Below are 113,726 nucleotides of genomic sequence, written 5' to 3'. Positions count from 1 at the left end.
TGCCGCCAACGAACTTGCCGTCCGCATCGACGATTGCACCCCCAAGGCGATCATCGCCGCCTCCTGCGGAATCGAACCAACCCGCGTCGTGCATTACAAGCCGCTGCTCGATGCCGCCATCGACATGGCCAGCCACAAGCCCGCCTTCTGCGTGATCCTCCAACGCGAACAAGAGGTCGCCAAGCTGACCGAGGGGCGCGATCTGGATTGGCACGCCTTCCAATATGGCGCGACCCCCGCCGATTGCATCCCCGTGGAAGGCAACCACCCCGCCTATATCCTCTACACCTCTGGCACCACCGGCGCGCCCAAGGGCGTGGTCCGCCCCACCGCAGGCCATCTGGTCGCGCTGGCCTGGACGATGCGCGCCATCTATGATTGCGGCCCCAGCGATGTGTTCTGGGCCGCCTCCGATGTGGGCTGGGTCGTGGGCCACAGCTACATCTGCTATGCCCCCCTGATCGCGGGCTGCACCACCATCGTCTATGAAGGCAAACCCGTCGGCACCCCCGATGCCGGGGCCTTCTGGCGGGTGATCAGCGAACACAAGGTCCGCGCCTTCTTCACCGCCCCCACCGCGCTGCGTGCGATCAAGCGCGACGATCCCGAAGGCCATCTGGTCAGGCACTACGACCTGACCAACCTTCAGGCCCTCTACCTCGCTGGGGAACGCGCCGATCCCGATACCGTCAACTGGGCGGGTCACCATCTGGGTGTGCCGGTGGTCGATCACTGGTGGCAGACCGAAACCGGCTATGCCATCGCGGCCAATCCCCTTGGCATCGAACAACTGCCCATCAAGGTGGGCTCCCCCTCTGTCGCCATGCCCGGCTTCGATGTGCAGGTGCTCGATGAAGGCGGCCACCCGGTCGCCCCCGGCCAGCTGGGCGCCATCGCGATCCGGCTGCCTTTGCCCCCCGGCACCCTGCCCACGCTCTGGAACGCTGAGGACCGCTTCCGCAAATCCTATCTCTCCCATTTCCCCGGCTATTACGAAACCGGCGACGCAGGCTATATCGACGAAGACGGCTATCTCTACATCATGGCCCGCACCGATGACGTGATCAACGTCGCCGGCCACCGCCTGTCCACCGGCGCGATGGAAGAGGTGCTGGGTTTCCACAAGGACGTCGCCGAATGTGCCGTGATCGGCGTGTCGGATGACCTCAAGGGCCAGTCACCCTTGGGTTTTCTCTGCCTCAACAAGGGCTGCACCCGCCCGGCCGAGGACATCGTGAAGGAATGTATCACCCTCATGCGCGAAAAGATCGGCCCCGTCGCCGATTTCAAACGCGCCGTCGTGGTGGACCGCCTGCCCAAGACGCGATCGGGCAAGATCCTGCGCGGCACCATGGTCAAGATCGCCGACGGTCAGCCCTTCAAGATGCCCGCCACCATCGACGACCCGGCGATCCTGGACGAGATCCGCGCCGCGCTGCAATCCCTGGGCCTCGCCCGGGGCTGACACGGCCGCTTCCCGCCGCCTGCGCCCATGCGACACTGGACAACCCGCCCCGCGCGGGTAGTCTTGCGCCATGACAAGCGCAGCGCCGCCGCCCATCCCATACCGTTTCCCCCCGGCCGGAGCCTGCCTCCGATGACCGCGCCCGATCCGCATGACATCCTCGGCGACAGCACCGCCCTGCGCGATTTGCTGGCCATGGCCGGCCCCGAGACGGCCCCCCGCATCCTGCGCCAGATGCACAGCGACCTCACCGCCTGTGCCGGCCTGCTGGCCCCCGCGCTTGCCACCGGCGACCGCGCCACAATCCGCGCCCAGACCCATGTGCTGATCGCGCTGGCGGGCACCATCGGCGCCATGCGCCTGCACACCTGCGCCATCGACCTGAATGCCGCCGCCCATGCCCAAGACCCCGTTGCCATCGCCGCCCAGAGCGGCCCGTTGATGGCAGACCTGACCGGCCTCGTTGCCCTGCTCGCCAGCCGCCTGCCCAAGGGTGAAGCCGCCGCATGACCGACCTGCCGCCGCTTCTGCTGATCGAGGATACGCCCTCCCTCCAGATGGTCTATCGCTCTGTCCTCACCAATGCCGGCCACAGCGTCCGCAGCGCCAGCACCGCCGACGAAGGCCTCGCCGCCTTTCGCCAAAGCGGGGCAACCGTCGTTCTTCTTGACCTGATGCTGCCCGACCGTGACGGCCTTGAACTGATGCAGGAGATGCTGACCCTGCGCCCCGAAACGCTGGTCATCGTCATCACCGCCAATGGCTCGATCAACAAGGCGGTCGAGGCGATGCGCGCCGGCGCCTACGAATTCCTCGTCAAACCCTTTGACGAAACCCGCTTTCTCGGTGCGGTGGAAAATGCGCTGGCCGGGCGCGGCGCCACCCGCCGCCCCACCGCCCCCGCCACCGGTCAGGGCGCCGACCTGTCGCCACGCCGCCCGGCGGCGCCGCTCGCCGCGCCCCGCCCCGCCCAACCAACCGCCCTGCCACCCACATCAGGCCCAGCCACGCTGTCCGCCGCCTCCCCCCTGCCAGCCAACCCCCTGCCAACCAGCACCTTCGTCGGCTCGTCCGACGCGATGGCCCGCATCCACGCCAAGATCCGCTCTGTCGCGCGATCCATGGCCACCGTCTTCATCACCGGCGAAAGCGGCACCGGCAAGGAACTCTGCGCGCTGGCCGTCCATGACCATTCCCCCCGCGCGGCAGGCCCGTTCATCGCGCTCAACTGCGGTGCCATCCCGCAGGACCTGCTGGAATCCGAAGTGTTCGGCCACATGAAAGGCAGCTTCACGGGCGCCATCTCCGACAAGCCCGGCGCCGCCACTGCCGCCGATGGCGGCACGCTCTTTCTCGATGAAATCTGCGAAATGGCCCCCGCGCTGCAGACCAAGCTCTTGCGCTTCCTGCAGACCTCCACCGTCCAGCCCGTTGGCGCCACCCGCCCGCGCAAGGTGAACGTCCGCATCGTCTGCGCCACCAATCAGGACCCGCTCGTCGCCGTCCGTCAGGGCCGTTTCCGCGAAGACCTTTACTATCGCCTGTTCGTGGTGCCGATCCACATGCCCGCCCTGCGCGAGCGTGGCGATGATGTGATCGAGATTGCAGAAGAGGCGCTTGCCCGCTTCGCCGCCGAGGAAGGCCGCCGCTTCGATGGCCTCTCGCCCGAGGTGGCCGCCCTTTTCCGCCGCCTGCCCTGGCCCGGCAACGTGCGGCAGCTGCTCAATGTCATCCGCAACATCGTTGTCATGCATGACGGCGGCCTTGTCACGCCCGCGATGCTGCCCGCCATCGTCACGGACGACCCGCCCGCCCCCGCGCTCGCCGCACCCTACACTCCGGCCCAGCCCGAGGCCGCGGCCGAGGCGTTGGTCGGCCGCCCGCTGGCCGAGGTGGAGCGGATGATCATCGAGGCCACGCTGAAGCGGTTCGAAGGGTCTGTCCCCAAGGCCGCCCGCGTCCTCGACTTGGCCCCCTCCACGCTTTACCGAAAGATCGACGGCTGGAAGGACCGGTAGGATGGGCAATGCTGCCCATCCTACGCACCATGCAAGGTAGGATGGGCAGCATTGCCCATCCTACGCCGGCCTCACGACAGGACCCGCCGCAAGGCAGGCACCTGCCGCAGCAGCAGAAGATCCAGCACGATCACCGCCGCGATCGCCACGCCCCCAAGCGGGAAGGCCACGCCCAGCACCACAATCAGAGCCGCCGCCCCCCACCAGACGGCCTGCCCCTTGGGCGCAGGCGGCGCGGCAAGGCGGAAGGCCCCCTCGGGCCGCCGCTTCCACCACATCACCAGCCCCGACACGGGCAGGAAGATCATCGACAGGCAGAACACCGTGTTCAGCGCCAGGTTCCACACCCCCATGTCACCCTCATGGAAGGCGATGCCATAGGCCATCGCCTTGGCCCAGGGCGAATAGTCGGCATAGCCCACATCGGCCAGCACGTTGCCTGTGTACTGGTCGATATGGATCGTCCGATCCGCGCTCGGGTCCGGCCCGTCATTCGACATGCTGTCATGGCTGATCGTCCAGACCCCGGTCGCATCCCCGGGCAGGGCCAGCTGGAAGCGCCCGTTGAACCCCAGGCCCCGCGCATAGGCCACCACACTGTCGATCGTCACGGTCCCGTCCACAGCGGCCGCGCCGGCGGCTGATCCGCTTTCCGGCAGGGGCGTCTGCTCCAGCCCCCAAGGCACCTCTTTCGCCGCGCCATGATTCATATCGGCATGGGTCTTGTCCGACAGCGGCACCGCATCCCACTTCTCTGCCGGAAAGGTGGACCAGGCCTGCACCATCTTACCGCCCCAGATGCCCGCCCAGCTCAGGCCGGAAATCAGAAACACCAGCAGGATCGCCGACATCCACATCCCCACCGCACCATGCAGCGCCTTCCACGCCCCGCGCGACGAAAGGGTGAGCTTCGGCAACAGCGCCGCGCGCCATGTGCCGCTGCGCCGCGGCCAGTGCAGCCAGACCCCGGTCACCACCATGATCACACCCAGCGACGCTGCGGCCTCGATCAGCCAATCGCCCAGATCCCCGATCAGCAGCGTGCCGTGAATTTCGGTCGCAAAGTCATACCACCCTGCGCGCCAGGGGAAGGTCTGCACCACCTCGGCCGTGTAGGGGTTCACGAGGACGGTCACATCCCCGGCCTCGCCCGTCACCTGAAACACCGCGACGCGATCCGCCCCGCGCGGCTCGATATAGGTGGCGGCCACACCGCCCGGCACGGCCGCCTCTGCCGCCGCCTCCAGCGCCGATACCGCCAGCGGCGCCGTCCCCGGCACAACCGCCGTCCGTTCGCCGTTGATCTCGGTCATCGCCGATATCCACAACATGATCAGGCCGGTCACCGCCAGCATGATCAGGAAGGGAAACACGTAAAGAGAACTGTAGAAATGCCAGCGCCATACCGTGAAGTACCGCCGCTCCGTCGCCGTCCGGGCGACATCTTCCGTCGTGGAAACCATCTTGGTTCCTCCTTGTCCATGAACCGGCCGCCGCACCGCGCGGCAGCCTGAAAGATCGGGTCAGGAAAGAAGGAAAACGGGCGGCCCCCGCACCGGGGGGCGATGGCTGGACCGCAGGTCTGCATGGTTGCGCCCGACTGCGGGGCCCAGTGTTTCGACAAGCCGCATCGGCGCAGGCAGGACCCGGGCGGTGGCCGCCAGGGCGGCCATCCCCTTTTGCAGCACGCAGGCCGGACATTCGATCTGGCCATGGTCACCATGCCCGGTCTCGCTGCCTTCGTGGCACAGATCTGCAAGCGACCCGCCCGCCGCGACAAAGGCTGCCAAGGCCGCCGCCGCTTCGGGCCGCTCCAGCGGCCGATGCGCCGCACCTGCCCCGGCCAGACCAAGGGCCAAGGTCAGGGCCATCACGGCCCGCAGCAGCCAGGGAAACCGCGCCAATACCATGGCGGCAGCGCTAACGCGCCGCGCCGCACGGATCAAGCGGCAATACGCCGCGCGCCGACGTGCCCCCCCAAATGGCGCGATTAACGGCAGCTTTCGCGACCGCGCGTATGCACGCCCGTCTGCACGCCGCGCTGCATGCCGCCCGGCACGTCCAGAAACGTCCATTCCGCCGTATTAACCCAGCGTCCGCATGAACTTAGACGAACTGTTCGTTGATCAGCCGCTCTTCCAGCCCATGCCCCGGATCGAACAGGATGCGATGCCGTACCGCAGGCTCTGACCGCACTTCCACGCTCGCCACCGCGCGCACCGATCCCCGGCTGTCGGCATCCGCCATCACCGGCCGCTTTGCCGCCTCCAACACCTCGAACCGCACCACCGCCGCCTTGGGTATCAAGGCGCCCCGCCAGCGCCGCGGCCGGAACGCCGCCATGGCCGTCAGCGCCAGCACATCCGCCCCGATGGGCAGGATAGGCCCATGTGCCGAATAGTTGTACGCCGTCGATCCCGCAGGCGTCGCCACCAGCGCCCCGTCGCAGACCAGCTCTTCCATCCGCACCCGGCCATCCACGCTGACGCGCAGCTTCGCCGCCTGCGGCCCGGCGCGCAGCAGGCTCACCTCGTTGATGGCCAGCGCCTCATGCACCGCGCCCTCGACATCCACCGCGCGCATCCGCAAGGGGTTGATCCCCGCCTCCTCTGCCGCGGCCAGACGCTCTGGCAGATCGCCCGGCTGATAGGCGTTCATCAGGAACCCGATGGTCCCGCAATTCATCCCATAGACCGGCAGCGCCATCGCCTGCGTCTCGTGCAGGGTCTGCAACATGAAACCGTCGCCCCCCAGCGCCACGACCACATCCGCCGCCTCCAGCGCCACCTGTCCATAGCGCGCCGTCAGTACGCGCAAGGCCTCTACAGCCGCCGGCGCGGACGAGGCGGTAAAGGCTATCCGTCTAAAATCCATCGGGAATCCCCCCCTCGCGCGCCGCCCGCGCCGCACCATCCTTGCGGGCGGGACGCGGCAAACTCAACCCCGCACGGGGCTCCGGCCCCGGCTTTCCGATCCGACCCATCCGTTCCGATCCGCACATTTATTTCGCAGCGGCCTTGATTGAGGTCGTTTTCCTGCCTTCCCGCACGGTCCCCATTGCGCTATCTGCAACCCAAGCCCGCACAGTTCCGCCATGAGGAGAGCCCATGAACGCCCCCCACCGCGACACCGGATTCTTTACCGAACCGCTTGCCATCCGCGATGCCGAACTGTTCGGCGCGATCACCAAGGAGCTTGGCCGCCAGCGGCACGAGATCGAACTGATCGCCTCTGAAAACATCGTATCCCGCGCCGTGATGGAGGCGCAGGGGTCGGTCATGACCAACAAATATGCCGAAGGCTATCCCGGCAAACGCTATTACGGCGGTTGCCAATATGTGGATATCGCGGAAAACCTCGCCATCGAACGCGCCTGCAAGCTGTTCAAGTGCGGCTTTGCCAATGTTCAGCCGAACTCGGGTTCGCAGGCCAACCAGGGCGTATTCCAGGCCCTGCTGCAGCCCGGCGACACGATCCTGGGCATGTCGCTCGATGCGGGTGGCCACCTGACGCATGGCGCGGCGCCCAACCAGTCGGGCAAGTGGTTCAAGGCCATCCAGTACGGCGTGCGCAAGCAGGACCTTGAACTGAACTATGATCAGGTCGCGGAACTGGCGGCCGAGCACAAGCCCAAGCTGATCATCGCCGGTGGCTCGGCCATCCCGCGCGTGATCGACTTCAAGAAGATGCGCGAGATTGCCGACAGCGTCGGCGCCTATCTCCTTGTGGACATGGCGCATTTCGCGGGCCTCGTGGCGGCGGGCCTCTACCCCTCGCCCTTCCCGCATGCCCATGTCGCCACCACCACCACGCACAAAACCCTGCGCGGGCCGCGCGGCGGCATGATCCTGACGGACGATGAAGCGCTGGCGAAAAAGTTCAACTCGGCCATCTTCCCGGGCATTCAGGGCGGCCCGCTGATGCATGTGATCGCCGCCAAGGCCGTGGCCTTTGGCGAGGCGCTGCAACCCGGCTTCATCACCTATCAGAAGCAGGTCATCGCCAATGCCAAGGCGCTGGCGGATGAGTTGATGAAGGGCGGGCTCGACATCGTCACCGGCGGGACGGACACGCATCTGATGCTGGTGGACCTGCGCCCCAAGAGCGTGAAGGGCAACGCCACCGAAAAGGCACTGGGCCGCGCCCACATCACCTGCAACAAGAACGGCATCCCGTTTGACACCGAAAAGCCCACCATCACCTCCGGCGTTCGACTGGGCACCCCCGCAGGCACGACGCGCGGCTTTGGTGAAGGCGAATTCCGCCAGATCGGCCGCTGGATCACCGAGGTCGTCGATGGCCTTGCCGCCAATGGCGAAGACGGCAACGCCGCGGTCGAGGCCAAGGTGAAGGCCGAGGTCGAGGCGCTCTGCCAGCAGTTCCCGATCTATCCGGGGCTGTAAGAGAAAATATAGGCAGAGGGCGGGCGAACTGTTCGCCCTCTGACACCACAACTATTTCCATTCCATACTTTCGTTCTTTGAAAACTGTATTGCCGCTGATAACCAAAATTTAACTTTTTATGCGCAATCCGCTCGCGACAAAAGCGACCAGCATTAATTTGTTTTGACAACGGCTTATCTGCTGACATGCTGACGCCATGTCCAGAATGGCAGTTTTCTTCCTCATGTTATCACCGCTGCCGGTTCTTGCGGAAAGCTTCTCAATCACTGAAATACCCTACAAGGAAGTTGAGGAATTCACGACCGATGTGATTGATTTTGAGGGCGCGCCCATGACTGGGTCTGTCCTGAAACTCGGAAACGGCGTGGCGTTTGGACAACATTTTGAAGGCCAATCCATTTCGCGCAGGCAGGATGAATTGCTTGACTGGCGCTATATCCTCGAAACAGCGGAACCTGATACTCCGCTTTCAGCTTCCTCCTCCATGGGTACGCCATCGCTTACAACCGAATGGGACGGTCATTGGGGATCGACGGCGCTGCATGGGATCGGACCGTCCATAGGAACAAGATCGGGCCGGGTCCTCGGGCGCGGTACGATCGCAATCCGCTTTGATCCCCCGGTTTGCTTTGTCGCCTTTCGCACCGCGATTGATGGCATGTCACGTTACAAGAACGTCGCTGACTCGGTTCTCAGGGGAAAATCCGAAGGATCCCTCAACATACGTTTCTACACGGACGACGCACGCCAGATTGCTTCATTCATGCGAAATCGCAATCCAGAAGGTCCAATTGAAATAGGGTACATGCAGGCAGGTCAGGCAGAAGCGCAAATCGCGGGAATTCTTCTGCAAGGATATGATCTGCATGGCTTTGCCATTGACGATATCCGCTTCGATCCTGTCTGTCCCCTCAAACTCTTCTAGGGCATCGCAGACAATCAGCGTGCCGGTCTGGATTTCTTCCTCAGCGGCGCGGCGGCTCTGCCACGAATGTCCAATTGCGTGGGGGTCAGATGCCCACTCAGATCACCCCGGCGAAGGCCAGCCCGACATAGATCAGCAGTCCCGACAACACCAAGGTCAGCCCGCTTTGCAGCGCGCTGCGCACGGGCGGCAGGCCGGGCGTGATCGCCTGCAAGTGGCGCAGGCAGGTGCGATAGTCGTCGTCAAAGCTGTATTCGTCGATCTCGGTCATGTCGCCGACCCGCGCCTTGCGCTCGGCCATGACGATGCGCCACCCGGCCTGACGCACCTCTGCAGGCAGCATCCGCCCGGCCCGGCCCAGCCGCGCCTCAAGCGACGTCCCATTGACGCCAAGCTGTTCCTCAAGCAACTGCGAGATACGGTTGGCCTTCTGCAGGATGATGATGGCGATGGCAGACATTTCACACCCCTTAACGGATTGTGGCAGGATAGCGGCAAGAAAGGGGCGGAAAAAGCGCTCGTCCGGAAACGGACGGGGTTGAAACGGGAAACAATGCTGAACCTGATCCACCACCCCGCAAGCCAGACCCCGACCCAGGCCCCCCTCGTCATCGCCCATGGCCTGTTCGGTTCGGGCCGCAACTGGGGCGTGATCGCGCGTCGTCTGGCCGATATCCGCGATGTCCATGCCGTGGACATGCGCAACCATGGCGACAGCCCCCGCGCCGCCAGCCACGGCTATCCCGATCTAGCCGCCGATCTGGCCGAGGTGATTGCCCATATCGGCGCGCCCGTCGATCTTTTGGGCCATTCCATGGGCGGCAAGGCCGCCATGCAGCTGGCCCTCACGCAGGGCGACCTGATCCGCCGCCTCGTCGTGGCCGACATCGCCCCTGTCGCCTATACCCACGACCAGAACCGCAACGTCGATGCGATGCGGGCGCTCGACCTCACCCGCATCGCCACCCGGGCCGAGGCTGACGCCGCCCTCGCCACCCGCATCGACGATCCGGCCCTGCGCGCCTTCTTCCTGCAATCGCTGGATTTCCGCGCCTCCGACGGCCCGCGCTGGCGGCTCAACCTCGATGTGCTAGAGGCCGAGATGCCAAAGATCGTGGGCTGGCCCGGCACCCAAGGCCAGTTCGACCGCCCCGCCCTGTTCCTGACCGGGGCCAACAGCCACTATGTCCGCCCCGAACACCGCGACACGATCCGCGCCCATTTCCCCGCCGCGCGCTTTGCCCGCATCCCCGATGCCGGGCATTGGCTGCACGCCGAAAAACCGCGCGAGTTCGAGGAAACGGTGCGCATCTTCCTCGACACGCCCGCCCGCGCCTGACAGTGGGACCGGCCCAGCCGGCAGGGCGTCAGAAGAAGATATCGTCCAGCAGATCCTCTTCCTTCGCCGGGGCTGCCGGTGCGGCGGGCGCGTCTTCCCCCCCCGTGGCGGCCGTCACAGGTGCCGTCATGGGTGCCGTCATGGGCCGCGCAGCCAGCCCCGCGCCCGTGATCCGGTCGAAGATGTCGCGCTCGGCCTGCATGGTGCAGCGCCCGCGCAAACGGGCCAGCACCGCCGTCGCCGCATCCTCGGGCGCAAAGGGCAACGCAGGATCGGGCAGCATCAGCCGCCGCAGACCCAGCGACGTGCCCAGACGCGCCACATCGCCCAAGGCCTCGCGGAACTCGCCCAGACGCGCCGCCGCCTGCCCCAGCCGCGCGGGCAATTCCCGCCCCGCCGCATCGAAACCCTGCGCCGTCTCTGCAACCACCGCGCCGATGGCCCCCATCGCCCGGTTCAGCGCCTCGGCATCGCCGATGAAGCCCGACAGCGCCTGTTCCAGCCGGTCCACGCCCGCCTGCCCCGCCTCATGCGTGTGGCTGCGCGTCTCGGCCAGATTGACCTGCAGGCGCTGCACGATGGCATCGCTTTCATCCGTCAGCATCCGCAACCATTGCGCCAATTCGCGCAGCGACCGGCCCTCTTCGCCCAGCTTGGCGCAGATCAGCACCGCATTCAGCCCCGACAGCCGCACCTGCTGCGCGATCTGGCGGATCGTCGCCTCGTGCCGCAGGATCAGATCCAGCCGCCCGCCCAGCGTATCGGCCCGCTCGCGCATCCCCACCAGATGCCGCCGCACCCGCGCCAGACTGGCCTCCAGCCCCTCGGCATCGCCCGCCGTCCGACCGGCCCCGTCACCACCCGCCTGCGCGAAGTAGAACTGCCGCGCCGCCTGCATGGCCTGCGCGGCCCGCGTGCGCACCTCGTCCAGCGCGGCGACGGATATGCCGATCTCGGCATCGGCCTCGTCGCGCGCGGCCAAGGCCAGCGCGCGCGCCAGATCCACCAGCACCGCCTCCAGCGCCGCATCCACCGGCGGGATCGCGGCCCCCAGCACCTCTTCCACCCGCTCCAGCCGCTGGCGCGTCGAATCACCCGTCTGCAGTGCGGTCACCAGACGGGACACTTCGGAAAAGATCGCCTTCATCCGCGCCGCCAGTTCCGCGCTCATCCGCGTCATCTCGGCCCGGCCGTCCTGCACGCGCTGCGCGATGGCGGCAAAGCGGCTCAAAGCGGGCAGCACCCGTTGCAGCAATTCCTGCCGCAGGTCCTGCAGCGCGGCCTCCATCGCGCCCATGTCCTGCCCGATGCCGCCCATGGCATCCTTCACCTCTTGCAGGATCGTTTCCGCCTCGGACGACATGCCTGCCAGCCGTTCGATGAACGAATTCACCTGCGGGCGCGGCGGCACCAGACCGTTGCCCTGGATGCGGGCGTTGATCGACACGTTCGAAATCGTGCGCACCACGCGGTCCAACTCGCCCACTTCCACCCGCACCCGCCGCACAGCGGCGCGCAGGGCATCGCTGTGCCGGGCGAAGCCGTCGAAATCGGCGCGGATCACCTCCATGTTGCCGAAGGTCTGGGCGATCAGCCGCGCCAGTTCCGCCCCGGCCTCGTCGCCCAGCGCATGATCCAGGCGGGCGAACTGCCCCTCGGTCGCGCGTAACGTGTCGATCCCGGCGGCCAGACTGTCCCCCGCCGTGACAAAGCTTTCCTCCGTGATCCGCAGCACGCGGGCCAGCGGTCCCTTTGCGGCCATGCCCATGCTCATCCTGCCTGCACCCCCGTCCTGTGGCGGCGGGCAAAGCCCATGATCGCCGCCGCCATCTTCTCCAGCGCCAGCGACTGCATCGCGCTGCCCATACGCACCGCCTCGCGCGGCATCCCGTAGACCACCGATGTCGCCTCGTCCTGCGCCACGGTCAGCGCCCCCGCCGCCTTCATCTCGCCCAGACAGCGCGCCCCGTCATCGCCCATCCCCGTCAGCACGATGCCCAGCGCATTGGCCCCCGCCGCCGTGGCCGCCGACCGGAACAGCACATCGACCGAAGGCCGGTGCCGACTGATGGCCGGTCCCGGCGCCACCACCACGCGATAACCCGACGGCAGCCGCCGCAGCATCATGTGCTGGTCGCCCGGCGCGATCAGCACCTCGCCCTGCGTCACGGTCGCGCCATCCACGGCCTCGCGCACGCGGACCTGACACAGGCTGTCCAGCCGCTTGGCAAAGGCCGCGGTAAAGCCCGCAGGCATGTGCTGCACGATGCAGATGGCGGGTGCATCTGGCGGCAGCGCGGTCAGGATCGTGCGCAGCGCCTCGGTCCCGCCGGTCGAGGATCCGATGCAGACGATGGGTTCGGTCAGGGGTGCCACCCGCGCCAGATTGGGCGGCGGCAGCATCTCATCTGGCGAAAGTTTCGGCCCCGGCGGCTTCAGCGCCGACCCCGCCGCCAACGCCGCGCGCGCCCCGCGCGACTGGCTGGCTGCGCGCAGCGCGTCGCAGATGCGCAGCGCCGCCTCAGCCCGCGCGGCGGCATCGCTCGCCTGCGGCTTCAGGATCACCTCTACCGCGCCTGCCTCAAGGGCGGCAAGGCTCTGCTCGGACCCGCGCGCTGTAAGCCCGGAACAGACCACCACCGGGATCGGGCGTTGCGACATGATCTTCTTCAGGAAGGTCAGCCCATCCATCCCCGGCATTTCCAGATCCAGCAGGATCACGTCGGGCAGATCCACCCGCATCATCCGCGCCGCGGCAAAGGCATCGGGCGCCGCCCCGCACACGCGCAGAGCCGGGTCGCTTTCGACGACCGACCGCAGCATCGCCCGGGCCGAGGTGGAATCATCGACGATCAGAACCCGCACCGGGTCCGCCGTTCCCGTCATCACGCATCCCCTTTCTGAAAGATCGTCGGGCGGATCTGCCGCAGCAGTGCATGGCGCACGACCATGCTCTCGGCATGTCCCACCATCAGATAGCCGCCGGGTGCCAGATGCCCGACCAGACGGTCGACAACCTTTTCCTTGTCGCCCGCATCAAAGTAGATCAGCACGTTGCGCAACAGGATCACGTCCACATCCCGATCCACCGGATAGGACGCATCCATCAGGTTCAGATGGCGGAACCGCACCCGCGCCCGCAATTCGGGCACCACGCGCGACTTGCCCGCCATGCTGGGCGCCGAGGAGTGCAGGAAATACCGCGCCACCAGATCGCGCGGCACCGTGGACAGCTGTTCGTTGGCATAGACCGCCGCCACCGCCCGCTCCAGCATCCGCTGGCTGATATCCGTGCCGAGGATCGCGAAATCGAAATCCCCGCGCCGCCGCCGCGCCTCTTCCAGCACCATCGCCGCCGTATAAGCCTCTGCCCCTTCGGACGAGGCCGCCGACCACAGCTTGAACCGCCGCCGCGCCGCACCGCCCGCCCCCCGATGACCCAGACGCTCGGGCAGGATCGTCCGCACCAGCTGATCGAAATGATCGGCCTCGCGGAAGAAGCTGGTGGTATTGGTGGTGATCAGGTCGATCACCTGCCGCAACTCGTCATCCGGCAGCGCGCCACCCAGCAGCTTTTCCAGATAGGCCTCGGTGCTGGGCAGTCCCGCCGCCAGCACCCGCCGCCGCAGCCGCTGGTCGATCATCATCACCTTGCTGGGGGGCAGGCTGATGCCTGTCAGCGACCGGATCAGATCCCGGAACCGGTCGCTATGCGTGGGATGGTCAGCCATCTGCATCTGGAAACCTCAGGCCCCGAACCCGTCAGGCCACGTCGGCCAAGGCCTGCGCACCCAGGGCCTGCGCGCCCAGATCAACCCGGTCGAACAGCCGGTCGAGGTCGATCAGGCTGACCACCTCGCCCCGGCAGCGCCCGATCCCGGCCACCGCGCTGCCGGTCCAGCCCAACAGTTCGGCCTCCGTCAGCGGCTTCACCTCGGCGTCGTCCAGCCGCGTCACCTCGATCACGCGGTCGGTCTTGATCCCGATCACCGCGCGCTCGGCCCCCTTGGCCAGCCAGACCACAAGGATACGGCTCTGCGTCGTATCCGCCGTCTCGGGCCGCCCCAGCAGGCGGCGCAGGTCCACCACCGGGATATTCTCGCCCCTCAGGTCGATGATCCCCAGCAGATAGGCGGGCGCGTTGGGCATCGCCGCCACCGGGCGCAGGTCAAGGATTTCCTGCACCCGGCTGACCGGCACCGCATAAAGCGCCTGATCCGCGTTGAAGGTGACGACATCGGCACTGTCGGTCATGCTTGCCTCCTCAGGCCGCGCTGCGCTTGAAATGTTGGTCGAGATCGTCATTCGCATCGCCCAGATCGAAATCGAACCCGCCATCGCTGCTGCGCGACCCCGCGCTGCGCACCCGGACGGCTGGCTTGACCACGGGCGCCTCTGCCCGCACCTCGGCCGTGGCGCCCAAGTCGCCTGCAACCTTGAAGAAGGCGATCGCCTCGGCCAGCGCATCCGCCTGGCTGGCCAGTTCCGTGGCGCTGGCCGACAGCTGTTCGGACGCGGCGGTGTTTTCCTGCGTGACCTTGTCCAGTTGCTGGATCGACAGGCTGATCTGGGCCGACCCCGTCGCCAGTTCGCGCGACGCGACCGAGATTTCGGTCACCAGCGCCGAGGTCTTCTCGATATCCGGCACCAGCCCCTGCAACATCTCGCCCGCGCTGGCCGCCGTGCGCACCGTCGCAGCCGACAGCGACGAAATCTCTGCCGCCGCCTGCTGGCTGCGTTCGGCCAGCTTGCGCACCTCGGCCGCCACCACGGCAAAGCCGCGCCCATGCTCACCCGCCCGCGCGGCCTCGACCGCCGCGTTCAGCGCCAGAAGGTCGGTCTGACGCGCGATCTCCTGCACGATCATGATCCGCTCGGCGATGGTCTGCATCGCGTCCACCGCATCGGCCACCGCCTTGCCACTGGCGCGCGCATCTTCGGCCGATTTCGACGCCATCTTTTCGGTCAGCGTCGCGTTCTCGGCGCTCTGCTTGATGTTCGCCGTCATCTGCTCCACCGCGGCCGAGCTCTCCTCGGTCGCCGAGGCCTGCTCCGTCGCGCCCTGGCTCAGCTCTTCCGAGGTGGAGGCCATCTGCGTCGACCCTGCCGCCACGTTGCGCACCGCGCCCGAGACATTCTCGACCACCTCGCGCAGCTTTTCGACCATGGCGCGCTGCGCCTTCAGCAGATCGGCGATCTCGTCATTGCCGCGCACCTCGGGCGACTGGCGCAGATCCCCGTCCGCAATCGCCGCCGCCATCGCGACCGATGCCTTCAGCCCGCGCGACAGCGCCATCAGCGTCCAGCCCGCCAGCACCAGCGCAAACAGCGCCGACAGGGCAAACAGCCCAACCATCGTGTTCCGGGCGGCATAGTAATCCGCGGCCGTGGTGTTCTCGTTCTCGACCACCACGTTCTTCACGATCGTCTCGATCTGATCCAGCACCAACAGGATTTCCTCGCCGGTAGCAGCCAGTTCCTGATGATACAGCGTATTGGCAGTATCGCCGTCACCTGCGAATTCGGCGGCCTTGATGCGCTCCATCAGCGCCTCGCCGTCGTCATGCAGCGTGGCGAAACGGGCCAGCAGGTCCAGAATGGCCGGATCGGTCGTCTGCGCTGCCAGCTGATCCTCCAGCGCGTGGATCTGCTCGGCCCTCTCCAGCAGCAGCGCCTCCAGCCGGGGGATATGGGTCTCGGGCGCGTTGGGCAGCCCGATCAGGATTTCCGACAGCGTCAACCGCTCTTCCTTGGACCGCGTCGCCAGATCCTGCAGCGTCATCAGTTGCGGGATGTCACGCTCCACCGTCTCCTGATAGCGTTCGTAGGAGTTCCCGAGATACGTCACCGCCAGCCCCGTCGATACACCCCAAAGCGCGAAGACAAGGCCGAAGGTGGCCACAAGTTTGGTCTTGATCGTCAGTCTCATGATTAGCTCCCTCAGAGCGGAACGGCCTGCGGCCGGTTGGCTAGGTTGGAAAAGATCTGTCCAAGATCGGGCAGCAGGACAAAGCCCTCTGTCCCCCGGTACAGACCGCTCAGGAATTCCGGCGGCCATGCGATCGCGGCGGCGGGCACCGGCTCGATCGTCTGCGTGTCAATCGTCGTCACCTCATGCACCGCATCCGCGGCCACGGCGACGGTGGCCGCCTCGCCCGCCACTTCGACATCCAGCACCAGAAAGCGGCGGCGGTCGTCCTGTCCCACGTCCGGGATGGCCAGCGCCTGCCCCAGATCGGCCAGCGGCACCACCGACCCGCGCACATTCACCACGCCGGGCACCTGCGACCCCGCCCCCGGCACCCGCGTCACCGGCAGGGGATCGAGGATCTCGCGCAGGAACCGCGTGGGGATGGCCAGCGTCTGCCGCCCCAGCGTCAGCGTCACCACCGTCAGCGTCTGCTCTGATTTCAGCTTGCTCATGCTCATGCCGCCATCTCCCGCATCTGCGCGCCCGCCTCGCCCGAGGCCCGGCCCATCCCCACCAGATGCGCCACATCGAGGATCAGCGCGACCGACCCATCGCCCAGGATCGTGGCCCCCGATACCGCGCGCACATCGGCGTGCAGCTTCGACATCTGCTTGATCACGGTCTGGTTGGTGCCGACGATCCGGTCCACCACGATGCCCACCCGCACCTCGCCCGACTGCACGATCACCACGTTCTGGGCCGCCCCGGGCTCGCCCGCGCAATCGAACAGCCGCCGCAGCCGCAGGAAGGGGACAAACCGGCCGCGGATATCCAGAAACTCTGCCGCGCCTTCGGCCACCGCCTTTTCGGGCGGCAGTTCCACGATCTCCTGCACGCTGGCCATGGGCAGCGTGTAGCGCTCGCCCGCCACCTCGATCAGCAGGCCCTCGATGATGGCCAGCGTCAGCGGCAGCCGCAGCGTCACGGTCGTGCCGCGCCCGGGCTTTGAATCGATCTCGATGCTGCCGCGCAGGCTGTCGATGGTGCGCCGCACCACATCCATCCCCACGCCACGCCCCGACAGTTCCGTGACCTGCTCCGATGTCGAAAAGCCCGGCTCGAAGATCAGCGCGAAGGTTTGCGCATCGCTCAGCACCGCATCCGCCGCGATCAGCCCCTTGGCCACCGCCTTGGCGCGCACCTTGGCGGCATCAATCCCGCGCCCGTCATCGCTCAGCCGGATCAGAACCTCGGCCCCTGCATGGACCGCCGACAACTCGATCAGACCCTCGCGCGGCTTCTCTGTCGCCGCCCGCTCTTCCGGGGTCTCCATCCCGTGGTCGATCGAGTTGCGCAGGATATGGACCAAGGGATCGGCCAGCTTTTCGATCACGGTCTTGTCGAGTTCCGTCTCCTCGCCGATGACCGAGAAATTCACCGGCTTGCCCAGCTTGTCAGACAGATCCATCACCAGCCGCCGGAAACGCCCGACGAGCGACCGCATCGGAACCATGCGCATCGTCATCGTCGCATCGCGCAGGCCGCCCGCCAGACGGGTGATCTGCTCTGCCGTGGCCATCAGCGCGGGATCGCGGCTCTGGCGCGCAAGCTCGGTCAGCCGGGCCTCCACGATCACCAATTCGCCCACCGAATCCATCAGCGCATCCAGCCGTTCCGCCGGAACGCGCAGCGTGGTGCCGTTCTGATCCGCCCGCGCCGCCGGCGCCGCCGCGCCCGCCGGGGCGGCCGGGGCAGCCGCACCTGTCGCGGGGCCTGTCGCCGCCGCCACAGCCGACACCGCCACCGGGGCCGCCGCCTGCACCGCAGGCTCCAGCCGCCATTCGGCATCGACGAAAAGGAACACCTCCTCAAGCTGCGCCGTGGTCACGCCCGCAGGCATCTCCATCGCCCAGCCAACCGCGCAGGCCTCCACATCCAGCCGGTCCAGCGGCGGCAGATCGGACAGGTCCGCCACCACCTGCGTGGCACCCAGCCCGCGCAACTCGTCCAGCACGATCTCGGGGCGCGCGCCCATCGCCAAGGCCGCCCCCGTCAGCCGGAACCACAGCCGCGACGGGCCTTCGCCCACCGCCACGGGGGCCTCATCCGCCCCTGCACCCTGGCCTTCCGCCACGGCCTCGCCCCCCATGATCGCGCGCAGGCCCTGCAGGATCGCGGCACGCTGCCCCTCGGGATCGGGCAGACCCTCGACCAGACCCGGGATCTCGTCCTTGGCCGCAAGGGCCAGACGCAGGATATCTGGCCCCGCCGCCAGATCGCCGGATCGGATCCGGTCGAACACCGTCTCGAACTCATGGATAAAGGCGGCAAGCTCGGTGAACCCGAACATCGCCCCGCTGCCCTTTACCGTATGCAGATCGCGAAAGACCTGATTGATCAGCCCCATATCCCCGGGCCGCGCCTTCAGGTCCAGCAGACCGCGTTCCAGACTTTCCAAAAGATCGCGCACTTCCTCGCGGAAGATGGCACCCATATCATCCATCATCAGCCCACTACCTTCTTGATCACGGCCAAGAGCTTGTCCTGCGTGAAGGGCTTCACCATCCAGCCCAGCGCCCCGGCCTCGCGCGCCTGCTGTTTCAGCCCCTCTTCGGATTCGGTCGAAAGCACCACCACCGGCACCCCCTTGCCCTGCGGATGCTGGCGCAGCGCGCGGATGAAGCTCAGCCCATCCATGTTGGGCATGTTCTGATCGGTGATGATCGCGTCGAAGGGCTGCGCCAGCGCCTTGGTCAACCCGTCCTGCCCATCCACCGCCTCGGTCACGGCATAGCCCGCCTCCTGTAGGGTCATCGCGATCATGCGCCGGATGGAAGGCGAGTCATCTACGGTCAAAACGCTTTTGGACATGGTTCTCTCTGTTCCGTCTCGATCTTGTGGGGCGATGTCGCCCCCTTGGGCCGCACCCCACGGGGCGCGGGTTCACAGGCAGGCGCGGTCAGCCCGCCAGCGCGCCATCCAGCGCGAGCCGCCCCAGGAGCCGCGCAAGGGGGCCGTCCTGCGGCACCGCGATCTCCAGCCGCCGCCCCGCCGCCGCCGCCGTCCGCCGGGCCGACAGCAGAACCTGAACCACCGCCATGTCGGCCGATGTCAGGTCCGCCGTCCCGATCCGCAGATCGCCCGCCTCCAGCGCGCCGAGCAGCGCCGTGCGCAGCCCTTCGGCATCGCCGGCGCGCAGATCGCCCTGCAAGTCATGTTGTGCAATTGTCATGCCGATCCCCTGCTCCTGCCCCGGCTCCGACTCGCGCGGCGCTCTTGGCGCGCGCGCGGCCTGTCCGGGCTCTCGAAGGGTGAAACGGCCACCGCGCGGGGGACTGTTAGCCCCCCATCCAAAAGTCAGGCCCCCTTGGCCGAAAGGGTGCGTGGCCCGCACGGGCGCAGGAAAGCCGGTGGACGGCCCGCATCAACCCGGAAGGTCTTCCCCCAGATGCGCCCCGAGATGCGCCCCCAGCCGCAGGGCCAGCGCCGCCACCGTCAGGGACGGGTTCACCGCGGCCGAGGTCGGCAGGACAGAGGCATCCGCGATATAAAGATTGTCCAGATCATGCGCCTTCAGGTTCACATCCACCACCGACCGCGCCGGATCCTCGCCCATCCGCGCCGTGCCGCATTGATGGCTGGGCTTAGATTTCGGAAAACCCTTGGCCAGAACGATGGGCCAGCCCGCCCGCCGCATCGCACCCTTCAGCCGCCGCACCAGCAACTCGTGCGCGGCCACATTCGTCCGGCGCCAGTCCAGCACGATCTGCCCGTCCCGCCACATCACCCGGCTGTCGGGATCGGGCAGATCCTCGGACATGGCCATGATGTGGATCGAATGTTCCGCCAGCCAATGCGCCAGCGGCAGGGGCAGCCCGCTTTCCCCCGCAAGGATCGGCCCCGTCACCCGGCCCAGCATCTGCACATTTCCCAAGGGCGTGCCGCCCGGCCCGCCCGTCAGATACCAGTCGTTGAACTGGATGGTCTTCTCATAAACCGTGCGGTTGCGCCGGAACGGGTTGACCGCGATCATCGCCGTCAGGTTGTGGTTCATGAAGTTGCGGCCCACCTGCCCCGACCCGTTCGCCAGCCCCGCCGGATGCGCCGCATTGGCCGAGGCCAGCAGAAGCCCCGCCGTCATCACCGCCCCCGCGCAGAGGCAGACCCGGCCCGCCCGCAGCGTGGCGGGGCGGCCCTGCGGCCCCTCCACCTCCACCCCCGTGACGCGCCGCCCCTCGGCCAGCAGCCGCACCACCCGCGTCCCCGTCATCAGCGTGACATTGGGATGGCGCAGCGCCTCGGCCAGCGCGCAGCTTTCGGCATCCGACTTGGCCCCCGTGCTGTCGGGAAAGGCGTCCCATGTGGTGGGCGCGCGCCGCAGCCATGCCTCCAGATCCACCCCCAAGGGCAGCGATGACGGATGCAGCCCCTGCGCCGCGAAGGCCCGCCGCAGGGCGGCGATGTCGGGCTCGTCCGGCACGGGCGGAAAGGGATAGGGGCGTGATCGCGGCGGCTCGGTCGGATCGCCTGCCGCATCGCCCCGCACACGGTAAAGATGCTCTGCCGCCGCATAGAAGGGCTCCAGCACCTCATAGGAAATGGGCCAGCCCGGCGTCACCCCGCCCATGTGCCGCAGCGGGCGGAAATCCTCGGCCCGGTAGCGCAACAGGACCGCGCCGTAGAATTTGGTGTTTCCCCCGACAAAGGCATAGTTGCCGGGATTGAAGGGCCGCCCTTCGGCATCCAGCCACGTCTCCTTGGGCCGGAAATGCCCGCGCCGGAAGATCGCGGTGGCGTCCCGCGCCTCGGGACTGTCGGGCAGGCGCTCCCCCCGCTCCACGATCAGCACGCGGCGCCCGGTGGGTGCCAGCGCGGCGGCCAGCGTCGCCCCGCCCATGCCCGACCCGATGATCAGATCGTCCCAATCGCCCATATCCGCCTCATGACCCTGCTGCCCGCCCGGCCCTGCAACGGAAATCGGAACGCCCGCCTAAGGTCAACACCCGGGCTGCCGTCACATCGCCTTGCGCCACAAAAGCCAGATGAAGAACACGCCCCCCACCACCCCGGTGACGATCCCGATGGGCATGTCCTCGGGCGACATGATGGTGCGCGCCACTATATCGGCGCAAAGCAGGAACACCGCCCCCAGCATCGCGCTGGCGGGCAGCACGCGCCGGTGATCGCCCCCCACGATCATCCGCGCGATATGCGGCACCATCAGCCCGACAAAGCCGATGATCCCGGAAAACGCCACCATCACCCCGGTGATCAGCGCCGCCGCCACGAACACGCCCCGCCGGAACCGCGCGACATTCAGCCCCAGCGTCGCCGCCGTCTCATCCCCCACCGTCATCGCGTTCAGATCGCCCGCCCGCACAAGCAGCCACCCCGCCACCGGCAAGAGCACCATCAGCGGCCAGATCAGGTGCGACCATTGCGCAAGGCCCAATCCCCCCAGCATCCAGAACACCACCACATGGGTCGCGCGCGGATCGCCCAGAAAGATCAGCAGGTTGGCCAGCGCCATCACGACAAAGGACACCGCCACCCCGGCCAGCACCATGCGATCCGACGTGGTCGCCCGTGCGGCCTGCGTCACCCCCAGCACCAGCGCCGTCGCGGCCAGTGCCCCGGCAAAGGCCAGCACAGGCACGGTCAGCAGACCCAGAAAAAGCCCCGTATGCAGCAGCGCCAGAATCGCGCCAAAGGCCGCCCCGGACGAAATCCCCAGAAGCTGCGGATCGGCCAGCGGGTTCCGCGTGACGGCCTGCAGCGCCGCCCCCGTGACCGCCAGCCCCGCCCCCACCAGCGTGGCCAGCACCGCCCGCGGCAGGCGCAGATCCCACACGATCGCGGCATGTCCAGGCGGCCAGTCCGCCGCCACCATCCCCGGCAGCGCGGCTTGGGCCAGCACCCCCCAGACCGTGCCCATGGGGATGTGGACCGCGCCCAGACTCACCGCCAGCGTGAAGGACAGAACCAGAACCGCCACCCCCACCAGCAGCACAAGCGCCAGCCGCCGCTGCATCGCAGGGCGCCCAGGGCGCGCGGGGGCGGGGGCCTCGGGCGGGGTGCCGGTCCTATCGGTCATGACGTCATTCGGCCCGCAGCGCCTCGGCCACCTTGCGGACGGCCCCGATGTTGCGCGGCCCCGGCGTCGCCTCGACATAGTCCAGCACGACGAAACGGTCGTTCTGCACCGCCGGGATATTGGCAAAGGCCGGATTGCCCTTCAGGAAGGCGATCTTCTGATCGGCGGTCACATCGCCATAGTTGACGATCATGATCACCTCGGGATTGCGCTCGATCACCGGCTCCCAGCCGATCTCGGCCCAGCTTTTCTCCATGTCGTCCATGATGTTCACACCGCCCGCCGCCTCGATGATCGCGGTGGGCATCGCATAGCGCCCGGCGGTGAAGACCGCATCCTCGCCGGAATCGTAGACGAACACGCGCGGCGGCGCGGCCAGCGGCGACAGCCCGGCAATGGTGTCGGCCAATTCCGCGCGATACCCCGCCACCAACGCCTCTGCCCGGTCCTCCACCCCGAAGATGCGGCCCAGGTTCAGCAGGTCACTATACATGTCCTCCATGCTGATCTTGGCCTTGGGCATGATGTGGATGCAGCTTTCGGTCAGTTCATAGACCCGGATGCCGAAAGGCTCCAGCGTCTCGGGCGTGACCTCGCCCCCCACCTTCATGCCGTAATTCCAGCCGGCGAAGAAGAAATCCGTCCCCGCCCCGATCAGCACCTCGCGCGATGGGTATAGCGCCGAAAGCTCCGGCAGTTCGGCCACGCCCGCGCGCAGACCTTCGTCCAGCGTCTTCCAGCCCGACACGCCGGTGTAACCCACCATGCTGCCCGACAGATCCAGCGCCAGCATCATCTCCACCAGATTGACGTCATTGGCGACAGCCGCCTTGGGCGCGGCGTCAAAGGTCACCGCGCGATTGCAGCTTTGCACGGTGACGGGATAGGCCAGTGCGGGCAGCGGGGCCAGCATCAGCAGGGCGGCAAGGGCGCGTTTCACGAAGACGTCTCCTGTGGGTTCAGATGAAAGGTCAGATGGTCCCGCCCCGAAGGCGCCAGCCGTTCGGGCCGGACTGTCACACCGAAGACGGGGCCCAGCGTCGCCGGGTCCAGCACCGCCGCAGTGGCCCCCTGCGCGCGGACCGCGCCATCCTGCAACAGCAGGATGCTGTCGCAGACGGCAGAGGCGAGGTTCAGGTCATGCAGGCTCAGAACGATGGTCAGCCGCAGATCGCGCAACAGCGCCAGCAGTTCCAGCTGGTGGCGGATGTCCAGATGGTTGGTCGGCTCGTCCAGCACCAGAAGCTCCGGCTCCTGCGCCAGCGCGCGGGCGACCATCGCCCGCTGCCGCTCGCCGCCAGACATTGTGCCGAAAGGGCGATCGGCCAGCGCAGCAAGGTCCAGCCGCGCCAGCGCGCGGGACACCACCGCCGCATCCTGCGCCCCATCCCGCCCAAAGCCCCGGCGATGCGGCGCGCGGCCCAGATCCACGATCTCGCGCACCGTCAGCGCGAAATCGCTGGGCTGTTCCTGCAGCACGGCGGCAATCTTGCAGGCGGCCTCACGCGGGCCCATCGCCCACAGATCGCGCCCATCCAGATGTACGCTGCCCCAGCGCGGCTGCAGAAAGCGGTAGATCAGCCGCAGCAGCGTGGACTTGCCCGCGCCGTTCGGCCCCACCACGCCAAGGATCTGCCCGCGCGCCAGCGCGACCGTCACATCGCGCAGCACGGGCGGCCCCCGGCGCGGCCCCCATCCCGCGGCGCGCAATTCCAGATGCGGCGTCATTGCAGCCCCGCCCCCAGCGCCTGCATCCGCGCCAGCGGCCAAGGCCCGCCCGGCAGGGATGCCCCCGTCTCGCCCGGCCAGATCACGCCCTCGTCCGGCGGCACCTCCGCGCCACCGAACAACAGGCAGGCCTCCGGAGTTGCCCGCCACGACAGCACGCAGGGCGCGGCGCAGCCCGCCACCGGCATCCGGCCCGACAGGGCGAAATCCGGCCCGACCGCCGGCCCCGCCACCTCGACCGACCGCGCCACCGCCTGCAGCAGCCGCAGCCCGATGCTACAGGCCGCCCCCGTATGGCGGCAGGTCGCGCAATGGGTAAAGCTCTGGGCATAACGCATGGAACGGTCGCCTCCACCGCAGGGGCGGGGCAACCGGCAAGGCACAGCATTGGCGCGGCAAGGGCCGATCCGTCATCCTGTCACTCCCTCCGGGACACCCCGCCCGGGTTGGTTGATGTCACGATGGCAGGTCTCCTGACTCGCGGGTCACGGCCCCCCTGCGCCTTCCCGGGGCGGATGCCCCAGTGGCCGTTGCAGGACGGCTCGCCGCTTACAGTTGCGGGGGCAGTCACGGACTTGGCCGCAGGGGCCGCACCATGTTCCCTTTTCAGCCGGGGCCTTGCGCTCCCGGACACCATCGCCTGCCACAAGCCCCAAAGCCACGCCCCCTGTCAACCCCCAACGCATCGCCCGCTAGGGCGCGGCCGGCGAAAGGCAAGACCGCCGATCCACGATGGCGATTGACAGCCTCGGCGCGTTGTGGGCTAGTCGTTGTGTCATCGGTCCCCTGCCCGTCAGCATGGCAGGCAAGGGGTGCAAGAGGGAATACGGTGCGGCCCCATCCCGGGCCTATGCCGTGGCTGCCCCCGCAACTGTAAGCGGCGAGCGATGCCGGAAATGCCACTGGGCCAACCGCCCGGGAAGGCCGGCAAAGCGAAGACCCGCGAGCCAGGAGACCTGCCGGTGACGGATGTCGGGGGTCCCCCCCGCATCCCATTCAAACCGGACGCCGGGGTGTGCGTCTGGCTCGCTGCGGTCCCTCGGGCCGTGGCGTGCCTCATCCCGAACGTCCTTTCGCAAGGCCGCACACTGCGGCACAGAAAGGATAAAACCGATGTCTCTCCGTTCTCAGCTGCTGGCGGCCGCCTGTGCCGCCGTCTGCGCCGCCGCTCCGCTGCCCGCCGCCGCGCATTTCCAGCTTGTCTTCGTCGAAGACCCGCTTGTCGAAGCCGCGGGTGACCTGCCGCTCCGCCTTGTCTTCTGGCACCCGTTCGAGAATGGGCAGGTCATGGCCATGGGCCAGCCGCAGGCCTTCTACGCCATCAGCCGCGGCAAAAGGATCGACCTGATGGATCGCCTCGCGCCCATCACCTTCACCGGCGCGGAAAATGCCGCTGCCGCCTATGAGGCGAGCCTGCCCATCACCCGCCCGGGGGATTACGTCCTCGTTGTGGAACCCGCGCCCTATCTGGAAGAGGCCGAGGATGTCTTCATCCAGCAACTCACCAAGGTCTATGTGAACCACGCGCAGCTGCCGACCGACTGGATGGAACCCCAAGGCCTTGCCACCGAAATCCTGCCGCTGAACAAGCCCTACAACATCCTTGCCGGGTCCACCTTCACCGGGCAGGTCCTGTCAGACGGCGCCCCCGTCGCGGGGGTGGAGATCGAGATCGAATACATGGCCGCTGAACCCGACCTTGCCACCAACACGGCCAAGCCGCCCACGGCAGGCCCCATGCGGGGCGGATCGGTCGTCGCGATCAGCGATGCCAACGGCTATTTCACCTTCGGCATCCCCAAGGCCGGATGGTGGGGCTTCGCCGCGCTCGGCTCCGGCCCGGTAAAAGAGCATCAGGGCAAGGAACTTAGCCAGGATGCGGTGATCTGGGTCCGCGCCTGGGACGTGCAGTGACATGCACATCGTCGATGGCGCCCTGTCCAATCCCGTCGTGATCGCCGGGGCGGTGGCCGCAGCCGGGGGCATCGCCCTCGGCCTGCGGTCGCTGACGATGGAAAAGATCCCCGTCGCCGGTGTCCTGTCGGCCACCTTCTTCGTCGCATCGCTGATCCATGTGCCGATCGGCCCCTCTTCGGTGCACCTGATCCTGAACGGGCTGGCCGGGCTCATCCTCGGCTGGGCGGCCTTTCCCGCCCTGTTCGTGGGGTTGGTGCTGCAGGCGGTGTTCTTCGGCTTTGGCGGCGTCACGGTGCTGGGCATCAACACCTTCAACATCGCCATGCCCGCCGTGCTGGCCGGGCTGATCTGCGGCCCGCTCCTGCGGCGGGGCGGCGCGCGCGCCGCGCTCTGGGGCGGGATCGGCGGCGCGCTGGCCATCGCGCTGACCACGCTTTTCGTCGCGGTCTCGCTCGCGCTCAGCGGCACGCAATTCGGCGTCGCCGCGCAGCTTGTCTTTGTCGCGCATCTGCCCGTGATGCTGGTCGAAGGTCTGCTGACCGCCGCCGCCGTCTCCCTCGCCCTCAAAGTCAGGCCTGACCTGTTTACCGCATTGGAGCCCACACCATGATCCGCGCGCGCGCCCTTGCGCTGGCCCTGCTTCTCATGCCCGCCCTCGCCCTGCCCGCCGCCGCGCATAAGGTGATCGCCGCCGTCTATCTCGGCGCCAACACGATCGAGGGCGAGATCGGCTTCTCCGATGGCGACATGGCGGCGGGCGTTCCGGTCACGGTGACCGATCCTGCCGGGCGCGTCCTTGGTGAAACCGTCACCGATGCGGAAGGCCTGTTCTCCTTCACCCCCATCGATCCCGTCACCCATGTCTTCCGCGCCGATCTGGGCGCGGGCCATGTCGCGCAAGTCACCCTGCCGGCCGAGGAAGTGGCGCGCCTTCTGGGCAAGGCCGCGGTGACGGTGCCCGCCGCCGCCGCCCCGCAAGGCGACGCCGCTGCCCCTGCTGCCGACACGGCGGCCATCGCGGCCCTGCTGCGCGACGAATTGCGCCCGCTGCGGCAGGACATCGCCGCCTACAAGGAAAAGAACGATCTGCAGACGATCCTCGGCGGGATCGGCTACATCTTCGGCCTGTTCGGCATCGGCTTCTACATCGCCGCGCGCCGCCGCATGGCAAAGGGCTGATCCTTGGGCCACCTACTGCTCGAACCCGATCACCACGGCGCGGACACCGGCACGCCCGCGCCGATCCGCCGCCTCGATCCGCGTGCGCGCCTCCTTGCGGCGCTGGCCTTTGCCATCACCACCGTGGCGCTGCAGACGCTGCCCGCACTGGCCCTTGCGCTCGCCTTCGCGCTGGCGCTCCTGGCGCTGTCCGGCCTGCCTGCCCGCATCACCCTGCGCCGCATGGCGATGATGGATGGCTTCATCCTGTTCATGCTGCTCCTTCTGCCTGTCACCACACCGGGCACGCCGCTGGCGACCCTGCCCTTCGGGGTGGTCGCCACAGTCGAAGGCCTGAGGCTGGCGGTAGAGATCGGCCTCACCGCCAATGCCGTGATCCTTGCGCTCATGGTGCTGGTGGGCACGATGGACCCGGTCACCCTTGGCCACGCCCTGGCCCGGCTCAAGACGCCCCTGCTGCTGGTGCACCTTCTGCTCTTCACCGTCCGCTATGTCGACGTGCTGCGCGCCGAATACCTGCGCGCGCGGCAGGCCATGCGCGCCCGCGCCTTCCGCCCGGGATCGAACCGCCACACCTGGCGCAGCCTCGGCCATCTGGTGGGGATGCTGCTGGTGCGCGCGCTGGAACGGTCCGAGCGCATCCTTCAGGCGATGAAATGCCGTGGCTTCACCGGGCAGTTCCCGCTTATGGATCGGCTGGCCTTCACGCCGCGCGACCGGGTCTTTGCCGTCGCCTGCGCGGCAGGCCTTGGCGCGCTCGGGATTGTCGAGGTGACGGTGGCCCATCTTGCTTGAACTGACCGACATCCATTTCGGCTATCCCGGCCATGCCCCCGTCCTGCGCGGGGCATCGCTGCGCGTAGGCGCGGGCGAACGCATCGCGCTGGTGGGCGCGAACGGTTCGGGCAAATCCACCCTGTTGCGCATCGCGCTTGGCCTGATCCGGCCTGCAAGCGGCACGGTGCAGGCCTTCGGCCAGCCCCGCCGCAGCGAACGCGACTTTCACGAGGTGCGCCGCCGCGTCGGCCTCGTCTTTCAGGACCCCGATGATCAGCTCTTTTGCCCGACCGTGGCCGAAGACATCGCCTTCGGCCCGCTCAACCTCGGCAAATCGCGGGCCGAGGCGTTGCAGATGGTCGATGACGTGCTGGACTGTCTCGCCCTGTCGCACCTGCGCGACCGCGTCACCCATCACCTGTCAGGCGGCGAAAAACGGCTGGTCACGCTGGCCACCGTGCTGGTGATGCGGCCCGAGGTGCTGCTTCTCGATGAACCGACCAACGCGCTCGATCCGGCCAACGCGGCCCGCCTGCGCGATATCCTCTGCGCCTTGCCGCAGGCCATCGTGCTGGTCAGCCACGATCCCGAATTCCGCGCCGCCCTCGCCCCCCGGACGCTGCACCTGCGCGACGGGCAGGTGCAGCCCGACTGACCGTCGGGAAACACCCCCCGCCTGCCTGCCTGCCGACCTCAGCCCTCGCGCCGCAAGATATAGATATCCATGATCCAGCCATGCCGCGCCCGCGCCGCCGCCCGCGTGGCGAGGATGCGCGGCGCAGCCTCGGCCACGGGGCCGTGGTCGATCAACTCGCCCTCCATCCCCAGATAGGCCCCCCACCAGATGGTCAGCCCCTCAGGCGGCAGGCTCTGGAAACTGCACGACCCGTCCAGCATCACCACGCAAGTATCGCAGCCCGGCGGAAAGCCGTGATCGCGCAACTGCCGCCCCGTCGTCACCATGAAAGGCGCGCCGATCCGGTTCAGGGGTATCGCATGGGCCGCCGCCAGCGCCTGAATGGCCGTGATCCCCGGGATCACGCGCACCGTCGGCACAGGGTCCAGCCGCGTGGCGATCCGCAGCGTGGAATCGTACAGCGACGGATCCCCCCAGACGAGCAGCGCCACCACCTCCGCCCCGGGCCGATCCGCCGCCACCGCCCAGGCCTGCGCGATGGCATCGTGCCAGTCATCCACGCCAGCGCGGTAATCGGGATTGGCGGCATCGCGCACCGGCAGAACGAAATCCACGACTTGCGTCGCCGGATTGGTCAGCACCGACGACAGGATCTGATGCCGCAACTCGGCCAGATCCGCCTTGTCCGGCCCCTTGCGCGGCACAAGGATCAGATCGGCCCCATTGATCGCCCGCACCGCCTGCGCTGTCAGGTGATCGGGGTTGCCCGTGCCGATCCCGATCAGGATCAGCTCACGCATCGTCATTCCCCTCGGCCAAGGGACCATAAAGGATCAGCGCAGGCGCCCCGCCGCCTGCCTGCGCCCCCTTTAGCCGCGCCGCCAGCGCCCCCACCGTGCCGCGCCACAGCCGCTGCTCCGGTGTCGCCACGCCTTCGGCCAGAAGCGCGGGCGTCTCGGGCGGCAGGCCCGCCGCCACCAGATGCCCGGCCAGCGTGTGAAAGGTCCGCCGCCCCATGAACACCACGGTCGTCGCCTCCGGGTCCGCCAGCGCGGCAAGGTTCAGCCCCTCGGGCAGCCCCCCGGCCATGTCGGCCCCGGTCACGAATTGCACCCGCCGCGCCGACAGCCGCCGCGTCAACGGGATGCCCGCCGCCGCCGCCGCCGCACAGGGGGATGGCACGCCGGGGATGATCTCGAAGGGGATACCCGCGGCACGGAGCGCGGTGATCTCTTCCTCCAGCCGCCCGAACAGCCCCGAATCCCCGGATTTCAGCCGCACCACCCGCGCCCCGGTCTGGGCATATTCCACCAGCAGGCGGCTCACATGGTCCTGCTTGGGCGATTCCCGCCCCGCCCGCTTGCCCACGCCCACCAGATCGGCCTCGGCCCGCGCATGGGCAAGGATCGGCCCCGACGACAGATCATCGAACAGGATCGCATCCGCCCGCGCCAGCCGGTCCACCGCCTTGACCGTCAGCAATTCCGGATCGCCCGGCCCGGACGACACGAAGGATACGAAACCGGTAGCAGCGCCACTCATGCGGGGTCCTCAGCGATCAGGTGAAAGAAGGTGCCGGTGACAGACCCCCGGCGCGACCCAGTCTCTGCCACCGCGTCGCCCTCGGCATCGGTCACCTCGGCCAAGGGGGGATCGGGCTGGTCGAGGATGGTGGAATAGTGGAACTCATGCCCCCGCGCCCGCGCGCCAACGGCAAGCCCCGGCATCGGCGCCACCAGCCGCGCCAGCCGATAGCCCAGATGCAGGCGGCGCTTTTCATAGCTGGTGACAAGGCCCAGCAGCCCCGCCATCGGATGCGACACGCCGCCCGCGTCGATCAGCGCCTGCCCCAGCACCATGTAGCCGCCACATTCGCCATGCACGGGCCGCGTCGCCGCATGGGCGCGCAGGCCCGCCATGAAGCGCGCCGCCGCCGCGATGCGCCCGGCATGCAGTTCGGGATACCCCCCCGGCAGCCACACCAGATCGGCCCCCGCATCGGGCGCCTCATCGGCAAGGGGCGAGAACGGGATCACCTCTGCCCCCGCCGCGCGCCAGCCCGCCAGAAGATGCGGGTAGGTGAAGGAAAACGCTGCATCCTGCGCCAGCGCGATGCGCTGCGCAGGCGGGCGCGGCAGGCCTCCCTCCGGAACATCGGCCCCCGGCAGACCGCCACCCACGGCCAGCGCCTTCAGCGCCCCCAGATCGACATGCGCCCGCAGAAACGCCGCATAGGCCCCGATCGCCGCCTCCAGATCGGGATGCTCGGCCGCCTGCACAAGGCCCAGATGCCGCTCGGGCAGCTTCAGATCGCCCCGCCGGGGCAAGGCGCCCAGCACCCGCAGCCCCGCCGCCTCCATCCCCAGCCGGATCAGCCGTTCATGCCGCGCGCTCGCCACCCGGTTCAGGATCACGCCTGCAAAAGGCAGCGCCGGGTCCATCCGCGCAAAGCCCAGCGCCGTCGCCGCCGCCGATTGCGCCTGCCCCCCCACATCCAGCACCAGAACCACCGGCCATCCCATGCGCCGCGCAAGTTCCGCGCTGCTGCCATGGCCCGCCGCCCCGGCAAAGGCCACCCCGTCGAACAGGCCCATCGACCCCTCGGCCAGCACCAGATCGGCCCCCGCCGCCTCGCCCGCCAGCCGCGCGATCAGCCCCGGCCCCATCGCCCAGCTGTCCAGATTGAACGACGCCCGCCCCGAGGCCGCGCGGTGAAAGGCCGGGTCTATGTAATCCGGCCCGCTCTTGAACGGTTGCACCGCCAGCCCGTCCTCGCACAGCGCGCGCAAGAGGCCCAGCATGACCGTGGTCTTGCCGGTGCCCGATGCGGGGGCCGAAATCAGAAGGCCGGGCGGCAGCGTCATTCGGGAAACCGGGGCGCCGTGCCGACAGGCCGGTAGCGGCGGTCATAGTCGCCCGCATAAAGACGGCTTTCCTCGAAGGCCTCCGCCCCGATCGACGGGCCGACAAGGATCAGCGCAGTCCGCTCCATCTCGGCCCCGATGGCGGCGGGCAGGGTGCCCAGCGTCGCGCGCACCACCCGCTCGTCGGGCCAGCTTGCGCGCCAGACCACCGCCACCGGGCAATCCGCGCCATAATGCGGGATCAGGTCCGCCAGCACCTTGTCCAGCACATGGACCGACAGATGGATCGCCAACACCGCCCCCGTGCGGGCAAAATTCGTCAGGCTTTCCGCCTCGGGCATCGCGCTCGCCCGGCCCGAGGTGCGCGTCAGCACCACCGATTGCACCAGCCCCGGCAGCGTCAGTTCCGCCCCCAGCGTCGCGGCAGCGGCGGCAAAGGACGGCACGCCCGGCGTCACGTCATAGGGGATGCCCAGCGCCCGCAGACGCCGCAACTGTTCCCCCATCGCCGACCAGACCGACAGATCCCCCGAATGAAGCCGTGCCACGTCATGGCCTGCGGCATGGGCGGCGGCGATCTCGTCCATGATCTGGTCAAGGCTCAGGGGCGCGGTGTTCACGATCCGCGCGCCCGGCGGGCAATGCGCCAGCACCCCCTCGGGCACCAGCGACCCGGCATAGAGGCAGACGGGGCTCGCCGCGATCAGATCGCGCCCGCGCAGGGTGATCAGGTCCGGCGCGCCGGGGCCTGCGCCGATGAAATGTACGGTCATTGCGTTGCGTCCTCCTCGGGTCCTGGCCCTTCTGCCACGGCCCATGTCACCGCGCCATGGCTTTGGCGCGGGGTGATGATGCGGCCCCGGCTGGCGACCAGCGCCACCGCCTCGGCCATCGAACCGCAGCCGAACCGCGCCAGAATCCGCGCCGATTGCGTGGGTGTCGCGATCCCGGCCACCGCGCCCTCGGGGATGGCGCGGCAGGGCAAGGCCACATCCCGCAGCGCCGGATGCCCCGCCCGCAGGGCGGGGATGGCCAGCAGATCCGCCCGCCCCGCCGCCGCCAGCGCGGCGGCCACCTCGGCCCCCGTCGCCGCCGATGTCAGGCCCATCCCGATCACGCGCATGCGGGCCTGCTCCATTGCACCACGGGCCGCAGCGGCTGCCAGCCCTGCATCCGGCCCAAGGGCGCCGCCTGCGCGATGTCGATCCGCATCAGCGCCCCGCCATGGTCGGCCTGCAACTCCAACAAAAGCGCCTCTGTCTCCAGCGTCACGGCATTGACCACCAGCCGCGCCTGCCCGGGCAGCGCCGCAAACAGCGCCCGGTCAAACCCACCGCCCACGAAGATCGCATCCGGGCGCGGCAGGCGCGGCAGCACCTCGGGCGTCTCGCCCTCATGCAGCGCAATGCGGTGGCCAAGGCCGAACCCGTCGATATTGGCGCGGATGTTCGCCGCCCGGTCGGCCCGCCGCTCCACCGCCTCGGCCCGCCCGCCCGCCAGCGCCCATTCGATGGAAATCGACCCCGACCCCGCCCCCAGATCCCACAGCACCTCGCCCATGCGCGGGGCCAGCGCGGCCAGCGTCAGCGCGCGGATCGGCGCCTTGGTGATCTGCCCATCCGTGGCGAAACGGCCATCGGCCAGCCCCGCGCTCCGGGGCAGGCCCATCCCGCCCGCCGCCCGGATCGCCACCGCGACCGGTGCCGTCACATCGCCCGCGGTCCACGCCGCCGCGCGGCCCTCGCGCACCCGTTCGCGCGCGCCGCCCAGCGCCTCCATCACCCAGATTCGGCTCTCGCCCCAGCCCTGCGTCACCAGCCAGCCCGCCACCTCGGCCACCGCCGCCCCATCGCGCAGCGTGCAGATCGCCTGCCACCCGTCATGGATCAGCGGCACCATGCGGTTCAGCGGCGCAGCATGCAGGCCAAGGCAGGCCGTCTCCTCCAGCCGCCAGCCCAGCCGCGCGGCGGCCAGCGAAAACACCCCCGCCTGCGGCAGACAGCGCCATTCCCCCGGCGCCAGCACGGCGGCCAGACTGCCCCCCGCCCCGAACCAGAACGGATCGCCCGAGGCCAGCACCACCACCCGCCGCCCCCGCAGCGCCAGCACCGGCCCAAGGTCAAAGGGCACCGGCCACGCCTGCCCGCGCGCCCCCGCCCCCACCAGCGCCAGATGCCGCGGCCCGCCAAAGATCACCTCTGCCGCCGCCAGCGCATCGCGGCTTGCCTCCGGCAGCCCCGACAGGCCATCTTCCCCCAGACCGATGATGACAAGCCAAGGATCAGACATGCCGCGCATCCTTCTCTTGGGCGGAACGCAGGACGCGGCCGAAATGGCCGCCGCCCTTGCCACCGCTGGGCTGGAGGCCGTCTATTCGCTGGCAGGCCGCACCGCCGCGCCCACCCGCCCGGACCTGCCCACGCGGATCGGCGGCTTTGGCGGCGTGGCGGGGCTGGCCCAATGGCTGGCAGCTAACCGCATCACCCATGTGATCGACGCCACCCACCCCTTCGCCGCACAGATGAGCCGCAACGCCATCGCCGCCTGCGCCGCGGCAGGCCTGCCGCTTGTGGCGCTGCAGCGCCCCGAATGGCAGCCCGAACCGGGCGACCGCTGGACGCGCCTGCCCGACATCGCCGCCGCCGTCGCCCATCTGCCCGATGCGCCCGCGCGCGTCTTCCTCGCCATCGGACGGCAGACCCTTGCCCCCTTCGCCGCGCGGCCCGAACACCACTACCTCCTGCGCCTCGTCGATCCGCCCGAAGCGCCCCTGCCCCTGCCGCAGGCCGAGGTGGTGGTGGATCGCGGCCCCTTCACCGTGGCGGGCGACACCGCGCTCCTGCGCCGCTTCCGCGCCGATCTGATCGTCGCCAAGAATGCCGGGGGCCGGGGCGCCAGCGCCAAGATCGCCGCGGCGCGCGCGCTCGGCCTGCCGATCCTGATGATCGACCGCCCCGCCCTGCCGGACAGGGCCACCGTCACCACCCCGGCCGAGGCGATCCACTGGCTTCATGCCACCGACCGGGGCGTGTAGACCCAGGTCCCCACCCGCCGCGTCTGGCTGTTGCCGACGATCACCACCGTCCGCATGTCGGCCATCTCGGGCGTGGCCTCGCCCAGCGTGACCGTGGCAATCCGCTGCTCGGGCGTCGAGACCGCGCGTGCAAAGGTGATCAGCCGGTCCCGCCCGCAGACCTCGGTCAGGATCGCCAGCGCGCGGGCAAAGCCTTCGGGCCGCGACTTCGACCGCGGGTTGTAGAAGGCCATCGCCAGATCGGCCTCGGCCGCCAGCCGCAGCCGCCGCTCGATCAGGGCCTGCGGTTTCAGGTTGTCGCTCAAATTGATGCAGCAGAAATCATGCCCCAGGGGGGCGCCCGCCGCCGCCGCCGCCGCAAGCATCGCCGTGATGCCCGGCAGGATGCGGATGTCCAGCCCCGCCGCCAGATCGGGCCGCGTCTCCAGCGCCTCGAACAGGGCCGAGGCCATGGCAAACACCCCCGGGTCGCCCGAAGACACGATCACCACCCGCCCCCCCGCCGCCGCAAGATCCAGCGCGTGATGGGCGCGGTCCAGTTCCTCGCGGTTGTCCGACGGATGCAGCGTCAACCCCGCCCGCGGCGCCACGCGGGCAACGTAAGGGATATAGCCCAGCACATCGCTGGCCCCCGCCAGCGCCGCCGTCACCTCGGGCGTCACCATCCCCGCGTCCCCGGGGCCAAGCCCGGCAACCACCAGCCAGCCGGTCATTCCGGCACCTCCGGGCGCCGCCCATGCCCATGCACCAGCACGATGGCGAAATAGGGACAATCCCCATCCGCCACATCAGCCAGCCGCGCCACCCGCTGCCCCGGCATGGTGCCACGTTCCACCAGCCACGCCTCATCCAGCCGCCCGGCGGCCGCAAGCGCGCGGCGCACGCGCGGCAGGTTCCGCCCCGTCTTCATGATCACCAGCGCATCCGATGCCCGCGCATGGCGCAGCAGATCCTCTTCGGGCAGCGTGGCCATCAGCACCGTCAGCACATCATCGCCCCATGTGATCGGCTGGCCCGTCCCGTTCCAGCATCCCACCATGCCGGGGATACCGGGGATCACCTCCACCTCCGCCCGCCCCTGCAACCGGGTGTAGAGGTGCATGAACGATCCGTAGAAGAAGGGATCGCCCTCGCACAGCACCACCACATCCTCGCGCTGCGCAAGATCGGCCAGCCGTGCGGCCCAGTCATCATAGAACGCCGCCAGCAGATCGTTGTATTCCGGGCTGTCGAAGGGCAGTTCGGTGGTCACCGGATATTCCATCGCCAGTTCCACCGCATCCGCCCGCAACATGCCCTGCACGATGCTGCGCGCCTGCCCCGCCCGCCCCGCCTTGCGGAAAAAGGCCACATGCCGCGCCGCCCGGATCACCCGGTCCGACCGGACGCTGATCAGATCGGGGTCACCGGGGCCGAGGCCCGCACAGACGATCTTGCCCACGCTCATTCCTTCCGATTGGCCAGCGCGTTGACGGCGGCGACCGTGATCGCCGATCCGCCCAACCGCCCGCGCACGATCAGCGCCGGGCAGGGCGGCGCCGCCATCAGCGCCTCTTTCGATTCCGCCGCCCCGATGAACCCCACCGGGCAGCCCACGATCGCTGCCGGGCGCGGGCAGGCGGGATCCTCCAGCATGTTGAGCAGATGGAACAGGGCCGTCGGCGCATTGCCGATGGCCACCACAGCACCCGCCAGATGGGGCCGCCACAATTCCACCGCCGCCGCGCTGCGCGTATTGCCCATCGCCGCCGCCATCGCAGGCACCTGCGGATCGTGCAGCGTGCAGATCACCGCATTGTCGGCAGGCAGGCGCGGCCGGGTGATCCCTTCGCTCACCATGCGCGCGTCGCACAGGACCGGCGCCCCCGCCTCCAGCGCCGCCCGCGCGGCGCCCACCATGCCGGGGGTGAAGGCCACATGCGCCTCCAGCCCCACCATCCCCGCGGCATGGATCATGCGCACGGTGACGATCTCTTCATCGGGCGTGAAGCGCGCCAGATCGGCCTCGGCCCGGATCGTGGCAAAGGACTGGCGATAGATTTCCGCGCCGTCGGTGATGTAGCTATGGGGCATTCAGGGCGTTCCGGTCAGGTCAGGTCTGGTCTGGGTCAAATGGGCGGCGATGTCGTCGGTAATCTGGGCGGCGGTCAGATCGCGGCCCGCGCCCGCCGCGATATCCCCGCGGATCAGGCGAATGCCCGTGGTGGTGGCCGTCAGCACAAGGGGCGCAGGCCGCGGCAAGGCGCATCCCTTGGCACAGCCCGACACATGCAGGATCGCGCCCTCGGGCACAAGCGGCGCCAGCCGCCGCGCCAGATCGCGCGTGGGCGCCAGCGCCTGCGGGCATCCCGGCGCGCCGGTGCAGGCGATCACCCGCAGGATCGGCGCTGTGGGATCGGTCACCAGCCCCGGCAGATCGGGCAGCGCCGCCGCGCCTTCGACCAAGACCATCCGCCACGGCGTCAGCCGCAGGTCATGGCCCAACCCCGCCAACGCGGCCAGCGTCGCGGCCTCCAACTGGCCAAAGGCCAGCGCCACCAACGCACCCTCGGCCCGCAATCCGGGGCCGGGCGCGGGCATGGCCGGGGCCGGGGCCACCGGCCCCCGCAAATCCTCCGGCGGCAGCACGCCGCGCGCGATCAGCGCGGCCATCCGCCCCCGCCCCTGCGCCACGCCACCCGCCGCCACGAACCACCGCGCCATCTCCAGCGCCCGCGCCGCCGCCTCGGCCTCCGTCACCGCGCACCCCGTGGGCAGGCCATCGGCGCGCAGGATCAGGCCACCCCCCGCCCCGCGCTCGATCCGGATGTCGCCCGACGCGCCCGCCAGCCAGCGCTCCGGTCCCACATCCAGCACGAAGCCGAACTTCCCCGGCAGATCGGGCGCCTCTGCCAGCGCCTCCTCCAGCGCCGTGGCCAGCGCATCGGCCCGCACGAAAGGCGCCACCGTGATGTTGCGGCGGCTTTCCCCCGCCAGATCGCGGTCGATCAGGCCAAGCTGCGTCAGATCGGCGATCAGCGCGGGATGGCTGGCCTCGGTCACGCCGCGCAGCTGCACATTGCCCCGCGCCGACAGGTCGATCAGCCCGTTGCCATGCGCCCGCGCCGCCGCCGCGATCCCCGCCGCCTGCGCGGGCGACAGACGCCCCGCATGGGGCCGCACCCGCACCACCAGCCCATCGCCCGAGGCCATGGGCCGCAGCGCGCCCGGGCACCAGCCTTGAATGATCGGGCCTTGGACAATGGGCGCCCCTGTCACAGCCGCTCCTCCACCGCAAGCGCATTGCGCTGGCTGCGCCACAGCCCCGCCGCGCGCAGGGCGGCAAAACGGTCGCGCAGCGCGGCCAGCGCGGCAGGGTTCTCGCGCTCCATGAACGCCACCACCTCATCGCGGCCAAGGGTCGCGTCATGGTATAGGTCGAACAGATGCGGCGGCACCGCCCGCGCGAGCTGGGCAAAGGATCCCAGATTGTCCAGCGTCGCCGCGATCTCAGCCGCGCCGCGAAAGCCGTGCCGCATCATCCCCGCCGCCCAGTCGGGATTGGCCGCCCGGGCGCGCACCACGCGCGCGATCTCTTCGGTCAGGGTGCGGGCGCGCGGCGCGTCAGGCCGCGTCGCATCCAGATGGTACAGCGCGGGCGCCTCTTCCCCCAGCCGGTGGCGCGCGGCGGCAAACCCCGCCTCATGCGCGGCATAATCCGGCGCCATCAGCAGATCGGTCTCGGGCAGGTCCTGCACATGGGCAAAGGCATCCGCCCCCCTGAGCCGCGCCTCCAGCGCCTCGCGCGCGGGCAGGCTGCGCCCCTGCGCATCAATCGCCCAGGACGAGGCCGACAGCCACGCCTCGCCCGCCGCCATCCGCCCCGCCTCGGTCAGATCGTCCAGCGCAGGCCCCATGCCCAACCCGTACATCCCAGGCTTCGGGCCAAAGACGCGTGGGCTGCGCGCGGCATAAGGGTTGTCCTCCGCCGCCTCGTCCCGGGCGGCCAGCGCCTCGGCCCCCAGTTCGAACATCTGCGCCAGACCGGGAAAGACGTCGCGGAACAGCCCCGACACCCGCAGCGTCACGTCGATGCGCGGCCGCCCCAGCAGGGCCAGCGGCACCACCTCCACCCCCGTCACCCGCCCCGACGCCTCATCCCACAGGGGCGCCAGCCCTGCCAGATGCAGCGCCATGGCGAATTCCTCGCCCGCCGTCCGCATCGACGCCGATCCCCACAGATCGACCAACAGCCCGCGCGGCCAGTCACCATGATCCTGCAGATGGCGGCGCAGCAATTCCTCGGCCAGCTTCACCCCCTGCGCATGGGCGCCTCGTGTCGGCACCGCGCGGGGATCGACCGAAAACAGGTTCCGCCCCGTGGGCAGCACATCCGCCCGCCCGCGATGCGGCGATCCCGCCGGTCCGGGCGGCACGAACCGCCCGTCCAGCGCCGCCAGAAGCCCCGCCATCTCGCCCGCGCCATCGCCATAGACGTGCAGCCCGTCGCCGTAGCGGCTTTCCTTTACGTCACACACGAAACGGTCGATCCGGGTGATCGCCTCGGCGGGGCTCGCATCGGGCGGCAGGCCCAGATCAGCCTCCACCCCCAGCGCGGCGGCCATGGCCCGGATTTCCCCGATCAGGCGGCGGCGGCGCGACGGATCCAGCCCATCGGCGGTGGAATATTCGTCCAGCAGCCGCTCCAACCCCTCCAGCGCGGCAGGCAAGCGGCTCGGCGCCAAGGGCGGCGGCAGATGGCCCAGCGTCACCGCCCCGATCCGCCGCTTGGCCTGTGCCGCCTCGCCCGGATCATTCACGATGAAGGGATAGACAAAGGGCAGATCCCCCGCCAGCGCCTCGGGCCAGCAGGCCTCGGACAGCGCCACCGATTTGCCCGGCAGCCATTCCAGCGTGCCATGCGCCCCCATATGCACCGCCCCATGCAGGCCGAGCGAGCGGAGCCACAGGTAGAACGCCACATAACCATGCCGGGGCACGCGCGACAGGTCGTGATAGCTGTCCTCGCGCCCCCGCACCTCGCCCCGCTCGGGCTGCAGGGCCACGACCACCGCCCCGCGCCGGGTGGCCGCGAAATGAAACACCCCGTCGCGACAGGCCGGGTCCTCCTCTGGCGCGCCCCAGGCCGCCATCAGGCTGTCGCGCAGCGTCTCGGGCAATCCGGCCAGCGCCGCGCGATATTCGGCCAGCGGCCAACCCATCGTCTCGGCCAGCAGGGCCGGGGCAAGCGGCGCGCCCGGCCCGGTGGCATAGCCCGCCTCCGCCAGCGCCCCCAGCACCCGATCGGCCGAGGCCGGGGCATCCAGCCCCACCGCATGGGCAATCTGATCGGGCCGCCCCGGATAGGTGGACAGAATCAGCGCCAATTGCCGCGCCGCAGGCGCGATCCGCGCCAGGCGGTGCCACCCCACCGCCCGGTCCAAGAGCGCCGCGATCCGCCCCACATCGGCGCGATGGGCAAAGCGCGAAAACTCCAGATCCGGGTCGCGCTTGCCCGGCGACTTGAAACTCGCCACCCCCGCGAAGATGCGCCCATCCACCTCGGGCAGCACCACATGCATCGCCAGATCGGCAGGCGACAGGCCCCGCTCCGACCCCGCCCAATCGCGCCGCCGCGCGGTGGACAGCGCCACCTGAAACACCGGGCAACCCGGCGCGTCCAGCGGCGTGGTGCCATCCTCCCCCTTGGCCGAAAAGGCCGTCAGGTTGAAGATCATCACCGGCGACAGCTGCGCCAGCGCGCCGCGCACGAACTCTGCCGCGCCGGGCGCCTTCAGCGATGGCACGAACAGCCCCTGCGCCGCATAGCCCCGCGCCCGCAGCGCGGCGATCACCGCATCCACCGCCGCCGTATCGGCGGATGTCAGGTAGCTGCGATAGAACACCACCGCCACCGCATCCTCGGCAGGCCCCGGCACTGCCACCACACCCTGCTCGGGATCGTACCAGCCGCATTGCGGCACGCTCTTCGCGCCCAGCACCGGCCCCGCGAACAGGCCCGCCGCCAGCGACAGCTGCGCCAGCGCCGCCTGCGCCGCCACCGCGCCGCCCGCATCGCACAGGGCCTGCAACCGCCGCAGCGTGGAGACAGGCAGGGTCGAGGCCGCATCCAGCGCCGGATCGTCGCGCCCGTCCGCAGGCAGCACCGCCAGCGCGATGCCCTGCCGCCGCGCCATGTCCTGCAGGCTGGCGATGCCATGGGGCCAATAGCCCACCCCGCCGATCAGCCGCACCAGAATGGCGCGCGCGTGCGCCGCCGTCGCCTCGATCCAGGTATCCACGGAAACCGGGTGGCGCAGCGCCACCAGATTGGCCAGCCGCAGCGTGGGCAGGGGGCTGCCGCCCGCCCGCGCGCGATGCCATCCCGCCGCGAAAGCGCCAAGGTCACTGTCCGAGAAACTCAGCACCAACAGATCCGCGGGCGTCTGCCCCAGATCCATCGGAACCTCGGTCTCCTCCAGCCCGTGACTTTCGCGAAAGACGACATGCATGGGTCGCGCCCTTACAACCCCGCTTCGGCAAAGACGGCGCGGACCGCCGCCGGGTCCACGTGATCATGCTCGGCAATCACCACCAGACGCGACTGCCGCACCCGCGCGCCCCACGGCTCATCATACTGATGCCGCACCCGCTCGCCCACCGCCTGCACCAAAAGGCGCATGGGCTTGCCCGCCACGGCGACATGGCCCTTCACGCGCAGGATGTTCTGCTCGCGCGCCAGACGGCGGATCGCTTCGGCCAGCACCTCGGGATCGGCGATCTCGGGCAGGTCCACCACGGTGCTGTCGAAATCGTCATGCTCGTGATCATCATGCCCGTCATGGTGGCTGGGCCGCGCGGCCAGATCATCCTCGGCCGCCGCCCCCAGACCAAGGATCACCTTGGGGTCGATCACCCCTTCCGCCATCGACAGGATCGGCAGCTTGCGCGGCACCTCGGCCTCCACCACCGCGCGGGCGGCGGCGATGCCCGCCTCGCCCGCCAGATCGGCCTTGGTCAAAAGCACGATATCGGCGCAGGCGATCTGATCCTCGAACACCTCCGACAAGGGCGTCTCGTGGTCGATGCTGTCATCGGCCTCGCGCTGCGCCTGCACCGCCGCCTCGTCCGGCGCGAACCGGCCCGCCGCCACCGCCTCGGCATCGGCCAGCGCGATCACCCCGTCCACCGTGATGCGCGACCGGATCGCCGGCCAGTCAAAGGCCTTCAGCAAAGGCTTGGGCAGCGCCAGACCGGACGTCTCGATCAGGATGTGATCGGGCCGCTTCGGCATCGCCAGCAACGCCTCCACCGTCGGGATGAAGTCATCGGCCACCGTGCAGCAGATGCAGCCATTGGCCAGTTCCACGATGTTCTCCACCGGGCAATTCTCATCGGCGCAGGATTTCAGGATATCCCCGTCCACGCCCACGGTGCCGAACTCGTTCACCAGAACCGCAAGCCGCTTGCCTTGCGGGTTCTGCATCAGATGCCGGATCAGCGTCGTCTTGCCCGACCCGAGAAAGCCGGTGATGATGGTGACGGGGATCTTCGCAAGGTCGCTCATGGGGTCTCTCCAATCGGGGGAATTCGGGCAAGCGATTGCTTGCGAAAGATCGCCGGACGCTCGCGCCACGGCACCACGCCGTCGGGGGCCCGCGCATAGGCGGCGGCACCGGCCAGAATGTCATCGACATCGCCCTCGGTCAGCCGCCCATAGACATAGCTCCACCGCCCCGGCGCGCTCAGCGCCACGCTGCAGCCCTGCGAACAGGCCGACAGGCACTCCACCCGCCGGATCGTCACCGCCTCGGGCGGCTCTGCCTGCAACAGCGCGCGCGCCAGCCGTTCTCCGGCCACCGGCGCGCCGTCTTCCACGGTCTCGCCAGCCCGGCAGGTAGAGCAGACGAGAAGCGTCACAGCCATCGCGTATTCCCTCGTTCGCGACCGGGGGGCGCGGCCGAACGACCGGCGTGACAACACGCAGCCATGTCCGGTCGCGGATCACCCCGTCCGCCCGTTTGCAGTCCTGCGCTGGCAGGTCTCCCGGCTTGCGAAGCAGGGCGCAGGGGCGCCCCATTCCATCCCCCTTCCCAGCCGCGGGGGCCAGTGGTTACGGGATGAATACTCCGGTCACGGTCGCGGGGGCGGCTGCGCTTCGGCCCGTCACAAAGGCCTATCGCATTCCCTCTTCGCCTGTCCTAAGACAGGAACCAGCACGTCTGACCAGTGACCCCAACCCCCAAGCCTTGTCAAGGACCGCTGCCGACATGACCAGCGATGCAAACGACGCCGACACCCGCCACAGCGCGAAAATGGCCAAGATCAAGGCCGCGCGCGACCGGATGATGGAAACCAAGACCGGCGAAAAGGGCCTTGTGATCGTCCATACCGGGCCGGGCAAGGGCAAGTCTTCCTCAGGCTTCGGCATGATCCTGCGCTGCATCGCCCATGGCATGCCCTGCGCCGTGGTGCAGTTCATCAAGGGCGCATGGGATACCGGCGAACGCCGCCTTCTCTCCACCCATTTCGGCGATCTCTGCCAGTTCCACGCCATGGGCGAAGGCTTCACCTGGGAAACCCAGGACCGCACCCGCGACATCGCCGCCGCGCAGGCGGGCTGGGCCAGGGCGCGTGACCTGATCCGCGATCCGGCCATCCGCTTCGTCCTGCTGGACGAGATCAACATCGCCCTGCGCTACGATTACCTAGACATCGCCGAGGTGCTGGCCTTCCTGCGCGATGAAAAACCGCCCATGACCCATGTCTGCCTGACCGGCCGCAACGCCAAGCCCGAACTGATCGAAGCCGCCGATCTGGTCACCGAGATGGCGGTGGTGAAACACCCGTTCCGCGCCGGGATCAAGGCGCAGGCCGGGGTGGAGTTCTGATCCCATGCCCGCGCTGATGATCCAGGGCACCGGCTCCAATGTCGGCAAGTCGATGCTGGTCGCAGGCCTGTGCCGCGCGGCCCGCCTGCGCGGCCTGACCGTGCTGCCGTTCAAGCCGCAGAACATGTCGAACAACGCCGCCGTGACCGAAGACGGCGGCGAGATCGGCCGCGCGCAGGCGCTGCAGGCGCTGGCCTGCGGGGTGGCGCCCCATACCGACATGAACCCCGTCCTCCTGAAACCCGAATCCGAGGTGGGCGCCCAGGTCGTAGTGCAGGGCAAACGCCTGACCACCACCCGTGCCGCCGAATACGCCACGCTCAAGCCGCAGCTGATGGGCGCGGTCCTCGACAGCTTCCATCGCCTCAAGGCGCGCGCCGACCTGGTGATCGTCGAAGGCGCGGGCAGCCCGGCCGAGGTCAACCTGCGCCAGGGCGACATCGCCAACATGGGCTTTGCCCGCGCCGCCGATGTGCCGGTCGTGCTGGCGGGCGACATCGACCGCGGCGGCGTCATCGCCCAGATCATCGGCACGCAGGCCATCCTCGATCCCGCCGATGCCGCCATGGTGCAGGGCTTCCTCATCAACAAGTTCCGCGGCGATCCCCGGCTGTTCGACGATGGCTATGCCTTCATCGCCGCCCGCACCGGCTGGCGCGGCTTTGGCGTGCTGCCCTGGTTCCCCGACGCCGCCCGCCTGCCGGCCGAAGACGCGCTCGACCTCGCCCGCACCAGCGGCGGCGGCCCCATCCGCATCGCCTGCCTCGCCCTGTCGCGCATCGCCAATTTCGACGATCTCGACCCGTTGAAACAGGAAGCGGGCGTCACCGTCGATATGGTCCTGCCCGGCCAGCCGATCCCCGGCGATGCCACCCTCGTGATCATCCCCGGCTCCAAATCGACACGCGGCGATCTGGCCTTCCTGCGCGCGCAGGGCTGGGACATCGACCTCGCCGCCCATCGCCGCCGGGGCGGGCGCATCATGGGCATCTGCGGCGGCTACCAGATGCTCGGCCGCAGCGTGGCCGATCCCATGGGGATCGAAGGCCCCGCCGGCGAAACCCCCGGCCTCGGGTTTCTCGACGTGGACACGGTGATGACCGCCGACAAGCGCCTCACCCGCAGCAGCGCCACCCACTGCGCCAGCGGCCTGCAGGTTTCGGGCTACGAGATCCACATCGGCCGCACGGATGGCCCCGATTGCGCCCGCCCCTTCGCCTTGCTCGAAGGCCGCGCCGAAGGCGCCACCTCCGCCGATGGCCGGGTGACGGGCAGCTATCTGCACGGCCTCTTCACCGATGACGCCTTCCGCCAGGCCTTCCTCGCCGATCTCGGCGCCGCGCCCTCCGCCCTCACCTATGCCGCCGGCGTCGAGACGACGCTCGACACCCTCGCCGCCCATCTCGAAAGCCATCTGGATGTGGCGGCCCTCCTCGCGCTGGCCCGCTAGGACCCGCGCCAGATCACGCGGCCTTCGCCCAAGCGGGCGGCCTACGCAGGATGTTTTGGGATTTTGGTGGAGCAGAGGGGGATCGAACCCCTGACCTCGTCATTGCGAACGACGCGCTCTCCCAACTGAGCTACTGCCCCCACGCCGCGGGCTTTTGGCGCAAAGCTTCCGCCTTGTCAAGCAACCGCACGGCCCCCCGCAAGGCCACCCCGCTACCCCGACTTCGCCCCCGGATGCGCCCCCAGATGCGCCCGCAGGAACGCCACGATATCGGCCGCGGGACGCGCGCCGGTCAGCCGCGCCACCTCTCGCCCGCGATGATACAGGATCAGCGCCGGGATCCCCCGGATACCCGCCCGCTGCGACACGACGGGATGCGCCTCGGTATCCAGCTTGCCAAACCGCACGCGCGGTGCCATCGCCTGAGCCGCCTTGGCGAACTCGGGCGCCATCGCCCGGCACGGCCCGCACCATGCCGCCCAGTAGTCCACGATCAGCGGCAGATCATCCCCCCGCACCGCCCGGTCATGTGCGGCCGCATCCAGCGCCATCACCCGCCCATCCAGTAACGCCGCCCCGCAGACCCCGCATTTCGGCCCCGCCGCCAGCCGCGCCTCCGGCACCCGGTTCATCTGCCCACAGGCCGCGCAGCACAGCTTTACCCCTTCGGCCATATCTACCCCCCATCACATGCATCTAATTGCATATGTCTGCATCAGAGGGTGGGAAAACAACCCCGCCTTCATCTTGGCCCCAAATTCCCGCGGGGGGCCGACCGGCACGGGCGGCGGGGGCGGCAGCCCCCTCCCCGGCCCTGCGTCACAGGAAATCGTTCTCCACATCGGTGACGTCGATCCCCAGCGCCTCAAGCCCCGCCTCAAGGTTCTCGGCCAGATGCGGCATGCCCATCAGATACTGGTCCGTGGGCACTGTCGCCTCCGTATAGGCCGTCTCCACCGCCGTGGCGTAATCCTCCGGCTCGAACGCCCCCCGCCCGACCCAGGCGATGGCGGTCAGATGCGCCTTCTCATCGTCATTCAGGGCGTCGATGAAGGCGTGCAACTCCTTCTCCGCCACCCCCTCCTCGCGGGACTGGTAAATCACATGCACCACCTTCTCGGGACTGATCTCCAGCATGGCGCGACTCCCTTCCTCGGCGCATCATGGTTGCGCCAGCGGCGCCTCGGCGCAAGCCCTCAGGTCACCAGCGCGAAAACCGCCGCATAGACCACCGCCCCGGCCAGCGTCGCCCCCACGACAGACCGCGCCGCGCACCAGACCGCCACCACGGCCGCACTCCCGGCAAGGGGCGCGGCCAGATCGCCCCCGGCGGCAAAGGGCAGCGCCGCCGCCACGAACAGCGTGGCAATGGCCGCAGGCCCCACAGCCGCCAGAAACCGCGCCATCAGCCCCCCATCCTGCGCCCCGTCCCGCCCCGTTCCCAGCCCGAACCGGATCGGCAGATAGCGAAAGCCCCAATTCGCCGCGCCCACGATCAGCGCCAGCACCAGCACCCCGCCGCTCATGCCCGCACCCGCCGCAGCACACCCGCCACCGCCCCCGCTGCCATCCCGGCGAGGATGCCCACAGTCGATGACACCGCCAGCGTCCCCGCCACGCAGGCCACGCCCGCCACCACGATCACGGGCACCTGTGGGCGCGACAGGATCGACAGCAGCAGCGCCAGAAACAACGCAGGCAACAGGAAGGACAGCCCCGCCTCCAGCACCGGCCAATCCGCCAGCGCGCCACCCCCCGCCAAGGCCCCCGCCACCGTACCCGCCACCCAGGCGGCATAGGCAGGCAGGCCCAACCCGAACATGTAGCTTTCCGAAAAACGCCGCCCCCGCGCCAGATCGCCCAGCGCCGCGCCGAACACCTCATCCGTCAGACCCCAGGCCCAGGCCCAGGCATGGCGCCGTGCCGCGCCCTGCCCTGCCGCCTTCATCAGCGCGGGGCCGTAAAGCAGATGCCGCAGGTTCATCGCGATCAGCGTGAGCGCCGCCACCGGCAGCGCCGCCCCCGATGTCAGCAAGGCCAGCGCCAGGAACTGCGACGCCCCCGCATAGATGATCACCGACAGTGCCGCCGCCTCCCACGCGGTCAGCCCCGCCCCCGTCGCCGCCACGCCAAAGGCAAAGGCGATGGGAAAGTATCCCAGCGCGATCGGCACCGCCGCCAGCATCCCCGCCCGCAGGCCACCCGCCGCGCGCCCCTCGCCCGTCTCCACCATCCACCGCCCCTGTCCATTCGCCCGGGCATCCGGCCTACCCGCGCGCCGTCAGCGCGTCAACGCCCGCCCGGACCCTGCCCGTAAAGCCAACTTGACAGCCGCCCACCGCCCATGCGCTTCTCGCACAGAACGTCTCGCCTATGTCCCGGTACCAGTACGGCGGAGTTATGCCATGCCCTTCCTCTCCCCCAGCTTTCGTATCAATACCAGCACCTACGATGAGCAGACACAACCCGCCGTCGCCGTGCTGCGCGACGGCCGCGTCGCTGTCGCCTGGACCGATAACAGCAACATCCAAGATGTCACCCAGGGCCGCGACGTCCGCGCCCGCGTGATTGATGCCGCAGGTCCCGGCACGTCACTCGACTTCAAGGTGAACACCGAAGCCCCCGTCGCCACCTTCTTCAACAACCGCTCGCAATTCACGCCCGACATCGTTGCCTTGCCCAATGGCGGCTTCACCATCGCCTACACCGATACCCAGGTCACCTCCGATACCGCCTTCCGCAGCACCACGGCGCTGCGCAGCTTTGATGCCGAAGGCACCGCCACGGGCCCCCAACGGCTGGTCTTTCCTTCTGCCGATCCGGCTGGAAACAACACCGTCTTTCCCGGCAACGTCTCGCTCGTTGCCCTGAGGGATGGCGGGCTCGCCTTCAGTGGCACCACGACGGTCGATTGGGTCCTCCCCTTCGATCCTGGCCGCAAGCTTATGATCAACACCCTTTCGCCGGACGGCACGCTGGGCACGCTCTTCTCCGGCGCGGGTGATGTGACGGGCGACCAGATCAAGCCGGAACTCACCCGCCTGTCCAACGGCAACATCGCCGTGGCCTATCTCAGCAACGAAGGCCGCCCCTCTTTCGACTACGACCTGCGCATCCAGATCCGCACCCCTGCGGGTACAGCAGTGGGCACCGAAATCGTGGTCCCCAGCCGCAACCCCTTCGGCAACACAGACATGGCCTACAGCATCACAGCGCTGAACAACGGTCGCTTCGTCGTCACCTGGCACCAACCCATCACCAATGACGAAAGGCTCGCCGGACAAACCCCCGATATCCTCGCCCGCATCTACAACGCCAACGGCACACCCATCGGCGGCGAAATCGCCGTTCATCCCGCCGATGGCGTCGGGCAACTGAATCCCATCGTCGCGGCGCAGCCCAATGGCAGCTTCCTGATCGTCTGGGAGGAAAATGCCGGCTCCTCAGGCGGCAACTACCTGCGCGCCCGCCTCTTCAACGCCGATGGCACAGCGGCTGGCAGCATCTTCTCGCTCGGCGATGGCAGGGGTGAGATGCGGAATGTCGATATCACCATCACCAATGATGGCCGCTACCTGATCGTCTGGCAGGATCAGAACAACCTTCCCGGAGACCCCGACGGTTTCGCCATCCGCGGCCAATACATCGACCCCCGCATCGCAGCGGTGAACTGGGCAGGTCGCGTCATCGCCGAACAATATGTCGGCACCGATTTCGGCGACAGCTTCAACGGCGGCAAGGGCAACGACACGATCTGGGGCGGCTTGGGCGAGGATACCTTCCTTCTCGATGCCGGGCGTGACACGCTCCATGGTGGCGGTGGCAACGACACCTTCCACGTCACCTCCACCGACCGGGTGGTCGAGGCTGCGGGCGAAGGCACCGCCGACCGCGTGATCGCCTATACCAGCTTCACCCTCGCCGCAGGGCAGGAGGTCGAGATCCTGCAAGCCGCCGAAATCCGCACCACCACCCCGATGGAATTGCGCGGCAACAGCGGCAGCAACCAGATCATCGGCAACGCCTCTGCCAACCGCCTGTTCGGCGCGATCGGCAATGATACGATCAGCGGCGGCGACGGCAGCGACACGATCATCGGCGGCCTCGGGCGCGACCGTCTGACCGGGGGCGCGGCGGCGGATACCTTCGTCCTGATGCCAGGCGCCAGAAACGCTGACACGATCACCGATTTCACCCCCGGCAGCGACATCCTGCAGCTGTCCGCCGCCGATTTCGGCGCAGAGCTGATCACGGGCGCATTGGACCCGTCGCAATTCGTGTCAAACAGGGGCGGCCGCGCAACCACCGCCGACCACCGCCTTATCTACGAAAACGACAACGGTCGCCTCTATTTCGATGCCGATGGCAGCGGCGACGGGGCTAGGGTCCTGATCGCCACCTTGCTGGGTGCACCCGCGCTGACGGCGGATGACCTCCTGCTGATCTAGCGTTTCGGGGCATTTTCGCGGAGGGATCGCGCGTTATCCACCCGATCCCTGCGCCGATCTGTATGCACGCCCGTCTGCACACCCGTCTGCTCGGGCAGCAGCACGGCCACCGCCCATTCCCTTGCTATTCCGCCGCCTGCGCATAGGCCTCCACCGGCGGGCAGGTGCAGATCAGGTTGCGGTCGCCGAACACATTGTCCACCCGCCCCACGGGAGGCCAGTACTTGTCCACCCGGAAGGCGCCGGGCGGGAAACAACCCTGCTCGCGCGGATATTTGCGCGTCCAGTCTGCCACCAGATCCTCCACCGTATGCGGCGCATGGCGCAGCGGGCTGTCCTCGGCAGAAATCTCGCCCCGCTCCACCGCCGCGATCTCGGCCCGGATCGCCAGCAGCGCGGTGATGAAACGGTCGATCTCGGCCTTCGTCTCGCTTTCCGTGGGCTCCACCATCAGCGTCCCCGCCACCGGCCAGCTCATCGTCGGCGCGTGGAAACCGTTATCCACCAGCCGCTTGGCGATATCGTCCACCGTCACCCCTGCTTCCGCGAAGGGCCGGGTGTCAAGGATACATTCATGCGCCACCCGCCCCTTGTTCCCCATGAACAGGATCGGATAGGCCCCCTTCAGCCGCGCCGCGATGTAATTGGCGTTCAGGATCGCCACCCGCGTCGCCTGAGTCAGCCCCTCGCCCCCCATCATCAGGCAATAGGCCCAGGAAATCAGCAGGATCGACGCGCTGCCGAATGGCGCCGCACTCACCGCGCCATCGCCATGCGTCTCGGGATGTCCCGGCAGATAGGGCGCCAGATGCGCCTTCACGCCGATGGGCCCCATCCCCGGCCCACCACCGCCATGCGGAATGGCGAATGTCTTGTGCAAGTTCAGGTGGCTCACATCACTCCCGATCTCGCCGGGCTTCACCAGCCCCACCAGCGCGTTCATGTTGGCCCCGTCCAGATAGACTTGCCCGCCATGCTCATGCGTGATGGCGCAGATCTCCCGCACCGTCTCTTCGAACACGCCATGGGTAGAGGGATAGGTGATCATGCAGGCGGCAAGATTGGCACCGGCCTCCGCCGCCTTCTGGCGGAAATCGTCGATATCCACATCGCCGTTCGGCGCCGATTTCACCACCACCACCTGCATCCCCGCCATCTGCGCGCTGGCCGGGTTCGTGCCATGCGCCGACACCGGGATCAGACAGATGTTGCGATGCCCCTCACCCCGCGCGCGGTGATAGGCCTGAATCGTCAACAGCCCCGCATACTCCCCCTGCGCCCCAGAGTTGGGCTGCATGGAAAACGCGTCATACCCCGTCACCTCGCACAGCTTTTCGGTCAGATCGGAAATCGCCTCGCGGTAGCCCGCCGCCTGATCCGCCGGGGCAAAGGGGTGGAGCGATCCGAACTCCGGCCAGGTGATGGGCATCATCTCCGCCGCCGCGTTCAGCTTCATTGTGCAAGATCCCAGCGGGATCATCGCCCGGTCCAGCGCCAGATCGCGGTCCGACAGGCGGCGCATGTAGCGCATCATCTCGGATTCCGCGCGGTTCATGTGGAACACCGGATGGGTCAGATAATCGGTCGTCCGCAGCATGGCCTCGGGGAAGCCAAGGCTTGCCCGATGCGGCGGCACGCCCTCGATGCCAAAGGCGCGCAGGACCCGGATCAGCACCTTCTCATCCGTCGTCTCGTCCAGGCTGATCCCCACGCGGTCATTGCCGATCTTGCGGAAATTCAATCCTTCATGCCGCGCGGCGGCAAGGATACCTGCCTGCCCGACACCCACCTCCACCGTGATCGTGTCGAAAAAGGCCTTGGGGCTCACCTTCGCCCCGGCAGCCTTCAGCGCGCGCGCCAGACGGTTGGTCAGGAAATGCACCCGCTCGGCAATCGCGCGCAGGCCACGCGGCCCGTGGAATACCGCGTAGAAGGACGCCATCACCGCCAGCAAGGCCTGCGCCGTGCACACATTGCTCGTGGCCTTTTCGCGCCGGATATGCTGCTCGCGCGTCTGCAGCGACAGGCGGTACGCCTTGTTCCCCCGCGCATCAATGGAAACCCCGACGATCCGCCCCGGCATCGCGCGCTTGTAGTCATCCTTGCACGACATGAAGGCCGCATGCGGCCCGCCATAGCCCATCGGCACCCCGAAACGCTGGCTCGACCCGATGGCGATATCCGCCCCCATCGCACCTGGCTCCTTCAGCATGGTCAGCGCCAGAAGATCGGTCGCGACAATCGCCACCGCCTTCGCCTGATGCAGCGCGGCGATCTGGTCGGTAAAGTCGATCACATGCCCGTAGGTGCCGGGATACTGGAAGATCGCGCCAAAAACCTGCGCAGCCTCCATCTTCGCCGGATCGCCCACGATCACCTCGATCCCCAAGGGCTCCGCCCGCGTGCGGATCACGGCGATGGTCTGCGGATGGCAGCCATGATCGACAAAGAACCCCCGCGCCTTGGTCTTGGCCACACGCTCGGCCATAGTCATGGCCTCTGCCGCCGCCGTTGCCTCATCCAGAAGCGACGCATTGGCCACCGGCAGGCCGGTCAGATCCGCCACCATCGTCTGATAGTTCAGCAGCGCCTCAAGCCGCCCCTGCGCGATCTCGGGCTGATAGGGCGTATAGGCGGTATACCATGCCGGGTTCTCCAGAATGTTGCGCTGGATCGCAGGCGGGGTCACCGTGCCGTAATAGCCCTGCCCGATCAGGCTGGTCATCACCCGGTTCTTCGCGCCCACCTCGCGCATCCGCGCCAAAAGCTCATGCTCCGACAGGGGCGCCCAACCCAGAGGCTTGGCCTGCCGGATCGACTTCGGCACCGTCTCGTCGATCAGCGCATCCAGCGTCTTGACGCCCACCACCTTCAGCATCTCGGCCATCTCGGCGGGCGAGGGGCCAATATGGCGGCGGTTGGCAAAGTCATAGGGGTTGTAATCGACAGGGGTAAAGGTCATGGCGCGCACCTCGGGCTTGGGGGATAGGCAGGCGCAGGACGCGCCCACCAAATTCCTTCGAAGGAATTTGCAAAAGTTTTCGAAAACTTTTGCGTCACATCGGCCTTTGCGGGATCACCCGATCAGGTCGTTGTATTCGTCCTCGTCCATGAACTGGTCCAGCACATCCAGATCATCGACCTTCATTTTGAAGAACCACGCCGCCCCGGTCGGATCCTCGTTCACAAGGCCCGGGTTATCGACCAGCTTGGTATTCACGGCGACGATCTCGCCATCCAGCGGGGCAAGGATGTCGGACGCGGCCTTGACGCTCTCGATCACCACCACCTCATCGCCCGAGGCGACCATGGTCTCTGTCGCGGGCAGTTCCACAAACACCACATCGCCCAACTGGGTGGCGGCATGTTCGGTGATACCCACGACCACCAGATCACCCTCGATCCGCAGCCATTCATGTTCTTCGGTGTATTTCATCGCATCCTCAACGCTTGTAACGGGTGGGGTGGAACGGCATCGGCACGACAGTGACAGGCAGGCGCTTGCCGCGCACCTCGCCCATCAGCGCCGTCCCGGTATCGGCATAAGACGCAGGCACATAGCCCATGGCAACAGGCGCCTCGACGCTGGGCCCGAACCCGCCCGAGGTGACGGCGCCCAGAGGCGTGCCATCCTCCGCAAACAGCCCCGTCCCCTCGCGCATCGGCGCGCGCCCCTCGGGGCGCAGGCCCACGCGGCACCGCTCGGGCCCTTGGGCCAATTCGCGCAGGATGCGCCCGGCGCCGGGGAACCCGCCCTCCCGAGCGCCCCCTGCCCGCCGCACCTTCTGGATAGCCCAGCTCAACCCGGCTTCCACCGGGCTCGTGCCTTCGTCGATGTCATGGCCGTAAAGGCACAGCCCCGCCTCCAGCCGCAGCGAATCCCGCGCGCCCAGACCGATGGGCATCACCCCCGGCTGTGCGAGCAGCGCCCGGACGAACGGCTCCGCCACCGCCTCTGGCACAGACAGCTCAAACCCGTCCTCGCCGGTGTATCCCGACCGCGACACCCAGACCGCAGCCCCGTCCCAGCCCATCACCGCCACATCCATGAACCGCAGCGCCGCCACCCCGGGCAGCAGCGCGGCCAAGGCCGCCTCCGCCCCCGGCCCCTGCAGCGCGATCAGCGCACGATCCTGAATGAACTCCACCTCCGCCACATCCTCCAGATGGGCGCGCATATGGGCGACATCGGCCTCCTTGCAGGCGGCATTGACCACCACGAACAGATGATCGCCCCGATGGGCGAACATCAGGTCATCCAGAATCCCGCCCGTCTCGTTGGTGAACAGCCCATAGCGCTGCCGCCCCGGCGCCAGCCCCAGCACATCCACGGGCATCATCGCCTCGAACCCGGCACAGAGCGCCGCCATGTCGCGCCGCGGGCGCAGGATCACCTGCCCCATATGGGACACATCAAACAGCCCGGCGGCAGCGCGCGTCTGCAGATGCTCCTTCATCACGCCTGCGGGATACTGCACCGGCATCTCATATCCGGCAAAGGGGACCATCTTCCCCCCCAGTTCCACATGCAGGTCGTGCAGACCCAGTCGCTTCAGGTCGGACACGCGTCCCTCCCCACTTCAGCGCCGGTCTTGCAAACACGGCACCGCCCGGACAGGCCAATCCCTGCCCCACGATGCCCCCTCTGTCCCTGTCCTTGCGGACGCCTGAGATCGTTATCCCTTCGGCGGGCGCCTCCGCGCCACTCTCCAGAGTTCTTCGCCAGCAACGGTCCCTGTTGCCTGAGAGTTTACCGGGGCGGTTGCTCCTTCGGCACCGGCTCCCACGGGCTTTCCCCCGCGCGCCGGATTCTCCCGATGCTGATAGCGCTGTGGTAACCCGACCCGCCCCCGTCAGGCAAGCAGAATGACGGATACGACGGTATACAGTCGCCCAGCGACACCGCCCTCAGGCCGGACAGCCTCTCACGCCGCCCGCCCCGCCATCCGCCCCGCGGCCACCCGGTCCACCACCCGCAGCGCCAGCCAGACCGCCAGCAGCCCGAACAGGATACCCCCCACCGCCTGCCCCACCAGCACGCCCTGCGCGCCCCATCCCTGCCCCAGATACCACGCAAAGGGCACCGTCCCCAGCGTGTGCCGCCCCCAGTTCACCATGGTGGATTGCAACGCCGCGCCAAGGTTGTTGCAGGCCGCATTGGCCACGAAGATCAGACCGTTGAAAAAGAACAGCAAACTCAACGGCCCGCAGAACAGGTAGATCAGATCGCGCGTCAGCCCCTCCGCATGGAAGGCATCCGCAATCGCCCCGCGCGCCAGAAACAGGATGCCCGACATCGCCACGATCACGATCCCGGCGAACAGGATGGAATCCCAGAAGGCCCGCCGCACCCGGTCCATCTGTCCCGCGCCAAGGTTCTGCCCGATGATCGGCCCCACCGCCCCCGACAGCGCGAAGATGATGCCAAAGGCCACCGGCGTCAGACGCCCCGCAATGGCCATCCCTGCCACCGCCGCCTCGCCATAGCCCGCCACCATCCGCGTCACCACCGCCTGCCCGACAGGCGTCGCAAGCTGCGTCAGGATCGCCGGTCCCGAAATGGCAAAGATCGGCACGGCCGCCAGCCAGAGGCTCCGCCCCGAAGGCCGCCCAAAGCCGCCGTAATGCCGCCAGATCGGCCACAGCGCCATACCTGCGATCGCCGCCCGCGACCCCCACCCCGCCAGCGCCGCCCCCGTCAGGCCCATATCCGCCCACAGGATCAGCACCGGATCCAGCGCCGCCAGCACCACCGCGCCCCAGACCGTCACCATCATCCCGCGCCGGGCATCCCCATGCGCACGCAGCACCCCCGCCCCGATCATGCCGATCATCAGCAAGGGCTGCGACGGGATCAGCACCCGCAGATAATGCAAGGCCTCCTCCGCCGTCCCGCCCGTGGCGCCCAGAACCGCCACGATCTGCGGCAACACCGCCCAGACCACCGCCGCAAAGGCCGCACCAAAGCCTGCGCCCAGAACCAGCCCCTCCGTCGCCCGCTGCCGCGCCAGCGCGATGTCCCGCGCCCCCACCGCCCGCGACACCAGCGCCGACACCCCCACCGAAAGCCCGATCCCGAAGGCCGTGGTGAAGAACAGCACCGCCCCGGCATAACCGATGGCCGCCGTCTTCGCCGCATCCTGCAACCAGGAAATGTACAGAAGATTGATCAGATCGACGACAAAGATCGCCATCAACCCGACCGACGACGTCAGCGACATCACCGCCACATGCCGGAACAGGTTGCCCGACACGAACTTGCCCTGCACCCCCGCACGGCCGGCCTCGATGACCTGACCTGCGCCTGTTTCATCCACAGAAGTCATGCCGTTTCACCTTGGCCCAAATACCCAATCAACGCCCGCCAAAGGCACGCCGCCTGCCGCAAGCGCCCTGAATTTTCGCAGGAAATTCGCCCTCTCAGCCCGCCCGCACCACCTTGAGCAGCGGCATCACATCCGCCATCTCGGGTCCGTTCGCGCGCCCCGTCAGCGCCTTGCGCAACGGCATGTAAAGCTGCTTGCCCTTCCGCCCGGTCGCGGCCTTCACGGCCTCGGTCCACTCGCCCCAGGTGGAATTGGTCCAGGGCCGCGGCGGCAGCATCGCCATGGCCTGCCGGATGAAATCCTCATCCCCCGCTTCCACCATCGGCTCTGCCCCGTCGCGGAACAACGCCCACCATTCGCCCAGATCGTCCAGTACGGTGATGTTGCCCTTGGCCACGGTCCAGAAGGCCTCCGCCTCAGCCTCCGGCACGCCCAGCGCGCGGATGCGCTCGGCCACGGCGGCAAAGGGCAGCCCCTGCACATGCGCCCGCGTCAGCGGGAACAGGTCCTCGGCATCGAACTTCGTCGGCGCCGCGCCAAAGGAACCCACATCGAACCCGTCGATCAGATCCTGCATGGACGAGGCCAGTTCCACCGGCTTCGAAGACCCCAGCCGCGCCATCAGCGACATCAGCGCCAGCGGTGCCACGCCCCGCGCCCGCAGGTCGCGCAAGCTCAGCACGCCCAGCCGTTTGGACAATTCCTCGCCCTGCGGCCCGGTCAGCAGGCTGTGATGGGCAAATTCCGGCGGCGTACCGCCCAAGGCCTTCATGATCTGGATCTGCGTGGCGGTATTCGTCACATGATCCGCGCCCCGCACGATATGCGTGACCCCCATATCCACATCATCCACCGACGAGGCGAAGGTATAAAGCACCTGCCCATCCGCCTTGATCAGCACCGGGTCCGACACGCTTGCCGCGTCGATCGAGATATCCCCGATGATCCCGTCGCGCCATTCGATCCGCTCCTGATCCAGCCGGAACCGCCAATAGCCCTGCCGCCCCTCGGCGCGGTAGGCGGCCTTCTGGTCCTCGGTCAGGTGCAAAGACGCCCGGTCATAGACCGGCGGCCGCCCCATGTTCAGCAGCTTCTTCCGCTTCAGGTCCAACTCGGTGGGCGTCTCGAAACATTCATAGAACCGCCCCGCCGCCTTCAGCTGCTCGGCCGCTTCCGCATAGCGCGCCAGCCGCTTGGATTGCTGCTCCACCCGGTCATAGCGGATGCCCAGCCAATCGAGGTCTTCCTTCAGCCCGTCGATATATTCCTGCTTCGACCGTTCCTGATCCGTGTCATCCAGCCGCAGAATGAAGGTCCCCCCCGCCTTGCGGGTGATCAGGTAATTCATCAGCGCGGTGCGCAGGTTGCCCACATGGATGTATCCGGTGGGCGATGGCGCGAAACGGGTGGTGACGGTGGACATGGGAAAAGGGCTCCGTTGGACCCCCGTTCCTCTTTCACAGGCGGGCGCTTTTGTCCATATCTGGGGGGAAAGCGAGGGCGCCCCATGACCATGGCCGACACATCCGCCGACACCGCCGATCCCGCCGATCCCCAGTCCCCCGGCTGGGACGCCTTTCCCGCCCCGGACCTTGCGCTCTTCGAACAACTCGCCCGCGATGCCGTGATCGCCCTGCCCCAGCCATGGCGCGACGCGGCGACACAGGTCGCGCTGCGCGTCGCGGATTTTCCGCCCGATGACGTGCTCGAGGCCATGGGGATGGAAGACCCCTACGAATTGACCGGCCTCTACGAGGGCACGCCGCTGACCGAAAAGTCGGTGATGGACCAACCCACCCAGCCCGATACCGTCTGGCTCTTCCGCCGCCCCATCCTCGAAGAATGGATCGACCGCGGCGATGTGGGCCTCGGCGATCTCATCTCGCATGTCGTGGTGCATGAACTGGCCCACCATTTCGGCTGGTCCGACGACGACATCGCTGCCATCGACCCGTGGTGGGAATAGGACAGCTTCCCATCCGCCCCGCCCACTCCACCGTCGCAAGCCCCGGCCCGCTGCCCCGCAACGGGCCGCAGCATCCGCACATGACCTGTGCGCCGCTGCAAAGCACCTGACACAAGCGTGACTCGCCCCGGCACCGCCCACCCCTATCTTCACCAACGGGACAAATCTCATTCTGATACCGGAGGAAGCCATGACGACCCTGACGCGCCGCAATGCGCTGTTTGCCGCCGCCGCCCTGCCCGCCGCCCTGCCCTTTGCCGCACCTGCGATCCTGTCGGCCCGCCCGGCGCTGGCCGCCGCACCGCAACAGGGCGTGGCCACCGCGAACTTCCACCGCGTGAAGCTGGGCGGCTTCGAGGTGACGACGATCCTCGCCGGCACCCGTCCGGGCGACAAGCCGCAGGAAACCTTCGGCATGAATGTCAGCGCCGAGGAATTCGCCGCCGTCTCCGCCGCAAATTTCATCCCCGCCGACCGCAGCTTCACCTTCTTCACCCCCGTGGTGGTGAACACCGGCGCGGAACTGGTGCTGTTCGACACCGGCCTTGACGCCGCCGCCACCACCGCCGCGCTGGCGGCCGCCGGGATCACGCCCGACCAGATCGACATCGTGGTTCTCACCCACATGCATGGCGACCATATCAGCGGCCTGTCCAATGACGCGGGCGAGGTGACCTACGCCAATGCCCGCTATGTGACGGGCGCCGTCGAACACAACACGTGGTCCACCGCGGGCGACGAAGGCTTTGACGCCAAGGTCGTGCCGCTGAACGAAAAGTTCACCTTCCTCGATGATGGCGGCGCGGTCGTCTCAGGGATCACCGCGATGGCGGCACCGGGCCATACGCCGGGCCATTTCACCTATATGCTCGAATCCGACGGCGCCCGCATGGCGCTGCTGGCGGATACGACCAACCACTATGTCTGGTCGCTCGCCCACCCTGATTGGGAAGTGCGCTTCGATCAGGACAAGGCACAGGCCGCCGCCACCCGCCGCACCGTCCTTGGCATGCTGGCCGCCGACAAGATCCCCTTCTCGGCCTATCACATGCCCTTCCCCGGCATCGGCTATGTCGAGACGAATGGCGACGGCTTCCGCTACGTCCCGGCAAGCTATCAACTCTTCCTCTGATGCAGCCGCGGGGGAGGGGCACCCGCCCCTCCCCCGCACCCCCTCCCTTTCCCACATGATCGAACCCTTGGCATGACAAGGCCCCGGCCTTGCCCGCGCCTATGGCGCGCGAGTGCCGTTTACGATCCCCACGGACATCCCCCGTCCCTTGACCGACGCGCCGCCGCTTTTGCCCGTCGGCAAGACATCCTGTTGTCGCGGGGCACGCGGCGAGGGCTAAGAAACGCACGATCCTCATGCCGACCGGGCCGTGGCACCCCGCCCTACCCCCGGGGTTCCACCCCGGACCCCGGGGGTATTTGAGCCAAGATGAAGGGGCGGGTTGCACCTTTTTTGGGATGATGCCGCTTCATCTTGGCCCAAATACCCTGGGGGTGAGCCGCCAAGGGCGGCGAGGGGGCAAGGCCCCCTGCTGTCGCGCGTCACAGGCGATACGCGCGGTTACGCGCCGCTGCTGCCATCCCGCCAGCGCATCACCATCGGATAGCGGCGATCGAGCCAGAAGGCCTTCTGCGTCAGCCGCACCCCCGGGGCGGCCTGAAACCGTTTCCATTCCGAGGTGTAGAGGAGATGCTCCACCCGCTTCACCGTGGCAAGGTCGTGCCCCTGCGCCACGATCTCGGCCACGGCAAGCTCTTTTTCCACCAGCCCTTCAAGGATGGCGTCGAGGATGTGATAGGGGGGCAGGCTGTCATCGTCACGCTGGTTGGCCCGCAACTCGGCGCTCGGCGGCTTGTCGATGATGCGGGGCGGTATCACCTCGCCCCGCGGGCCGCGCATCCAGGGGCGGTGGTTTTCATTCCGCCAGCGGCAGGTGTCGAACACCCGTGTCTTCCACAGGTCCTTGATCGGGTTATAGCCGCCGTTCATGTCGCCATAGATCGTGCAATAGCCCACCGCCACCTCGGACTTGTTCCCCGTGGTCAAGAGCATGGCCCCGAACTTGTTCGACAGCGCCATGAGCAGGAGCCCGCGCAGACGCGACTGGATGTTTTCCTCCGTCACTCCCGCCTCTGTCCCCGCAAAAAGCGGCGCCAGCGCCGCCCCCACTGCCGCCTGCGGCCCGCTGATCGGGATCGTGTCCAGCCGCGCCCCCAGCCGCCGCGCACAGTCCGCCGCGTCTTCCAGCGAGTGGGACGAGGTAAACTCCGACGGCAGCATCACGCAATGCACGTTTTCCGGCCCCAGCGCATCGGCGGCAAGGGTGGCGACCAGCGCCGAGTCGATCCCCCCCGACAGGCCTAGCACCACGCGCGAGAACCCCGATTTCGCCAGATAGTCGTGCAGGCCCATGGTCATGGCGCGGTAATCCGCCTCGGCCACCGGGGGGATGGGCGCGATCTGGCCCTTTTCGGCCCGCCACCCCTCGGCCCCGCGCAGGAAATCCACATGCGTCACGCAATCGTCGAATTGCGGGAACTGCACCGCCAGATGGCCGCCCGGGTTCAGTACCATGGAACAGCCGTCGAACACCTGATCGTCCTGCCCGCCCGTCATGTTGAGGTAGACCAGCGGCAGCCCCGTCTCGATCACCCGTGCCACCATCAGGTTCAGCCGCAGGTCAGGCTTGCCCCGGTGATAGGGGGAACCGTTCGGCACCAGCAGGATCTCGGCTCCCGTCTCGGCCAGCGTCTCGGCCACATCGGCGTGCCAGCTGTCCTCGCAAATGGGGGTGCCGATCCGCACCCCGTTCACCACATAGGGGCCATGCACATCGGCAGGCGCGAACAGCCGCTTTTCATCAAACACCCCGTCATTGGGCAGATGATGCTTCAGCACCGTCGCCGTCACCTGCCCGCCCTGCAGGATGTAATAGGCGTTGTAGAGCCGCCCCTCCCGCCGCGCGGGCCCCCCGATGCCCAGCGCCGGGCCATCCGCGCAGTCGCGCGCCAAGGCCTCGATCGCGGCAATCGCCTCGGTCACGAAGGCGGGCTTCAGGATCAGATCCTGCGTCTGATAGCCGGTGATGAACATCTCGGTCAGCGCCGCCATATCGGCCCGCGCGGCCTTTGCCTCTGCCCAGACGTCGCGCGCCCGTGCAGCATTGGCCGCAATCGCCCCGACCGTGGGGTTCAACTGCGCCAGCGTCAGACGGAAGGTATCGCTCATGCGCAAAAATCCCCTGTTCCTGCCAGTGGTTCTAGCAGAACGGCGGCCAAGGGAAAGGTGCCCGGCTTGCGGCGATCCGGACCGGCGGCTAGGCTGGCGCGCAACGGCGGGAATACGGGCAGACAGGCGGCGCGCATGCAGAACAGTCAGGCAATTCGGGCAGTCCTCCTTGCCCTCACCCTCGCCGCCGCGCCGCCCGCCCACGCACAGGATGAAGGCGAGGTCATCACCAAGCAATACGATGACGGATCGGTCTATGAGGGCACCTTCCGCAACGGCCTGCAGCACGGCACCGGCACCTATCGGCTGACCAACGGCTTTGAGTATTCGGGGCAATGGCAGGATGGCCAGATCACCGGCACGGGCCGCGCCACCTATCCCAACGGTTCGGTCTATGAGGGGGCCTTCGTCGCGGGCAAGCCCGAGGGGCGCGGCAAGATCACCTATCCCGATGGCGGCAGCTATGAGGGCGACTGGGTCGCGGGCGCCATCACCGGCACGGGCGTCGCCCGCTATGCCAATGGGTCGGTCTATACCGGCACCTTCAAGGATGGCAAACATGACGGGCGCGGGGTGATCGAAGGGCCGGGCGGCTATCGCTTCGAAGGTCTCTGGGTCGCGGGCGAGAAGGAAGGCGAAGGCCGGATCACCTATCCCGACGGCGCGGTCTATGAGGGCGCCCTGCGCGCGGGCCAGCGCAGCGGGCGCGGCACCCTCACCCTGCCCGACGGCATGACCTATGTGGGCGACTGGCGGGATGGCCAGATCAACGGTCAGGGTCGCCTCACCCAGCCCGGCGGCGATGTCTATGAGGGCGGCTTCCGCGACGGGCTGAAAGAGGGGACCGGCACCCTCACCTATGCCAATGGCGATGTCTATCAGGGTGCCTTCCGCGCCGACCGCCGCAACGGTCAGGGAACCTTCCGCAGCCGCGACGGCTTCCGCCTCGAAGGCGTCTGGACCGACGGCCGCCTGACCGGGCCGGGCAAGCTCACCTATCCCGATGGCGCGGTCTATGAGGGCGCGCTGGTGGATGACCGCCCGCAAGGCCGGGGCAAGATCACCTATGCCGACGGATCCACCTATGAGGGGGACTGGGCCGCAGGCGTGATCGCGGGCACGGGCGTGGCGACCTATGCAGACGGTTCGGTCTACGAGGGAAGCTTCGTCAACGCCAAGCCCGAAGGGACCGGTCGCATGACCCGCCCGGATGGCTATGTCTATGAAGGCGCATGGAAGGCCGGCCTGCGCGACGGCAAGGGCAAGGCGACCTTTGCCGATGGCGCGGTCTACGAGGGCGATTTCCGCGCCGGTCTGCGCCATGGCACGGGACGGCTGACCCTACCGGACGGGTTCGTCTATGAAGGCGCCTGGGCCGATGGGGACATCCACGGTCAGGGCCGCGCCACCTATCCGGGCGGCGACACCTATGAAGGCGCGTTCGAGCGGGGCAAGCGTCAGGGGGCGGGCAAGCTTACCTACGCCAACGGGCAGATCGCCGAAGGCAACTGGCTGAACGGCATCCTCGTCGCCCCGCCTGAGGCGCAAGTGGGGGCAGCCCAATCCGGCGTGCAGACGGACCCCGCAGCCTCCGACGCGCCCGCGGCTGAGGCGGATAGTCAGACCCCCACAGACCCCGCCCCCCAGACCACCGGGCAAGGCACCGCCGCACAGGACTGACGCAAAGCCCGGTCCTTGCGGCAAAAACCCCGAAGGCCTGCACCCCGCGCAACAGCCGCCGCAGTGCACCCCCGATTTTTCGTAGGAAAATCGCGAACCCGGGCCACGATTTTCCTCCGAAAAATCGGGGGGCGAGGGTTACACCGCTTCGCCTGCGTCCAACCGCGACAGGAAGGCCTCCGCCCCCGCCAGAACCCGCGACCGATGTCCCTCGTCCATCCTGTCCCAGGTCCGATACATCTGCGCCATCCTGGGGTTGGCGGCGAAGCGCTCGCGGTGGCGCAGCAGGAAATCCCAGTAGAGCAGGTTGAACGGGCAGGCCCGATCCCCGACCTTTTCCTTCACCCGGTAGTGGCAGCCACCGCAGTAATCGGACATGCGGTCGATATAGGCGCCCGAACTGACATAGGGCTTTGACCCCACCACGCCGCCATCGGCGAACTGGCTCATGCCGATCGTGTTCGGCGCCTCGACCCATTCGAAGGCGTCCACATAAACCGACAGATACCATTCATGCACATGGGCCGGGTCCACCCCCGCGAGCAGGGCAAAATTCCCCGTCACCATGAGCCGCTGGATGTGATGGGCATAGGCCATGTCCCGCGTCTGACCCACGGCATGGCCCATGCAGGCCATCCGCGTCTTGCCCCCCCAATAGACCGCAGGCAAGGCGCGGGCATGCCCCAGCGCATTGCGCCCCATGTAATCGGGGCCCTCCAGCGCCCAGATGCCGCGCACGAATTCCCGCCAGCCGATGATCTGCCGGATGAACCCCTCCGCCGCATTGATCGGCACGCGCCCCGCCTGCCATTCCGCCTCGATGCGCTGGCAGATCTCCATCGGCGACAGAAGGCCCAGGTTCAGATAGGGCGAGATCAGCGCATGGCTCAGCGTCGGATCGCCCGCCAGCATCGCATCCTGTTCATCCCCGAATGTGGGCAAGGCGTGGCGCGCGAAATGCTCCAGCGCCACCAGCGCATCGCCCCGCGTCACGCCCCAGCCAAAGGGCCTGAGCGCCCCGAAATGCGCCGCAAACCGCGCCTCGACCAGCGCCAGCACCTCTTCCGTCACCGCATCCGGCGCGAAACGCGGCGGGCGCGGGCGAAACAGATCGGGCTTCGCGGGCTTGCGGTTGTCATGGTCGAAATTCCACTGCCCGCCCGCAGGCTTGTCCCTCTCCATCATCAGCCCGGTCTTGCGCCGCATCTCGCGATAGAAAAACTCCATCCTGAGCTGCTTGCGCCCCTCGGCCCAGGCCGCGAATTCGGCCTCCGAACAGAGGAAACGGTCATCCGGCAGCAGCGTCACCGGCAGAGGACATTCCCCCAGCGCGGCCCTGAGCCGCCAATCCCCCGGCGCGGTGGCGATCACCTCGCGCGCGCCCACCTCGGCCGCGCGGCGGATCAATTCCCCAACGATGCTCTGGCTGTTCTCTGCATCGTCCAGCCGGGAATAGGCCACCCGCCAGCCACCCGCGCGCAGATCATCCGCGAAATGCCGCATCGCCGACAGGATGAGCGCGATCTTCTGCGGATGATGGGGCACATAGGTCCCCTCCGCCATCACTTCGGCCATCACCACCACATCGCCCGGACGCGCGGCGCGCAGCGCGGCCAGATCGGGCGTCAACTGATCGCCCAGCACAAGGATCAGACGCGGCCCGCTCATGCGCCCCTCCCCCGCACCGCGCGCCCCGCCAACAGGGTGCGATTGGGTATTTGGGCCAAGATGAAGCCCATGCCGCAGGACAGGATCACCACGGGATCACCTCCCCCTTCCAGTCGAAGAACTGCCCCGATTGGTCCGGGCCGATCCCGTCCAGCACCCGCAGCAGGTTTTCCGCCGCCTCTGCCGGCGCGACCGTCGGATGGCCCCCCGCATAGGCCGCTGTCAGCGACGTGGCCACCGTGCCCGGATGCAGCGCCACCAGCGCGGCCTGCGGATGCGTCCGCGCCAGTTCCACCGCGCAGGTCCGCACGATCTGGTTCACCGCCGCCTTCGCCGCCCGGTATCCGTGCCAGCCGCCCAGCCGGTTGTCCCCGATGGATCCCACCCGGGCCGACAGCACCGCCACCCGCGCCGGTCGGTCGCGCGGGATCAGCCGCCAGACATGCTTGATCACCAAGGCAGGCCCGATCGCGTTCAGCGCGAATTGCGCGGCCATCGCCGCCCCGTCCAGCGCCCTGACGCTTTTCTCCGGCCGTGCGCCGCCGATCTCCAGCCCGCCCGTCGCCACGAGGATCAGATCGAACGCCCCCTCCTGCGCGCCCAGCACCCGCACGACCGCCGCCTCATCGGTAATGTCCAGCCCATCGACAGAGCGCGACAGCCCCACCACCGCCCATCCCCGCGCCGTCAGTGCCGCCGCGACCGCCCCGCCGATCCCGCCCGACGCCCCGATCACCAATGCCCGCATCCGGCCCCCGCCTATCGCCCCATCTCCAGCGCCGCGACTTAACCCGCCGAAAACCCGCTTCAAGGCGCGTTTTTTGCCTTGCGCTGCGGCAGTTCCTGCGTATCGTCGCGCCCCATGACACGGGACCTGCATATCGCTTTGCTGACGGGCGCGCCTTGCGCCCTGTCTCCCCGTGGCCTGCTTCTCCTTACGCGCCTCTGAGCGTGCCCTTGGGCGCGACCGCTCGGAGGTGGACAGCGCCCAAAGGAAAAGCAGCAGACCGCACAAGGACAAGACACCCATGACCGACAAAAGCACGCAACCCCGCGTCCTGATCTTCGACACCACGCTCCGCGACGGCGAACAGTCGCCCGGCGCCACCATGACGCATGAGGAGAAGTTGGAAATCGCCGCGCTCCTCGACGAGATGGGGGTGGACATCATCGAGGCAGGCTTCCCCATCGCCTCGGAAGGTGACTTCGCCGCCGTGTCCGAAATCGCGCGGCGCGCGAAGAACTCCACGATCTGCGGCCTCGCGCGGGCCAATTTCAAGGACATCGACCGCTGCTGGGAGGCTGTGAAACACGCCCGTTCCCCGCGCATCCATACCTTTATCGGCACCTCGCCGCTGCACCGCGCCATCCCCAATCTGGACATGGACCAGATGGCCGAACGCATCCACGACACGGTAAGCCACGCCCGCAACCTGTGTGACAACGTGCAGTGGTCGCCCATGGATGCCACGCGCACCGAACATGACTATCTCTGCCGCGTGGTGGAAATCGCGATCAAGGCGGGCGCCACCACCATCAACATCCCCGATACCGTGGGCTACACCTACCCGTTCGAAAGCGCAAAGATCATCAGGATGTTGCTCGACCGCGTCCCCGGCGCCGACACCATCACCTTCGCCACCCATTGCCACAATGACCTCGGCATGGCGACAGCCAACGCGCTGGCGGCAGTCGAGGCGGGTGCGCGGCAGATAGAGTGCACCATCAACGGCCTTGGCGAACGCGCGGGAAACACCGCGCTGGAAGAGGTGGTCATGGCGATGAAGGTCCGCAACGACATCCTGCCCTATCGCACCGGCATCGACACGACCAAGATCATGCACCTCTCGCGCCGCGTCTCCACCGTCTCGGGCTTCCCGGTGCAGTTCAACAAGGCCATCGTCGGCAAGAACGCCTTCCTGCACGAAAGCGGCATCCATCAGGACGGCGTGCTGAAGAATGTCGAGACGTTCGAAATCATGCGCCCCGAGGATATCGGTCTCACGCAAAAGAACATCGCGATGGGCAAACATTCCGGCCGCGCCGCGCTCAGGGCAAAACTCAAGGAACTGGGCTACGATCTGGCCGACAACCAGTTGAACGATGTCTTCGTCCGCTTCAAGGCGCTCGCCGACCGCAAGAAAGAGGTCTATGACGACGACATCCTCGCGCTGGTGGCCGATGAACAGACCAACGACGCCCATGACACGCTGGTGCTGAAGAAGCTGCGCGTGATCTGCGGCACCGATGGCCCGCAAGAGGCCGACATGGTCCTGTCCATCGACGGGGTCGATCACCACATCGACGCCACGGGCGATGGCCCGGTCGATGCGGCCTTCAACTGCGTCAAGATGCTCTTCCCCCACAAGGCGCGGCTTCAGGTCTATCAGGTCGCCGCCGTGACCGAAGGCACCGATGCGCAGGCCACGGTTTCGGTGCGGCTGGAAGAAGACGGGCGCCTCGTCACCGGCTCCTCTGCCGATACCGATACCATCGTGGCCAGCGTGAAGGCCTATGTGAACGCGCTGAACCGCCTGATCGTCCGCCGCCAGAAGACCGCGCCGGGCGAGGATGTGAAGACCGTGACCTATCACGGCGAATGATCCGGGCGGGGGCGGCGCAGGCCGCCCCCTACCGCTTCACCTGCCGCCAGAGCGCGATCATCTCCTCCACCGGCACGCCGTCGATCATCACCCCGGTCAGGCGGCAGTTCGTCAGCACTGCACCGGACAGGTTCAGGTTCTCCAGCACTGCGCCGGAAAGATTGACGTCATGCATGTGCCAGCCTGACAGATTGCTGTCATGGAACCGCGCCCCGGACAGGTTGACCTGATGGAACGTCGTGCCGGAAAGATTGGCGTCGTCGAAGCGTGATCCCGACAGGTTGGCATCCTGCACGTGCAGCGTTTCGGTCACCCGATGCAGTTTCACGGTTCTCCCTCCTTTGTCGCCCAGGGGGCCGAATGGCACACCGTCCCACACCGGGCACCCTTTCAATGTTGCACGGCGAAGCCCTCAGACAACGCCGAACCGCGCCCGCACCGCCGCCGCATGGGCGGCCAGCGCAGGCACCCCCGCCCATTGCGCCAGCACGTCCGCCCAGCGCAGCGGCGCAAAGACCACATCCGCCCCCTTCGCGCGGCCCGCGAAAGCCGCCACCTCTGCCGCATGGGCGGCAATCGCACCCGCATCGACGGGCTTGCCATTGGCCCAAGCCGCGGGCGCGGCATGCAGATAGACCAGCACCGCCCCCAGCCCCCACTTGCGCGCCTGATTGCGCAGCCCGTAGGCGTGCTTCACCAGTTGCACCCCATCCAGATGCCGGAACCGCAGCCGCCCTTCCCCCAATTCCGCCCGCAGCGCATCATAAGGGGCCATCCCCGGCCCCCAGTCGCGGCTGTCATAGGCCTCCGAGAAGGCCACCGCCTTCCCCGGGCGGAACGGCTCATAGCGCTTGGCCTCCACCCCCACCAATGTGGTGGCCGTGCTCACCGCCACATCGAGCCAGGGATGCCGCCCGCCCGACCAGGGAAACCGCATCTCGGCCTCGATCTCCACCGCCAGCGGCTGGCCCATCGGCACCCCCGGCAGCGGCGGCAGCAGCGCAGGCCGCCCCAGAAACCAGCCAAAGGCATTGACCGCCAGCGCTGACGAAGATTCCGGGCTGTCGAACTTGCCCGACGCCACCTCGTTTCCGGGGCTGCGCGCCAGGGCGGCAAGCACGGCATCAGCCGGCACATCGGGCAGGAAATCCGGCAAGACTGACCTCATCCGCAACAGGCATCATCGCCCGGCGCATCGACAGCAGAGCCCGCGGCACATGACAAGGCCAAATCCGGCCCTCAAGCCGCCGCCCGCCCTTTCCCGGTCGCCGCACCGTCACAACGGGGGATTGTGCGGCGCGGCACAACAATCGCCCAAAGGTCGGTAAGGCACAGACTTCTGGGCGTAAACCCTATCCTTTTGTCTCTAATTCTCCCTAATTTTGACGCGCTCTGTTGCGACTCCAGAAACAGTAAAGACTGGAGATCTTCGATGCCGCTGACGTTCAACGCGATCTTTCTGGGCAATACCACCACCCGGATCGACCCGACCGAAGGCAATACAAGGGCCGAGAACGCCAATCTCCTCGTGGGGCGCACCTTCGGCTCCACCGCCGACTCGCTGGCGGGGCGCTGGGTCAGCTTCACCTCGGTCAACCGGGGCGGCACCGCGACGGCGCTCGACCAGAACAACAACACCGTCAACGATCAGGCGCGGATCGACAACGGCTCCGGCCCCGTCACCTATACCTTCGATGCCACGGCGATCTATCGGGGCGTCCTCACCTATATGGACGGCACCCCCTCGGCCACGATCGACCTTGTCCTCGCGCAGATGACGAATGGCGATCTTTACCTCGTGCCCGCGCCGAACAACAGCACACCCACCAACGCCGCCCTCACCGCCGATGCCGTGCGCGCGGTCACGCTGACCGGGCTGGTGGGCGATACCTATACCGGCATGGCGACCGACCGGCCGGTGCTCAGCTTCATCCCCTGCTTCACGCGCGGCACGCGGATCGCCACCCCGCAGGGCGACACGCCTGTCGAACGCATCCGCCCGGGCGATCTGGTCTGCACGCTCGACCATGGCCCGCAACCCGTGCGCTGGGTGGGGATGCGCCGCCTCGACGCCGGTGCCTTGCGTGCCAATCCCCGGCTCTGCCCCATCCGCATCCCTGCCGGGGCCTTGGGCGACGGCCTGCCCCGGCGTGATCTCCTGCTCTCGCCCCAGCACCGCGTCCTCGTGCGCTCGCCCATCGCCGCCCGGATGGCAGGCACGTCCGAGGTGCTGGTCGCCGCCTGCCACCTGATTGGCCTGCGCGACATCGCGCCTGTGGGCGATGCCGCGCAGGTGGACTACTGGCATCTGCTTCTGGACCGGCACGAGGTGCTTCTGGCCGAAGGCGCCGCCTCGGAATCGCTCTATCTGGGGGCGCAGGCGCGCCGTGCCATCGGCGATGACTGCTGCACGGAAATCGCGGAACTCATGCCGCATCTTTTCGATCCCGACGGCCCCGCCGCCAGCCCGGAACCCGCGCGATTCCTGATGGCCGGACGGCAGGCCCGCCGCATGGCGCAGCGTCATGACCTCAACCAACAGCAGCTTTACCAGCCCCCGATCGCCGCCTGAGGCTGCAAAAGCACAAGGCCCCCGCCGACCGGCCCGCAGCGGAGGCGCAAAAATATCCGATATCTGCAAGTTCCGGCCCGTCACGCGGAATTGCGCCGCGACCGGCCCTGCGGGGTTTCGCTGACATGGGACTGTCTTTATATGGTCACGCTTGCCTCGGCCTGCGCTGAGTCGCGAGTGCATCTCATATTGCGTGGCACAGGATCACCCCAGCATGTCGGTACTTTCGGGCATCTTCTCGTCGGACATGGCGATCGACCTCGGCACGGCGAATACGCTCGTCTACATTCGCGGCAAGGGGATCGTGCTGAACGAACCGTCCGTCGTCGCCTATCACAGCAAGGACGGCAAGAAGCAGGTGCTTGCAGTGGGCGAAGATGCCAAGCTGATGCTGGGCCGCACCCCGGGCAGCATCGACGCAATCCGCCCCATGCGCGACGGCGTCATCGCCGATTTCGAAGCGGCGGAGGAAATGATCAAGCATTTCATCCGCAAGGTGCACAAGCGCACCACCTTCTCGAAGCCCAAGATCATCGTCTGCGTCCCCCATGGCGCGACCCCCGTTGAAAAGCGCGCGATCCGCCAGTCGGTCCTGTCGGCGGGCGCCCGCCGCGCGGGCCTCATCGCCGAACCCATCGCGGCGGCCATCGGCGCGGGCATGCCCATCACCGATCCCACCGGCAACATGGTGGTGGATATCGGTGGCGGCACCACCGAAGTGGCGGTCCTCTCCCTTGGCGACATCGTCTATGCCCGCTCCGTCCGCGTGGGCGGCGACCGCATGGATGAGGCGATCATCAGCTACCTCCGCCGTCACCAGAACCTCTTGATCGGCGAATCCACCGCCGAACGCATCAAAACCTCCATCGGCACCGCGCGGATGCCCGATGACGGGCGCGGCGCGTCGATGCAGATCCGCGGCCGCGACCTTCTGAACGGCGTGCCCAAGGAAACCGAAATCAACCAGGCCCAGGTGGCCGAGGCGCTGGCCGAACCCGTCCAGCAGATCTGCGATGCGGTCATGCAGGCGCTGGAAGCCACGCCCCCCGACCTCGCCGCCGATATCGTGGATCGCGGTGTCATGCTCACGGGCGGCGGCGCGCTTCTGGGCGATCTGGATCTGTCCTTGCGCGAACAGACCGGGCTTTCCATCTCGGTGGCGAACGAGTCACTGAATTGTGTCGCCCTCGGCACCGGCAAGGCGCTGGAATATGAGAAACAACTGCGGCATGTGATCGACTACGACAGCTGATCCCGTCACGGGTCAGCCCACCGTAAGGACGGGCCATCGGAAAAGGGAACGCCGTGGCAAAGTCGCGCAACATCGGACCAGAGGATTACGCACGCCCCCTGCGCCGTCTGTTCGTGGGCCTCTTCGTGCTGCTCCTGCTGGGCCTGTTCCTGCTCTGGCGGATCGATTCCCCCCGCGTCGAACGCTTCCGCGCCGCGCTGGTGGATCGCGTGGTCCCCTCCTTCGACTGGGCGCTTCTGCCTGTGACGAAGGCCGCCGCCATGATCGACGAATTCCAAAGCTACGCCAGCCTTTACGAACAGAACCAGGAACTGCGCCGCGAGTTGCAGCAGATGAAGGCCTGGCGCGAGGCGGCGCTGCAACTGGAACAGAAGAACGCGCGCCTCCTTGACCTCAATCAGGTCCGGCTCGACCCGAAGCTTACCCATGTCACCGGTGTCGTGCTGGCGGATTCCGGCTCGCCCTTCCGGCAGTCGGTCCTTCTGAACGTGGGCGCCCGCGACGGCATCCGCGACGGCTGGGCCACCATGGATGGCATCGGTTTGGTGGGCCGTGTCTCGGGCGTGGGCGAACGCACATCGCGCGTGATCCTGCTCACCGATTCGAACTCGCGCGTCCCGGTCACGGTGCAGCCCTCGGGGCAAAAGGCCCTTCTCTCCGGCGACAACACCGCCCTCCCGCCGCTGGAGTTTCTGGAGGACTCCGATCTCGTCCGCCCCGGCGACCGGGTGGTGACCTCGGGCGATGGCGCGATGCTGCCTGCCGGTCTTCTGGTCGGTCAGGTGGTCTTGGGCACCGACCGCCGCCTGCGCGTGGTGCTGTCGGCCGATTACGAACGGCTCGAATTCCTGCGCGTCCTGCGCAGCCACGAACTGACCCCGATCACCGATCCCGGTGCCCTGATCGCACCACCCCCCACCCCCCCCGAACCCGATGCCGAAACCGGCGAGGGCAGCGCCACCCTGACCGATCCCTCCGCCTCGGGCGGCACGGGCGATGTGACCGAAGGCTCGCCCGAAGCGACGGCCTCCGATGGTTGAAGGCCTGCGCTCCTCTGTCTGGGTCTATCGCGGGGCCTTCCTCGCCCTCGCGCTGGTCCTTCTGTTCCTCCGCCTCCTACCGCTCGGTTCGGTCGCGGGCGATTGGCCGGGGCCGGACCTGCTCCTCTGCCTGATCTTCGCCTGGGTCATGCGGCGGCCCGATTATCTGCCCGTCCTCCTGATTGGGGCCGTCGTGCTGTTGGAAGACCTCATCCTGATGCGCCCGCCGGGGCTGTGGACGGCGCTGGTCATCCTCGCCACCGAATTCATCCGCGCCCGCGTCGCGCTCACGCGCGAATTGCAATTCCTCACCGAATGGCTCTTGGTGGCTGGCCTGATGGTCGCCCTGCTCATCGCCTACCGCCTTGCCTTCACGATCGTGTTCCTGCCCCAACCCGCCTTCGGCTTCGCGCTCTTGCAGACTCTCTGGTCGATCCTGTGCTATCCCCTTGTGGTGGTGGCCTCGCGCCTTGCGTTCGATCTGCGCAAACCGGCCACCGGCGAAGTGGATGCCTACGGACGAAGGCTGTAATCATGCGACGCACCGCCCGCGAAACCGAAGAAAGCGCCCGCCGCGTCAACCGCCGCTCGCTCCTGATGGGCGGCGCGATGGTGGCGATGTTCGCCGTCCTCGGCGCGCGGATGCGCTATCTCTCGGTCGAACAGGCCGATGAATTCCGCCTGCTGGCCGAAGAAAACCGCATCAACATGCGCCTCATCCCGCCCGAACGCGGCCTGATCTTCGATCGCAACGGCAAGCTGATCGCGGGCAACGAACAGAACTACCGCGTCACCATCACCCGCGAAGACGCAGGCGATGTTGAGGCCGTGCTCGCCCGCCTCACCCGCCTGATCCCCGTCACCGCCGAAGAGATGGAGCGTATCCTGCGCGACATCGACCGCAACTCGCCCTTCGTGCCGATCGTCGTGGCCGACCGCCTGCCGTGGGAGGATTTCTCCAAGGTCGCGATGAACGCCCCCACCCTGCCCGGCGTCACGCCCGAAGTGGGCCTGTCCCGCCACTACCCGCTGGTCGAGGATTTCAGCCATGTCGTGGGCTATGTCGGCCCCGTCAGCGAAAAGGATCTCGAAGAACGCCCCAATCCCGATCCGGTGCTGCGCATCCCCGAATTCCAGATCGGCAAGATCGGCGTCGAACGTTGGATGGAAGAAACTCTTCGCGGCAGCGCCGGCAACAAGCGGATCGAGGTCAACCATGTGGGCCGCGTCATGCGCGAGCTCGAACGCACCGACGGCACGCCGGGGCAGGATATCCAGCTCACCCTCGATGCCGATGTGCAGAACTTCGTGCAGGCCCGTCTGGGCGAGGAAAGCGCCTCCTGCGTGGTGATGGATGTGAATACCGGCGAACTCATCGCCTGCGCCTCCTCGCCCGGTTTCGACCCCAACCTCTTCGTCCGCGGCATCAGCCAGCGCGACTATTCCGCCCTGATGGAGGATGACCACCGCCCGCTCGCCAACAAGACGGTGCAGGGCGCCTATCCGCCCGGATCGACCTTCAAGATGGTCACGGCGCTGGCCGCACTCGAGGCCGGGCTGATCACGCCCGACACCACGCATTACTGCCCCGGCCATATCGAATTCGGCGACCGCCGCTTCCACTGCTGGAAGCGCGGCGGTCACGGCACGGTGAACCTCGCCTCCTCGCTCGCCGAAAGCTGCGACGTCTATTACTACGAGATCGCCCAGCAGGTCGGCATCGACAAGATCGCCGAAATGGGCAAGCGCCTCGGCCTCGGCATCCGCCACGACCTGCCCATGTCCGCCATCACCGAAGGCATCATGCCCAACCGCGCCTGGAAACAGGAACGCTGGGGGCAGGACTGGCGCATCGGCGACACGATCAACGCCTCCATCGGGCAGGGCTATGTGCTGGCCTCGCCCCTGCAACTCGCCGTGATGACCGCCCGCATCGCCACCGGCCGCGCCATCTCGCCCCGCATCCTGCGCGCCATCGGCGGCCAGCCGGTCGACATGCCGCAGGCAGAACCCCTCGGCCTCGATCCCGCAGGCCTGCGCGCCATCCGCGACGGCATGTTCGAAGTGATGAACACCCAAGCGGGCACCGCCTTTTCCTCGCGCATCGCCGACGAGACGATGGTCTTTGCCGGCAAGACCGGCACCAGCCAGGTCCGCAACATCACCGCCGCCGAACGCGCGCGCGGGGTCGTGTCGAACGACGATCTGCCATGGAACCGGCGCGACCACGCGCTCTATGTGGGCTACGCCCCCTTTGACAATCCGCGCTATGCCGTCTCGGTCGTGGTCGAACATGGCGGCGGCGGCTCTGCCGTGGCCGCGCCCGTCGCCCGCGACGCGATCCTGCGCGTCCTGCACGGCGACATCCCGCCGCTCACCGCCTATCCCGCCAACCAGCGCGGCCGGATCGAAACCGATCTGAACGCCCTGCGCGACCGGCTGCGCAACACCGGCCCCACCGGCAATTCCCGCGCCTGACGAGCGGGCCAGCAGAGAGGCACCACAAAAGCATGAGCTTTCTGGAATATCAGCTCAAGACCGTCCCCACCGGGCTGCGCAAGGTGCTCTACCTCAACTGGCCGCTCGTCGTGCTGGTCTGCGCCGTCTCGGCGGTGGGCTTCCTGATCCTCTATTCCATCGCCGGGGGCAATCTCTCGGTCTGGGCCGAACCGCAGATGAAACGCTTCGCGGCGGGCCTTCTGATCATGTTCGCCATCGCGCTGGTGCCGATCTGGTTCTGGCGCAACATGGCGGGGCTGGCCTATGGCGTGTCGATCCTGCTCCTCCTCGCGGTAGAGTTTTTCGGTGTGGTGGGCATGGGCGCCCAGCGCTGGCTCGACATCGGCCCCTTGCGGCTGCAACCGTCGGAACTCGCCAAGGTCACGATGGTGATGATGCTGGCCGCCTATTACGACTGGCTCGATCTGAAAAAGACCTCGCACCCGCTCTGGGTGCTGATCCCGGTCCTGATGATCGTCCTGCCCACCTTCCTCGTGGTGATCCAGCCCAACCTCGGCACCTCGCTCATGCTGCTGATGGGCGGCGCGGCGGTGATGTTCGCGGCAGGCGTCTCCATCTGGTACTTCGTCGCCGTGGGCGCGCTGGTCGTGGGGGCGGTCTTCGCCGTCTTCACCACCCGTGGCACGCCATGGCAATTCCTGCATGACTACCAGTATCGCCGCATCGACACCTTCCTCGACCCCTCGGCCGATCCGCTCGGCGCGGGCTACAACATCATGCAGGCCAAGATCGCGCTGGGATCGGGCGGCTGGGGCGGCAAGGGCTTCATGCAGGGCACGCAGTCGCGCCTGAACTTCCTGCCCGAAAAGCACACCGATTTCATCTTCACCACGCTGGGCGAAGAGTTTGGCTTCGTCGGCGCCTTCTCCCTCCTGCTCCTCTACGGCCTGATCCTGTTCTTCTGCTTCACTTCCGCCCTGCAGAACAAGGACCGCTTCAGCCAGCTGCTCATCATCGGGCTGGCCGCGAACTTCTTCTTCTATCTCGCGGTCAACCTGTCCATGGTCATGGGCATGGCCCCCGTCGTGGGCGTCCCCCTGCCCTTCCTCTCCTACGGCGGATCGGTCATGCTGGTGCTGCTGGTGGCCTTCGGCTTGATCCAGAGCGCGCATGTCCACAGGCCAAGGTAGCTTTGCACCGCGATGGACAGACGCCACATCAAACACGGGCCGAGGTGACGCATGACCCTCACCATTCTCTTCGCCGCGTCCGAGGCGAACTGGCACAGCTACGCCGCCCCCCTGCAATCCGCGATGTCCGAGGCCGGGCTTGATGCCACCCTCACCCGCGACGCCGCCCCGCAGGACGTAGATTACATCATCTACGCCCCGACCAGCCCCCTGCAGGACTTCTCCCCCTACAGCCGCTGCAAGGCGGTGCTGTCGCTCTGGGCGGGGGTGGAACGCATCGTCACCAACCCCACCCTGACCCAACCGCTCTGCCGCATGGTGGATCCCGCCCTCTCCGAAGGCATGATGGAATGGGTGGTGGGCCACAGCCTGCGCCACCATCTGGGCATGGACCGCCACATCGTGAACCCGGGCCGCGTCTGGGATCCGGCCTGCCCGCCATTGGCCCGCGAACGCCCCGTCGCCATGCTGGGCATGGGCGCGCTCGGCACGGCCTGCGCCCGCGCCCTGGCCGCGCTCAACTTCCCCGTGACAGGCTGGAGCCGCAGCCCCAAATCCATCGACGGCATCCCCTGCCTGCATGGCGATGCAGGCCTCGCCCAGGCCCTCTCCACCGCCCAGATCGTCGTCACCCTCCTGCCGAAAACGGCCGAGACGGAAAACATCCTCAACGCCCGCACCCTCGCCCTTCTGCCCCTCGGCGCGGTGATCCTGAACCCCGGCCGCGGCGCCCTGATCGACGACGGGGCGCTGCTCGCCGCCCTCGATGCAGGCCGGATCGGCCATGCCACGCTGGACGTGTTCCGCACCGAACCCCTGCCCCTCGATCATCCCTACTGGTCCCACCCCCGCGTGACCGTCACCCCCCATATCGCCGCCGATACCCGCGCGCCCTCGGCCAGCCGCGTGATCGCCGAAAACATCCGGCGGGCCGAGGCGGGCGAACCCCTCCTGCACAGGGTGGACCGCCAGCGCGGCTACTGACCGCATCACGGGCGCCCGCCCCTTCACCTTGGCCCAAATACCCAAATCCACCGCCACCACCCCCACCCCGGTCGCCTGAAGGCGCCCTCCCCTCCCCCGGACCCGGGGGAGGGGCTTGGGGAGGGGGTGGGGGAGGGGGTGGGGGAGGCGGGAAGCAGGCTGCCCAAAGGCAAACCCGCCCCAGATCGTCGCGATTGGAACAGACGCCCCGCCACCCCGCATGTCTTCCTGCGCCCGACGGACAGGAGGGATGGATGCGCTACGGTCTTGGCATGGTGCTTGTGGTGACGGCGGGGATCGTCTGGTCCACCCAAGGCCTGATCTTCCGCCAGATCGACACGGCCGGCACATGGGCCGTGCTGTTCTGGCGCTCGCTCGGGATGGTGCCCGTGCTTCTGGCCTTCCTCATCTGGCGCGCGGGCGGATCGCCCCTGCCCGCCATCCGCGCCGTGGGCTTTGCAGGAATACTGGGCGGCATGGGCCTTGTCGGGGCCTTCGCCGGGGCGATCTATTCGATCCAGTCCACCACCATCGCCAATGCCGTCTTCCTCTTCGCCGCCTCCCCCTTCCTGACCGCCCTCATCGGCTGGGCCGCGCTGGGCGAACGCGTCCGGCGCGAGACATGGGCCGCCATGGGCGTGGCGATGATCGGCATCTTCGTCATGGTGCGCGACGATCTGTCGGCCGGTGCCATGGCCGGCAACATTGCCGCGCTCTGCTCGGCACTGGGCTTTGCCGTCTTCACCGTGACCCTGCGCTGGGGCCGGGTCGCCGACAGCCTGCCCTCGGTCCTCTTGGGCGGTGTCTTCTCCCTCCTCGCCGGGGCGGTCATCGCGGGCCAGATGGGCCAGACACTGGCCGTGCCTGCCCCCGATGCGCTCTGGGCCATGGCGATGGGGGCCATCACCCTGTCGGGCGGCATGGTGCTCTACGAACTTGGCAGCCGCGTCGTGCCCGCCGCCGAATCCGCGCTCCTGTCGAATATCGAGGTGATGCTCGCCCCGCTCTGGGTCTGGCTCTTCCTCAACGAAACCGCCAGCCCCGCCACCTTCCTCGGCGGCGCGATCCTGCTCGCGGCGGTCACGATGAACGCCCTCTCGGGCGCGCGCCGCGCCACCGCCTGACGCGTAGGATGGGCGGCCAGAGGGGCGCCCCCGCCCCTCTGGCCGCCCATCCTACCCCCCTACCGATGCCGCCGGAAGAAGCGCGACCGGGCATAGAGCGCCTCCAGCCGCTTCAGCCGCCCCTCCGTCACCTCCCATGTCCGGTCCTGTACCGATGCGAGCAGCGTCTCCACCAGCACCAGAAGCGACACGGTCGAATCCCACGCGCTCGGCGCCTCGATATGGCAGGCCAGCACATGCCGCGCATGGGCCGCGGCGGGCGACATCCAGCGATCGGTGACCAGCACCACCTCCGCCCCCTGTTCCACCGCCATCTCGGTCAGTTGCAGCACCGAATTCTCGTAGCGGCGGATGTCGAACACCACCAGCACATCCCCCGCCGCCATGTCCAGCAGCGCCGGCGGCCAGGTGTTCGACATCCCCGACAACAGCGTCACGTTGGGGCGCACATTCTTCATCAACGTGACGAAATACTCTGCCATCGCATGGGTGATCCGCCCCCCCATCGCGAACACCCGCCGCCCCGGATCGGCCAGAAGCGCCGCCGCCGCATCGAACTCCGCATGGTCGATCTGCCCCAGTGTCGCCTGCAGGTTCGCCACCACCGCATCGGCAAAGCGGTTCAGGATATGCGTATCCGGCACCCCGCCCGCCCAGCGGTCATGCTTGGCCAGGGGCGAGACCAGCATCGCCTCCACCTCGCTGCGCAGCGCATGCTGGTAATCCGGATATCCCTTGAACCCCAGCTTCTGGCACAGCCGCACCACCGTCGGGTTCGACACGCCCGAGGCCCGCGCAAGCTCCGTGATCGACCCCAGCGCCGCCACCGGATAATGCGTCAGGATATGGCTGGCCAACTGCCGTTCCGCCCGCGTCAGATCCCCCATCGCGGCGCGCATCCGGTCTTCGATCGTGGCGGTGGCATCCATGTCAGACCCCTGCACGCGCCCCCTGCACAGGCAGAAGGCACTTTCCGAAGGCTTGTCCGAATTCCCTTCGCAAGTCGAACAGAAAACTTTGTAACAGAAAAAATCCAGCGGAAAAATTCTTGACAGAAACCGCCAGCGCGGATGACCCTTCCACAACAACACAAGAGGATGACTCGCGCAATGCACGCGGGCGGCAACAGGGATGCGGCGGTCTTTCCGCCCGTGGTGGAGAATGGCTCCGCCCGGGGCCGGGCGGTCATCGTCTGCGAACACGCGTCAAACCACATTCCCGCCCCATGGGGCGATCTCGGCCTCACGGCGGACCAGCGCCGCGCCCATATCGCCTGGGATCCCGGCGCGCTGGGCCTGGCGCGCGGGCTGGCAGAGCGGCTGGACGCCGTCCTTGTCCATGCGCCCGTCTCGCGCCTCGTCTATGATTGCAACCGCGCGCCAGACATGGCCGGGGCCATGCCCGCCCGGTCGGAGATCCACGACATTCCCGGCAATGCCGCCCTCACGCCCGAAGATCGCGCCCGGCGCACCGCCGCTGTCTACATCCCTTTCCATGACGGGCTGCACGCCGTGCTGATGGACCGCATCGCCCGCGGCCTGCACCCCGCGCTCATCACCATCCACAGCTTCACGCCCGTCTATTTCGGCAAGCCGCGCGCGGTGGAATTCGGCGTCATCCATGACGCTGACGACACCCTCCCCCGTGCCATCCTCGCCGCCGCCCGCGCGCACACCCCCCTGCGCGCCCAGCTGAACGAACCCTATTCCGCCCGGGATGACGTGACCCACACGCTGCGACTGCAGGCCACGCCCTATGGCCTGCCCAACGCCATGCTCGAGGTCCGCAACGACCTCATCGCCACACCCGAGGCCGAGGCCGCCATGGCCGCCACCCTCGCCCCCGTCCTCGCCGCCGCCATGGCAACCCTCACCCCAGAACCCGTGTGACCCGCACCATGCCCCGCTTCGTAATCGGCTTCGTCAGACTGGTGGACCGCCTCAACTACGGGATCGGGCGGTTCGCCATGTACCTGCTCTTCGTCCTGATGGCGATCCTGATGTGGTCCTCCATCTCCAAGGCCTTTTTCAACCCGTCGCTCTGGACGCTGGAAATGGCGCAATTCGTGATGGTCGCTTATTACATCCTCGGCGGCCCCTACACGATGCAGAACGAAGGCCATGTGCGGATGGACCTGTTCTATGCCAAGCAAACCCCCGTCCGCCGCGCTTGGTGGGACGGCTTCACCGTCTTTGCGCTGATCTTCTACCTCGGCGTCCTGATCTGGGGCGCCGCCGAAAGCCTTGGCTATTCGCTGGGCATCCGCTGGAGCGATCCGGAAACCTCGCTCATGGGCCTGTCCTGGCCCCAGATCGGCCGGCTGGAACGCAGCCCCACCGCCTGGCGGCCCTATCTCTGGCCCATCAAACTCGTGATGCTCATAGGTTTCATCCTCATGCTCCTGCAGGCGCTCTCGGCCCTGGCAAAAGACATCGCCACCATCCGCGGGGAGACGATCTGATGCCCTATGAGATGATCGCCGCGCTTATGTTCTCCACCATGCTCCTCATGATGATGACGGGGCAGCGGGTCTTTGGCATCATCGGCTTTGTCGCCGTGGTGGCCGCCATCGCGCTCTGGGGCACGGGCGGGCATAACATGGGCTTCTCGGCGGCGATGAAGCTGATGAAATGGTATCCGCTCCTGTCGCTGCCCATGTTCGTCTTCATGGGCTATATCATGAGCGAAAGCCGCCTCGCCGATGACCTCTACCGTATGTTCCATGTCTGGTTCGGCCCCATCCCCGGGGGCCTCGCCATCGGCACCATTCTTCTGATGGTCCTGATCTCCGCGATGAACGGGCTGTCGGTCGCGGGCATGGCCATCGGATCGACCATCGCGCTGCCCGAACTCCTCCGCCGCGGCTATCAGAAGGAAATGGTGACCGGCGTCATTCAGGCCGGGTCCTCCCTCGGCATCCTGATCCCGCCCTCCGTCGTGCTGGTCCTCTACGCCATGATCGCCCGCGCCCCGGTGTCCGAGCTTTGGCTGGCGGGCGTGATCCCCGGCCTGATGATGGCGGCGATGTTCATCCTCTATGTCTGGATCCGCTGCACGATCCAGCCCAATATCGGCCCCGCCATGGGGCCCGAGGAACGCGCCACCATCACCCGCGCCGACAAGCTGCACGCCCTGCGCGCAGGCGCCCTCCCCTTCATCATCTTCTTCGCGATGATGTTCCCCTTCATCTATGGCTGGACCTCGCTCGTCGAAAGCTCGGTCATCGGCGTGGCCGCGACGATCGTGGCGGCGGTCCTGAAAGGCCGCTTCAACGGCCAGGTGTTCGAGGTCGCCACCCGCAACACGCTTTTCATCTCCTGCATGTTCATGTGGGTGATCCTCGCCGCGCTGGCCTTCGGCGCGGTCTTCGACGGGCTTGGCGCAGTGAAGGCCATCGAAAGCCTGTTCGTCGAGAAACTCGGCTTCGGGCCGTGGACGATCCTGATCCTGATGCAGGTCAGCTTCCTGCTGATGGGCATGTTCCTCGACGACACGGCGATGCTGGTGATCGTGGCCCCGCTCTACGTGCCGCTGGTGGCCACGCTCGACCTAGGCATCCCGCCCGAAGATGTGCTGATCTGGTATGGCGTGCTCTACACCATCACCTGCCAGATCGCCTATCTGACGCCCCCCTTCGGCTATAACCTCTTCCTGATGCGCGCCTTCGCGCCCCCGGAAATCACGATGGGCGACATCTACCGCTCCGTCGTGCCCTTCGTGCTGGTGATGGTGCTGGCCCTGGCCACGATCATGGTCTTCCCCGAGATCGCGCTTTGGCTACCCAACAAGATCTATCCAAACTGACATGACAAGACGGGGCCAACCCCGTTCGGAACCCCGTTCGCAACAAGGAGGCTGACACATGACGACTTCGAGACGTTCCTTCCTGACCAAGGGCGCGCTGGCCGGTGCCGCCACTCTCGCCGCCCCCGCCGTGGTCAAGGCGCAGGCCCCGATCAAATGGCGCATGCAGACCTATGCCGGGGCGGCCCTTGGCGAACAGGTGGTCAAGCCCGCCGTCGATGCCTTCAACCGCATCGCGCAAGGCCAGATGGAGATTGAACTGTTCTTTGCCGATCAGCTCGTCCCCACGGCCGAACTGTTTCAGGCGATGCAGTCGGGCACCATCGACTGCGTGCAATCCGACGACGATTCCATGGCCTCACCCACCGAGGTGACCGTATTCGGCGGCTACTTCCCGCTGGGCCTGCGCTATTCGCTCGACGTGCCTGCGCTGTTCAACAAATACGGGCTGAAACAGATCTGGGAAGACGAATACGCCGCCGTGGGCGTCAAGCACATCTCGGCCGGCGCATGGGACCCCTGCCACTTCGCCACCAAGGACCCGATCAACACCCTGGCCGATCTGCAGGGCAAGCGCGTCTTCACCTTCCCGACCGCGGGCCGGTTCCTGACACAATTCGGCGTCGTCCCCGTCACCCTGCCCTGGGAAGATATCGAGGTTGCCATGCAGACGGGCGAGCTTGACGGCATCGCATGGTCCGGCATCACCGAAGTCTATACCGTGGGCTGGTCCAACGTGACCAACTACTTCCTGACGAACAACATCTCGGGCGCGTGGATTGGGCATTTCTTCGCCAACATGGACCGCTGGAACGAACTGCCGCCGCATCTGCAGGAACTGCTGGCCGTCTGCTTCGAACAGTCCCACTATTATCGCCAGCACTGGTATTGGGCGGGCGAGGCCGATCTGCGCATCAACGGCGGCAAGCTGCAACTGACCACCATCCCGGACGAGGAATGGAAAACGGTCGAGGCCGCCGCGCAGGTCTTCTGGGACGAGATCGCCGCCGAATCCGAAGTGAAGGCCAAGGTCGTCTCGATCATCAAGCAGTATAACGACGTCATGGTGAAGGCCGGGCGTCCCTACCGCTTCTGACCAAACGGCGGGGGGCGGCCATCCGCCCCCCGCACCCCCCACCATCGCCCCATGGCAGCCGTTGCAAGGGGCATTTGGCGAAGATATGATCAAATTCTGTCAGACGGGCATCCGGCCCAGCCCTGACCCAGTGAGGATGTCCATGCCCACGGACCTGCCCACCCCATCCCGCCGCGGCGATTGCTGGCCGCGCAAGCCCGAATTCGGCGGCGCGCGCTGTGCCCGCCCGCCTGCGGGGCGCGGCTGACACGCCTCAGCCCCCCGTATCCCCGGCCCCGCCACGGGGCCACGACGACCCTTTCCAAGGATGAGGCCAACGATGCCCGGAACCATGACCCTAGACGCCCTCAAGGAAGCCGTATCGCGGGGCGAGATCGACACCGTCCTCGTGGCCAGCATCGACATGCAGGGCCGCCTGATGGGCAAACGCTTCCACGCCGCCTTCTTCGTGAATGGCGGCTACAAGGAAACCCATTGCTGCAACTACCTGCTGGCGGTGGACATGGAGATGACCACCGTCCCCGGCTACAAGACCGCCGGCTGGGAACAGGGCTATGGCGACTATGTCATGAAGCCCGACCTCGCCACCCTGCGCCCGCTGCCCTGGCTGCCCGGCACCGCGCTCTGCCTTGCCGACCTCCTCGACCACCACACGCATGAGGAAGTGTCGGTCTCCCCCCGCGCCATCCTGAAGCGTCAGGTCGCCCGCGCCCGCGCCATGGGCTTCGACCCCATGATGGCGACCGAGCTTGAATTCTACATCTTTGAGAACGCCTACGAAAACCTCCGCGACCAGGGCTTTGCCAACCTCAAACCGATCAGCGCCTATAACGAGGATTACCACATCTTCCAGACCACCAAGGAAGAGGCGCTGATGCGCGACGTCCGCAACCACCTCTACGGCGCGGGCATCCCCATCGAGAACACGAAGGGCGAGGCCGACAGCGGCCAGCACGAGGTGAACTACCGTTATTCCGATGCGCTGGACACCGCCGACAACCATGTGATCGTCAAACAGGGCGTGAAGGAAATCGCGCACGCGAAGGGCAAGTCCGTCACCTTCATGGCCAAGTATGACCACCGCAAGGCGGGCTCCTCCTCCCATGTCCACCAGTCGCTCTGGACGCTGGACGGCAAACCCGCCTTCTACGACGCGACGGACGAACACGGCATGTCCGCCACGATGAAGCACTTCCTCGCGGGCCAGCTTGCCCATGCGCAGGAAATCACCGCCTTCCTCGCCCCTTACGTCAACAGCTACAAACGCTTCTGCGTGGGCCTCTTCGCGCCCACCAAAGCGGTGTGGAGCGCGGACAACCGCACCGCAGGCTTCCGCGTCTGCGGCGTGCATACCAAGGCCGTCCGGGTGGAATGCCGCATCCCCGGCTCCGACGTGAACCCCTATCTGTGCTGCGCGGCGCTGCTGGCGGCGGGCCTTGCGGGGATCGAGAACAAGCTGGAACTGGAACCCGAAATGAAGGGCGACATGTATGCCGCCCGGGACGCCCGCGAAATCCCGAAAACCCTGCGCGCCGCTGCCGACCAACTCATCGGGTCCAAGATGCTGCGCGCGGCCTTCGGCGATGATGTGGTGGAACACTATAACCACGCCGCGCAGTGGGAGATCTCAGAGACCGACCGCGTGGTGACCGATTTCGAACTCCAGCGCCTTCTGGAACGCGCTTAACTAAGGGCGGGGGTCTCCCCGCCTTCCCCGAACGAAGGGCGGGCCAGCCCCGCCGCAACAGGTGACGCATATGAAACCCATCCAACTCATCTCGCCGGTCGATGGATCGGTCTATCTCGAACGCATGCCGCTGTCCCGCGATGCGGCCTTCGCCGCCGCCGCCCGCGCCAAGGCTGCGCAAAAGGCCTGGGCCGCCCGCCCGCTCGAAGACCGCATCGCGCTGGTCAAGGCAGGCGTGAAGAAACTGAACGACATGTCCGCTGTCGTGGTCGAGGAACTCGCCTGGCAGATGGGCCGCCCCACCCGCTTTGGCGGCGAATTCGGCGGCGTCAACGCCCGCACCGACTACATGTCCGACATCGCGGCCCAAACCCTCGCCCCCCTGATGGTCGAAGACAGCGACAAGTTCCGCCGCTACCTCGCCCGCGAACCCGTCGGCGTCGTCTTCATCGTGGCGCCCTGGAACTACCCCTACCTCACCACGATCAACACGCTCGTCCCCGCCCTCATCGCCGGGAATACGGTGGTCCTGAAACACGCCTCCCAGACCATGAAGGTGGGCGAACGCCTGGCCGAGGCCTTCCATGCTGCAGGCATCCCCGAAGACGTGTTCCAGAACGTCGTCCTCGACCATGCCACGACCGAGGCGCTGATCGCCGCCCGCTCCTTCGGCTTTGTCAACTTCACCGGCTCGGTTGCGGGCGGGGTGGCCATGGAAAAGGCGGCCGCCGGCACCTTCACGCCGCTCGGCCTCGAACTCGGCGGCAAGGATCCCGGTTATGTCCGCCACGATGCCAATCTCGACGTGGCGGTGGACGTGCTGATGGACGGCGCGATGTATAATGCGGGCCAATGCTGCTGCGGCATCGAACGGGTCTATGTCCACGAATCCCTCTTCGACGCCTTCGTCGAAAAATCCGTGGCATGGGTCGGCCAACTCAAGCTCGGCAACCCGTTTGATGCCGCCACCACGCTCGGCCCCATGGCCAACAAGCGCTTCGCCGCCGTCGTCCGCTCCCAGATCGCCGAGGCCGTCGCCGCAGGCGCCAAACCGCTTCTCGACCCGAAACACTTCGGCGCCGATGACGGCGGCGCCTATCTCGCGCCCCAGATCCTTGTGAATGTCGATCACTCCATGCGCGTGATGACCGAGGAATCCTTCGGCCCCGTCGTCGGCATCATGAAGGTGAAGGACGACGAGGAAGCCATCCGCCTGATGAACGACTCGCCCTATGGCCTGACGGCCAGCGTCTGGACGCAGGACTATGACACCGCCCAGACCATCGGCCAAAGGATTGAGACCGGCACCGTCTTCATGAACCGCGCCGATTACCTCGACCCCGCGCTCTGCTGGACAGGGTGCAAGGACACAGGGCGCGGCGGCAGCCTCTCCTATCTCGGGTTCCATTCGGTGACCCGTCCGAAATCCTATCACCTCAAGAAGGTCTGAACGCCATGACCCACAATGTTCCCAACCGGAACTGGTCCTACCCCACCGCCATCAAATTCGGCGTGGGCCGCGTCAACGAACTGGCCGAACATTGCGCCGCGGCAGGGATCAAGAAACCCCTCTTCGTCACCGACAAGGCCCTCGCAAGCCTCCCCATCACGGCCGATGCCGTGGCCGTGCTGTCCAAGGCCGGGCTGGGGTCTGCCGTCTTCTCCGACGTCGACCCCAACCCGAACGAAGGCAACATGGAAGCCGGGATCAAGGTCTACAAGGCGGGCGGCCATGACGGCGTGATCTGTTTCGGCGGCGGCTCGGCGCTCGACCTCGGCAAGATGATCGCGCTCATGGCGCATCAGCGGGCGGATCTCTCGGTCTGGGATCTGGAAGACATCGACGACTGGTTCACCCGTGCGGACAGCGCAAAGATCGCCCCCATCGTGGCGGTGCCCACGACCGCAGGCACCGGGTCCGAAGTGGGCCGCGCGGGCGTTCTCACCAACTCCGCCACCCACAAGAAGAAGATCATCTTCCACCCCAAACTCATGCCCGTGGTCACGATCTGTGACCCGGCGCTGACCGTGGGGATGCCCAAATTCATCACCGCAGGCACCGGCATGGATGCGCTCGCGCACTGCCTTGAGGCGTTCTGCTCGCCCTTCTACCACCCGATGTCGCAGGGCATCGCGCTGGAAGGGATGCGGCTCGTTTTTGAGAACCTGCCCACCGCCTATAGCGATCCCACCAACCTCGAGGCGCGGGCGCATATGATGTCCGCCGCCGCGATGGGGGCCGTGGCCTTCCAGAAAGGGCTGGGGGCGATCCACTCGCTCTCGCACCCCGTGGGCGCGGTCTACAACACCCATCACGGCACGACGAACGCGGTCGTCATGCCCATGGTGCTGGATTTCAACCGCCCAGCGATCGAGGCGCGCATCGAAAAGGCCGCCGCCTATATCGGCATCGCGGGGGGCTTCGACGGCTTCCGCAAGGCGGTGATGGACCTGCGCGCGACGCTTGCCATCCCGGCCAACCTGACCGCAATGGGGGTGGACCCCGCGCGTCTGGACGAGCTGACCGAGATGGCGCTGGAAGACCCGTCCTGCGGCGGCAACCCGGTGGAGATGACGCGCGAGAACACCCGCGCGCTCTATCAGGCCTGCCTGTGATCCGTAGGATGGGCAGAATTGCCCATCCTACCCCCCACCCGACCCCGTAGGATGGGCAATCCTGCCCATCCTACCCCCACCCCGCCATGTGCACCGGCGCAGAATGAACCACCCCAATCCCCTCCAGTCTGCCTGAATTTGTATGCACACTTTGCTGCACTGCCGTGCTGCACCACCTTGCTGCACCGCCTTGCTGCACCGCCTTGCTTCACTGAGGCGCGGCACATGCCCTGACACCCGCAACGCCAAGGACCCGCCGCCATGACCCCGCTGCGCCACATCGACATTGCCATCATCGGCGGTGGGGTCATCGGTCTGGCCATCGCCGAAAGGCTGGCGGCCGAGGGGCGCGATGTCACCCTGATCGACCCCAACCCGCCCGGGGAAACGATCAGCCCGAACGCCGCAAGCTACGGAAATGCCGGGACAATCGCCGATTACGCCATCCTCCCCGTCGGCACGCCCAATGTGCTGAAAAACCTCCCCTCCCTCCTCTTCGACCGCAACTCGCCCCTCGCCATCCGCCGTGCCGCGCTGCCCGCGCTCCTGCCCTGGCTGATCCGCTTCGCACTCCAGTCCCTCCCCGGCCCCGCCGAACGCAACGCCCGCACCATCGCCGCCCTCATGTCCACCGCCACCGCCGACTGGCTCGCCCTCGGCGCCCGTCTGGGCGGCGAGGACATCCTGAAAAAACGCGGCTGCCTCTATGTTTACGAAACCGCCGCCGCCTTTCGCGCCGCCGAACGCGACATGGCCTTCCGCCGGTCGCTCGGCGTCACGGTGGACCTGATCGACGCCGCCACCCTGCGCCAGATGGAACCTGCCCTGCCCGAGGTCGAGGGCGGCGCGGCCTTCTTCCCGAAGGCCGTCTTCCTCAACGATCCCGGTCGTATGGTGGGCCTTCTGCGGGGCGAGGTCGCCGCCCGCGCCGAAACCGTCACCGCCACCGTGGACAGGCTGGAAAGACAGGCCGACGGCATCCTCCTCACCGGCCCCGGCCTGCGGCTCAAGGCCGCCCGCGTCGTCATCGCCGCAGGCGCCCATTCCCGCCGCCTTGCCGCCATGGCGGGCGACCCTGTGCCGCTCGATACCGAACGCGGCTACCATGTCGAATGGGACATGCCCGCGCCCCCCGTCACCCGCCCCACCTGCCCCACCTCGCGCGGCTTCTACCTCTGCCCGATGCAGGGCCGCCTGCGCGTTGCAGGCACCGTGGAACTGGGCGGGCTGACCGCGCCCCCATCCCCCCACCGCATCGCGAAACTCGTTGAAGGCGCAAGACAAATCTTCCCCGATCTGCCCGCGCCCAACCGCGATTGGATGGGCTTCCGCCCCTCAATGCCCGACAGCGTGCCGGTCATCGGCCCCTCCCGCGCGGGGGCCGAGGTCATCCACGCCTTCGGCCACGGCCATCTCGGCGTCTCGCTGGCCCCTGTCACCGCCCGCATCGTGGCCGACCTGATCGCCGGGCGGGCGCCGCATATGCCCCTTGCCGCGCTTTCTCCTGCGCGGTTCTGACGTCCGCCCCGTTCATCCCCGGTTAAATCCGTCACGACAGGCTTGATTTTCGCCCCCGCCCCGCGCGAGGTGGCGCGGTACGAGTGAACGGAGTGTCAGTATGTCCAGCCGCGCCCCCCAAAGCGCCCCCAAACGCGCCCTTATCACGGGCTCTGCCGGGTTCATCGGCTTTCACCTCTGCCGCCGCCTTCTGGCCGATGGCTGGCAGGTGACCGGGCTTGACGCCATGACCGCCTATTACGACGTCACGCTGAAACAGCGCCGCCACGCCATGCTGTGCCAGTCGCCCGCCTTTCAGGCCGTCGAGGGGCGGCTGGAAACCCCCGGCCTTGTTGCCGAACTGGCGCAGGGGGCGGGCATCATCATCCATCTCGCGGCGCAGGCCGGGGTGCGCCACTCCATCGACGCCCCCCGCAGCTATGTCGAGGCGAACCTCATCGGCACCCATGAGGTGCTGGAGGCCGCCCGCACCACGCCCCCCGCCCACCTTCTGATCGCCTCCACCTCATCGGTCTATGGCGCCAACGAGGTGATGCCCTATGCCGAGGTGCACAAGGCCGACACACCCATGTCCTTTTACGCCGCCACCAAAAAGGCGGCCGAGGTGATGGCCCATTCCTACGCCCATCTCTACGCCATCCCCACCACGCTGTTCCGTTTCTTCACCGTCTATGGCCCTTGGGGCCGCCCCGACATGGCGCTGTTCAAATTCACCCGCGCCATCCTCGCGGGCGACCCGATCGAGATCTACAACCACGGCGACATGCGCCGCGATTTCACCTATGTCGATGATTTGGTTGAAGGAATCATCCGCCTGATCGCCTGCCCGCCCACCGCGTCCGCAGGTCAGGCCGACAGCCTCTCCCCTGTCGCTCCTTACCGAACCGTTAACATCGGCAATGGCGCGCCGGTGGGCCTGATGGATTTCGTCCACGCGATCGAAGCGGCCACCGGCCGCACCGCCGACAAGCGCTTCCTGCCCATGCAGCCGGGCGACGTCCCCGCCACCTGGGCCGATGCCACGCTGATCGAGGCGCTCACCGGCCCCCTGCCCCGCACCGACATCCGCGATGGCGTGCGCCGCTTCGTGGACTGGTACCGCGACTATTACGCCCTGTGACGACCTACAGCATCCCCGGCACAACCTGATCCGGCGGGCGATGCCCGTCGGCAAAGGTCTTGATATTGATGATGACCTTCTCGCCCATCTCCACCCGCCCCTCGCGGGTGGCCGATCCCATATGCGGCAGCAGCACCACGTTGGGCAATTCGCGCAGGCGCGGATTGATATCCGCCCCGCGCTCATAGACATCGAGGCCCGCCCCCGCGATCTCGCCCGCCCGCAGCATCCGCGTCAGCGCGTTCTCGTCCACCACCTCCCCGCGCGAGGTGTTCACGATCACCGCCGAAGGCTTCAACAGCTTCAGCCGCCGGGCATTCATCAGGTGATAGGTCGATGGCGTATGCGGGCAGTTGATGGAAATCACATCCATCCGGCTGACCATCTGATCAAGGCTTTCCCACCATGTGGCCTCGAACTCCGCCTCCACCTCAGGGCGCAGGCGGCGGCGGTTGTGGTAATGGATCTGCATCCCGAAGGCCCGCGCCCGCCGCGCCACCGCCTGCCCGATGCCCCCCATCCCCAGAATTCCCAGCCGCTTGCCCCCGATCCGCCCCCCCAGCAGCGCCATGGGCGACCAGCCCTGCCATTCACCCGACTGCATCAGCGCCAGCCCTTCCGGGATGCGCCGCGTGACCGCCAGCATCAGCGCCATGGTCATGTCGGCGGTGTCTTCCGTCACCACGCCCGGCGTGTTCGACACAAGGATGCCCCGCTGCCGCGCGGTGGCCACGTCGATATGGTCCACCCCCGCGCCGTAATTGGCGATCAGCTTCACCTTGTCGCCTGCCTGCCCCAACAGGCCCGCGTCGATGACATCGGTGATCGTGGGCACCAGCACATCCGCCCGCCGCATCGCCGCCACCAGTTCCTCGCGCGTCATCGGCGTGTCGGGATCGCGCAGGTCCACATCGAACAATTCCTTCATCCGGGTCTCTACCGGCTCTGGCAACCGTCGCGTCACGACCACAGTCAAGCGTCCTGATGGCATGGGGTGCCTCCCTGCACTTCCAAATCGCGTTCCTCGGTGGCAAAGTGGCGGGAAGCGGGGGCAGGCACAAGCCCCCGAAGGACAAGGTCCGCACCACGATGCGGACGGCACAGGCAAGCAGGGCCGTACGAGACCGGAACACCGGCAGGCGGCCAGAATACGGGCGGTGAATGATGGTTCTGGTACGGGTGGCGCTTGCGGGCGCAATTGTCGGCGCGGTTCTGGGCTGGGCGACCCTGTCGCCCGCGCAAGAGGTGACGCGCCCGATGCCGCGCCCCGAACGGCTGATGACTGCCGCCGCGGCACCTGCCGCGCCGTCCCAGTCCGCACAGCCCGAACGCGCGCCTGCGCTGGCCGCCCCGGCCCCGGCACCCGCCCCGGCGGCACAGCCCGAACCCCAGAACGCCGCAGCCGCAGCCCCGCGCGACCCCAGCCGCGGCAGCGTGACGAACCTGCCGCTGCCCCGCTTCGTCAGCCTCAAGGGCAATGAAGGCAATGCCCGCCGCGGGCCGGGCCTCACGCATCGGATCGACTGGGTCTTCACCCGGTCCGGCATGCCACTGCGCATCACCGCCGAATACGAACACTGGCGCCGGGTCGAAGATGCCGAAGGCGTGGGCGGCTGGGTGCATTACGCGCTGCTCTCCGGCGTGCGATCCGTCCTCATCGCCGCTGACATGGCCGATTTCCACGCCCGCCCGCAGGACGGGGCCGAGGTGCTGTTCCGCGCCGAACGCAATGTCGTGGGCTGGGTGCAGGAATGTCAGCCCGACTGGTGCCGCCTGTCGGTCGATGGCGAACGCGGCTGGGTCCGCAAGACCGATCTCTGGGGCGTGAGCCCCTCAGAGATCATCGAATAACCAGTTGCGAGTCGCTCTCGCTTGATCCGGCCGCGCCGCCTGCGGTAGCGCACGCGCAGTCACCGCCCGAGGCCGCGCCATGCCCCTGTCCCCTACCGTCCGCATGAACATTTCGGCCGGGCTAGCCTCTGTCCTCGTGGCCGGCACGCTGGTGGGGCTCAAGCTCTGGGCGCTGGGGCAGACGGGCGCCCTCTCCGTCGCCGCCTCGCTGGCCGACAGCGCGATGGATCTGATGGTCAGCCTCGGCGCCATGGCCGCCATCCTCTACGCCGCCAAACCCGCCGATGAAGACCACGCCTTCGGCCATTCCTCTGCCGAAGACCTCGCCGCGCTGGGGCAGGCCATCTTCATCATCATCGCCGCCGGGGCCATCGCCTGGGGGGCCGTCGCACGCCTGACATCGCCCGAACCCGCCGCGCTCAGCGACGAAGGGTTGGGCATGGCGGTCATGGCCATCTCGATCCTGCTCACGCTGGGGCTGATCCTCTGGCAGGGCCGCGTGGCGAAACGCACGGGTAGCCGCGTCGTCGCCGCCGACCGCCTACATTACCTGGGCGACCTTCTGCCCAATATCGGCGCCATCGCCTCGCTATGGGCCTCCTCCCGCTTCGGTCTCACATCGGTGGATTCCATCGTGGCACTCGGGGCGGCGGCGATGCTCGTCCTCGGGGCGGCCAAGATCGGCAAGGGAGCATGGGACGCCCTGATGGACCGCCGCGCCGATCCGGCCATTGTCGAGGGCATCGCCCGCATCGCGGGGGATTGGCCCGGCGTGCGCGGCTTCCACGATCTCAAGACCCGCACCGCCGGCAGCCGGATCTTCGTGAACATCCATATCGAACTGGACGGCGACCAGTCGCTCCGCGATGCCCATGCCATCGGGGCCGCCCTGCGCCGCGCGATCCTTGCCGCCTACCCGGCGGCGGATGTGATCGTGCACAAGGACGTGGCCCGCGACGAGCCCTGATCGCAAAGGCATCCGCCCCGGACAAAGCGGGAATCGCAATTCCTGCCCCGCTGTGGCACTGTCGCAGGCACGACCTTGCCCCGGGGACCAAACTCCCTTATTGTTCGAACGTATAACTTCCATTCCTATCATGCCCGCACCCGCCCACCGCCGCAGCTATCGCCGAGAAGGGGAAGAGAAACGCCGCGATGATCTCATCGCTGCGGCCATGTCGCTTGTCGCCGAAGGCGGGCCCGAGGCGGCCACCGTCCGCGCCATCGCCGCCCGGGCGGGCGTGACACCGGGCCTGATCCGCCACTACTTCCAATCCAAGGAAGAACTGACCCACGCCGCCTATCGCCATGTCATGGAGTCCATGACGCAAGAGGCCGTCCGCGCCGTGGAAACGCTGCCCGCCGATGATCCCTTGAGCCGCCTTGCCGCCTTCATCGCCGCCAATTTCCGCCCTCCCGTGATGACACCCCTGCTCGTCGGCGTCTGGGCAGGATACATGCATCTCGGCCGCAACGATCCCGTGATGCACGCGATCCATGAAGCCACCTATCTTGGCTACCGCGACCGGCTTCAGGCCCTGATCGCGGCCCTTCCCCGCCCGTCCGACCCCGCCCGCGACCGGCGCGAGGCCATCGCCTGCAACGCCCTGATCGACGGGCTGTGGATCGAAGGCGGCTCACTGCCCGACAGTTTCGATCCGGGCGAGGTGACGCGCATCGCGCTCGATGGCATCGGCGCGATGCTGGGCGTCACCTTCCCCGCCACCGCCTATCCCGCCACCGCCTATCCATCCTTGCCCGACAGAAAGACCAACCCATGAGATACGCCCCCGTCACCGACCGCCTCGCCGATCTCGGCGGCGCCAAATGGGAAGTCCATGCCATGGCCCGCCGTATGCAGGCCGCGGGCGAGGCGGTGATCGAACTGACCATCGGCGAACCCGACGTTGCCACCCCGCCCGCGCTCTTGGAAACCGCAGCCGCCGCGATGCGCGCGGGGCGCACCGGATATTCCAACGGGCGCGGCGAACCCGCGCTGGTGGCCGCCTTGGCCGCCCGCTACACCGCGCGGCGCGGCCGCACCATCGGCACCGATCAGGTGATGTGCCTGCCCGGCACCCAGACCACGCTCTACGCTATCCTGCAAACGCTGGTGACGAACGGCGACGAGGTGCTGGTCGGCGATCCGATGTATGCCACCTATGAAGGCCTGATCCGCGCCACCGGCGCCACCGTCATCCCCGTGCCGCTGTGCCCCGAGGCAGGTTTCCGCATCCGGCCCGAAGACATCGCCGCCCGCATCACCCCCCGGTCGCGCGTTCTTTTCCTCAACAGCCCGCACAACCCCACGGGCGCCGTCCTGTCCCGCGATGACCTTGCCGCCCTCTGCGCCCTCGCCGCCGCCCATGACCTCTGGGTGCTCTGCGATGAGGTGTATGAGGATCTCTGCTTCCCCGGCGTCGCCTTTGCCTCGCCGCTCGATCTGCCCGAATATGCTGACCGGGTGATCGTCGCCTCCTCCATCTCCAAATCCCACGCCGCCCCGGGCTTCCGCTCTGGCTGGTGCGTGGGCCCGGCCGAATTCTGCACCCGGCTTCTGCCCCTGTCGGAAACCATGCTCTTCGGCAGCCAGCCCTTCATCGCCGACATGACCGCCGCCGCCGTCTCGGCCCCCTCGCCCATCGCGGCCGAGATGATGGCCCGCTTCCAGCGCCGCGCCACCCTGATCCATGGCGAACTGCATGGGATCGAGGGGCTTGCGGTCCACATGCCGCAGGCAGGCATGTTCGCGCTGCTCGACATCCGCGCCACGGGCCTGTCGGGCGATGCCTTCGCCCGCGCCCTGCTTGCGCAATCCAAGGTCGCCGTCATGCCGGGCGAAAGCTTCGGCACCGCGCTGGCAGGCTGGGTGCGCCTGTCGCTCACCCAACCCGATGACCGCGTGCAAGAGGCCTGCACCCGCATCCGCGCCTTCGCCGCCACCCAGAGGAAAGCGGCATGAGAACGGTTGGCCAAGCCCTCGTCGAAGGGCTCAGGGCGCGCGGCGTCGAGGTGGTCTTCGGCATCCCCGGCGTCCACACCATCGAACTTTACCGCGGCCTCGCAGGGGGCGGCATCCGCCATGTCACCCCCCGCCACGAACAGGGCGCGGCCTTCATGGCCGATGGGTATGCCCGCGCCAGCGGCAAGCCCGGCGTGGCTTTCGTCATCACCGGGCCAGGCCTTCTGAATGCCCTCACCGCCATGGGGCAGGCCAAGGCCGATTCCGTGCCGATCCTTGTCATCTCCGGCGTGAACCGCCGCGCCTCCCTGGGGCGCGGCCTCGGCCTGCTGCACGAACTGCCCGATCAGGCGGCCATGGTGCGCCCCCTCTGCCCCACCGAACGGCTGGAAGATCCGGCCCAACTCGAACCCCTGCTCGACCGCGCCTTCGCGCATCTGCTGACCGGTCGCCCCGGCCCCGTGCATATCGAGGTGCCGACCGATGTGATGCCCCTTGCCTGCCCTGCGGCGCCCCGCGCGCCCCTGCCCGCACGCCCCGCCCCAGATGCGACCCAGATCGCCGAGGCCGCCCGCCTGCTGAACGAAGCCCGGCGCCCGGTGATCCTCGCGGGGGGCGGCGCGCGCGGCTGCGACGCAGGCCTGCGCCAACTGGCGGAACGGCTCGACGCGCCCGTGATCCTCACCGTCAACGCGCGCGGGATGCTGCACGGCCACCCGCTTGGGCTTCCCGCCTCCCCCTCGCTCGACGCGCCGCGCGAGCTGATCCGCCAGTCCGACCGCATCCTCGCCCTCGGCACCGAACTTGGCCCCACGGATTACGATATGTATGTGCGCGGCGGCTTCCCCGACCTGTCCGAAATGATCCGCGTCGATGTCTGCGCCGAACAGTTGGCCCGCCACCCCGCCGCGCTGACGCTGCAAGCCGAAACCGCCGCCACGATCGCGGCCCTCCTGCCCCATCTGGCACAAAAGCAATCCGACGGCCCCGCCCGCGCCGCCACGGCCCGCGAAAAGGCCCGGGCCGAGCTTGCCGCCCTCCACCCCTCCATGCCCGCCCAACTGGCCATGGTCGAGGCGATCCGCGCCGCCCTGCCCGGCGCGCAGATCGTGGGCGACAGCACGCAGCCGGTCTATGCCGCCAACCTCTATTACGATCACGACCGCCCCGGCGGCTGGTTCAACGCCGCCACCGGCTTTGGCGCCTTGGGCTTCGGCCCGGGTGCCGCCATCGGTGCGGCAATCGCCCATCCCGGGACCCCCACCATTTGCCTGATCGGCGACGGCGGGTTGCAATTCGACCCCGCCGAACTGCGCGTTGCAGTGGATGAAGGCCTGCCCGTCACCTTCGTCGTCTGGAACAATTCCAGCTACCGCGAGATTGCCGAGGCCATGCGCGACGCCCAGACCGAAATCATCGGCTGCACGCCCTCGCCCCTGAACCTCGCCCCCTTTGCCGCCGCCTGTGACCTGCCCTTCCAGAGCGTGGCCGAAGATCCCGCCGCTCTGCGCGCCGCCCTCGCCACGCCGCAGACCGGCCCCCGCCTGATCGAGATCCGCGTCACCTCCTGACCGCCCAGCGCACCCCCGCCCCTTCATCTTGGCCCAAATACCCAAATCCCCCCGGCAGCCCCCATCCCGGGCGCCGGGCCTGGGGCGCATGCGGCATTTGCATTTGATCAAATTCCGCGCCATAAGCGCCCCACAGGACAAGAGGATCGCGCCATGGCCAAGGCTCAGACGCTCATCGCAGGTATCCCGAAGGATCGGCTGGAACAGATCGCCGCGCGCGAGGCGCGCCGCTTCGCGCAAAGCCGCCCCAAGGCTGCCGCCGCGCTGGCCCGCGGCGCGGGCGCCTTCCTTGGCGGCGTGCCGATGCACTGGATGTCCGACTGGCCGATGCCCCACCTGCCCCTCGTGGCCAAGGCGACCGGCGCACGCCTGACCGATATCGACGGCTATGGCATTGATGACTTCTGCCTTGGCGATACCGGGTCGATGTTCGGCCATTCGCCCGAACCCGTCGCCCGCGCCATCCGCAAACAGGCCAAGCGCGGCCTGACCTACATGCTGCCCACCGAAGACGCGATGGAGGCAGGCCGTCTTCTGACGGAAACCTTCGGCCCCTTCCGCTGGCAGATCGCCACCACCGCCACCGATGCCAACCGCTTTTCGCTGCGCGTGGCCCGGGCGGTGACGGGGCGGCCTAAGGTGCTTGTGTTCAACGGCTGCTATCACGGCACGCTCGATGACACGATGGTGGAACTGTCCCGGGGCAAGACCGTCAACCGCGCGGGTCTGGTGGGCCAGGTGCAGGACCTCACCCGCGGCGCGGTGGTCTGCGAATTCAACGACCTCGCCGCCGTGGAAAAGGCCCTCGCCAAGGGCGATGTCGCCGCCATCCTGACCGAACCGGTGATGACGAATTGCTGCATGGTCCTGCCCGATCCGGGCTTCCTCGACGGCCTGCGCCGCCTTGCCACGCAACATGGCGCCCTCCTCATCATCGACGAGACGCACACCATCTCCACCGGGCGGGGCGGCTATACCCGCACCCATGGCCTGTCCCCTGACATGTTCGTCGTGGGCAAATGCGTTGCGGGCGGAATGCCCACCGCCGTCTGGGGCATGACACAGGATGTGGCCGACCGTTTCGCCGCCTATAACGCAACCCGCGCCCCCGGTCATTCCGGCATGGGCACCACGCTTTCGGCCAACCCGATGCAATTCGCCTGCCTGCGCGCCACGCTGGAGGGCGTGATGACGCCGGAAAACTACGCCCATATGGAGGCCGGCGCCGAACGCCTCGCCACCGGCCTTGCCGCCGCGATCGAAAAACACAAGGCGCCGTGGCACGTCGTCCGCGTCGGCGCGCGGGTGGAATTCATCTGCGCCCCCGGCCCCCTGAAGAACGGCTCCGCCGCGCACAAGGCCCACCAGCCGCAGGTCGAGGCCGCGCTGCATACAGCGCTTCTAAACCGCGGCTGCCTGATCGCGCCCTTCCACAACATGATGCTCGTCAGCCCGGCCACCAAGCCGCGCCAGATCGACCGCCTGATCGCCGCCTTCGACGAAATCCTGACCGATCTCTTCACCCCTGCTTCCGACCGAGTTTCCGCATGACCGACCGCATCAGCCCCTCCGGCTCCACCCCGGCCGAGGCCGAAGCCTTCCTCGCCGCCCATCCCGAGATCGAGGCCTTCGACATCGTGCTGCACGATTCGAACGGCATCGGGCGGGGCAAGATCATCCGTCGGCATGAGCTTCTTTCCTTTTTCAACAATGGCCGCCACCTGCCCATTTCCATCCTCGGCCTCGACATCTGTGGCGAGGATGTCCATGAGACCGGCCTGATCTGGGATCAGGGCGATGGCGACCTGCGCGCCTGGCCCATTCCCGGCACGCTCGTGCCGCTGCACGCCACCCAGCCCCCGCGCGGCGAGGTGCTGATGTCGCTCTACGATCTCGACGGCAATCCGATGACCTCGGACCCGCGCCACGCCCTGCAGCGGCAGGTCGATGCTATGGCAGCCGAGGGCCTGCATCCCGCCGGTGCCTTCGAGCTGGAATTCTTCCTGCTCGCCAATGACCGCGGCCCCGATGGCAAGGTGCAGCCCGCCCGCGACGTGCTCGATGGCCGCGGCTCGCACAAGACCGAGGTTTATTCCGTCGATCACCTGCATGGCATGCTGCCCCTGTTCAGCGATATCTACGCCGCTGCCGACAAGGCCGGGATCAAGGCCGAGACGATGATCTCGGAATATGCGCCGGGCCAGTATGAACTGACGCTGCACTACCGCACCGATGTCATGCAGGCCGCCGATGATCTGATGCGGCTGAAGCGGATCGTCCGCCTGCAGGCCCGCCAGCACGGCGTCACCGCCTGTTTCATGGCCAAACCGGTTGAGAAATACGCAGGCTCCGGCATGCATTTCCACGTCTCGCTTCTCGATGCGGCGGGCAGGAATGTCTTCGTGGAGGAGCGCGAGGGCCAATGGAACCCTACGCTCCTGCACGCGCTGGGGGGCCTGCGCGCGACGATGGGGGAATCCATGCTGATCTTCGCCCCCCACGCCAACAGCTGGCGCCGCTTCGCTGCGCAAAGCTATGCCCCGGTCAGCCCGACCTGGGGCGTGAACAACCGCTCTGTCGCGCTGCGCATCCCGGCGGGCGACATCAAGGCCCGCCGGATCGAACACCGCCCCGCCGGGGTGGATGCCAACCCCTACCTGGTGGCCGCCACCGTTCTGGCCGGCATCCGCCACGGGTTGCGCAACAGGATCGACCCCGGCCCGGAAACCACGGGCAACGGCTATGCCGATGCGCAGGATGCGCCCCCCATACCGGTGGACTGGCGGCAGGCGATCGAGGCCGCCACCGCCTCGGCCTTCCTGAAAGAGGCGCTCGGCGCGGACATGCACCGCACCTTCACCGCGATCAAGGCGGCCGAATATGCCCGCGTCTCGCGCACGGTGAGCGAGGTCGATTTCGACCTCTACCTGCACACCGTCTGACCGCGGCGGGGCGCACGAATTTCCTTCGAAAATTCACGCCCCGCCCCCATCCGGGGCTGACTCTTCGCAGGAAAATCGTAGCCCTGCAGGTCGCTGCCTCAGGTCAGACCCGCATCCCGCGCGATCATGGCCGCGTGGGTGCGGTTCTTCGCCCCCAGCTTGCGGCTCAGCGTCTTGACGTGCAGCTTCACCGTCACTTCCTGCAGGTCCAGATCGCGCGCGATCTCCTTGTTCGATTTGCCCTGGCAGATCCCGCGCAACACATCCGTCTCGCGCCGGGTCAGCGACTGCAAGGTCAGCGCCATCTCTGGCTCTTCCATCAGCAGCGAGATCGGCGCGAACACATCGCCAGAGGCCATCAACTGCACCGCCGCGATCATGGCGCGTGAGGCAAGCGTCTTAGGAACAAAGCCCGCGGCCCCCGCCTCCAGCGCGGCCTTTGCCAGATCGCGCTGCGCCGTGCCGGTGATGATGGCCACCGGCACCCCCTGCCCTGCCGCCAGCGCGCGGCTCAGGCCCTCAAGCCCGTTCATCCCAGGCATCGTGTAGTCCAGAAGCACCAGATCATAGCGCGGCCCGTCCGACAGCGCCTGCAATGCTTCGGGCAGGGTCGCCACGCAGCGCACCTCGTCAAAACCTTCGGCCAAAAGGAAGGCGGCGAGCGTCTCCCGCACCAGATCATGATCATCGGCCAGCAAAAGCCGCATGTGGCGCGTCCCCCTCTGTGGGGCAACGCGCCCCTGATACCAAAACGACACTCTCGATGCCGAGTTTACCGCGTTAAACCTGCTGGATTGCAAGCCTCTTGTGCCATAGTTTTTTGCAGTGTCGCCGCCGCACGCACAGGACCACGGCGCGCAGGGATCAGGAGATTGGGGTGCCACAGCATGTCTGGGCAGGTCGGCTGCGGCTCGGGGTGGCCTTGGCGCTTGCGCTGGCCTGCCTCGTCATCATTGGGCTGCTGGCGCATGAGGTGCGCGCAAAGCTGGCCGCGCTGCAGCGCGCCTCATCGGACAATGCGCAATGGGTGATGATGCAAACAGAGGTCGAGGTGCTGCGCCTGCAGGCCGCGGTGCATCTGGCCCGCGAAAACCCCACCTCGCCCGCGCTAGATGAGGTGCGTCGCTGGTTCAACATCGTCTACAGCCGCATCTCCATGCTGGAACAAAGCGCCATCTACGCCCCGCTGATGACGCAACCCGCCTATCAGGCCGATCACGCCCGCCTGCGCGGCTTCGTTGACAGCCGGGTCGCCACGATCGACGGCCCCGACACCCGCCTTGCGACAGAATTGGCTGCGATGGAACGCGACTTGCCGGAAATCCGCGGCATCGCCCGGCAGATGACCCTGAACGCACTGGCCGACTTTTCGGCACAATCGGACCAGAACCGCGCGTCGATCTCGGTCATCCTGCTGCGACTTGCCTTCGTCTCGTTCGTCCTGCTCCTGATCGTGGCGGGGGTGGCAGCCGTCCTTGCCCTGCAGATCCGCCGGTCCGAGGCGCAGAAACGCGCCCTCGCCGACACTGGCGCCTGGCTGTCCACAATCGTCGACACCTCTGCCGATGGCATCGTGGCAACCGATCTTGACGGTGTCATCCGGGCCTTCAACCCCGCTGCCGAGGCGATCTTCGGCCTCTCCGCCAGCGCGGTTCAGGGCAAGAACGCGCTCGACGCGCTGCTTGTCGAAGACGCGTCCGGCGGCCCCCAGCGCGATGCGCTGCGGGCCGCCCTGCGCAATCCCGATCCTGCCGCCGCACCTCTCCGCATCGAGGTGGACGCCCGCCACGGCACGCGGGGCAGCTTCCCGGCCGAGGTGTCCATCGCGCGGTCCCGGATCGCCGAGGCGGGGCTGATCGTCGCCTTCGTGCGCGATATCTCGGACCGTCGCGCAGCCGATGCCGCCCTGACCCGCGCCCGCGACAGCGCCCGCGCCGGCGAAAGGGCCAAGGCGGAATTTCTGGCCGTGATGAGCCATGAGATGCGCACGCCCTTGACCGGCCTGATGGGATCCATGGAACTCTTGCGCAGGTCCATCGACAACCCCGACCAGCAAGAGCTTTTGTCGGTGATGGAGACATCGGGCCAGATCCTTCTCGATCATGTCAATTCCGTTCTCGATGTCTCGCGTGCCGAGGCGGGGTCCATCGCGGTGGATCGCTCGACCTTCGATCTTGACCGTCTGCTGGATGACGTGGTCGCCAATCAGGCGGGTCTTGCCGCGGCGGCAGGCAATCATCTGACACATGCAAGCCTTACCGGCCGTTTCGGCCTGGTCACGGGCGACCGGGGCCGCCTGCAGCAGATCCTTCTGAACCTGATCGGAAACGCCGTGAAATTCACGCATGGCGGCGAAATCCGGATCGAGGCGGAACGGCTGGGCGGCACCCGCGACCTTGTGGAAATCCGGGTCACCGACACGGGGATCGGCATTCCCGAGACCGATCAGGATCGCATCTTCGACGATTTCGTCACCCTTGATGCAAGCTACGGTCGCAGCGCCGGGGGCACGGGTCTTGGTCTGGGGATCGCACGCCGCCTGGCCCGGGCGATGGACGGCACAATCGGCGTGGAAAGCGTCGAAGGCGAGGGCAGCCTGTTCTGGCTGCGCCTGCCCCTGCCTGCCGCGGGCGCGGAAAAGCTGCTCCCCGGTCCCGTCCAGCGGCCCCCCACTGCCACAGCGCCTGCCCCCGTGCCAACCCAAGCGCCACCCGCCGCACCGTTTGCCGGATCAAGGGCCGAACCCGGCATGGGTCCACCGCAATCCGTGCTTCTGGTCGAAGACAACGCCATCAACCGGTTCCTGCTTCGACGGTTCCTCGAAAGTGGCGGCCACCGCGTGACAGAGGCCTGCGATGGCGTGGACGGTGTCGAGCGCGCGACTGAGATGCGATTCGATGTCATCCTCATGGATATCTCCATGCCCCGCTTGGACGGTGTGGCCGCGACCGAAACGATCCGCAGCGGGAACGGCCCGTCAGCGCAGAGCCGCATCCTGGCCCTGACCGCCCATGCCTTGCCGCAGGAACTGGCCCGCTTCCGCGCCGCCGGAATGGAGGCGACCCTCACCAAGCCGATCACGCGCACGGCCCTGCTTGCCGCCGTGGCAGGCACCCTGCCCGACACCGCCCCCCCTGCTGCGCCGCTCAATGGCGACACAGCCATAATGGATGATGAAAGCCTTGCCGATCTGGGCACGCAGCTTGGCCCGGCCACCGCACACCGCCTGATCGCCCGCTTGATCGACGAGGCCGATGCCATCGTGGCCCAGCTGTCCCGACTGGATCCGGCAGCCGATGCCGGGCAGATCGCCAAGCTGTGCCACACGCTTGCGGGCAGTTCCGGCACCTTCGGGACCCGGGGCTTGCGTGTTGCGCTTCAGTCCGTGCAAACGGCGCTCAAGCTGCAACTGGACGGGCAAGGAGCTGACGCCGAAACACCGGAACGCCGCGCCGCGCTGCGGGCGGTTCTCGCTGCCATTCCCCCGGCCTGGGCGGCCTGCCGTGCCCGGCTTGTCGCCGAACAGGGGCGGCTTGCGACCGCAATCCCTGACACCCCGCCCCAGGTCGTCAGCGCCCGCTGATCGCGGCCCGCAAAACGCGCCGGATCAGCCCCGGCACACGCGCATCAAGGCCGACGGGCGCCAGAACATCCCCGGTAAAGCCCGCCTCGGCCAGGGCATTCGGCAGATCGTCCACCACATGCCCGCCACGCGCGGCGAAGAAAGGCAGCACCAGCGACCCGGGCGGGAATGCGCCCGCCGCCTCGACGATGCGGGGGGATTGGTCGATGAAGGCCGCCTCCACCCGCGCAAATCCGCCCTCATCCCGCAGCCGCGCCGCCATGGCATAGGCCACATCGGACGGGGCGCTGCTGCGGAAACTTCCATGCGCCGCCAACAGCACGGGCAGATCTTGCGGCGCCACCCCGCGCCGCGCCGCCGCCTCGCGCGCGATCAGAAGGGTCAGGTCCTGCACCCCCGGATCCATCCCGAAGGGGGCCAGCACGCGCCACCCTGCGCCGCCCGCCTCTGCCAGCCGCTCGGGCAGGTGCGTCCTGGTGAACCAGCCGCCCGCCATGAACAGCGGATAGACCAGCCCATGCCCGCCCGCCGCCGCCACCGACCGCTCCAGCGCGCCGGGTTCGGCCAGCGTTGCCGCGCCGATGTGCCAATCCGGCATCAAGGCCTGCACCTTGGCCGCCAGAAAGGCGATCTCGGCCGCCGCAGGCAGGGGATCGGAGGGTTGGCCATGGGCCACGATCAGGGCCGCCGGGCGGCGGATGTCTGGATTTTCGCTCATGCCCGCGACATAGCCACGCCGCACCATCCGTCAACCACCCGCGCGCCACAGCACCGCGAAGGAACGCCCCTCATCCGCCCGGCGCGGCCAAGCCCGGCAACGCCTCGGCCGTCAGTTCGGCCCGGCAGTGATCCACGAAAGCCGCCACCGTCCGCCGCAACGGCCCGCCGCGCGGAAGGATCAGCCCCATCCGCATCGGCGCGCGCGCCGTAACCAGCGGGACAAAGACCAGCCGCCGCCCATCCGGCGCCCGGTCCGACCCCAGGCGTATGTTGGCGATGGAATAGCCGAAACCATTGGCAACCATCGCTCGCATCACGCCCATATCCCTCGTGCGTTCGGCAATCCGCGGCAGCACCCCCTCGGTCTCGAAGAAGGACAGGAAATAGGCCGCGCTATAGGGCAGATCGAGCAACACCATAGGATAGGGCGCAAGCTGTGCCGCCGTTATCTGCGAAAGCCCCGCCAGCGGGTGATCTTCGGGCAGAAGCGCATGCGGCGGCAAGGCGAGGAGCGGGCAGAACTCCAGATCGGGCGGCAGTTCCAGATCATAGGACAGCGCCGCATCCAGCCGCGCGTGGCGCAGCGCCTCGATCAGTTCGGCGTGGTCATGCTCGGATTGCCGGAAAGCCACCTCGGGATGGGCCCCCGCAAAACCGCGCCGCAGGCGCGGCAGCACCACCTGCGCAAAGGTCAGAAGGCAGCCCACCGCCAGCGGTCCACGCACCTGCCCAGTCAGTTCCGCGGCCAGATCGACCAGCGCCCCGCCCGAAGCCAGCACCGCCCGCGCCGCATCCGTGACCTGCCTCCCGCCCTCGGTCAGGGACAGGCCCTGCGCGTGCCGCCGGATGAAAAGGGGCAGCCCGAATTCCTGCTCGAGCTGCGAGATCGCGGCAGAGATGGACGGCGACGAGACATGGCACCGCTCCGCCGCCAGCGCCACCGATCCGCATTCCGCCACGGCGACCAGATATTCCAGTTGGCGAAGGGTGAAACGCAACGGCATGACCACAGGCTAACCCTGCCGCGGCCATGGCGGCAACCCTTCCCTGCCCCCGATCCATGCACCCCACCCCCGGCCCCTCCCCGCCCGCGGGGAGGGGGGGGCGGCCCTCAGCTTTCCCCCGCCACCCCATAGGCCGGCGCCGCGCGCGGATCGCGCGCCCGCTGGACATAGGCCGCCATCTGCGGCGCATAGACGGACCAGGCCCGCGCCAAGGCCTCTACCGGTCGCGCCTCGTCGGACCAGTCGCAGCGCAAATCCGCCACGGGCCAGCTTTCGCCATCCACGATCAGAAGCCCCGCGGAATGGACCGGCCCCGCCTCGCCGCCCGCGGCGAGCCCGGCTTGCAAGCCGGCCAGAAGCCGGTCGCCAAACCCGCCCGTTGCGGCCTGATAGCCTGCCACCATCGCCGCGGGAACGGCCTCATCGGCCAGAAGGTTACCCCCGGCGATCACCCCCGGCCCCTCGGCCAGGCCCCATCGGCCAAGGATCTGGCCCCCGCAGAAACCGGCCACCTGCCCGCGCGCATCCACGCACATCAACTGCCGATACTCCACGAAGGCAGCCTCGGCCATTACCGCCGCAAGGGCGGCCCGGGCATCCTGCCCCGCCGCCATTCGCGCCAGCAGTGCAGGCCCCAGGGTCGGATCGGTGATGTTCTGCGTCGCCGCCACCCCCACGCCCGCACGGGCATGGGCGCAGCGCGCGGCCACGGCGGGCGAAGAGGATGAGATCACCATCCCGAAGGCCCCCGTCTCGGGGCAGCGGGCAAGAAGCGAGAAGGTCATGTGTCACCTCGGGTTGGCCCGCGTCGCCGGGTATTTGGGCCAAGGTGAAACGGCATGTCCATCCCGGCCTGAACGCCACGTGCGGCGCGGATGCGGGTCGGATCAATCGGGGATCACGGCGGTGGCGTCGATCTCCACCAGCCATTCGGGACGCGCCAGCGCCACCACGACAAGACCGGTGCAAACAGGATGCACGCCCCGGATATACTCGCCCATCGTGCGGTAGACGGCCTCGCGGTGGCGGACATCGGTCAGATAGACCACGAGCTTGGTGACATGCTCCATCCGCCCCCCGCATTCCTCGACCAACTGGCGGATGTTCTGCATGACCTTGTGGGTCTGCTCGACCGGGTCATGGCTTTCGATATTCTTTGCCGTGTCGAGATCCTGCGGGCACTGCCCCCGCAGAAAGATCACCGTCCCCCGCGCCACGACGGCCTGGGCCAGATCATTGTCCAGCTTCTGTTCGGGATAGGTGTCCTTGGTGTTGAACTTGCGGTGGCGGGTATGGGCCATGATGCGTCTTTCTGAAGGGGTGTCCTGCGGCGGCGACCGGGGGTTTTGCACCCCCGGACCCCCGCAGGATATTTGGACAACGGGGAAGATGGCAGCGAAGTGAAAGGGGTCAGGCCGCGGGCATCATGCGGGCCAGGTAGCGGGCAAAGTCGAAATTGGGCCGTTCCAGATGGCTGAGCGGTCCGGGTGCCGAAAGGCGGGACAGAAGGCCGCGATAGACCCGCTCGGTACAGCCCTTGTCTTCCACCTGCACGTCATCGAGCAGCGCCTTCACCGCGGCCAGATGCGCGGGCGCCTGCGGGTCTGCCATCCACTCGGCGCTCATCCCGCCGCCGAACAGCACCTTGACATGGCCGGGACCATCCGGCGTCAGCGAGAGATACCAGAAATATCCCGGCGTCAGCGTGATCAGCAGCGCCGGATAGATCGCCAGCAACCATGTGATCCGCCGCGCCTCGCCCACCAGCCGCGTGTCCGACGGATGGGCCAGCGCCAGCGGAACCGCATCGTTCTTCACGATCCAGTGGTAATTGAACGCATCACGCCCCTCGGGACAATCCATCAGCGCGAGGTCACAGCTTCCCCCGATGGTCCCGGCATGACAGGCGGGCAGATGGTAGCTTTCCATGAAATTCTCGGCCAGCACCTTCCAGTTCGTCGCCCAGCGGAACTCTTCGCGGAAGGTTTCCTGATAGCAGGCCATGTCCAGATGCCCGACCAGCGCCTCCACCTCTTGCAGGCTTTCATGCACGTCGGGCGCGTCGGGGTTCAGCGTGACCATGATCCAGCCCAGCCAGTCCACCACCCGGATCTGCGGCAGACGCACCTGATCCTTGCAGAACGTCTCGTTCAGCGTCATTGTGGGCGCCCCGCGTAGGGACCCGTCCAGATTGTAGGTCCAGGCATGATAGGGGCAGACGATGCTGCGCACCCGCCCCCGCCCTTCGAGAAGCGTGCTCATCCGATGGCGGCAGACATTGCTCATCCCCCGCAGCACCCCGTCGCGGTCGCGCAGGATGATCACGGGTTCCCCGGCAATCTCCATCGTCAGATAGACGCCGGGATCGCGTAGCGCATCCACCCGCCCGGCACACAGCCAATCCACCGCGAAGATGTGGCGCTGCTCTGCCTCGGCGAATTCGGGCGAGACATAGACGGATTTCGGCATCGCCTGCGCCCGCTCGAACGGGACCGACACATTGGCACGCAATTCTTCGATCGCGCGGAGGCTGGGGTCGAGTGCGGTCATCCGGGCATCCTCGGGCAGGAAAGCGCCCCCGACAAGGCGGGGCGCGTGAAAGGCGGGGCGCGTAAGCGGCACTGTCGGACAGGCGCCCGCGCAGGGAAAGCAGGATGTTCCGCCGCGACGCTTAGGCACAGCCTAATCAAGCCCCTCGCCGCCCTGCGCCACGATCATCTCGGCCAGCCGCGCCGCCACCGGCGTCAGGATCGCGCCCGCCCGCGTCAGCAGACCGAAGGGCGCGACCACGATCCCCAGATCGACCGGCAGGATCACATAGGGCGATCCCGGCCCGGCAAAGCGGTCGCAGACGGCCCGCGCCAAGGGCGCGATGGCGTTGGATTGCTGGACCAGCGCCAGCGTCAAGAGAAAGGACGCCGTCGCCAGCCGCTGCGACGGCTTGGGCAGGCCCAGCGCGGCCAGCCGTTCGGTCACCGCCCGCGTGAGCAGCGCCTCGGGCCCCGGCAGAACCCAGTCATACCCCATCAGATCAAGCGGCTCGATCCGCCCCATCTGCGCCAGCCGGTGCCCCCGCCGCGCCATCAGGGCGACGGGTTCCGTCCCGATGGGCGCGCTCTGCTGCAACTGCCCCGTCATCTCTTCGGGCATCCGGCCCAGCGCGAAATCCAGCCGGCCCGCGATCAACTGCTGCCCCAACAGATCGGACGGCGCGACCACAACCTCGGTCGTCACCCCCGGCATGGCAAGCCGGGCGGTGCGCAGCGCGGGCAGCACCCGGTCCAGCGCCGGGCCGGTGACCGATCCGATCCGCACATGGCCCGATCCGCCGCTCGCGATTTCGGCCACTTCGCGGCCCGCATCGCGCAACTCGGTCACCACCCGCGCGGCCCGCCGCGCCAGCGCCACCCCCATCGGCGTCAGCGTGATCCCCCGCCCCGTGCGCTGATGCAGCGGCTGGCCGGTGATCCGCTCCACCTCGGCCAGAAGGCGCGATGCGGCCGGTTGCGCCACCCCCATCAGATCGGCCGCCAGCCCCAGCTGCCCCGTCTCGGCCAGCGCCGCCATCAGGCGCAGATGCGCGAGCTTCACCCCGCGCCGCAGCAGATCATCCGTGTCTGACATAACAATCCAGCCATATATCAATTACAAAACAATCTTTGACGGATATGCAAAGCCGTTGCAATCCTCGCCCACGGCGTTGGGGGCAGACAGGCCCGCCAACAAGGCCGAAACGTGCCGTGGCGAATCACGGCGAGGGAGGACACCATGCAACTTTCCAGAAGGGCGCTTCTCGCGCTCGCCACCGCCGCATCGCTGATCGGCGCCCCCAGCTTTGCGCAAGACAAAGGCACCGTCGGCATCGCCATGCCCACGCAATCCTCGGCGCGCTGGATTTCGGACGGCAACTCGATGGTGGAGCAGTTCACCGCCGCAGGCTACGCCACCGATCTGCAATATGCCGAAGACGACATCCCGACCCAGCTCGCGCAGGTCGAGAACATGATCACCAAGGGCGTCAACGTGCTGGTCATCGCGGCGATCGACGGCACCACCCTGTCGAACGCGCTGGAAAACGCCGCCGCGGCCGGCATCAAGGTCATCGCCTATGACCGCTTGATCCGTGACAGCGGCGCGGTGGACTATTACGCCACCTTCGACAACTTCAAGGTGGGCGTCCAGCAGGCGGAATCGCTGGTCAAGGGCCTGAACGAACGCTTCCCCGACCAGAAGCCGTGGAATGTGGAACTGTTCGGCGGCAGCCCCGACGACAACAACGCCTTCTTCTTCTACAACGGCGCGATGAGCGTGCTGCAGCCGCTGATCGACGCGGGCGATATCGTCATCCCGTCGGGCCAGATGGGCATGGATGTGGTGGGCACCCTGCGCTGGGATGGCGCGGTGGCGCAGGCCCGGATGGACAACCTGCTGTCCGCCAACTACGGCGACAAACAGCTGCATGGCGCGCTCTCGCCCTATGACGGGCTGTCGATCGGCATCCTCTCCTCGCTCAAGGGCGTTGGCTATGGCTCGGGCGATCTGGCCATGCCCATCGTCACCGGTCAGGATGCGGAAGTGCCGTCGGTCAAGTCGATGATCGCGGGCGAACAGTATTCGACCATCTTCAAGGACACCCGCGCGCTGGCGGGCGTGACCGTCAAGATGGTGGATGCGATCCTGTCGGGCGCCGAGCCCGAGATCAACGACACCAGCACCTATGACAACGGCGTGAAGGTCGTCCCCTCCTACCTGCTGGAGCCGGTCTCGGTCGATGTCACGAACTATGAGGAAGTCCTCGTCGGTTCGGGCTACTACACCGCCGATCAGCTGAAGTAATCGCACCAGCATCGGCCCGCCCTGCCTTCGCGGCCGGGCGGGCCTTTTTCAACCGGGGGACCGCCATGGCAACGCTTCTGGAGATGCGGGGGATCAGCAAGGTCTTCCCCGGGGTCCGCGCGCTGGACCATGTGAACCTCACCGTCGAGGCGGGCGAAATCCACGCCATCTGCGGCGAAAACGGCGCTGGCAAATCCACCCTGATGAAGGTGCTGTCGGGCGTCTATGCGCACGGCTCCTATGAGGGCGACATTTTCTATGACGGTGCGCTGCTTGCCAATCGCGGCATCCGCGACAGCGAAGCCAAGGGCATCATCATCATCCATCAGGAACTGGCGCTCGTGCCGCTCCTGTCGATCGCCGAGAACCTCTTTCTCGGCAATGAGGTGGCCGCCAAGGGCATCATTAACTGGCCCAAGGCGTTCCAGAAAACCGAAACCCTTCTGAAGAAGGTGGGCCTCAACGAACCGCCCACCACGCAGGTGGGCAAACTGGGCGTCGGCAAGCAGCAACTGATCGAGATCGCCAAGGCGCTGGCCAAGGATGTGCGCCTCCTGATCCTCGACGAACCCACCGCCGCGCTGCAGGAGAACGACAGCCAGAAACTTCTCGACCTGATGCTGGAGTTGAAGGCGCAGGGCGTGACCCAGATCATCATCAGCCACAAGCTGAACGAAATCGGCCGCGTGGCCGACCGCATCACCATCATCCGCGACGGCGCCACCGTCTCCACCCTCGCCAAATCCGAAATCAGCGAGGAACGCATCATCCGCGACATGGTCGGCCGCGACATGGCCAACCGCTACCCCGACCGCGATTCCCGCCCCGGCGAGGTTCTGATGGAAGTGTCGGGCTGGAACGTCTGGCACCCCGAACAGCAGGGCCGCCAGATGATCCGCGACGCGGGCTTCACCGTCCGCAAGGGCGAAATCGTCGGCATCGCGGGCCTGATGGGCGCGGGCCGGACCGAACTTGCCATGTCCATCTTCGGCCATGCCTATGGCCGCGACATCTCCGGCACCGTGAAGATGGGCGGCAAGGTGGTGGATACCTCCTCCGTGACAAAGGCCATCGCCGCCGGCCTCGCCTATGTGACCGAGGATCGCAAACATCTGGGCCTCGTCCTTGATGAACCCATCGTCAAGAACATCACGCTGGCGAACCTTGCAGGCGTCGCCACGCGCGGCGTGCTGTCGCGTGGCCGCGAACAGCAGGTGGCCGAGGAATACCGCCGCGCCATGTCGATCCGCACGCCGTCCGTGTTCCAAAAGGTGGTCAACCTGTCGGGCGGCAACCAGCAGAAGGTCGTCCTGTCGAAATGGCTTTTCGCCGATCCGCAGGTCCTGATCCTCGACGAACCCACGCGCGGCATCGACGTCGGCGCGAAATTCGAAATTTACACGATCATGAACGAACTCGCCGCCCAAGGGCGCGGCGTGGTGATGATCAGCAGCGAAATGCCCGAACTCCTGGGCATGTGCGACCGGATCTATGTGATGAACGAGGGGCGCATCGTGGGCGAACTGTCGCGGGCCGAGGCCAGCCAGGAACGCATCATGTCCCTCATCCTGAAGAATGACGGCAAGGCGGAGGTGGCGTGATGGCGGAACAGACGGCAGGCGCAGGCGGCAAGGGCATCGGCGCGCATCTCGGCGGGCACCTGCGGGAAAACGGGATGATCCTGGCGCTGGTCGCCATCGTGATCTTCTTCACCGTGATGGTGCGCGTGACCCAAGGGGTGGATTTCCTCTCGGCCCAGAACATCACCAACCTGTTCCTGCAGAACTCCTATGTCATCATCATGGCGCTGGGGATGCTGCTCGTGATCGTCGCGGGCCATATCGACCTGTCGGTCGGCTCGGTCGTGGGCTTCACCGGGGCGGTGGCGGCGGTGCTCACCGTCAACATGGGCTGGCCCGTCTGGGCCGTGGTGCCGACCTGCCTCTTCGTGGGTCTGTGCATCGGGGCGGCGCAGGGCTACTGGGTCGCCTATTGGCGCATCCCTTCCTTCATCGTCACGCTGGCGGGCATGCTGGTGTTCCGCGGCCTGACGCTCTGGCTCTTGAACGGCCAGAACGTCGGCCCCTTCCCCCGTTCGTTCCAGTCGCTCTCCACGGGCTTCATCCCCGATGCCTTCGGGGTGGACCGCCCGAACATGACCGCGCTCGCCCTTGTGGCGCTGGCCGCCGTGGCAATCCTCTGGCTGGGCCTGCGCGCCCGCGCGCGCGATCAGCAATTCGGCATCACGCCGGAACCGATGATCGTCTTCACCATCCGCAACTTCGTCATCACCGCCGCGCTCCTGTTCGTGGGCTACAAGCTTGCCTCCTTCCGGGGCCTGCCCAATGTGGTGGTGGTGCTCTCGGTCCTGACCGTGCTCTATGCCTTCTTCACCGAAAGCACGACCACGGGCCGCCGCATCTATGCCCTCGGCGGGAACGAGAAAGCCGCCCGCCTGTCAGGCATCAACACCGACCGTCTGGTGTTCCTCACCTTCTGCAACATGGGCGTCCTTGCCGCGCTGGCGGGCATGATCGTCGCGGCGCGCCTGAACTCCTCCACCCCCAAGGCGGGCGTGGGGTTCGAACTCGATGTGATCGCCGCCGTCTTCATCGGCGGGGCCTCGATGACCGGCGGCTCGGGCAAGATTATCGGCGTCGTCGTCGGCGCCCTCATCATGGGGGTGATGAACAACGGCATGTCCATCATGGGCATCGGGATCGACTACCAGCAGGTCATCAAGGGCCTCGTCCTCCTCGCCGCCGTCATCTTCGACGTCTACAACAAGAACAAGTGAGGCCCCCCATGCTCCTGTCGCAGATCACCCGCCCCGACGGCACCCTCGCCGTCGTGGTCCGCGCGGGGTCCGAAGCCGCCATCCTGCGCGGCACCGCCTCCACCTATGACCTCGCGCTCGAGGCGGCGACCACCCGCCGCCCCGTCGCCGCGATCATCGCCGAACGCGGGCTGGGCGAGGCGGTGGATCTGCCCTCGCTTCTGGCCGAAGGCCGCGTGACCCTGCCCATCACCCATCCCGACCCGGCGCATATGCTGCTCACCGGCACCGGCCTCACCCATCTGGGCAGCGCGTCCGCCCGCGACGCGATGCATGCCAAGCTGGAGGGCGCGGAAACCCTGACCGACAGCATGAAGATGTTCCGCATGGGGCTGGAGGGCGGCCGCCCCGCCCCCGGCACCCCCGGCGTGCAGCCCGAATGGTTCTATAAAGGCAACGGCACCACCGCCGTCGCCCCGGGCCAGCCCCTGACCATGCCCCCCTTCGCCGAAGACGGGGGCGAAGAACCCGAACTTGCCGGCATCTACATCATCGCCCCCGACGGCACCCCCTGCCGCCTCGGCTGGGCCTTGGCGAACGAATTTTCCGACCACGTCACCGAACGGGTCAACTACCTCTGGCTGGCCCATTCCAAATTGCGCGAGGCCTCCTTTGGCCCTGAAATCCTCGTGGGCGACCTGCCCGCCGACATCCAGGGCACCTCGCGCATCCGCCGCGACGGCGCAGTGATCTGGGAAAAGCCCTTCCTGTCGGGCGAGGCGAACATGTCCCACACGATGGCGAACCTCGAACACCACCATTTCAAATACGGCCTCTTCCGCCACCCCGGCGATGTGCATGTGCATATGTTCGGCACGGCCACCCTCTCCTTCGCCGACGGCATCACCACCCGCCCCGGCGATGTCTTTGAGATCGAGGCCACCCCCTTCGGCCTGCCCCTGAAAAACCCGCTCGCCCGCGCCGCAGCGCCGCAGGCCCCCACTTTTGCCGTTCACACCCTCTGAGGATCAAATGACCTTCAAACCCGCCAAATGGCCCCGCAAACTGCGCTCGCAGGAATGGTTCGGCGGTTCCAGCCGCGACAACATCTATCACCGCGGCTGGATGAAGAATCAGGGCTTCCCGCATGACCTGTTTGATGGCCGGCCGGTCATCGGCATCCTCAACACATGGTCGGAACTGAACCCCTGCAACGCGCATCTCAACGCGCTGGCGGAAAAGGTGAAGAACGGCATCTACGAGGCAGGCGGTTTCCCGGTCGAGGTGCCGGTCTTCTCCGTCTCGGAATCTGCCTTCCGCCCCACCGCGATGATGTTCCGCAACATCGCCGCCATGTCGATCGAAGAACAGATGCGCGGTCAGCCGATGGATGGCTGCGTCCTTCTGGTGGGCTGCGACAAGACCACCCCCTCCCTCCTGATGGCCGCCGCCTCCACCGACCTGCCCTCGATCGTCGTCACCGGCGGGCCGATGCTGAACGGCTACTTCCGGGGCGAACGCGTGGGTTCCGGAACCCACCTCTGGAAATTCTCCGAGGCCGTGAAGGCAGGCGAAATGTCCCCGGCTGAGTTTGCCGAGGCCGAGGCATCCATGTCCCGCTCCGCAGGCTCCTGCAACACGATGGGCACCGCCAGCACGATGGCCTCCATGGCCGAGGCGCTGGGCATGGCCCTCTCGGGCAATGCCGCCATCCCGGCGGTGGACAGCCGCCGCCGCGTCATGGCGCAGATGTCGGGCCGCCGCATCGTGCAGATGGTGAAGGATGATCTGAAACCCTCCGACATCATGACGCGCGCGGCGTTCGAAAACGCCATCCGCACCAATGCAGCCATCGGCGGGTCCACCAATGCCGTCATCCACCTTCTCGCCATCGCAGGCCGCGTCGGCATCGATCTGACGCTCGATGACTGGGACCGCCTCGGTCGTGACGTCCCCACCATCGTGAACCTGATGCCGTCGGGCAAATACCTGATGGAGGAATTCTTCTACGCAGGCGGCCTGCCCGTCGTCCTGAAACGTCTGGGCGAAGCGGGGCTTCTGAACAAGGACGCGCTGACCGTTTCCGGCGAAACCGCCTGGGATCAGGTCAAGGATGTGGTCAACCACAACGAAGACGTGATCCTGCCGGTGGAACGCGCGCTGACCCAATCGGGCGGCGTAGTTGTGGTCAAGGGCAACCTCGCCCCCAATGGCGCGGTGCTCAAGCCGTCCGCAGCCACCCCCGCCCTGATGACACATCGCGGCCGGGCCGTCGTGTTCGAGGATATCGACGACTACAAGGCCAAGATCAACGACCCGGATCTCGACATTGATGAGACCTGCATCATGGTGATGAAGAACTGCGGTCCCAAGGGCTATCCCGGCATGGCCGAGGTGGGCAATATGGGCCTGCCGCCCAAGGTGTTGAAGAAGGGCATCACCGACATGGTCCGCATCTCGGATGCCCGCATGTC

The 113,726-nt window shown here is 67.7% G+C and carries 103 protein-coding genes, 1 tRNA gene and 4 riboswitches (2 of these 108 cut by a window edge); of the genes, 49 read left to right on the top strand and 55 right to left on the bottom strand.

Going from position 1 to position 113,726, the window contains the following annotated elements:
- The 3 genes from GU920_RS10275 to GU920_RS10265 all read left to right on the top strand — a co-directional run.
- Window positions 1–1,465, top strand: partial view of a propionyl-CoA synthetase gene (locus GU920_RS10275; protein WP_161766929.1) — the 3' portion only. Its footprint begins 428 nt before the window's first position; 1,465 of the gene's 1,893 nt are visible here — the last part of the coding sequence; its start codon lies off the left edge, out of view; the stop codon is at window positions 1,463–1,465.
- Window positions 1,466–1,597: 132 nt separating this feature from the next.
- Entirely contained in the window at window positions 1,598–1,975 is a 378-nt protein-coding gene (locus GU920_RS10270; protein ID WP_161766928.1) for a hypothetical protein, read from the top strand.
- On the top strand, window positions 1,972–3,483 hold the full coding sequence (locus GU920_RS10265) for a sigma-54-dependent transcriptional regulator (protein ID WP_161766927.1): 1,512 nt from the start codon (window positions 1,972–1,974) through the stop codon (window positions 3,481–3,483). Before GU920_RS10270 ends, GU920_RS10265 begins: the two co-directional genes overlap by 4 nt.
- 71 nt (window positions 3,484–3,554) lie before the next feature.
- Here GU920_RS10265 and GU920_RS10260 read toward each other — a convergent pair whose 3' ends face one another.
- The 3 genes from GU920_RS10260 to GU920_RS10250 form a co-directional block, all read right to left on the bottom strand.
- A complete protein-coding gene (locus tag GU920_RS10260; RefSeq protein ID WP_161766926.1) occupies window positions 3,555–4,946 on the bottom strand; it encodes a PepSY-associated TM helix domain-containing protein in 1,392 nt (463 codons plus the stop codon).
- Window positions 4,947–5,006: 60 nt separating this feature from the next.
- Window positions 5,007–5,393, bottom strand: a complete 387-nt coding sequence (locus tag GU920_RS10255; RefSeq protein WP_161766925.1) for a hypothetical protein — start codon at window positions 5,391–5,393, stop codon at window positions 5,007–5,009.
- A gap of 196 nt (window positions 5,394–5,589) precedes the next feature.
- Window positions 5,590–6,357: an NAD kinase gene (locus GU920_RS10250; RefSeq protein ID WP_161766924.1), complete on the bottom strand. Its 768-nt coding sequence runs from the start codon at window positions 6,355–6,357 to the stop codon at window positions 5,590–5,592.
- Between the two features lie 233 nt (window positions 6,358–6,590).
- Between GU920_RS10250 and glyA the strand changes: the two genes are divergently transcribed.
- Window positions 6,591–7,886 carry a serine hydroxymethyltransferase gene (gene glyA / locus GU920_RS10245; RefSeq protein WP_161766923.1) on the top strand — a complete coding sequence of 432 codons (1,296 nt, stop codon included), beginning with the start codon at window positions 6,591–6,593 and terminating at the stop codon, window positions 7,884–7,886.
- 206 nt (window positions 7,887–8,092) lie between these two features.
- Window positions 8,093–8,812, top strand: coding sequence for a hypothetical protein (locus GU920_RS10240; RefSeq protein ID WP_161766922.1), 720 nt, complete (start codon window positions 8,093–8,095; stop codon window positions 8,810–8,812).
- A 97-nt stretch (window positions 8,813–8,909) separates the two neighbouring features.
- Here the strand turns inward: GU920_RS10240 and GU920_RS10235 are convergent, their stop codons facing one another.
- Entirely contained in the window at window positions 8,910–9,272 is a 363-nt protein-coding gene (locus GU920_RS10235; protein WP_161766921.1) for a hypothetical protein, read from the bottom strand.
- Window positions 9,273–9,365: 93 nt separating this feature from the next.
- Here GU920_RS10235 and GU920_RS10230 point away from each other — a divergent pair, with 93 nt between their 5' ends.
- Window positions 9,366–10,151: an alpha/beta fold hydrolase gene (locus GU920_RS10230; protein WP_161766920.1), complete on the top strand. Its 786-nt coding sequence runs from the start codon at window positions 9,366–9,368 to the stop codon at window positions 10,149–10,151.
- A 28-nt stretch (window positions 10,152–10,179) separates the two neighbouring features.
- Here GU920_RS10230 and GU920_RS10225 read toward each other — a convergent pair whose 3' ends face one another.
- The 14 genes from GU920_RS10225 to GU920_RS10160 all read right to left on the bottom strand — a co-directional run bounded on the left by GU920_RS10225 (window position 10,180) and on the right by GU920_RS10160 (window position 24,222).
- Complete coding sequence (locus GU920_RS10225) at window positions 10,180–11,913, bottom strand: hypothetical protein (protein WP_161766919.1); 1,734 nt, start codon at window positions 11,911–11,913, stop codon at window positions 10,180–10,182.
- Between the two features lie 8 nt (window positions 11,914–11,921).
- The gene (locus GU920_RS10220) at window positions 11,922–13,040 is read right to left on the bottom strand and encodes a protein-glutamate methylesterase/protein-glutamine glutaminase (protein ID WP_394351554.1); all 1,119 of its coding nucleotides are present in this window, start codon (window positions 13,038–13,040) and stop codon (window positions 11,922–11,924) included.
- Window positions 13,037–13,882, bottom strand: coding sequence for a CheR family methyltransferase (locus tag GU920_RS10215; RefSeq protein WP_235933221.1), 846 nt, complete (start codon window positions 13,880–13,882; stop codon window positions 13,037–13,039). The genes GU920_RS10220 and GU920_RS10215 overlap by 4 nt, the downstream gene beginning before the upstream one ends.
- Before the next feature lie 31 nt (window positions 13,883–13,913).
- Window positions 13,914–14,405: a chemotaxis protein CheW gene (locus GU920_RS10210; RefSeq protein ID WP_235933219.1), complete on the bottom strand. Its 492-nt coding sequence runs from the start codon at window positions 14,403–14,405 to the stop codon at window positions 13,914–13,916.
- A 10-nt stretch (window positions 14,406–14,415) separates the two neighbouring features.
- The gene (locus GU920_RS10205; protein WP_161766915.1) at window positions 14,416–16,080 is read right to left on the bottom strand and encodes a methyl-accepting chemotaxis protein; all 1,665 of its coding nucleotides are present in this window, start codon (window positions 16,078–16,080) and stop codon (window positions 14,416–14,418) included.
- 11 nt (window positions 16,081–16,091) lie between these two features.
- A complete protein-coding gene (locus tag GU920_RS10200; RefSeq protein WP_161766914.1) occupies window positions 16,092–16,580 on the bottom strand; it encodes a chemotaxis protein CheW in 489 nt (162 codons plus the stop codon).
- Entirely contained in the window at window positions 16,577–18,568 is a 1,992-nt protein-coding gene (locus GU920_RS10195) for a chemotaxis protein CheA (RefSeq protein WP_235933218.1), read from the bottom strand. The genes GU920_RS10200 and GU920_RS10195 overlap by 4 nt, the downstream gene beginning before the upstream one ends.
- On the bottom strand, window positions 18,568–18,933 hold the full coding sequence (locus tag GU920_RS10190) for a response regulator (protein ID WP_161766913.1): 366 nt from the start codon (window positions 18,931–18,933) through the stop codon (window positions 18,568–18,570). The genes GU920_RS10195 and GU920_RS10190 overlap by 1 nt, the downstream gene beginning before the upstream one ends.
- Before the next feature lie 88 nt (window positions 18,934–19,021).
- The gene (locus GU920_RS10185; protein WP_161766912.1) at window positions 19,022–19,294 is read right to left on the bottom strand and encodes an STAS domain-containing protein; all 273 of its coding nucleotides are present in this window, start codon (window positions 19,292–19,294) and stop codon (window positions 19,022–19,024) included.
- 192 nt (window positions 19,295–19,486) lie between these two features.
- Window positions 19,487–20,995 carry an FAD-dependent oxidoreductase gene (locus GU920_RS10180; RefSeq protein ID WP_161766911.1) on the bottom strand — a complete coding sequence of 503 codons (1,509 nt, stop codon included), beginning with the start codon at window positions 20,993–20,995 and terminating at the stop codon, window positions 19,487–19,489.
- An 81-nt stretch (window positions 20,996–21,076) separates the two neighbouring features.
- Window positions 21,077–22,093, bottom strand: a complete 1,017-nt coding sequence (locus GU920_RS10175; RefSeq protein ID WP_161767348.1) for a FecCD family ABC transporter permease — start codon at window positions 22,091–22,093, stop codon at window positions 21,077–21,079.
- A gap of 67 nt (window positions 22,094–22,160) precedes the next feature.
- On the bottom strand, window positions 22,161–23,069 hold the full coding sequence (locus tag GU920_RS10170) for an ABC transporter substrate-binding protein (RefSeq protein WP_161767347.1): 909 nt from the start codon (window positions 23,067–23,069) through the stop codon (window positions 22,161–22,163).
- Window positions 23,070–23,092: 23 nt separating this feature from the next.
- Window positions 23,093–23,884 carry an ABC transporter ATP-binding protein gene (locus tag GU920_RS10165; RefSeq protein WP_161766910.1) on the bottom strand — a complete coding sequence of 264 codons (792 nt, stop codon included), beginning with the start codon at window positions 23,882–23,884 and terminating at the stop codon, window positions 23,093–23,095.
- On the bottom strand, window positions 23,881–24,222 hold the full coding sequence (locus GU920_RS10160; RefSeq protein WP_161766909.1) for a hypothetical protein: 342 nt from the start codon (window positions 24,220–24,222) through the stop codon (window positions 23,881–23,883). Before GU920_RS10160 ends, GU920_RS10165 begins: the two co-directional genes overlap by 4 nt.
- Window positions 24,223–24,330: 108 nt before the next feature.
- A riboswitch (cobalamin riboswitch) is annotated at window positions 24,331–24,537 on the bottom strand.
- A 109-nt stretch (window positions 24,538–24,646) separates the two neighbouring features.
- Window positions 24,647–24,862: riboswitch (cobalamin riboswitch) on the top strand.
- A 135-nt stretch (window positions 24,863–24,997) separates the two neighbouring features.
- On the opposite strand from GU920_RS10160, the gene GU920_RS10155 reads away from it, so the two are divergent.
- Genes GU920_RS10155 through GU920_RS10135 form a run of 5 tightly spaced genes read left to right on the top strand, consistent with a single transcriptional unit; the run spans window position 24,998 to window position 28,412 of the window.
- Window positions 24,998–25,798 carry a DUF4198 domain-containing protein gene (locus tag GU920_RS10155; RefSeq protein ID WP_161766908.1) on the top strand — a complete coding sequence of 267 codons (801 nt, stop codon included), beginning with the start codon at window positions 24,998–25,000 and terminating at the stop codon, window positions 25,796–25,798.
- 1 nt (window position 25,799) lies between these two features.
- Window positions 25,800–26,411 carry a cobalt transporter CbiM gene (gene cbiM, locus GU920_RS10150; protein WP_161766907.1) on the top strand — a complete coding sequence of 204 codons (612 nt, stop codon included), beginning with the start codon at window positions 25,800–25,802 and terminating at the stop codon, window positions 26,409–26,411.
- Window positions 26,408–26,980 (top strand): carboxypeptidase-like regulatory domain-containing protein, encoded by a 573-nt coding sequence (locus GU920_RS10145; RefSeq protein ID WP_161766906.1) that lies wholly within the window; start codon window positions 26,408–26,410, stop codon window positions 26,978–26,980. The genes cbiM and GU920_RS10145 overlap by 4 nt, the downstream gene beginning before the upstream one ends.
- A gap of 3 nt (window positions 26,981–26,983) precedes the next feature.
- The gene (cbiQ, locus tag GU920_RS10140) at window positions 26,984–27,775 is read left to right on the top strand and encodes a cobalt ECF transporter T component CbiQ (protein WP_161766905.1); all 792 of its coding nucleotides are present in this window, start codon (window positions 26,984–26,986) and stop codon (window positions 27,773–27,775) included.
- Window positions 27,765–28,412 (top strand): energy-coupling factor ABC transporter ATP-binding protein, encoded by a 648-nt coding sequence (locus GU920_RS10135; protein ID WP_161767346.1) that lies wholly within the window; start codon window positions 27,765–27,767, stop codon window positions 28,410–28,412. The genes cbiQ and GU920_RS10135 overlap by 11 nt, the downstream gene beginning before the upstream one ends.
- A gap of 38 nt (window positions 28,413–28,450) precedes the next feature.
- Here the strand turns inward: GU920_RS10135 and cobF are convergent, their stop codons facing one another.
- Genes cobF through cbiE form a run of 6 tightly spaced genes read right to left on the bottom strand, consistent with a single transcriptional unit; the run spans window position 28,451 to window position 33,547 of the window.
- Window positions 28,451–29,194, bottom strand: coding sequence for a precorrin-6A synthase (deacetylating) (gene cobF / locus GU920_RS10130; RefSeq protein ID WP_161767345.1), 744 nt, complete (start codon window positions 29,192–29,194; stop codon window positions 28,451–28,453).
- Window positions 29,187–29,936, bottom strand: a complete 750-nt coding sequence (gene cobA / locus GU920_RS10125) for a uroporphyrinogen-III C-methyltransferase (protein ID WP_161766904.1) — start codon at window positions 29,934–29,936, stop codon at window positions 29,187–29,189. The genes cobF and cobA overlap by 8 nt, the downstream gene beginning before the upstream one ends.
- Window positions 29,933–31,258, bottom strand: coding sequence for a cobyrinate a,c-diamide synthase (locus tag GU920_RS10120; protein ID WP_161766903.1), 1,326 nt, complete (start codon window positions 31,256–31,258; stop codon window positions 29,933–29,935). The genes cobA and GU920_RS10120 overlap by 4 nt, the downstream gene beginning before the upstream one ends.
- Complete coding sequence (gene cobM, locus GU920_RS10115; RefSeq protein ID WP_161766902.1) at window positions 31,255–32,031, bottom strand: precorrin-4 C(11)-methyltransferase; 777 nt, start codon at window positions 32,029–32,031, stop codon at window positions 31,255–31,257. Before cobM ends, GU920_RS10120 begins: the two co-directional genes overlap by 4 nt.
- The gene (locus GU920_RS10110; protein ID WP_201744079.1) at window positions 32,028–32,381 is read right to left on the bottom strand and encodes a cobalamin biosynthesis protein; all 354 of its coding nucleotides are present in this window, start codon (window positions 32,379–32,381) and stop codon (window positions 32,028–32,030) included. The genes cobM and GU920_RS10110 overlap by 4 nt, the downstream gene beginning before the upstream one ends.
- Window positions 32,372–33,547: a precorrin-6y C5,15-methyltransferase (decarboxylating) subunit CbiE gene (cbiE, locus tag GU920_RS10105; RefSeq protein ID WP_161766900.1), complete on the bottom strand. Its 1,176-nt coding sequence runs from the start codon at window positions 33,545–33,547 to the stop codon at window positions 32,372–32,374. The genes GU920_RS10110 and cbiE overlap by 10 nt, the downstream gene beginning before the upstream one ends.
- On the opposite strand from cbiE, the gene GU920_RS10100 reads away from it, so the two are divergent.
- Window positions 33,546–34,292 carry a cobalt-precorrin-6A reductase gene (locus GU920_RS10100; protein ID WP_161766899.1) on the top strand — a complete coding sequence of 249 codons (747 nt, stop codon included), beginning with the start codon at window positions 33,546–33,548 and terminating at the stop codon, window positions 34,290–34,292. The genes cbiE and GU920_RS10100 overlap by 2 nt on opposite strands.
- On the opposite strand, the gene cobJ is transcribed toward GU920_RS10100, so the two are convergent.
- The 7 genes from cobJ to GU920_RS10065 are packed head-to-tail and all read right to left on the bottom strand — an operon-like array spanning window position 34,268 to window position 42,197.
- Window positions 34,268–35,005, bottom strand: coding sequence for a precorrin-3B C(17)-methyltransferase (cobJ, locus tag GU920_RS10095; protein ID WP_161766898.1), 738 nt, complete (start codon window positions 35,003–35,005; stop codon window positions 34,268–34,270). The two genes, GU920_RS10100 and cobJ, sit on opposite strands and share 25 nt — an antisense overlap.
- Window positions 35,002–35,733 (bottom strand): precorrin-2 C(20)-methyltransferase, encoded by a 732-nt coding sequence (gene cobI, locus GU920_RS10090; RefSeq protein ID WP_328799254.1) that lies wholly within the window; start codon window positions 35,731–35,733, stop codon window positions 35,002–35,004. The genes cobJ and cobI overlap by 4 nt, the downstream gene beginning before the upstream one ends.
- A 2-nt stretch (window positions 35,734–35,735) precedes the next feature.
- Window positions 35,736–36,365: a precorrin-8X methylmutase gene (locus tag GU920_RS10085; RefSeq protein ID WP_161766896.1), complete on the bottom strand. Its 630-nt coding sequence runs from the start codon at window positions 36,363–36,365 to the stop codon at window positions 35,736–35,738.
- Window positions 36,366–37,550, bottom strand: a complete 1,185-nt coding sequence (gene cobG / locus GU920_RS10080) for a precorrin-3B synthase (RefSeq protein WP_328799253.1) — start codon at window positions 37,548–37,550, stop codon at window positions 36,366–36,368.
- A complete protein-coding gene (cobN, locus tag GU920_RS10075) occupies window positions 37,547–40,783 on the bottom strand; it encodes a cobaltochelatase subunit CobN (RefSeq protein ID WP_161766895.1) in 3,237 nt (1,078 codons plus the stop codon). The genes cobG and cobN overlap by 4 nt, the downstream gene beginning before the upstream one ends.
- Before the next feature lie 11 nt (window positions 40,784–40,794).
- On the bottom strand, window positions 40,795–41,838 hold the full coding sequence (gene cobW, locus GU920_RS10070; protein WP_161766894.1) for a cobalamin biosynthesis protein CobW: 1,044 nt from the start codon (window positions 41,836–41,838) through the stop codon (window positions 40,795–40,797).
- A complete protein-coding gene (locus GU920_RS10065; RefSeq protein WP_161766893.1) occupies window positions 41,835–42,197 on the bottom strand; it encodes a DUF1636 family protein in 363 nt (120 codons plus the stop codon). Before GU920_RS10065 ends, cobW begins: the two co-directional genes overlap by 4 nt.
- A gap of 93 nt (window positions 42,198–42,290) precedes the next feature.
- Window positions 42,291–42,504, bottom strand: a riboswitch (cobalamin riboswitch).
- Window positions 42,505–42,541: 37 nt separating this feature from the next.
- Here GU920_RS10065 and cobO point away from each other — a divergent pair.
- Window positions 42,542–43,162, top strand: a complete 621-nt coding sequence (gene cobO / locus GU920_RS10060; RefSeq protein ID WP_161766892.1) for a cob(I)yrinic acid a,c-diamide adenosyltransferase — start codon at window positions 42,542–42,544, stop codon at window positions 43,160–43,162.
- Window positions 43,163–43,166: 4 nt separating this feature from the next.
- Window positions 43,167–44,612, top strand: a complete 1,446-nt coding sequence (locus tag GU920_RS10055) for a cobyric acid synthase (RefSeq protein ID WP_161766891.1) — start codon at window positions 43,167–43,169, stop codon at window positions 44,610–44,612.
- Between the two features lie 64 nt (window positions 44,613–44,676).
- Here GU920_RS10055 and GU920_RS10050 read toward each other — a convergent pair.
- The 5 genes from GU920_RS10050 to GU920_RS19720 form a co-directional block, all read right to left on the bottom strand.
- Window positions 44,677–44,752 (bottom strand) — tRNA-Ala (locus tag GU920_RS10050).
- Between the two features lie 72 nt (window positions 44,753–44,824).
- Entirely contained in the window at window positions 44,825–45,286 is a 462-nt protein-coding gene (gene trxC, locus GU920_RS10045) for a thioredoxin TrxC (protein ID WP_161766890.1), read from the bottom strand.
- Between the two features lie 145 nt (window positions 45,287–45,431).
- Window positions 45,432–45,749 (bottom strand): DUF3775 domain-containing protein, encoded by a 318-nt coding sequence (locus GU920_RS10040; RefSeq protein WP_161766889.1) that lies wholly within the window; start codon window positions 45,747–45,749, stop codon window positions 45,432–45,434.
- A gap of 59 nt (window positions 45,750–45,808) precedes the next feature.
- Window positions 45,809–46,138 (bottom strand): AzlD domain-containing protein, encoded by a 330-nt coding sequence (locus tag GU920_RS10035; RefSeq protein WP_161766888.1) that lies wholly within the window; start codon window positions 46,136–46,138, stop codon window positions 45,809–45,811.
- Window positions 46,135–46,845: an AzlC family ABC transporter permease gene (locus GU920_RS19720; RefSeq protein WP_161766887.1), complete on the bottom strand. Its 711-nt coding sequence runs from the start codon at window positions 46,843–46,845 to the stop codon at window positions 46,135–46,137. Before GU920_RS19720 ends, GU920_RS10035 begins: the two co-directional genes overlap by 4 nt.
- Before the next feature lie 172 nt (window positions 46,846–47,017).
- On the opposite strand from GU920_RS19720, the gene GU920_RS19825 reads away from it, so the two are divergent.
- On the top strand, window positions 47,018–49,060 hold the full coding sequence (locus tag GU920_RS19825) for a calcium-binding protein (RefSeq protein ID WP_161766886.1): 2,043 nt from the start codon (window positions 47,018–47,020) through the stop codon (window positions 49,058–49,060).
- A gap of 124 nt (window positions 49,061–49,184) precedes the next feature.
- Here the strand turns inward: GU920_RS19825 and gcvP are convergent, their stop codons facing one another.
- The 5 genes from gcvP to gltX all read right to left on the bottom strand — a co-directional run bounded on the left by gcvP (window position 49,185) and on the right by gltX (window position 56,809).
- Window positions 49,185–52,022 carry an aminomethyl-transferring glycine dehydrogenase gene (gene gcvP, locus GU920_RS10020; protein ID WP_161766885.1) on the bottom strand — a complete coding sequence of 946 codons (2,838 nt, stop codon included), beginning with the start codon at window positions 52,020–52,022 and terminating at the stop codon, window positions 49,185–49,187.
- 114 nt (window positions 52,023–52,136) lie between these two features.
- The gene (gene gcvH / locus GU920_RS10015; protein ID WP_161766884.1) at window positions 52,137–52,496 is read right to left on the bottom strand and encodes a glycine cleavage system protein GcvH; all 360 of its coding nucleotides are present in this window, start codon (window positions 52,494–52,496) and stop codon (window positions 52,137–52,139) included.
- Between the two features lie 7 nt (window positions 52,497–52,503).
- Window positions 52,504–53,625: a glycine cleavage system aminomethyltransferase GcvT gene (gene gcvT / locus GU920_RS10010; protein WP_161766883.1), complete on the bottom strand. Its 1,122-nt coding sequence runs from the start codon at window positions 53,623–53,625 to the stop codon at window positions 52,504–52,506.
- A gap of 154 nt (window positions 53,626–53,779) precedes the next feature.
- A riboswitch (glycine riboswitch) is annotated at window positions 53,780–53,887 on the bottom strand.
- A 98-nt stretch (window positions 53,888–53,985) separates the two neighbouring features.
- Window positions 53,986–55,386, bottom strand: a complete 1,401-nt coding sequence (locus GU920_RS10005; protein ID WP_161766882.1) for an MATE family efflux transporter — start codon at window positions 55,384–55,386, stop codon at window positions 53,986–53,988.
- Window positions 55,387–55,480: 94 nt separating this feature from the next.
- Window positions 55,481–56,809, bottom strand: coding sequence for a glutamate--tRNA ligase (gltX, locus tag GU920_RS10000; RefSeq protein ID WP_161766881.1), 1,329 nt, complete (start codon window positions 56,807–56,809; stop codon window positions 55,481–55,483).
- Between the two features lie 90 nt (window positions 56,810–56,899).
- Here gltX and GU920_RS09995 point away from each other — a divergent pair, with 90 nt between their 5' ends.
- Window positions 56,900–57,352, top strand: a complete 453-nt coding sequence (locus GU920_RS09995) for a metallopeptidase family protein (protein ID WP_161767343.1) — start codon at window positions 56,900–56,902, stop codon at window positions 57,350–57,352.
- Between the two features lie 190 nt (window positions 57,353–57,542).
- The gene (locus GU920_RS09990) at window positions 57,543–58,484 is read left to right on the top strand and encodes an MBL fold metallo-hydrolase (RefSeq protein ID WP_161766880.1); all 942 of its coding nucleotides are present in this window, start codon (window positions 57,543–57,545) and stop codon (window positions 58,482–58,484) included.
- 441 nt (window positions 58,485–58,925) lie between these two features.
- Here GU920_RS09990 and GU920_RS09985 read toward each other — a convergent pair whose 3' ends face one another.
- The gene (locus GU920_RS09985; protein ID WP_161766879.1) at window positions 58,926–60,593 is read right to left on the bottom strand and encodes an NAD+ synthase; all 1,668 of its coding nucleotides are present in this window, start codon (window positions 60,591–60,593) and stop codon (window positions 58,926–58,928) included.
- 135 nt (window positions 60,594–60,728) lie between these two features.
- Between GU920_RS09985 and GU920_RS09980 the strand changes: the two genes are divergently transcribed.
- A complete protein-coding gene (locus tag GU920_RS09980) occupies window positions 60,729–62,273 on the top strand; it encodes an MORN repeat-containing protein (RefSeq protein ID WP_161766878.1) in 1,545 nt (514 codons plus the stop codon).
- 138 nt (window positions 62,274–62,411) lie between these two features.
- Here GU920_RS09980 and GU920_RS09975 read toward each other — a convergent pair whose 3' ends face one another.
- Window positions 62,412–63,941, bottom strand: a complete 1,530-nt coding sequence (locus tag GU920_RS09975) for a cryptochrome/photolyase family protein (protein WP_161766877.1) — start codon at window positions 63,939–63,941, stop codon at window positions 62,412–62,414.
- Window positions 63,942–64,026: 85 nt separating this feature from the next.
- Window positions 64,027–64,689: an SDR family NAD(P)-dependent oxidoreductase gene (locus GU920_RS09970; protein ID WP_161766876.1), complete on the bottom strand. Its 663-nt coding sequence runs from the start codon at window positions 64,687–64,689 to the stop codon at window positions 64,027–64,029.
- Between the two features lie 280 nt (window positions 64,690–64,969).
- On the opposite strand from GU920_RS09970, the gene GU920_RS09965 reads away from it, so the two are divergent.
- On the top strand, window positions 64,970–66,544 hold the full coding sequence (locus GU920_RS09965; RefSeq protein WP_161766875.1) for a 2-isopropylmalate synthase: 1,575 nt from the start codon (window positions 64,970–64,972) through the stop codon (window positions 66,542–66,544).
- Window positions 66,545–66,572: 28 nt separating this feature from the next.
- Here the strand turns inward: GU920_RS09965 and GU920_RS09960 are convergent, their stop codons facing one another.
- Together GU920_RS09960 and GU920_RS09955 are read right to left on the bottom strand one after the other, a co-directional pair.
- A complete protein-coding gene (locus GU920_RS09960) occupies window positions 66,573–66,872 on the bottom strand; it encodes a pentapeptide repeat-containing protein (RefSeq protein WP_161766874.1) in 300 nt (99 codons plus the stop codon).
- 84 nt (window positions 66,873–66,956) lie between these two features.
- Window positions 66,957–67,712: a hypothetical protein gene (locus tag GU920_RS09955; protein WP_161766873.1), complete on the bottom strand. Its 756-nt coding sequence runs from the start codon at window positions 67,710–67,712 to the stop codon at window positions 66,957–66,959.
- A 264-nt stretch (window positions 67,713–67,976) separates the two neighbouring features.
- On the opposite strand from GU920_RS09955, the gene GU920_RS19500 reads away from it, so the two are divergent.
- The 8 genes from GU920_RS19500 (at window position 67,977) to GU920_RS09915 (ending at window position 77,166) form a co-directional block, all read left to right on the top strand.
- Complete coding sequence (locus GU920_RS19500) at window positions 67,977–69,116, top strand: Hint domain-containing protein (RefSeq protein WP_235933215.1); 1,140 nt, start codon at window positions 67,977–67,979, stop codon at window positions 69,114–69,116.
- Window positions 69,117–69,330: 214 nt separating this feature from the next.
- The gene (locus GU920_RS09945; protein ID WP_161766872.1) at window positions 69,331–70,368 is read left to right on the top strand and encodes a rod shape-determining protein; all 1,038 of its coding nucleotides are present in this window, start codon (window positions 69,331–69,333) and stop codon (window positions 70,366–70,368) included.
- Between the two features lie 53 nt (window positions 70,369–70,421).
- Window positions 70,422–71,408, top strand: coding sequence for a rod shape-determining protein MreC (mreC, locus tag GU920_RS09940; RefSeq protein WP_161766871.1), 987 nt, complete (start codon window positions 70,422–70,424; stop codon window positions 71,406–71,408).
- Window positions 71,401–71,940 carry a rod shape-determining protein MreD gene (locus GU920_RS09935; RefSeq protein WP_161766870.1) on the top strand — a complete coding sequence of 180 codons (540 nt, stop codon included), beginning with the start codon at window positions 71,401–71,403 and terminating at the stop codon, window positions 71,938–71,940. Before mreC ends, GU920_RS09935 begins: the two co-directional genes overlap by 8 nt.
- A gap of 2 nt (window positions 71,941–71,942) precedes the next feature.
- Window positions 71,943–73,886, top strand: a complete 1,944-nt coding sequence (gene mrdA / locus GU920_RS09930) for a penicillin-binding protein 2 (RefSeq protein WP_161766869.1) — start codon at window positions 71,943–71,945, stop codon at window positions 73,884–73,886.
- 32 nt (window positions 73,887–73,918) lie between these two features.
- Window positions 73,919–75,058: a rod shape-determining protein RodA gene (gene rodA / locus GU920_RS09925; protein ID WP_161766868.1), complete on the top strand. Its 1,140-nt coding sequence runs from the start codon at window positions 73,919–73,921 to the stop codon at window positions 75,056–75,058.
- A 51-nt stretch (window positions 75,059–75,109) separates the two neighbouring features.
- On the top strand, window positions 75,110–76,042 hold the full coding sequence (locus tag GU920_RS09920; protein WP_161766867.1) for a 2-hydroxyacid dehydrogenase: 933 nt from the start codon (window positions 75,110–75,112) through the stop codon (window positions 76,040–76,042).
- A 254-nt stretch (window positions 76,043–76,296) separates the two neighbouring features.
- Window positions 76,297–77,166 carry a DMT family transporter gene (locus GU920_RS09915; protein ID WP_161766866.1) on the top strand — a complete coding sequence of 290 codons (870 nt, stop codon included), beginning with the start codon at window positions 76,297–76,299 and terminating at the stop codon, window positions 77,164–77,166.
- 59 nt (window positions 77,167–77,225) lie between these two features.
- Here GU920_RS09915 and GU920_RS09910 read toward each other — a convergent pair whose 3' ends face one another.
- Complete coding sequence (locus tag GU920_RS09910; protein WP_161766865.1) at window positions 77,226–78,095, bottom strand: MurR/RpiR family transcriptional regulator; 870 nt, start codon at window positions 78,093–78,095, stop codon at window positions 77,226–77,228.
- A gap of 168 nt (window positions 78,096–78,263) precedes the next feature.
- Here GU920_RS09910 and GU920_RS09905 point away from each other — a divergent pair, with 168 nt between their 5' ends.
- The 9 genes from GU920_RS09905 to GU920_RS09865 all read left to right on the top strand — a co-directional run bounded on the left by GU920_RS09905 (window position 78,264) and on the right by GU920_RS09865 (window position 89,007).
- Window positions 78,264–79,055, top strand: coding sequence for an N-formylglutamate amidohydrolase (locus GU920_RS09905; protein ID WP_235933211.1), 792 nt, complete (start codon window positions 78,264–78,266; stop codon window positions 79,053–79,055).
- Between the two features lie 8 nt (window positions 79,056–79,063).
- The gene (locus tag GU920_RS09900; protein ID WP_161766864.1) at window positions 79,064–79,627 is read left to right on the top strand and encodes a TRAP transporter small permease subunit; all 564 of its coding nucleotides are present in this window, start codon (window positions 79,064–79,066) and stop codon (window positions 79,625–79,627) included.
- On the top strand, window positions 79,627–80,970 hold the full coding sequence (locus GU920_RS09895; protein WP_161766863.1) for a TRAP transporter large permease: 1,344 nt from the start codon (window positions 79,627–79,629) through the stop codon (window positions 80,968–80,970). Before GU920_RS09900 ends, GU920_RS09895 begins: the two co-directional genes overlap by 1 nt.
- Before the next feature lie 58 nt (window positions 80,971–81,028).
- On the top strand, window positions 81,029–82,066 hold the full coding sequence (locus GU920_RS09890; protein WP_161766862.1) for a TRAP transporter substrate-binding protein: 1,038 nt from the start codon (window positions 81,029–81,031) through the stop codon (window positions 82,064–82,066).
- Window positions 82,067–82,385: 319 nt separating this feature from the next.
- A complete protein-coding gene (locus GU920_RS09885; RefSeq protein ID WP_161766861.1) occupies window positions 82,386–83,753 on the top strand; it encodes a glutamine synthetase family protein in 1,368 nt (455 codons plus the stop codon).
- Between the two features lie 70 nt (window positions 83,754–83,823).
- The gene (locus tag GU920_RS09880) at window positions 83,824–85,203 is read left to right on the top strand and encodes an aldehyde dehydrogenase family protein (RefSeq protein WP_161766860.1); all 1,380 of its coding nucleotides are present in this window, start codon (window positions 83,824–83,826) and stop codon (window positions 85,201–85,203) included.
- 5 nt (window positions 85,204–85,208) lie between these two features.
- Window positions 85,209–86,369 carry an iron-containing alcohol dehydrogenase gene (locus GU920_RS09875; RefSeq protein WP_161766859.1) on the top strand — a complete coding sequence of 387 codons (1,161 nt, stop codon included), beginning with the start codon at window positions 85,209–85,211 and terminating at the stop codon, window positions 86,367–86,369.
- A gap of 261 nt (window positions 86,370–86,630) precedes the next feature.
- A complete protein-coding gene (locus GU920_RS09870; protein ID WP_161766858.1) occupies window positions 86,631–87,887 on the top strand; it encodes an NAD(P)/FAD-dependent oxidoreductase in 1,257 nt (418 codons plus the stop codon).
- A gap of 100 nt (window positions 87,888–87,987) precedes the next feature.
- The gene (locus GU920_RS09865) at window positions 87,988–89,007 is read left to right on the top strand and encodes an NAD-dependent epimerase/dehydratase family protein (RefSeq protein WP_161766857.1); all 1,020 of its coding nucleotides are present in this window, start codon (window positions 87,988–87,990) and stop codon (window positions 89,005–89,007) included.
- Between the two features lie 4 nt (window positions 89,008–89,011).
- Here the strand turns inward: GU920_RS09865 and GU920_RS09860 are convergent, their stop codons facing one another.
- A complete protein-coding gene (locus GU920_RS09860) occupies window positions 89,012–89,998 on the bottom strand; it encodes a 2-hydroxyacid dehydrogenase (protein WP_161766856.1) in 987 nt (328 codons plus the stop codon).
- Between the two features lie 287 nt (window positions 89,999–90,285).
- Here GU920_RS09860 and GU920_RS09855 point away from each other — a divergent pair, with 287 nt between their 5' ends.
- The 7 genes from GU920_RS09855 to GU920_RS09825 all read left to right on the top strand — a co-directional run bounded on the left by GU920_RS09855 (window position 90,286) and on the right by GU920_RS09825 (window position 98,333).
- Window positions 90,286–90,858, top strand: coding sequence for an SH3 domain-containing protein (locus GU920_RS09855; protein WP_161767340.1), 573 nt, complete (start codon window positions 90,286–90,288; stop codon window positions 90,856–90,858).
- A 103-nt stretch (window positions 90,859–90,961) separates the two neighbouring features.
- A complete protein-coding gene (locus GU920_RS09850) occupies window positions 90,962–91,825 on the top strand; it encodes a cation diffusion facilitator family transporter (RefSeq protein ID WP_235933207.1) in 864 nt (287 codons plus the stop codon).
- 130 nt (window positions 91,826–91,955) lie between these two features.
- Window positions 91,956–92,639, top strand: a complete 684-nt coding sequence (locus GU920_RS09845; protein ID WP_161766854.1) for a TetR family transcriptional regulator C-terminal domain-containing protein — start codon at window positions 91,956–91,958, stop codon at window positions 92,637–92,639.
- The gene (locus tag GU920_RS09840; protein WP_161766853.1) at window positions 92,636–93,820 is read left to right on the top strand and encodes a pyridoxal phosphate-dependent aminotransferase; all 1,185 of its coding nucleotides are present in this window, start codon (window positions 92,636–92,638) and stop codon (window positions 93,818–93,820) included. The genes GU920_RS09845 and GU920_RS09840 overlap by 4 nt, the downstream gene beginning before the upstream one ends.
- Window positions 93,817–95,391, top strand: a complete 1,575-nt coding sequence (locus GU920_RS09835; RefSeq protein WP_161766852.1) for a 5-guanidino-2-oxopentanoate decarboxylase — start codon at window positions 93,817–93,819, stop codon at window positions 95,389–95,391. The genes GU920_RS09840 and GU920_RS09835 overlap by 4 nt, the downstream gene beginning before the upstream one ends.
- Before the next feature lie 153 nt (window positions 95,392–95,544).
- Window positions 95,545–96,942 carry an aspartate aminotransferase family protein gene (locus GU920_RS09830; RefSeq protein ID WP_161766851.1) on the top strand — a complete coding sequence of 466 codons (1,398 nt, stop codon included), beginning with the start codon at window positions 95,545–95,547 and terminating at the stop codon, window positions 96,940–96,942.
- Window positions 96,939–98,333, top strand: a complete 1,395-nt coding sequence (locus tag GU920_RS09825) for a glutamine synthetase family protein (protein WP_161766850.1) — start codon at window positions 96,939–96,941, stop codon at window positions 98,331–98,333. Before GU920_RS09830 ends, GU920_RS09825 begins: the two co-directional genes overlap by 4 nt.
- A gap of 98 nt (window positions 98,334–98,431) precedes the next feature.
- Here GU920_RS09825 and GU920_RS09820 read toward each other — a convergent pair whose 3' ends face one another.
- A complete protein-coding gene (locus GU920_RS09820) occupies window positions 98,432–99,040 on the bottom strand; it encodes a response regulator transcription factor (protein ID WP_161766849.1) in 609 nt (202 codons plus the stop codon).
- A 170-nt stretch (window positions 99,041–99,210) separates the two neighbouring features.
- On the opposite strand from GU920_RS09820, the gene GU920_RS09815 reads away from it, so the two are divergent.
- Window positions 99,211–101,916 carry a hybrid sensor histidine kinase/response regulator gene (locus tag GU920_RS09815; RefSeq protein ID WP_161766848.1) on the top strand — a complete coding sequence of 902 codons (2,706 nt, stop codon included), beginning with the start codon at window positions 99,211–99,213 and terminating at the stop codon, window positions 101,914–101,916.
- Here the strand turns inward: GU920_RS09815 and GU920_RS09810 are convergent.
- The 6 genes from GU920_RS09810 to GU920_RS09785 all read right to left on the bottom strand — a co-directional run bounded on the left by GU920_RS09810 (window position 101,903) and on the right by GU920_RS09785 (window position 107,264).
- Window positions 101,903–102,634 carry a CbiX/SirB N-terminal domain-containing protein gene (locus GU920_RS09810; RefSeq protein ID WP_161766847.1) on the bottom strand — a complete coding sequence of 244 codons (732 nt, stop codon included), beginning with the start codon at window positions 102,632–102,634 and terminating at the stop codon, window positions 101,903–101,905. The two genes, GU920_RS09815 and GU920_RS09810, sit on opposite strands and share 14 nt — an antisense overlap.
- 70 nt (window positions 102,635–102,704) lie before the next feature.
- A complete protein-coding gene (locus GU920_RS09805) occupies window positions 102,705–103,640 on the bottom strand; it encodes a LysR substrate-binding domain-containing protein (RefSeq protein WP_161766846.1) in 936 nt (311 codons plus the stop codon).
- Between the two features lie 107 nt (window positions 103,641–103,747).
- Window positions 103,748–104,425 carry a DUF1028 domain-containing protein gene (locus GU920_RS09800; protein WP_161766845.1) on the bottom strand — a complete coding sequence of 226 codons (678 nt, stop codon included), beginning with the start codon at window positions 104,423–104,425 and terminating at the stop codon, window positions 103,748–103,750.
- A gap of 102 nt (window positions 104,426–104,527) precedes the next feature.
- Window positions 104,528–104,941 (bottom strand): RidA family protein, encoded by a 414-nt coding sequence (locus GU920_RS09795; protein WP_161766844.1) that lies wholly within the window; start codon window positions 104,939–104,941, stop codon window positions 104,528–104,530.
- A 109-nt stretch (window positions 104,942–105,050) separates the two neighbouring features.
- Window positions 105,051–106,190 (bottom strand): aromatic ring-hydroxylating oxygenase subunit alpha, encoded by a 1,140-nt coding sequence (locus GU920_RS09790; protein ID WP_161766843.1) that lies wholly within the window; start codon window positions 106,188–106,190, stop codon window positions 105,051–105,053.
- A 132-nt stretch (window positions 106,191–106,322) separates the two neighbouring features.
- Complete coding sequence (locus GU920_RS09785) at window positions 106,323–107,264, bottom strand: LysR family transcriptional regulator (protein WP_161766842.1); 942 nt, start codon at window positions 107,262–107,264, stop codon at window positions 106,323–106,325.
- 144 nt (window positions 107,265–107,408) lie between these two features.
- Between GU920_RS09785 and chvE the strand changes: the two genes are divergently transcribed.
- The 5 genes from chvE to araD form a co-directional block, all read left to right on the top strand.
- The gene (gene chvE / locus GU920_RS09780; RefSeq protein ID WP_161766841.1) at window positions 107,409–108,476 is read left to right on the top strand and encodes a multiple monosaccharide ABC transporter substrate-binding protein; all 1,068 of its coding nucleotides are present in this window, start codon (window positions 107,409–107,411) and stop codon (window positions 108,474–108,476) included.
- 65 nt (window positions 108,477–108,541) lie between these two features.
- Window positions 108,542–110,077 carry a multiple monosaccharide ABC transporter ATP-binding protein gene (gene mmsA / locus GU920_RS09775; protein ID WP_161766840.1) on the top strand — a complete coding sequence of 512 codons (1,536 nt, stop codon included), beginning with the start codon at window positions 108,542–108,544 and terminating at the stop codon, window positions 110,075–110,077.
- A complete protein-coding gene (gene mmsB, locus GU920_RS09770; protein WP_161766839.1) occupies window positions 110,077–111,273 on the top strand; it encodes a multiple monosaccharide ABC transporter permease in 1,197 nt (398 codons plus the stop codon). The genes mmsA and mmsB overlap by 1 nt, the downstream gene beginning before the upstream one ends.
- An 8-nt stretch (window positions 111,274–111,281) precedes the next feature.
- Window positions 111,282–112,277 (top strand): AraD1 family protein, encoded by a 996-nt coding sequence (gene araD1, locus GU920_RS09765; protein ID WP_161766838.1) that lies wholly within the window; start codon window positions 111,282–111,284, stop codon window positions 112,275–112,277.
- Between the two features lie 7 nt (window positions 112,278–112,284).
- A protein-coding gene (gene araD, locus GU920_RS09760; RefSeq protein WP_161766837.1) for an L-arabinonate dehydratase crosses the window boundary here: on the top strand, window positions 112,285–113,726 show its 5' portion. 301 nt of this gene lie beyond the right edge of the window; 1,442 of the gene's 1,743 nt are visible here — the first part of the coding sequence; it begins with the start codon at window positions 112,285–112,287; its stop codon lies off the right edge, out of view.

This window comes from Paragemmobacter ruber, assembly GCF_009908315.1.
In the GTDB taxonomy this organism is placed as follows: Bacteria; Pseudomonadota; Alphaproteobacteria; order Rhodobacterales; family Rhodobacteraceae; genus Paragemmobacter; species Paragemmobacter ruber.
Note: the sequence above shows the minus strand (reverse complement) of the source record. Positions and strands in the feature narration are given on the sequence as shown.

What these genes read in the sequence shown, in the direction of transcription:
- GU920_RS10270 (WP_161766928.1), top strand. Translation starts at nt 1,598, where the DNA reads ATGACCGCGCCCGATCCGCATGACATCCTCGGCGACAGCACCGCCCTG.
- GU920_RS10265 (WP_161766927.1), top strand. Translation starts at nt 1,972, where the DNA reads ATGACCGACCTGCCGCCGCTTCTGCTGATCGAGGATACGCCCTCCCTC.
- GU920_RS10260 (WP_161766926.1), bottom strand. Translation starts at nt 4,946, where the DNA reads ATGGTTTCCACGACGGAAGATGTCGCCCGGACGGCGACGGAGCGGCGG.
- GU920_RS10255 (WP_161766925.1), bottom strand. Translation starts at nt 5,393, where the DNA reads ATGGTATTGGCGCGGTTTCCCTGGCTGCTGCGGGCCGTGATGGCCCTG.
- GU920_RS10250 (WP_161766924.1), bottom strand. Translation starts at nt 6,357, where the DNA reads ATGGATTTTAGACGGATAGCCTTTACCGCCTCGTCCGCGCCGGCGGCT.
- glyA (WP_161766923.1), top strand. Translation starts at nt 6,591, where the DNA reads ATGAACGCCCCCCACCGCGACACCGGATTCTTTACCGAACCGCTTGCC.
- GU920_RS10240 (WP_161766922.1), top strand. Translation starts at nt 8,093, where the DNA reads ATGGCAGTTTTCTTCCTCATGTTATCACCGCTGCCGGTTCTTGCGGAA.
- GU920_RS10235 (WP_161766921.1), bottom strand. Translation starts at nt 9,272, where the DNA reads ATGTCTGCCATCGCCATCATCATCCTGCAGAAGGCCAACCGTATCTCG.
- GU920_RS10230 (WP_161766920.1), top strand. Translation starts at nt 9,366, where the DNA reads ATGCTGAACCTGATCCACCACCCCGCAAGCCAGACCCCGACCCAGGCC.
- GU920_RS10225 (WP_161766919.1), bottom strand. Translation starts at nt 11,913, where the DNA reads ATGGCCGCAAAGGGACCGCTGGCCCGCGTGCTGCGGATCACGGAGGAA.
- GU920_RS10215 (WP_235933221.1), bottom strand. Translation starts at nt 13,882, where the DNA reads ATGGCTGACCATCCCACGCATAGCGACCGGTTCCGGGATCTGATCCGG.
- GU920_RS10210 (WP_235933219.1), bottom strand. Translation starts at nt 14,405, where the DNA reads ATGACCGACAGTGCCGATGTCGTCACCTTCAACGCGGATCAGGCGCTT.
- GU920_RS10205 (WP_161766915.1), bottom strand. Translation starts at nt 16,080, where the DNA reads ATGAGACTGACGATCAAGACCAAACTTGTGGCCACCTTCGGCCTTGTC.
- GU920_RS10200 (WP_161766914.1), bottom strand. Translation starts at nt 16,580, where the DNA reads ATGAGCATGAGCAAGCTGAAATCAGAGCAGACGCTGACGGTGGTGACG.
- GU920_RS10195 (WP_235933218.1), bottom strand. Translation starts at nt 18,568, where the DNA reads ATGATGGATGATATGGGTGCCATCTTCCGCGAGGAAGTGCGCGATCTT.
- GU920_RS10190 (WP_161766913.1), bottom strand. Translation starts at nt 18,933, where the DNA reads ATGTCCAAAAGCGTTTTGACCGTAGATGACTCGCCTTCCATCCGGCGC.
- GU920_RS10185 (WP_161766912.1), bottom strand. Translation starts at nt 19,294, where the DNA reads ATGACAATTGCACAACATGACTTGCAGGGCGATCTGCGCGCCGGCGAT.
- GU920_RS10180 (WP_161766911.1), bottom strand. Translation starts at nt 20,995, where the DNA reads ATGGGCGATTGGGACGATCTGATCATCGGGTCGGGCATGGGCGGGGCG.
- GU920_RS10175 (WP_161767348.1), bottom strand. Translation starts at nt 22,093, where the DNA reads ATGCAGCGGCGGCTGGCGCTTGTGCTGCTGGTGGGGGTGGCGGTTCTG.
- GU920_RS10170 (WP_161767347.1), bottom strand. Translation starts at nt 23,069, where the DNA reads ATGCTGGCCCCGCTGCCCGCACTGGCCTATCCCGTCACCGTGCAAAGC.
- GU920_RS10165 (WP_161766910.1), bottom strand. Translation starts at nt 23,884, where the DNA reads ATGACGCCGCATCTGGAATTGCGCGCCGCGGGATGGGGGCCGCGCCGG.
- GU920_RS10160 (WP_161766909.1), bottom strand. Translation starts at nt 24,222, where the DNA reads ATGCGTTATGCCCAGAGCTTTACCCATTGCGCGACCTGCCGCCATACG.
- GU920_RS10155 (WP_161766908.1), top strand. Translation starts at nt 24,998, where the DNA reads ATGTCTCTCCGTTCTCAGCTGCTGGCGGCCGCCTGTGCCGCCGTCTGC.
- cbiM (WP_161766907.1), top strand. Translation starts at nt 25,800, where the DNA reads ATGCACATCGTCGATGGCGCCCTGTCCAATCCCGTCGTGATCGCCGGG.
- GU920_RS10145 (WP_161766906.1), top strand. Translation starts at nt 26,408, where the DNA reads ATGATCCGCGCGCGCGCCCTTGCGCTGGCCCTGCTTCTCATGCCCGCC.
- cobF (WP_161767345.1), bottom strand. Translation starts at nt 29,194, where the DNA reads ATGCGTGAGCTGATCCTGATCGGGATCGGCACGGGCAACCCCGATCAC.
- cobA (WP_161766904.1), bottom strand. Translation starts at nt 29,936, where the DNA reads ATGAGTGGCGCTGCTACCGGTTTCGTATCCTTCGTGTCGTCCGGGCCG.
- GU920_RS10120 (WP_161766903.1), bottom strand. Translation starts at nt 31,258, where the DNA reads ATGACGCTGCCGCCCGGCCTTCTGATTTCGGCCCCCGCATCGGGCACC.
- cobM (WP_161766902.1), bottom strand. Translation starts at nt 32,031, where the DNA reads ATGACCGTACATTTCATCGGCGCAGGCCCCGGCGCGCCGGACCTGATC.
- GU920_RS10110 (WP_201744079.1), bottom strand. Translation starts at nt 32,381, where the DNA reads ATGCGCGTGATCGGGATGGGCCTGACATCGGCGGCGACGGGGGCCGAG.
- GU920_RS10100 (WP_161766899.1), top strand. Translation starts at nt 33,546, where the DNA reads ATGCCGCGCATCCTTCTCTTGGGCGGAACGCAGGACGCGGCCGAAATG.
- cbiE (WP_161766900.1), bottom strand. Translation starts at nt 33,547, where the DNA reads ATGTCTGATCCTTGGCTTGTCATCATCGGTCTGGGGGAAGATGGCCTG.
- cobJ (WP_161766898.1), bottom strand. Translation starts at nt 35,005, where the DNA reads ATGACCGGCTGGCTGGTGGTTGCCGGGCTTGGCCCCGGGGACGCGGGG.
- GU920_RS10085 (WP_161766896.1), bottom strand. Translation starts at nt 36,365, where the DNA reads ATGCCCCATAGCTACATCACCGACGGCGCGGAAATCTATCGCCAGTCC.
- cobN (WP_161766895.1), bottom strand. Translation starts at nt 40,783, where the DNA reads ATGCATGTCGTCTTTCGCGAAAGTCACGGGCTGGAGGAGACCGAGGTT.
- cobW (WP_161766894.1), bottom strand. Translation starts at nt 41,838, where the DNA reads ATGAGCGACCTTGCGAAGATCCCCGTCACCATCATCACCGGCTTTCTC.
- GU920_RS10065 (WP_161766893.1), bottom strand. Translation starts at nt 42,197, where the DNA reads ATGGCTGTGACGCTTCTCGTCTGCTCTACCTGCCGGGCTGGCGAGACC.
- cobO (WP_161766892.1), top strand. Translation starts at nt 42,542, where the DNA reads ATGACCAGCGATGCAAACGACGCCGACACCCGCCACAGCGCGAAAATG.
- GU920_RS10055 (WP_161766891.1), top strand. Translation starts at nt 43,167, where the DNA reads ATGCCCGCGCTGATGATCCAGGGCACCGGCTCCAATGTCGGCAAGTCG.
- trxC (WP_161766890.1), bottom strand. Translation starts at nt 45,286, where the DNA reads ATGGCCGAAGGGGTAAAGCTGTGCTGCGCGGCCTGTGGGCAGATGAAC.
- GU920_RS10040 (WP_161766889.1), bottom strand. Translation starts at nt 45,749, where the DNA reads ATGCTGGAGATCAGTCCCGAGAAGGTGGTGCATGTGATTTACCAGTCC.
- GU920_RS10035 (WP_161766888.1), bottom strand. Translation starts at nt 46,138, where the DNA reads ATGAGCGGCGGGGTGCTGGTGCTGGCGCTGATCGTGGGCGCGGCGAAT.
- GU920_RS19720 (WP_161766887.1), bottom strand. Translation starts at nt 46,845, where the DNA reads ATGGTGGAGACGGGCGAGGGGCGCGCGGCGGGTGGCCTGCGGGCGGGG.
- GU920_RS19825 (WP_161766886.1), top strand. Translation starts at nt 47,018, where the DNA reads ATGCCCTTCCTCTCCCCCAGCTTTCGTATCAATACCAGCACCTACGAT.
- gcvP (WP_161766885.1), bottom strand. Translation starts at nt 52,022, where the DNA reads ATGACCTTTACCCCTGTCGATTACAACCCCTATGACTTTGCCAACCGC.
- gcvH (WP_161766884.1), bottom strand. Translation starts at nt 52,496, where the DNA reads ATGAAATACACCGAAGAACATGAATGGCTGCGGATCGAGGGTGATCTG.
- GU920_RS10005 (WP_161766882.1), bottom strand. Translation starts at nt 55,386, where the DNA reads ATGACTTCTGTGGATGAAACAGGCGCAGGTCAGGTCATCGAGGCCGGC.
- gltX (WP_161766881.1), bottom strand. Translation starts at nt 56,809, where the DNA reads ATGTCCACCGTCACCACCCGTTTCGCGCCATCGCCCACCGGATACATC.
- GU920_RS09995 (WP_161767343.1), top strand. Translation starts at nt 56,900, where the DNA reads ATGGCCGACACATCCGCCGACACCGCCGATCCCGCCGATCCCCAGTCC.
- GU920_RS09990 (WP_161766880.1), top strand. Translation starts at nt 57,543, where the DNA reads ATGACGACCCTGACGCGCCGCAATGCGCTGTTTGCCGCCGCCGCCCTG.
- GU920_RS09985 (WP_161766879.1), bottom strand. Translation starts at nt 60,593, where the DNA reads ATGAGCGATACCTTCCGTCTGACGCTGGCGCAGTTGAACCCCACGGTC.
- GU920_RS09980 (WP_161766878.1), top strand. Translation starts at nt 60,729, where the DNA reads ATGCAGAACAGTCAGGCAATTCGGGCAGTCCTCCTTGCCCTCACCCTC.
- GU920_RS09975 (WP_161766877.1), bottom strand. Translation starts at nt 63,941, where the DNA reads ATGAGCGGGCCGCGTCTGATCCTTGTGCTGGGCGATCAGTTGACGCCC.
- GU920_RS09970 (WP_161766876.1), bottom strand. Translation starts at nt 64,689, where the DNA reads ATGCGGGCATTGGTGATCGGGGCGTCGGGCGGGATCGGCGGGGCGGTC.
- GU920_RS09965 (WP_161766875.1), top strand. Translation starts at nt 64,970, where the DNA reads ATGACCGACAAAAGCACGCAACCCCGCGTCCTGATCTTCGACACCACG.
- GU920_RS09955 (WP_161766873.1), bottom strand. Translation starts at nt 67,712, where the DNA reads ATGAGGTCAGTCTTGCCGGATTTCCTGCCCGATGTGCCGGCTGATGCC.
- GU920_RS19500 (WP_235933215.1), top strand. Translation starts at nt 67,977, where the DNA reads ATGCCGCTGACGTTCAACGCGATCTTTCTGGGCAATACCACCACCCGG.
- GU920_RS09945 (WP_161766872.1), top strand. Translation starts at nt 69,331, where the DNA reads ATGTCGGTACTTTCGGGCATCTTCTCGTCGGACATGGCGATCGACCTC.
- GU920_RS09935 (WP_161766870.1), top strand. Translation starts at nt 71,401, where the DNA reads ATGGTTGAAGGCCTGCGCTCCTCTGTCTGGGTCTATCGCGGGGCCTTC.
- mrdA (WP_161766869.1), top strand. Translation starts at nt 71,943, where the DNA reads ATGCGACGCACCGCCCGCGAAACCGAAGAAAGCGCCCGCCGCGTCAAC.
- rodA (WP_161766868.1), top strand. Translation starts at nt 73,919, where the DNA reads ATGAGCTTTCTGGAATATCAGCTCAAGACCGTCCCCACCGGGCTGCGC.
- GU920_RS09920 (WP_161766867.1), top strand. Translation starts at nt 75,110, where the DNA reads ATGACCCTCACCATTCTCTTCGCCGCGTCCGAGGCGAACTGGCACAGC.
- GU920_RS09915 (WP_161766866.1), top strand. Translation starts at nt 76,297, where the DNA reads ATGCGCTACGGTCTTGGCATGGTGCTTGTGGTGACGGCGGGGATCGTC.
- GU920_RS09910 (WP_161766865.1), bottom strand. Translation starts at nt 78,095, where the DNA reads ATGGATGCCACCGCCACGATCGAAGACCGGATGCGCGCCGCGATGGGG.
- GU920_RS09905 (WP_235933211.1), top strand. Translation starts at nt 78,264, where the DNA reads ATGACTCGCGCAATGCACGCGGGCGGCAACAGGGATGCGGCGGTCTTT.
- GU920_RS09900 (WP_161766864.1), top strand. Translation starts at nt 79,064, where the DNA reads ATGCCCCGCTTCGTAATCGGCTTCGTCAGACTGGTGGACCGCCTCAAC.
- GU920_RS09895 (WP_161766863.1), top strand. Translation starts at nt 79,627, where the DNA reads ATGCCCTATGAGATGATCGCCGCGCTTATGTTCTCCACCATGCTCCTC.
- GU920_RS09890 (WP_161766862.1), top strand. Translation starts at nt 81,029, where the DNA reads ATGACGACTTCGAGACGTTCCTTCCTGACCAAGGGCGCGCTGGCCGGT.
- GU920_RS09885 (WP_161766861.1), top strand. Translation starts at nt 82,386, where the DNA reads ATGCCCGGAACCATGACCCTAGACGCCCTCAAGGAAGCCGTATCGCGG.
- GU920_RS09880 (WP_161766860.1), top strand. Translation starts at nt 83,824, where the DNA reads ATGAAACCCATCCAACTCATCTCGCCGGTCGATGGATCGGTCTATCTC.
- GU920_RS09875 (WP_161766859.1), top strand. Translation starts at nt 85,209, where the DNA reads ATGACCCACAATGTTCCCAACCGGAACTGGTCCTACCCCACCGCCATC.
- GU920_RS09870 (WP_161766858.1), top strand. Translation starts at nt 86,631, where the DNA reads ATGACCCCGCTGCGCCACATCGACATTGCCATCATCGGCGGTGGGGTC.
- GU920_RS09865 (WP_161766857.1), top strand. Translation starts at nt 87,988, where the DNA reads ATGTCCAGCCGCGCCCCCCAAAGCGCCCCCAAACGCGCCCTTATCACG.
- GU920_RS09860 (WP_161766856.1), bottom strand. Translation starts at nt 89,998, where the DNA reads ATGCCATCAGGACGCTTGACTGTGGTCGTGACGCGACGGTTGCCAGAG.
- GU920_RS09855 (WP_161767340.1), top strand. Translation starts at nt 90,286, where the DNA reads ATGACTGCCGCCGCGGCACCTGCCGCGCCGTCCCAGTCCGCACAGCCC.
- GU920_RS09850 (WP_235933207.1), top strand. Translation starts at nt 90,962, where the DNA reads ATGAACATTTCGGCCGGGCTAGCCTCTGTCCTCGTGGCCGGCACGCTG.
- GU920_RS09845 (WP_161766854.1), top strand. Translation starts at nt 91,956, where the DNA reads ATGCCCGCACCCGCCCACCGCCGCAGCTATCGCCGAGAAGGGGAAGAG.
- GU920_RS09840 (WP_161766853.1), top strand. Translation starts at nt 92,636, where the DNA reads ATGAGATACGCCCCCGTCACCGACCGCCTCGCCGATCTCGGCGGCGCC.
- GU920_RS09835 (WP_161766852.1), top strand. Translation starts at nt 93,817, where the DNA reads ATGAGAACGGTTGGCCAAGCCCTCGTCGAAGGGCTCAGGGCGCGCGGC.
- GU920_RS09830 (WP_161766851.1), top strand. Translation starts at nt 95,545, where the DNA reads ATGGCCAAGGCTCAGACGCTCATCGCAGGTATCCCGAAGGATCGGCTG.
- GU920_RS09825 (WP_161766850.1), top strand. Translation starts at nt 96,939, where the DNA reads ATGACCGACCGCATCAGCCCCTCCGGCTCCACCCCGGCCGAGGCCGAA.
- GU920_RS09820 (WP_161766849.1), bottom strand. Translation starts at nt 99,040, where the DNA reads ATGCGGCTTTTGCTGGCCGATGATCATGATCTGGTGCGGGAGACGCTC.
- GU920_RS09810 (WP_161766847.1), bottom strand. Translation starts at nt 102,634, where the DNA reads ATGAGCGAAAATCCAGACATCCGCCGCCCGGCGGCCCTGATCGTGGCC.
- GU920_RS09805 (WP_161766846.1), bottom strand. Translation starts at nt 103,640, where the DNA reads ATGCCGTTGCGTTTCACCCTTCGCCAACTGGAATATCTGGTCGCCGTG.
- GU920_RS09800 (WP_161766845.1), bottom strand. Translation starts at nt 104,425, where the DNA reads ATGACCTTCTCGCTTCTTGCCCGCTGCCCCGAGACGGGGGCCTTCGGG.
- GU920_RS09795 (WP_161766844.1), bottom strand. Translation starts at nt 104,941, where the DNA reads ATGGCCCATACCCGCCACCGCAAGTTCAACACCAAGGACACCTATCCC.
- GU920_RS09790 (WP_161766843.1), bottom strand. Translation starts at nt 106,190, where the DNA reads ATGACCGCACTCGACCCCAGCCTCCGCGCGATCGAAGAATTGCGTGCC.
- GU920_RS09785 (WP_161766842.1), bottom strand. Translation starts at nt 107,264, where the DNA reads ATGTCAGACACGGATGATCTGCTGCGGCGCGGGGTGAAGCTCGCGCAT.
- chvE (WP_161766841.1), top strand. Translation starts at nt 107,409, where the DNA reads ATGCAACTTTCCAGAAGGGCGCTTCTCGCGCTCGCCACCGCCGCATCG.
- mmsA (WP_161766840.1), top strand. Translation starts at nt 108,542, where the DNA reads ATGGCAACGCTTCTGGAGATGCGGGGGATCAGCAAGGTCTTCCCCGGG.
- mmsB (WP_161766839.1), top strand. Translation starts at nt 110,077, where the DNA reads ATGGCGGAACAGACGGCAGGCGCAGGCGGCAAGGGCATCGGCGCGCAT.
- araD1 (WP_161766838.1), top strand. Translation starts at nt 111,282, where the DNA reads ATGCTCCTGTCGCAGATCACCCGCCCCGACGGCACCCTCGCCGTCGTG.